Origin of the sequence: Pseudomonas sp. NPDC088368, from assembly GCF_044753445.1 — a bacterium.
GTDB classification, from domain to species: Bacteria; Pseudomonadota; Gammaproteobacteria; order Pseudomonadales; family Pseudomonadaceae; genus Aquipseudomonas; species Aquipseudomonas bambusae.
Genome location: NZ_JBIVNG010000006.1, coordinates 336,606 through 436,912 on the forward strand (window position 1 = coordinate 336,606; position 100,307 = coordinate 436,912).

Annotated in this window: 82 protein-coding genes and 3 pseudogenes (1 of these 85 only partly in view); 49 read left to right on the forward strand and 36 right to left on the reverse strand. The window is 60.1% G+C overall.

Annotated features, from left to right (window positions below; translation table 11 throughout):
• Positions 1 to 1,523, reverse strand: partial view of a GMC family oxidoreductase gene (locus ACIQAL_RS15605; RefSeq protein ID WP_166597761.1) — the 5' portion only. The gene continues 241 nt to the left of window position 1, outside the view; only the first 1,523 of its 1,764 coding nucleotides appear in the window; it begins with the start codon at positions 1,521 to 1,523; the stop codon falls past the left edge of the window.
• A gap of 6 nt (positions 1,524 to 1,529) precedes the next feature.
• A complete protein-coding gene (locus ACIQAL_RS15610; protein WP_401146873.1) occupies positions 1,530 to 2,276 on the reverse strand; it encodes a gluconate 2-dehydrogenase subunit 3 family protein in 747 nt (248 codons plus the stop codon).
• Positions 2,277 to 2,968: 692 nt separating this feature from the next.
• On the opposite strand from ACIQAL_RS15610, the gene mrdA reads away from it, so the two are divergent.
• Entirely contained in the window at positions 2,969 to 4,903 is a 1,935-nt protein-coding gene (gene mrdA / locus ACIQAL_RS15615) for a penicillin-binding protein 2 (protein ID WP_166597763.1), read from the forward strand.
• Positions 4,904 to 5,431: 528 nt separating this feature from the next.
• Positions 5,432 to 7,153 carry a ubiquinone-dependent pyruvate dehydrogenase gene (gene poxB / locus ACIQAL_RS15620; RefSeq protein ID WP_401146876.1) on the forward strand — a complete coding sequence of 574 codons (1,722 nt, stop codon included), beginning with the start codon at positions 5,432 to 5,434 and terminating at the stop codon, positions 7,151 to 7,153.
• Positions 7,154 to 7,203: 50 nt separating this feature from the next.
• On the opposite strand, the gene ACIQAL_RS15625 is transcribed toward poxB, so the two are convergent.
• Positions 7,204 to 8,064, reverse strand: coding sequence for a LysR family transcriptional regulator (locus ACIQAL_RS15625; protein ID WP_401146879.1), 861 nt, complete (start codon positions 8,062 to 8,064; stop codon positions 7,204 to 7,206).
• A 107-nt stretch (positions 8,065 to 8,171) separates the two neighbouring features.
• Between ACIQAL_RS15625 and ACIQAL_RS15630 the strand changes: the two genes are divergently transcribed.
• The 3 genes and pseudogenes from ACIQAL_RS15630 (at position 8,172) to ACIQAL_RS15640 (ending at position 10,834) form a co-directional block, all read left to right on the forward strand.
• On the forward strand, positions 8,172 to 8,612 hold the full coding sequence (locus ACIQAL_RS15630) for a VOC family protein (RefSeq protein ID WP_401146880.1): 441 nt from the start codon (positions 8,172 to 8,174) through the stop codon (positions 8,610 to 8,612).
• A 329-nt stretch (positions 8,613 to 8,941) separates the two neighbouring features.
• Positions 8,942 to 9,976, forward strand: a pseudogene (locus ACIQAL_RS15635) (cache domain-containing protein); the annotation flags it as partial.
• Positions 9,977 to 10,069: 93 nt separating this feature from the next.
• Positions 10,070 to 10,834: a methyl-accepting chemotaxis protein gene (locus ACIQAL_RS15640; RefSeq protein WP_401147148.1), complete on the forward strand. Its 765-nt coding sequence runs from the start codon at positions 10,070 to 10,072 to the stop codon at positions 10,832 to 10,834.
• A 529-nt stretch (positions 10,835 to 11,363) separates the two neighbouring features.
• Here the strand turns inward: ACIQAL_RS15640 and ACIQAL_RS15645 are convergent.
• The gene (locus tag ACIQAL_RS15645) at positions 11,364 to 12,236 is read right to left on the reverse strand and encodes an alpha/beta hydrolase (protein WP_401146881.1); all 873 of its coding nucleotides are present in this window, start codon (positions 12,234 to 12,236) and stop codon (positions 11,364 to 11,366) included.
• A 289-nt stretch (positions 12,237 to 12,525) separates the two neighbouring features.
• On the opposite strand from ACIQAL_RS15645, the gene phnC reads away from it, so the two are divergent.
• From phnC to ACIQAL_RS15715, 14 genes are all read left to right on the forward strand, one after another.
• A complete protein-coding gene (gene phnC / locus ACIQAL_RS15650) occupies positions 12,526 to 13,359 on the forward strand; it encodes a phosphonate ABC transporter ATP-binding protein (protein WP_401146883.1) in 834 nt (277 codons plus the stop codon).
• Between the two features lie 60 nt (positions 13,360 to 13,419).
• Positions 13,420 to 14,424, forward strand: a complete 1,005-nt coding sequence (gene phnD / locus ACIQAL_RS15655) for a phosphonate ABC transporter substrate-binding protein (protein ID WP_401146885.1) — start codon at positions 13,420 to 13,422, stop codon at positions 14,422 to 14,424.
• 74 nt (positions 14,425 to 14,498) lie between these two features.
• The gene (gene phnE, locus ACIQAL_RS15660; protein ID WP_341964380.1) at positions 14,499 to 15,287 is read left to right on the forward strand and encodes a phosphonate ABC transporter, permease protein PhnE; all 789 of its coding nucleotides are present in this window, start codon (positions 14,499 to 14,501) and stop codon (positions 15,285 to 15,287) included.
• Positions 15,288 to 15,326: 39 nt separating this feature from the next.
• Positions 15,327 to 16,031 carry a phosphonate metabolism transcriptional regulator PhnF gene (gene phnF / locus ACIQAL_RS15665; RefSeq protein WP_401146887.1) on the forward strand — a complete coding sequence of 235 codons (705 nt, stop codon included), beginning with the start codon at positions 15,327 to 15,329 and terminating at the stop codon, positions 16,029 to 16,031.
• A 14-nt stretch (positions 16,032 to 16,045) separates the two neighbouring features.
• Entirely contained in the window at positions 16,046 to 16,513 is a 468-nt protein-coding gene (gene phnG / locus ACIQAL_RS15670; RefSeq protein ID WP_401146890.1) for a phosphonate C-P lyase system protein PhnG, read from the forward strand.
• Positions 16,513 to 17,130, forward strand: coding sequence for a phosphonate C-P lyase system protein PhnH (gene phnH, locus ACIQAL_RS15675; RefSeq protein ID WP_166597774.1), 618 nt, complete (start codon positions 16,513 to 16,515; stop codon positions 17,128 to 17,130). Before phnG ends, phnH begins: the two co-directional genes overlap by 1 nt.
• Positions 17,130 to 18,203, forward strand: coding sequence for a carbon-phosphorus lyase complex subunit PhnI (locus ACIQAL_RS15680; protein WP_401146893.1), 1,074 nt, complete (start codon positions 17,130 to 17,132; stop codon positions 18,201 to 18,203). Before phnH ends, ACIQAL_RS15680 begins: the two co-directional genes overlap by 1 nt.
• Positions 18,200 to 19,087, forward strand: coding sequence for an alpha-D-ribose 1-methylphosphonate 5-phosphate C-P-lyase PhnJ (locus tag ACIQAL_RS15685; RefSeq protein ID WP_401146895.1), 888 nt, complete (start codon positions 18,200 to 18,202; stop codon positions 19,085 to 19,087). The genes ACIQAL_RS15680 and ACIQAL_RS15685 overlap by 4 nt, the downstream gene beginning before the upstream one ends.
• A complete protein-coding gene (gene phnK, locus ACIQAL_RS15690) occupies positions 19,084 to 19,899 on the forward strand; it encodes a phosphonate C-P lyase system protein PhnK (protein WP_401146897.1) in 816 nt (271 codons plus the stop codon). Before ACIQAL_RS15685 ends, phnK begins: the two co-directional genes overlap by 4 nt.
• A 34-nt stretch (positions 19,900 to 19,933) precedes the next feature.
• Positions 19,934 to 20,665: a phosphonate C-P lyase system protein PhnL gene (gene phnL / locus ACIQAL_RS15695; RefSeq protein WP_401146900.1), complete on the forward strand. Its 732-nt coding sequence runs from the start codon at positions 19,934 to 19,936 to the stop codon at positions 20,663 to 20,665.
• On the forward strand, positions 20,659 to 21,822 hold the full coding sequence (locus tag ACIQAL_RS15700; protein WP_401146901.1) for an alpha-D-ribose 1-methylphosphonate 5-triphosphate diphosphatase: 1,164 nt from the start codon (positions 20,659 to 20,661) through the stop codon (positions 21,820 to 21,822). The genes phnL and ACIQAL_RS15700 overlap by 7 nt, the downstream gene beginning before the upstream one ends.
• A complete protein-coding gene (gene phnN, locus ACIQAL_RS15705) occupies positions 21,822 to 22,403 on the forward strand; it encodes a phosphonate metabolism protein/1,5-bisphosphokinase (PRPP-forming) PhnN (RefSeq protein WP_401146903.1) in 582 nt (193 codons plus the stop codon). The genes ACIQAL_RS15700 and phnN overlap by 1 nt, the downstream gene beginning before the upstream one ends.
• On the forward strand, positions 22,394 to 23,143 hold the full coding sequence (gene phnP / locus ACIQAL_RS15710) for a phosphonate metabolism protein PhnP (protein WP_401146906.1): 750 nt from the start codon (positions 22,394 to 22,396) through the stop codon (positions 23,141 to 23,143). Before phnN ends, phnP begins: the two co-directional genes overlap by 10 nt.
• 147 nt (positions 23,144 to 23,290) lie before the next feature.
• Entirely contained in the window at positions 23,291 to 24,112 is an 822-nt protein-coding gene (locus ACIQAL_RS15715; protein ID WP_401146909.1) for an alpha/beta fold hydrolase, read from the forward strand.
• Between the two features lie 129 nt (positions 24,113 to 24,241).
• Here the strand turns inward: ACIQAL_RS15715 and ACIQAL_RS15720 are convergent, their stop codons facing one another.
• From ACIQAL_RS15720 to ACIQAL_RS15735, 4 genes are read right to left on the reverse strand one after another with little or no spacing between them, the layout of a single operon-like run.
• Positions 24,242 to 25,771, reverse strand: a complete 1,530-nt coding sequence (locus tag ACIQAL_RS15720; protein WP_401146912.1) for an efflux transporter outer membrane subunit — start codon at positions 25,769 to 25,771, stop codon at positions 24,242 to 24,244.
• Between the two features lie 7 nt (positions 25,772 to 25,778).
• Entirely contained in the window at positions 25,779 to 27,392 is a 1,614-nt protein-coding gene (locus ACIQAL_RS15725; protein WP_401146914.1) for a DHA2 family efflux MFS transporter permease subunit, read from the reverse strand.
• Positions 27,389 to 28,537: an HlyD family secretion protein gene (locus ACIQAL_RS15730; RefSeq protein WP_401146917.1), complete on the reverse strand. Its 1,149-nt coding sequence runs from the start codon at positions 28,535 to 28,537 to the stop codon at positions 27,389 to 27,391. Before ACIQAL_RS15730 ends, ACIQAL_RS15725 begins: the two co-directional genes overlap by 4 nt.
• A 6-nt stretch (positions 28,538 to 28,543) precedes the next feature.
• Positions 28,544 to 29,092, reverse strand: coding sequence for a helix-turn-helix domain-containing protein (locus tag ACIQAL_RS15735; RefSeq protein WP_166597785.1), 549 nt, complete (start codon positions 29,090 to 29,092; stop codon positions 28,544 to 28,546).
• Positions 29,093 to 29,263: 171 nt separating this feature from the next.
• Between ACIQAL_RS15735 and ACIQAL_RS15740 the strand changes: the two genes are divergently transcribed.
• Positions 29,264 to 29,593 carry a thioredoxin family protein gene (locus tag ACIQAL_RS15740; protein WP_401146920.1) on the forward strand — a complete coding sequence of 110 codons (330 nt, stop codon included), beginning with the start codon at positions 29,264 to 29,266 and terminating at the stop codon, positions 29,591 to 29,593.
• Between the two features lie 338 nt (positions 29,594 to 29,931).
• On the opposite strand, the gene ACIQAL_RS15745 is transcribed toward ACIQAL_RS15740, so the two are convergent.
• Positions 29,932 to 30,597, reverse strand: coding sequence for a response regulator (locus ACIQAL_RS15745; protein WP_401146923.1), 666 nt, complete (start codon positions 30,595 to 30,597; stop codon positions 29,932 to 29,934).
• A gap of 304 nt (positions 30,598 to 30,901) precedes the next feature.
• Here ACIQAL_RS15745 and ercA point away from each other — a divergent pair, with 304 nt between their 5' ends.
• On the forward strand, positions 30,902 to 32,065 hold the full coding sequence (gene ercA / locus ACIQAL_RS15750) for an alcohol dehydrogenase-like regulatory protein ErcA (protein ID WP_401146926.1): 1,164 nt from the start codon (positions 30,902 to 30,904) through the stop codon (positions 32,063 to 32,065).
• The gene (locus tag ACIQAL_RS15755) at positions 32,049 to 33,716 is read left to right on the forward strand and encodes a NahK/ErcS family hybrid sensor histidine kinase/response regulator (protein WP_401146929.1); all 1,668 of its coding nucleotides are present in this window, start codon (positions 32,049 to 32,051) and stop codon (positions 33,714 to 33,716) included. The genes ercA and ACIQAL_RS15755 overlap by 17 nt, the downstream gene beginning before the upstream one ends.
• A 410-nt stretch (positions 33,717 to 34,126) precedes the next feature.
• On the opposite strand, the gene ACIQAL_RS15760 is transcribed toward ACIQAL_RS15755, so the two are convergent.
• Genes ACIQAL_RS15760 through mexE form a run of 3 tightly spaced genes read right to left on the reverse strand, consistent with a single transcriptional unit; the run spans position 34,127 to position 39,969 of the window.
• A complete protein-coding gene (locus ACIQAL_RS15760; RefSeq protein ID WP_401146932.1) occupies positions 34,127 to 35,524 on the reverse strand; it encodes an efflux transporter outer membrane subunit in 1,398 nt (465 codons plus the stop codon).
• Positions 35,524 to 38,715 (reverse strand): efflux RND transporter permease subunit, encoded by a 3,192-nt coding sequence (locus ACIQAL_RS15765; protein ID WP_401146935.1) that lies wholly within the window; start codon positions 38,713 to 38,715, stop codon positions 35,524 to 35,526. The genes ACIQAL_RS15760 and ACIQAL_RS15765 overlap by 1 nt, the downstream gene beginning before the upstream one ends.
• A 12-nt stretch (positions 38,716 to 38,727) precedes the next feature.
• Positions 38,728 to 39,969: a multidrug efflux RND transporter periplasmic adaptor subunit MexE gene (gene mexE / locus ACIQAL_RS15770; RefSeq protein WP_401146938.1), complete on the reverse strand. Its 1,242-nt coding sequence runs from the start codon at positions 39,967 to 39,969 to the stop codon at positions 38,728 to 38,730.
• A gap of 329 nt (positions 39,970 to 40,298) precedes the next feature.
• On the opposite strand from mexE, the gene ACIQAL_RS15775 reads away from it, so the two are divergent.
• From ACIQAL_RS15775 to ACIQAL_RS15785, 3 genes and pseudogenes are all read left to right on the forward strand, one after another.
• Positions 40,299 to 40,616, forward strand: coding sequence for a helix-turn-helix transcriptional regulator (locus ACIQAL_RS15775; protein WP_401146941.1), 318 nt, complete (start codon positions 40,299 to 40,301; stop codon positions 40,614 to 40,616).
• Entirely contained in the window at positions 40,609 to 41,868 is a 1,260-nt protein-coding gene (locus tag ACIQAL_RS15780; RefSeq protein ID WP_401146944.1) for a type II toxin-antitoxin system HipA family toxin, read from the forward strand. The genes ACIQAL_RS15775 and ACIQAL_RS15780 overlap by 8 nt, the downstream gene beginning before the upstream one ends.
• Positions 41,869 to 42,422: 554 nt before the next feature.
• A pseudogene (locus tag ACIQAL_RS15785) lies at positions 42,423 to 42,575 on the forward strand (IS5/IS1182 family transposase); the annotation flags it as partial.
• 118 nt (positions 42,576 to 42,693) lie between these two features.
• Here ACIQAL_RS15785 and ACIQAL_RS15790 read toward each other — a convergent pair.
• Both ACIQAL_RS15790 and ACIQAL_RS15795 read right to left on the reverse strand, forming a co-directional pair.
• Positions 42,694 to 43,770 (reverse strand): endonuclease, encoded by a 1,077-nt coding sequence (locus ACIQAL_RS15790; RefSeq protein ID WP_401146947.1) that lies wholly within the window; start codon positions 43,768 to 43,770, stop codon positions 42,694 to 42,696.
• Positions 43,771 to 43,797: 27 nt separating this feature from the next.
• Positions 43,798 to 46,146 carry an AAA family ATPase gene (locus ACIQAL_RS15795; protein ID WP_401146950.1) on the reverse strand — a complete coding sequence of 783 codons (2,349 nt, stop codon included), beginning with the start codon at positions 46,144 to 46,146 and terminating at the stop codon, positions 43,798 to 43,800.
• Between the two features lie 399 nt (positions 46,147 to 46,545).
• Between ACIQAL_RS15795 and ACIQAL_RS15800 the strand changes: the two genes are divergently transcribed.
• Complete coding sequence (locus tag ACIQAL_RS15800) at positions 46,546 to 47,547, forward strand: DUF4917 family protein (protein ID WP_401146953.1); 1,002 nt, start codon at positions 46,546 to 46,548, stop codon at positions 47,545 to 47,547.
• A gap of 998 nt (positions 47,548 to 48,545) precedes the next feature.
• Positions 48,546 to 49,046: a hypothetical protein gene (locus tag ACIQAL_RS15805; RefSeq protein WP_401146956.1), complete on the forward strand. Its 501-nt coding sequence runs from the start codon at positions 48,546 to 48,548 to the stop codon at positions 49,044 to 49,046.
• A gap of 86 nt (positions 49,047 to 49,132) precedes the next feature.
• Here the strand turns inward: ACIQAL_RS15805 and ACIQAL_RS15810 are convergent, their stop codons facing one another.
• Positions 49,133 to 49,327, reverse strand: coding sequence for a hypothetical protein (locus ACIQAL_RS15810; protein ID WP_401146959.1), 195 nt, complete (start codon positions 49,325 to 49,327; stop codon positions 49,133 to 49,135).
• Between the two features lie 164 nt (positions 49,328 to 49,491).
• On the opposite strand from ACIQAL_RS15810, the gene ACIQAL_RS15815 reads away from it, so the two are divergent.
• Complete coding sequence (locus tag ACIQAL_RS15815) at positions 49,492 to 50,493, forward strand: DUF2971 domain-containing protein (RefSeq protein ID WP_401146960.1); 1,002 nt, start codon at positions 49,492 to 49,494, stop codon at positions 50,491 to 50,493.
• Positions 50,494 to 51,092: 599 nt separating this feature from the next.
• On the opposite strand, the gene ACIQAL_RS15820 is transcribed toward ACIQAL_RS15815, so the two are convergent.
• Positions 51,093 to 53,756, reverse strand: coding sequence for an ATP-binding domain-containing protein (locus tag ACIQAL_RS15820; protein ID WP_401146962.1), 2,664 nt, complete (start codon positions 53,754 to 53,756; stop codon positions 51,093 to 51,095).
• A 298-nt stretch (positions 53,757 to 54,054) separates the two neighbouring features.
• Here ACIQAL_RS15820 and ACIQAL_RS15825 point away from each other — a divergent pair, with 298 nt between their 5' ends.
• The 4 genes from ACIQAL_RS15825 (at position 54,055) to ACIQAL_RS15840 (ending at position 57,409) form a co-directional block, all read left to right on the forward strand.
• Entirely contained in the window at positions 54,055 to 54,450 is a 396-nt protein-coding gene (locus tag ACIQAL_RS15825; RefSeq protein ID WP_401146965.1) for a hypothetical protein, read from the forward strand.
• A 14-nt stretch (positions 54,451 to 54,464) separates the two neighbouring features.
• Entirely contained in the window at positions 54,465 to 55,424 is a 960-nt protein-coding gene (locus tag ACIQAL_RS15830) for a hypothetical protein (RefSeq protein ID WP_401146967.1), read from the forward strand.
• The gene (locus tag ACIQAL_RS15835) at positions 55,411 to 56,091 is read left to right on the forward strand and encodes a hypothetical protein (protein WP_305375649.1); all 681 of its coding nucleotides are present in this window, start codon (positions 55,411 to 55,413) and stop codon (positions 56,089 to 56,091) included. The genes ACIQAL_RS15830 and ACIQAL_RS15835 overlap by 14 nt, the downstream gene beginning before the upstream one ends.
• 103 nt (positions 56,092 to 56,194) lie before the next feature.
• On the forward strand, positions 56,195 to 57,409 hold the full coding sequence (locus ACIQAL_RS15840; RefSeq protein ID WP_401146969.1) for a HEPN-associated N-terminal domain-containing protein: 1,215 nt from the start codon (positions 56,195 to 56,197) through the stop codon (positions 57,407 to 57,409).
• 50 nt (positions 57,410 to 57,459) lie between these two features.
• Here the strand turns inward: ACIQAL_RS15840 and ACIQAL_RS15845 are convergent, their stop codons facing one another.
• Positions 57,460 to 58,578, reverse strand: a complete 1,119-nt coding sequence (locus tag ACIQAL_RS15845; RefSeq protein ID WP_401146972.1) for an XRE family transcriptional regulator — start codon at positions 58,576 to 58,578, stop codon at positions 57,460 to 57,462.
• Complete coding sequence (locus tag ACIQAL_RS15850; protein ID WP_401146974.1) at positions 58,571 to 59,191, reverse strand: hypothetical protein; 621 nt, start codon at positions 59,189 to 59,191, stop codon at positions 58,571 to 58,573. The genes ACIQAL_RS15845 and ACIQAL_RS15850 overlap by 8 nt, the downstream gene beginning before the upstream one ends.
• Positions 59,192 to 59,318: 127 nt before the next feature.
• On the opposite strand from ACIQAL_RS15850, the gene ACIQAL_RS15855 reads away from it, so the two are divergent.
• Complete coding sequence (locus ACIQAL_RS15855) at positions 59,319 to 60,419, forward strand: DUF4062 domain-containing protein (protein ID WP_401146975.1); 1,101 nt, start codon at positions 59,319 to 59,321, stop codon at positions 60,417 to 60,419.
• A 46-nt stretch (positions 60,420 to 60,465) separates the two neighbouring features.
• Here ACIQAL_RS15855 and ACIQAL_RS15860 read toward each other — a convergent pair whose 3' ends face one another.
• Together ACIQAL_RS15860 and ACIQAL_RS15865 are read right to left on the reverse strand one after the other, a co-directional pair.
• The gene (locus tag ACIQAL_RS15860; protein ID WP_401146977.1) at positions 60,466 to 60,846 is read right to left on the reverse strand and encodes a hypothetical protein; all 381 of its coding nucleotides are present in this window, start codon (positions 60,844 to 60,846) and stop codon (positions 60,466 to 60,468) included.
• A gap of 588 nt (positions 60,847 to 61,434) precedes the next feature.
• Positions 61,435 to 62,349 carry a LysR family transcriptional regulator gene (locus tag ACIQAL_RS15865; RefSeq protein ID WP_401146979.1) on the reverse strand — a complete coding sequence of 305 codons (915 nt, stop codon included), beginning with the start codon at positions 62,347 to 62,349 and terminating at the stop codon, positions 61,435 to 61,437.
• A gap of 466 nt (positions 62,350 to 62,815) precedes the next feature.
• Here ACIQAL_RS15865 and ACIQAL_RS15870 point away from each other — a divergent pair, with 466 nt between their 5' ends.
• The 5 genes from ACIQAL_RS15870 to pgm all read left to right on the forward strand — a co-directional run bounded on the left by ACIQAL_RS15870 (position 62,816) and on the right by pgm (position 71,725).
• The gene (locus ACIQAL_RS15870) at positions 62,816 to 63,838 is read left to right on the forward strand and encodes a zinc-dependent alcohol dehydrogenase family protein (protein ID WP_401146982.1); all 1,023 of its coding nucleotides are present in this window, start codon (positions 62,816 to 62,818) and stop codon (positions 63,836 to 63,838) included.
• A 615-nt stretch (positions 63,839 to 64,453) separates the two neighbouring features.
• A complete protein-coding gene (locus tag ACIQAL_RS15875) occupies positions 64,454 to 65,959 on the forward strand; it encodes a hypothetical protein (protein ID WP_401146985.1) in 1,506 nt (501 codons plus the stop codon).
• A gap of 89 nt (positions 65,960 to 66,048) precedes the next feature.
• Positions 66,049 to 67,446 (forward strand): PLP-dependent aminotransferase family protein, encoded by a 1,398-nt coding sequence (locus tag ACIQAL_RS15880; protein WP_401146986.1) that lies wholly within the window; start codon positions 66,049 to 66,051, stop codon positions 67,444 to 67,446.
• Positions 67,447 to 67,651: 205 nt separating this feature from the next.
• The gene (locus tag ACIQAL_RS15885; protein ID WP_401147150.1) at positions 67,652 to 69,928 is read left to right on the forward strand and encodes an ATP-dependent DNA helicase; all 2,277 of its coding nucleotides are present in this window, start codon (positions 67,652 to 67,654) and stop codon (positions 69,926 to 69,928) included.
• Between the two features lie 150 nt (positions 69,929 to 70,078).
• Positions 70,079 to 71,725 carry a phosphoglucomutase (alpha-D-glucose-1,6-bisphosphate-dependent) gene (gene pgm, locus ACIQAL_RS15890; RefSeq protein WP_401146988.1) on the forward strand — a complete coding sequence of 549 codons (1,647 nt, stop codon included), beginning with the start codon at positions 70,079 to 70,081 and terminating at the stop codon, positions 71,723 to 71,725.
• Positions 71,726 to 71,918: 193 nt separating this feature from the next.
• On the opposite strand, the gene ACIQAL_RS15895 is transcribed toward pgm, so the two are convergent.
• On the reverse strand, positions 71,919 to 72,614 hold the full coding sequence (locus ACIQAL_RS15895; protein WP_401146990.1) for a pirin family protein: 696 nt from the start codon (positions 72,612 to 72,614) through the stop codon (positions 71,919 to 71,921).
• Positions 72,615 to 72,883: 269 nt separating this feature from the next.
• On the opposite strand from ACIQAL_RS15895, the gene ACIQAL_RS15900 reads away from it, so the two are divergent.
• Positions 72,884 to 75,406: a UvrD-helicase domain-containing protein gene (locus ACIQAL_RS15900; protein ID WP_401146992.1), complete on the forward strand. Its 2,523-nt coding sequence runs from the start codon at positions 72,884 to 72,886 to the stop codon at positions 75,404 to 75,406.
• Between the two features lie 117 nt (positions 75,407 to 75,523).
• On the opposite strand, the gene ACIQAL_RS15905 is transcribed toward ACIQAL_RS15900, so the two are convergent.
• Positions 75,524 to 75,805 (reverse strand): DUF1652 domain-containing protein, encoded by a 282-nt coding sequence (locus ACIQAL_RS15905; protein ID WP_401147152.1) that lies wholly within the window; start codon positions 75,803 to 75,805, stop codon positions 75,524 to 75,526.
• A gap of 644 nt (positions 75,806 to 76,449) precedes the next feature.
• Here ACIQAL_RS15905 and ACIQAL_RS15910 point away from each other — a divergent pair.
• Together ACIQAL_RS15910 and ACIQAL_RS15915 are read left to right on the forward strand one after the other, a co-directional pair.
• Positions 76,450 to 77,202 (forward strand): annotated as a pseudogene (locus ACIQAL_RS15910) (MCP four helix bundle domain-containing protein); the annotation flags it as partial.
• Positions 77,197 to 78,060 (forward strand): methyl-accepting chemotaxis protein, encoded by an 864-nt coding sequence (locus ACIQAL_RS15915; RefSeq protein ID WP_371928613.1) that lies wholly within the window; start codon positions 77,197 to 77,199, stop codon positions 78,058 to 78,060. The pseudogene ACIQAL_RS15910 and the gene ACIQAL_RS15915, both read left to right, overlap by 6 nt.
• Before the next feature lie 59 nt (positions 78,061 to 78,119).
• On the opposite strand, the gene ACIQAL_RS15920 is transcribed toward ACIQAL_RS15915, so the two are convergent.
• The 6 genes from ACIQAL_RS15920 to ACIQAL_RS15945 all read right to left on the reverse strand — a co-directional run bounded on the left by ACIQAL_RS15920 (position 78,120) and on the right by ACIQAL_RS15945 (position 84,554).
• On the reverse strand, positions 78,120 to 79,436 hold the full coding sequence (locus tag ACIQAL_RS15920; RefSeq protein WP_401146995.1) for an MFS transporter: 1,317 nt from the start codon (positions 79,434 to 79,436) through the stop codon (positions 78,120 to 78,122).
• Positions 79,437 to 79,507: 71 nt separating this feature from the next.
• Entirely contained in the window at positions 79,508 to 80,485 is a 978-nt protein-coding gene (locus ACIQAL_RS15925; RefSeq protein WP_401146997.1) for a sugar kinase, read from the reverse strand.
• A complete protein-coding gene (locus tag ACIQAL_RS15930; protein WP_401147000.1) occupies positions 80,478 to 81,278 on the reverse strand; it encodes a sugar phosphate isomerase/epimerase family protein in 801 nt (266 codons plus the stop codon). Before ACIQAL_RS15930 ends, ACIQAL_RS15925 begins: the two co-directional genes overlap by 8 nt.
• 104 nt (positions 81,279 to 81,382) lie before the next feature.
• Positions 81,383 to 82,366 carry a LacI family DNA-binding transcriptional regulator gene (locus ACIQAL_RS15935; RefSeq protein ID WP_401147156.1) on the reverse strand — a complete coding sequence of 328 codons (984 nt, stop codon included), beginning with the start codon at positions 82,364 to 82,366 and terminating at the stop codon, positions 81,383 to 81,385.
• 368 nt (positions 82,367 to 82,734) lie between these two features.
• Positions 82,735 to 83,571, reverse strand: a complete 837-nt coding sequence (locus ACIQAL_RS15940; RefSeq protein ID WP_401147002.1) for an ABC transporter permease — start codon at positions 83,569 to 83,571, stop codon at positions 82,735 to 82,737.
• A complete protein-coding gene (locus ACIQAL_RS15945) occupies positions 83,568 to 84,554 on the reverse strand; it encodes an aliphatic sulfonate ABC transporter substrate-binding protein (RefSeq protein ID WP_341964417.1) in 987 nt (328 codons plus the stop codon). Before ACIQAL_RS15945 ends, ACIQAL_RS15940 begins: the two co-directional genes overlap by 4 nt.
• 298 nt (positions 84,555 to 84,852) lie before the next feature.
• Here ACIQAL_RS15945 and ACIQAL_RS15950 point away from each other — a divergent pair, with 298 nt between their 5' ends.
• The 8 genes from ACIQAL_RS15950 (at position 84,853) to ACIQAL_RS15985 (ending at position 94,255) form a co-directional block, all read left to right on the forward strand.
• A complete protein-coding gene (locus ACIQAL_RS15950) occupies positions 84,853 to 85,989 on the forward strand; it encodes an MFS transporter (protein ID WP_401147005.1) in 1,137 nt (378 codons plus the stop codon).
• 213 nt (positions 85,990 to 86,202) lie between these two features.
• A complete protein-coding gene (locus tag ACIQAL_RS15955; protein ID WP_401147007.1) occupies positions 86,203 to 86,883 on the forward strand; it encodes a hypothetical protein in 681 nt (226 codons plus the stop codon).
• 92 nt (positions 86,884 to 86,975) lie between these two features.
• Positions 86,976 to 87,515 (forward strand): methylated-DNA--[protein]-cysteine S-methyltransferase, encoded by a 540-nt coding sequence (locus tag ACIQAL_RS15960; protein ID WP_401147009.1) that lies wholly within the window; start codon positions 86,976 to 86,978, stop codon positions 87,513 to 87,515.
• A 53-nt stretch (positions 87,516 to 87,568) separates the two neighbouring features.
• Positions 87,569 to 88,369, forward strand: a complete 801-nt coding sequence (locus ACIQAL_RS15965) for an isocitrate lyase/phosphoenolpyruvate mutase family protein (RefSeq protein ID WP_401147011.1) — start codon at positions 87,569 to 87,571, stop codon at positions 88,367 to 88,369.
• 109 nt (positions 88,370 to 88,478) lie between these two features.
• Entirely contained in the window at positions 88,479 to 89,096 is a 618-nt protein-coding gene (gene lexA, locus ACIQAL_RS15970) for a transcriptional repressor LexA (protein ID WP_401147012.1), read from the forward strand.
• Positions 89,096 to 89,713 (forward strand): translesion DNA synthesis-associated protein ImuA, encoded by a 618-nt coding sequence (gene imuA / locus ACIQAL_RS15975; protein WP_401147158.1) that lies wholly within the window; start codon positions 89,096 to 89,098, stop codon positions 89,711 to 89,713. Before lexA ends, imuA begins: the two co-directional genes overlap by 1 nt.
• Before the next feature lie 7 nt (positions 89,714 to 89,720).
• Entirely contained in the window at positions 89,721 to 91,151 is a 1,431-nt protein-coding gene (locus tag ACIQAL_RS15980) for a Y-family DNA polymerase (RefSeq protein WP_401147014.1), read from the forward strand.
• Positions 91,127 to 94,255: an error-prone DNA polymerase gene (locus tag ACIQAL_RS15985; RefSeq protein WP_401147016.1), complete on the forward strand. Its 3,129-nt coding sequence runs from the start codon at positions 91,127 to 91,129 to the stop codon at positions 94,253 to 94,255. The genes ACIQAL_RS15980 and ACIQAL_RS15985 overlap by 25 nt, the downstream gene beginning before the upstream one ends.
• 7 nt (positions 94,256 to 94,262) lie before the next feature.
• Here ACIQAL_RS15985 and ACIQAL_RS15990 read toward each other — a convergent pair whose 3' ends face one another.
• The 8 genes from ACIQAL_RS15990 to ACIQAL_RS16025 form a co-directional block, all read right to left on the reverse strand.
• Positions 94,263 to 95,243, reverse strand: a complete 981-nt coding sequence (locus ACIQAL_RS15990; protein WP_341964426.1) for a GlxA family transcriptional regulator — start codon at positions 95,241 to 95,243, stop codon at positions 94,263 to 94,265.
• 187 nt (positions 95,244 to 95,430) lie between these two features.
• On the reverse strand, positions 95,431 to 96,174 hold the full coding sequence (locus ACIQAL_RS15995) for a CbtA family protein (protein ID WP_401147019.1): 744 nt from the start codon (positions 96,172 to 96,174) through the stop codon (positions 95,431 to 95,433).
• Between the two features lie 21 nt (positions 96,175 to 96,195).
• Positions 96,196 to 96,390 carry a CbtB domain-containing protein gene (locus ACIQAL_RS16000; RefSeq protein ID WP_401147022.1) on the reverse strand — a complete coding sequence of 65 codons (195 nt, stop codon included), beginning with the start codon at positions 96,388 to 96,390 and terminating at the stop codon, positions 96,196 to 96,198.
• Complete coding sequence (locus ACIQAL_RS16005; protein ID WP_401147024.1) at positions 96,387 to 96,749, reverse strand: nitrile hydratase accessory protein; 363 nt, start codon at positions 96,747 to 96,749, stop codon at positions 96,387 to 96,389. Before ACIQAL_RS16005 ends, ACIQAL_RS16000 begins: the two co-directional genes overlap by 4 nt.
• Before the next feature lie 10 nt (positions 96,750 to 96,759).
• A complete protein-coding gene (gene nthA / locus ACIQAL_RS16010) occupies positions 96,760 to 97,383 on the reverse strand; it encodes a nitrile hydratase subunit alpha (protein WP_166597819.1) in 624 nt (207 codons plus the stop codon).
• A gap of 38 nt (positions 97,384 to 97,421) precedes the next feature.
• Complete coding sequence (nthB, locus tag ACIQAL_RS16015; protein ID WP_401147027.1) at positions 97,422 to 98,165, reverse strand: nitrile hydratase subunit beta; 744 nt, start codon at positions 98,163 to 98,165, stop codon at positions 97,422 to 97,424.
• A 34-nt stretch (positions 98,166 to 98,199) separates the two neighbouring features.
• Positions 98,200 to 98,703 (reverse strand): DUF1097 domain-containing protein, encoded by a 504-nt coding sequence (locus ACIQAL_RS16020; RefSeq protein ID WP_166597821.1) that lies wholly within the window; start codon positions 98,701 to 98,703, stop codon positions 98,200 to 98,202.
• Positions 98,704 to 98,777: 74 nt separating this feature from the next.
• On the reverse strand, positions 98,778 to 99,752 hold the full coding sequence (locus ACIQAL_RS16025) for a CobW family GTP-binding protein (protein WP_401147030.1): 975 nt from the start codon (positions 99,750 to 99,752) through the stop codon (positions 98,778 to 98,780).
• Positions 99,753 to 100,307 lie beyond the last annotated feature (555 nt).

Sequence of the window (100,307 nt, forward strand, 5' to 3'; positions counted from 1 at the left end):
GAGCTGTTCCAGTGGCCGGTCTGTGCGCTGGGCACCATTTGACGCGGGTTCATGCTCTTGGCGATTTCCCCGACCTTGCCTGTGACGTAGGCCGCCATCTTGCGGTCGTTCTCCGGGAAGTCGAAGGTGATGCGCAGCAGCGGGCGGCCCAGAGGGTCTTTGTACGTCGGATCGAGGGACAGGTAGTTGGTGCGGGTCGCGTAACTGCTCGCTTCACAGCCGATGGACATGTTGGCGGCGTAGTTCTTGACCGTGGCTTTCTTCCATTCCGAACCCCAGGCCGGGGTGCCTGGCGGGAGAGGGCGCGAGTCGATGGGCGCTGCGCCAATCGGGGTGACCCGGGTGCTGCCGCCGCCGACGAACCCCAGACCCGAATGGTCGAAGTTGTCGTTGTTGAACTCGTCGATGCCCATGCCGATGGCGCCACCGCCGATGAACGGGTTGAAGTTCTTGTCATCGAAGAACATCCGCACGCTGTTGGCAGTCTGGTAGGCGTAATTGCGGCCCGTGGTGCCGGTGTTGGTGACCGGGTCGTACGGTTGACCGACGCCGGACAGCAGCATCAGGCGCACGTTTTCGAAGATGAACGCGCTGATCACCACCAGTTCGGCGGGCTGTTCCCACTCGTCACCGTTGGCGTCCATGTAGACGATGCCGGTGGCGCGTTTGCCGCTGCTGTCCATGGTCACACGCAGGACTTCGCAGTTGGTCATCGCGGTGAAGTTTGGCTTGCGGATCAGCACCGGTAATACGGTGGTAATGGCGCTGGCCTTGGAATAGTTGGCGCAGCCGTAGTTGGTGCAGAACCCGCAATAGGTGCACGGGCCCATCGCCACGCCAAGGGAGTTGACGTAAGGCTTGGACACCAGCGCCGAAGGCACCGGGAAGGGTTTGTAGCCCAGGTTTTTTGCGGCTTCGGCGAACAGGGTCGGCGCGTAGGTCTGCTCGGTCGGCGGGTTCGGGTATTCCTCGGAACGCGCGCCTTCGAAGGTGTTGCCGCCTTCCTGGATCACGCCCTTGATGTTGCCGGCCTTGCCCGATACGCCCGCCAGGCGATCGAACTTGGTGTAGAACGGCTCCATTTCGTCCCAGTCGGTGCCCCAGTCTTGCAGGGTCAATTCGGGCGACAGCTCTTTGCCGTAACGCTCGGTCAGGTAGCTGTGCAGACGGAATTCATGGGGCTGGAAGCGGAAGGTGATGCCCGCCCAGTGGTTGCCTGCGCCGCCCGTGCCATTGCCGGGGTGGAACGATCCCCAGCTGCGCATCGGCAGCGCGGTTTCAGTGACGTTGTTGCGAATCGTCGTGGTGTTCTGGCGCGTGCGCAGCATCAGGTCCTGACGACGGTTGTAGCGCAATTCGTCAGCGGCGGACGCGATGTTGAAGTCGGCGGCGGTGTCGCGCCACGGGCCACGTTCGAAACCGATGATGTTCAGCCCTTCATCCGCCAGTTCGTTGGCGATGATGGACCCGGCCCAGCCGAGCCCGACAACCACGACGTCCGTGGAAGGTAGTTTTTTGGCCATGTCGAATTAACCCTTCTTGGTCCAGGCGGTGCTACCGGAAATGGAAAGCGGCACCAGGTTCAGCTTCTGATTGTGCTGAGCGATGTAGGGGCGGTAGTCGTACCGGGCACCCGGAAAACCGATCATTTTCCAGGAGACCATGTCGCGGTTGCCGCCGTAGACCGGGTCGGCGAAGAAGCCTTCCATGGTGTTGCCCAGCACTTGCTGGAAGAACAGCCTGGCGTCGATGCCGTCGAGGACGACCTCACCCTTTTCCAAGCCCGTCAGCACTGTGTCCTGCACCTCGGGGGCGAGGGCGGCGAAGCTTTTCTGGAACTGTTTCTGGCAATAACCTTCAAGGCCGGCCAGGCCCAGACGGTAGCGGTCGCGGGGCACGAGTTCGGACTGGTCACCCTGCATCGGGGTGCCTTTCTCGAACGGGCCTTGCATGTACAGACGGCTGAAGGTGCCGTATTCACCGGCGAGCTGGCGGTCGATGAACACCGCGCAACCGGCGTCCTTGCCACTCACGCTCAACTCGTCCGCCGGGATCAGGCGCGCCACGATGGCTTCCACCGCGCAGGCTTCGGCGGCGGTGAAGAACTGCCAGCCAGGGGTGTCGTAATGCATCGGACCGTTGTGGTCGAAGGGGACCCACTCCGGCACACCGACAACGGTGGCCGCCTTGGCCGTGGCAGCAGCGCCCACGGCCAGCGTCGTTGCCGAGGACTTCAGCAACTGGCGGCGGGTGAGGCCCTTGGGTTTTTCTGTCATGCAAGGCTCCTGAGAACGCACCTTCGCGGGCCATCGCGAGGAGGGTCCGGTCGGGAGGGCGTCGTACGTATTCACGGTTGGGTTCGGCGAGTTGTTTTAGTGCCGAGGATCAATGCTTCGGTGGGTGTGACATTGGGTCTCTGGCAGCCCGGCGGGCGAAAGGCGCACGCTGAGCGGGGGATCGCCATGACCGCCGGTCATCTTTTCCACGCGAAGCGCAATCATAGATGTGTTACCGGCTGTTGCATCCTGTGAATTCTGCAAATGACTGTTGCTAATATTGCAACAGTAGGTTTTTTGTCTTGGTGTGCGGCGTTTCCCTGCAAACCACCGCACGAATGTTCAAGAACGCTGTAACCGTTGTGCTATGAGGGTTTCGGCTCACCACCCTCGACTCGCAAAAAAAGCCGCAAATTCTGATCCGTTTTTTATCGGAATGGCTGATCCGGGAGTGGGTCGAGCATTGATGAGCGTTGTGCAACAAAGTTGTTCTTTTTTAACACCTCGGCATGCGAAAACGGCCTGACGCATCACCGGTGCTCCTCGGCGCTTTCTGCGAAGATGACAGGATTTTCATGAAGAACGGTCCATGACGCCGGGCGCTTCTTGGTATCGTGCACGCCATTTGCGTCCAGCGAACCGCCAATGGACGCCGTGTGCACCGTTCACCTTTTCACCGAGTAGCTGTAGAAATGCCCGATCCAATCCCCTTGAAGGACCATGAGAAGGAGACCCGGCTGGTCAACAAGCGGTTGATCGCCTGTGCGCTTTTCGTTGTCATCCTCAGCGTTGCCCTGGTCTGCCGGATGTACTTCCTGCAAGTCACCCAATTTGCCTATCACTCGACGATTTCCGAAAACAACCGCGTTCACGTGTTGCCGATCCCGCCGGAACGCGGGCTGATTTACGACCGAAATGGGGTGATCCTCGCCGACAACCGTCCCAGCTTTAACCTGACCATGACCCGCGAGCGGGCAGGGGATTGGCATGCGGTTATCGACGAGTTGATGCAGATCCTCAACCTGCCCGATGAAGACCGGATCATTTTCGACAAGGCGATGAAGAACTCGCCCCATCGCTTCGTGCCGGTCACCCTTCTCTATGAGCTGACCGAAGAGCAGATCGCCCTGCTGGCGGTGAACCAGTTCCGTCTGCCGGGGCTGGATGTCGAGGCGCAGTTCGTTCGTCATTACCCGTTGGCTGAACATTTCGCCCATTCCATCGGCTATGTCGGTCGAATAAACGAAAAAGAAGCGACCCAGCTGGATCAGGTCGAGTACCGGGGCACCCAGTCCATTGGCAAGACCGGCGTCGAGCGCTTCTATGAAAACGAGCTGCACGGTCACGTCGGCTACGAAGAGGTGGAGACCAACGCTCAGGGCCGCGTGTTGCGGGTGCTCAACCACCACGACCCGGTCGCGGGGAAAAGCATCACCCTGAGCCTGGACATCAAGTTGCAAGAAGCCGCCGAAGAAGCGCTGGGGGATCGTCGCGGTTCCGTCGTGGCCATCGACCCGGCGACTGGCGAGGTGCTGGCGATGGTCAGCAAGCCGAGTTTCGACCCGAACCTGTTCGTCACCGGCATCAGCTTCAAGGAATATTCGGCGCTGCGTGATTCGGTGGACCGGCCGCTGTTCAACCGCGTGCTGCGCGGCCTGTACGCACCGGGCTCGACCATCAAGCCTGAAGTCGCGATTGCCGGGCTCGACAGCGGCATCATCACGCCGTCCACCCGCGTGTTCGATCCGGGCTATTTCCAGCTGCCGGACTTCGACCACAAATACCGCAACTGGAACCACAGCGGCGACGGCTGGGTGGATTTGTACGCGGCGATCATGCGTTCCAACGACACCTATTTCTATGACCTGGCCCACAAGCTGGGGATCGACCGAATGCACGATTATCTGACGATGTTTGGCATCGGTCAGAAGGTCTCGCTGGACATGTTCGAAGAGTCGGCGGGCCTGATGCCGTCCAAGGAGTGGAAGCGCATCACCCGTCGTCAGGCGTGGTTCCCGGGCGAGACCGTGATCCTCGGCATCGGCCAGGGCTACATGCAGGTCACGCCGCTGCAACTGGCTCAGGCCACGACGCTGATCGCCAACAAAGGCGTGTGGAACCGGCCCCACCTGGCGAAGGAAATCGGCGGCGTGCCACCGGTGGACGAGCACCCGATGCCGAACATTGTGTTGCGCGATGCCCGCGAGTGGGATCAGGTCAACAACGGCATGCAGGCGGTGATGCACGACCCCAGGGGTATCGCTCGTGCGGCGGCCCAGGGCGCGCAATACCGGATTGCCGGGAAAAGCGGTACGGCCCAGGTGGTGGCGATCAAACAGGGCGAGCGCTACAACCGCGACAAAACGCTGGAGCGCCATCGCGACAACGCCTTGTTCGTTGGCTTCGCGCCCGCCGCCAACCCGAAAATCGCGGTGGCGGTGATGATCGAAAACGGCGAAGCGGGTGGACGTGTGGCAGGCCCGGTGGTACGGCAGATTCTTGATGCGTGGCTGCTGGATTCGGACGGTCATCTCAAACAGCAATACGCCACGCCCGCGACCCCGCCGGTCAACCCGAAACAGCAGATCGCCGCGCCGAGCAAGGCGGTGGTGCAGCCGCCGGTGTGAAGGGTTGCTCCGTCGACTTTTGATTCTGGCCGTAGGCCGTAGGAGTTGGCTTGCCTACGATCCATTGCGCAGCAATGGCAAAACCGGACACCTCGGTGTGTCAGGCATATCCCATGCACAGGATTCGCTGTCGCTTCGCAACAGATCGCAGGCAAGCCAGCTCCCACGCCTTTGGCAGAAGCACGCGGGCGGCGCGGATCAAGCCTTTGATTCTGGCCGAAGGCCGTGGGAGTGCCGGGGTGGCGCTCCACCTTGCCTACGAAGCATTGCGCAGTAATGGCAAAACCGGACACCTCGGTGTGTCAGGTATATCCCATGCACAGGATTCGTTGTCGCTTCGCAACAGATCGCAGCCAAGCCAATTCCCACGCCTTCGGCAGAGGCGGGACTGTGTCATATCAAATGCATCGCGGCAGGGCCACCCCATTCACACTGAACTGTGACCCACCCTGCGGGTCGATTTGAAACGATGCGCGACGCAGCCTTTTGCGTCGCGCCGACTTTTCGACTCGACAAGGAACCCGCCCCATGTCCAGCAAAACCGTCGCCGATTACCTCGCCCAGACCCTCGCCGCTGCAGGCGTTTCCAAGATATGGGGGGTGAGCGGCGACAGCCTGAACGGGCTGACCGACAGCCTCGAACGGCTGGGCAAGATCAAGTGGATGCACACTCGCCACGAGGAGGTCGCCGCGTTTGCTGCCGGGGCTGAGGCCGCGTCCACCGGTAAGCTGGCGGTCTGCGCAGGCAGTTGCGGTCCGGGCAATCTGCACTTGATCAACGGCCTGTATGACTGCCACCGTAGTCGCGTGCCGGTGCTGGCGATTGCCGCGCAGATCCCGTCCTCGGAAATCGGCCTCAACTATTTTCAGGAAACCCACCCCACCGAACTGTTCAAGGAGTGCAGTCACTTCGTTGAAGCGGTGAGCAGTGCCGAGCAGTTTCCTCGCGTGCTGGAACGGGCCATGCGTGCGGCCATCAGTGAGCGGGGCGTCGCGGTGATTGTGATTCCGGGCGACGTTGCGCTATTGCCTGCGCCTGAAGCCAAACCGGCGTGGGTCGACGTCAGCTCTGCGCGGGTGATCCCCGCCGAAAAGGATTTGCAGCAACTGGTGACGCTGCTCGACAAGTCGAAAAGCGTGACGATTCTGGCCGGTGCGGGCTGTGCCGAAGCTCACGATCAAGTCGTCGCGCTGGCCGAAAAGCTGTCAGCCCCGGTGGTCCACGCGCTGCGCGGCAAGCAGTACATCGAATACGCCAACCCCTTCGACGTGGGCATGACCGGCCTGATCGGCTTCAGCTCGGGCTACCACGCGATGATGTCCTGCGACACGTTGTTGATCCTGGGCAGCAGTTTTCCGTACCGCAATTTCTACCCGGAAAAAGCCAACATCATTCAGATCGATATCGATGCGGCGGCCCTCGGTCGTCGTGTACCTCTGACCCTGGGGCTGGAAGGCGGTATTGCCGAAACCATCATTGCGCTGCTGCCGAGAATCAAGCCGCACACCGACCGGAAGTTTCTCGACAAGGCACTGGATCACTACGCCAAGGCCCGCGAAGAACTGGACGAACTGGCCACGCCGTCGCCCCACGGCGAGCCGATTCACCCGCAGTACCTGACGCGCATGGTCGATGCCTACGCCGACCCGGACACGATCTTCACCGTCGATGTCGGCACCCCGACGTTGTGGGCGGCGCGCTACCTGACCATGAACGGCCAGCGTTCACTGCTGGGTTCGTTCAATCACGGCTCCATGGCTAATGCCATGCCTCAGGCGTTGGGGGCGAAAGCCGCGTTTCCACAACGCCAGGTGGTGGCGCTGTGTGGCGATGGCGGGCTGTCGATGCTGCTGGGCGACTTGCTGAGCATTCGCCAGCTCAACCTGCCGATCAAAATCGTGGTGTTCAACAACAGCTCGTTGGGCTTTGTCGCGATGGAGATGCAGGCCAGCGGGTACGTGCCTCACGATACCGATTTCAATGCCACCAATTTCGCCAACATCGCCATCGGCGCGGGCATTCTCGGGATTCGCGTGGAAGATTCGGCCGACCTGCCCAACGCCCTGAAAAAGGCCTTCGAGCATCCGGGGCCGGTGGTGGTGGACGTGGTCACCGCAAAACAGGAACTGGGCCTGCCGCCGAAAATCAAACTGGCCCAGGCTAAGGGTTTCAGCCTGTTCATGCTCAAGGCGGTGATGAGCGGCAAGGCCGATCAGGTGCTGGAATTGGCGAAAACCAACTTCCGCTAGAGCAATGGGCTATCTGTAGCCGCCCGCCAAGCCGGACGGCTACAGGTGTCTTACACCACGTTCAAGCACTTACGAAACAATCGCTGCAACGGCAACTGCCGATTGGCATGGCGCATCACCACAGCCAGTTCGCGGTAGAAGGTCAGGGCGCCGAGGTCGATGACCCTGATCTGCGTTGCACGCTCCAGCCAAAGCCCGGCCCTTGGCACCAGCGACACGCCCAATCCTGCCTCGACCATCCGCACAATCGCGTCCACTTCATCCAGTTCCAGGCCCGGCTGCGTGTCGATTTTCTGTTCACGCAGGAATCGGGTCACCTGCCGTCCGCCAAACGAATGCCGGTCATAGCGCACGAAACGCTGTTCGCGTAGCAGCTCAAGCGGATCGTCTCCTTTTACAGAGGCCGGGGCGATGAGCACGAACGGCTCGCGCTCGATGACCTCAAGGTGCAATTCCTTTGGCAGCGAGAAGGGCGGACGGATCAGGATCGCCAGATCGATTTCCCCTGCGTCGACGCGGTTCAGCAGCGTCTGCGACACGCCGGGCACCACCTTGGCTTCGACGGTCGGCGCCAGCGTGTTGAGCTGCACCAGCGCAGCGGGCAGCAGCCCGGTCTGCACGGTGGCGATGGCGCCGATCACCAGTTCGCCGTAATACCCACTGTCAGCCGTCGGCGCCGCCATGCGTTCGAATCGCTCGACAATGTCCTGCGCCATCGGCAACGCCCGCTGCCCGGCAGCGTTGAGCGTGGCGCTGCGACCACTGCGGTCGAACAGCGTCGTGCCCAAGGCTTTTTCCAGGGTTCGGATTTGCGCACTGACCGCCGATTGGGTCAGGCCAATCTGATTGCCCGCCGCAACGAACGTACCCAGTCGCTGGACCGTGAGAAAGGTTTTCAGCTCGCGAATCATGGCAACTCACTGATCGAAATTATTGTGGCTCGACGCGAAAATTATGATCTTTCAATCAAGGAATCAATGGGTAAAGATGGCCGCATCCCGAAAAGAGGAACATTGCCGTGACCGCTACCACCCGAACGATCTCGCCGTTTCACCTCGCCATCCCCGTGTACGACCTCGCGGCTGCGCGGCATTTCTACGCCAACGTGTTCAACCTGCCGGAAGGCCGCTCAAGCGATCACTGGGTGGACTTCGATTTCTTCGGTCACCAACTGGTGATCCACGAACACCCTAAAACCGATTCCCAGGCCCACGCCGGCAGCAACGCGGTGGACGGCCATGACGTGCCGGTGCCGCATTTTGGCGTGGTGCTGGGCTGGGAAGAATGGGAAGCGCTGGCGGACCGTTTGAAAGGGCAGGGCGCGAAGTTCGTGATCGAACCTTACGTGCGCTTCAAGGGCCAAGTGGGCGAGCAGGCGACCATGTTCCTGTTCGACCCCTGCGGCAATGCGCTGGAATTCAAGGCGTTTAAAGACATCGGGCAGTTGTTTGCGAAATGAATCTTTGAAACTGGGTCTTGAGACCCCTACGACCTGTGGGAGCGAATTCGCTCCCACAGTGAACTCTACGAGACCTCAAGATTTACGATAATTGGATCCCGCTTAAACATCGTTAGATGAATGTCTCAGCGTTTTTAGATGTTCTTTCTACGTCTATAAAGTGACCGATAAGTTTCATCGACGACCGGTCTCAACTCCTTTGATTATCGGCCGAAGTATATTTCAGGCCGCGTCTTCCCTTTCTCCGCTTAAACCCGTAAAAAGCCCGGCGCGCGCCTGACCGGCCACGCATTCCCGTCGCTGTCATTCTTGGTTATGGACACAATCGTATGATCAAAAGTCTGGGTTTCAGCAGAAAGATCCTGCTGGCCGCTGCACTGATAGTTGTTGTTGCTTTTAGCTGTTTCATCCTGGTCAACGATTACCGCCAGCGTGAAACTCTCAAGAACAGCGTTGACGCCGAATTACAACAACTGGGAAGTCTGACCACGCAAAACATCCAGACGTGGCTGGACAGTCGGACCCAACTCCTCAACTCCATGGCCCAGCAAGTGGCGGCCGACGGTCCATCCGCGAGCAGCCTGCAGCGCATCGTTGGCCTGCCGGTGTACGGCGACAATTTCCAGCTGAGCTATTTTGGCGGCAAGGACGGCGTGATGTTCTCGGTGCCTGCGGGCAACCGTGCGGCCGATTACGACCCTCGCGCCCGTGGTTGGTATAAAGCAGCGGATGCGGCGCAAGGCATTATCGTGACCGAGCCTTACATTGCCGCGTCGTCTGGCAAGCTGGTGGTGACCCTGGCCACGCCGGTGCGTCAGCAGGGTCAGATGATCGGTGTCGCAGGGGCAGACATTGCTTTGGACGCCATCAGTAAGACCATCAACTCCCTGAACTTCGGCGGGCACGGCTATGCGTACATCGTCAGCGCCGACGGCAAAATCCTGATTCACCCGGACAGCAAACTGCTGCTCAAGAACGTCAGCGAGGCCTATCCGAACGGCGCACCGAAAATCGTGCCCGGCGTGTACCAGATCGAGTCCGGTGGCAAGGCGCAGTTCATCTCGTTCACCAAGGTCGAAGGCCTGTCCTCGGCGAACTGGTACGTGGCGTTGGTGCTCGACCAGGACACCGCCTATTCGATGCTCAGTGAGTTCCGTTCCTCGGCCATCACCGCGATGGTCATCGCCGTGGCGATCATCATGGTGCTGCTGGGCTTGTTGATTCGCGTCCTGATGCAGCCGCTGCACCAGATGGGTCGCGCCATGCAGGACATCGCCGACGGCGAGGGCGACCTGACCAAACGCCTGTCGATCGTGTCGCAAGACGAATTCGGCGCGCTGGCACAGTCGTTCAACCGCTTCGTCGAGCGTATCCACGGCTCGATCCGCGAAGTGGCGTCCACGGCAGGGCAGTTGGGTGAGGTCGCGGCCCGTGTGGTCGGCGCGTCCAACTCGTCCATGGGCAACTCCGACCAGCAGGCCAGCCGCACCAGCAGCGTGGCCGCCGCGATCAATCAACTGGGTGCCGCTGCCCAGGAAATTGCACAGAACGCCGCGCTCGCGTCGCAGCATTCCAGCGAAGCCACGCAACTCGCCAGCGAAGGGCAAGGCGTCGTGACCCAGACCATCAAGGCGATGAATCAGCTGTCGGACAAGATCAGCGAATCGTGCGTGAACATCGAAACGCTGAACGCCAAGACCGCCAACATCGGCCAGATTCTGGAAGTGATCACCGGCATCTCTCAACAGACCAACCTGCTGGCGCTGAACGCGGCCATCGAAGCGGCGCGTGCGGGTGAAGCGGGTCGTGGTTTTGCGGTGGTGGCCGATGAAGTGCGGAATCTGGCGCACCGCACCCAAGATTCGGCGCAGCAAGTGCAGGGCATGATCGAAGAGCTGCAAGTCGGCGCCCGCGACGCGGTGGTCAATATGACCGAAAGTCAGCGTCAGAGCGAAAGCAGCGTGACCATCGCCAACCAGGCCGGCGAACGCCTCAACAGCGTGACCCGCCGCATCGGCGAAATCGACGGCATGAACCAGTCGGTAGCGACGGCGACGGAGGAGCAGACAGCGGTGGTCGAGTCGATCAACGTCGACATCACCGAAATCAACACGCTGAACCAGGAAGGGGTCGATAACCTCAAGTCGACGCTGGACGCCTGCACCCACCTGGAACATCAGGCCGCGCGGTTGCAGCATCTGGTGGGGACGTTCCGGATTTAAAACGGCCGGCTGGCGGTATTTGGCGGGTGTACGCGTAATCACTGTGGGAGCGAATTCATTCGCGAAGCGGGTCTTTAAGCGATGGAGATGTGTCGCCTGTACCGCCTTCGCGAATGAATTCGCTCCCACAGGTGGTGTTGCCAGCGTGAGTTCTGCGGTGCTTGATCGTTCAGCATCTAAAGAGCTGTGGCTCGCCGTATTTGGCGGGTGTACGCGTAATAACTGTGGGAGCGAATTCATTCGCGAAGCGGGTGTTTAAGCGATGGATATGTGTCGCCTGTACCGCCTTCGCGAATGAATTCGCTCCCACAGGTCGTGTTGCCAGCGTGAGTTCTGCGGTGTTGGAAAGATCCGTATCTTAGGATGCGGGGCTTATCGTATTGGGCAGATGTAAGCGCAATAACTGTGGGAGCGAATTCATTCGCGAAGCGGGTCTTCAGGCGATGGAGATGTGTCGCCTGTACCGCCTTCGCGAATGAATTCGCTCCTACAGGTCGTGTTGCCAACTGGGTTGCAGGGGTGCTCTCACTCAAGGCTGTTCAGGCAATCCGGCAGCCCTGCGCAACCCCAGATGCAACGCTGTGCCGAACATTTGCCCGTGGTTCCGGCCATTGAATTGTTGGTAACTGGCTTCACTCCCCGGCAGTTTTGCCAAGTGCTCGGCCAACAGTCGATTGGCATCTTTGGGCACCGCTGACATGGCTCTTCTTCTTTCCTCGGAACCCCCGTCGAATTGCGCGATGGGCGGTTTGCCTTCCCGTTCCCCTTTAACCAGCCGCACCGTGCGCGTTGTGCCAGCAGGAAACGCCGTCAGCGCCATACCGTTGTCGTACGTAATCGGCTGATACCAGAGCGAGGCGCTGGCGGCGATCCATGTCTGGAATGCCTCGGGTCGCTGCAGCAAAGCATAGAGCGTGAACAGTCCGCCAAACGAATGCCCCCACAAGCTCTGCCGTTTCAGGTCGACGCAGTACCGCGCCTGCACCTGAGGTTTGATCGTCGCCAGGATCAATTCCAGAAACGCTTTCGACGTCTCCCCGGTGTAATCCCGTGTGCGCTGTTCGCCGTCGTAGGTCCCGTCGATGTCGTAGCCGATCATCACCAGCAGCGGCGGGGCGCCTGCGCTCAATTCGCCCAGCCAGTCGTCCTGCACCTCGGCCATGACGTTGTTGCCGTCCAGCAAATACATGACCGGGTAGCCCGACGCAGGCGGTGCACTGCGCGGGATGCCGATGTCCAGCCGGTAATGCCGTTGATGATCGGGGGAGTCGATGTTCAGACGTTCGAAGCGGTAGTGGGCAGAGCCGATTTCAGCCAAGGGGTGAGTCTCCTGATGGTCGGCGATTGCCAGCAAAGGCAGCGCGCCGAGCACGATAACGGTCAGCGATTTCATCCAGTTCATCGGAGCGTGCCGGAAAGTGAGGGTTCACCAGCGTGCCCCGGCGCGTGCCGGTTGTCTATTCCGCGTGCGCCCTAAACCGGCACTTTGCGCGAACATGTCGACAAAATCCGCGAAAAATCTCGCATCAAATGGTCAACGAACTGTTATCCGAGGTTCATCCACGGGTCATGGAAATGCCACATGGTCTCTCTAATGTCGGTCGCACCGAGCACGCTCCAGGACGGACCGGGCGGCTGACATTCACCCCTGGCAGGACGCCGGAACCGAAACACATGACAAGAGAAGCCCCATGAACGCAGCTATCCATGTCGACCGTTTGAACAAGACATTTGCCCGCAAAACCGCTCTGGTTGACCTCGCATTGTCTATACAACCCGGAGAAATGGTGGCGCTGATCGGCGCTTCCGGCTCGGGCAAATCCACCCTGTTGCGACATCTGGCCGGACTCGCCTGCTGCGATCGCAACAACGGCGGCAGCGTCCGCGTGCTGGGCCGTGAGGTTCAGGCGGCGGGTCGCCTCAATGGCCAGGTCCGCCGTCTGCGCGCCGACATCGGCTACATCTTTCAGCAATTCAATCTGGTCAATCGCCTGAGCGTATTGGACAACGTTCTGCTCGGCTGCCTGGGCCGCATGCCGCGCTGGCGTGGCAGCCTCGGGATGTTCAACGCCGAGGAAAAGGCCCGCGCCATGGCCAATCTGGACCGCGTCGGGCTGGCGGATCTCGCTCAGCAGCGCGCGTCGACCTTGTCCGGCGGCCAGCAACAACGGGTCGCCATCGCACGCGCATTGACCCAGCAGGCCGAAGTCATCCTGGCCGACGAGCCCATCGCGTCACTGGACCCCGAGTCCGCCCGCAAGGTCATGGAAATCCTCGCCGACATCAATCGCCAGGACGGCAAGACCGTGGTCGTTACCCTGCACCAAGTGGACTACGCCGTGCGCTATTGCCCACGGGCCGTGGCGCTCAAAGGGGGACGCATTCATTTCGATGGCAATGGCGCCGACCTCAACGGCCAGTTCCTCAACGACCTCTACGGCGCCGACGCCGACGCCAGCCTGATGTTCGCCGATCAGGGCCGCAATCCCAGTCAGCCCCCGCAGTTGGCGCTGGCCCGGGCCTGATTGTTCATCACAGAACAGCACCCCACAACAACACCTCAACCCATGTTCCAGGAGCTCTCCATGTTGAACCGTATCGGTCGCGTGTTCGCGTCTGCCGCTCTCGTTGCCGGCTGCCTGACGGGCACCGCGCACGCAGACGAAAGCACGCTTAACTTCGGCATCATGTCCACCGAGTCGTCGCAGAACCTGAAAAGCGTCTGGCAACCGTTCCTCGACGACATGTCGAAAAAGACCGGCCTGAAAGTCAACGCCACCTTCGCTTCCGACTACGCGGGTCTGATTCAGGGCATGCGTTTCAACAAGGTCGACGTGGCCTGGCTGGGCAACAAGGCGGCGATGGAAGCCGTGGACCGTTCCGGTGGCGAGATCTTCGCCCAGACCGCTGCCGCCAACGGCGCGCCGGGCTACTGGAGCGTAATCATTGCGCGCAAGGACAGCCCGATCAATTCCATCGACGACATGTTCAAGCACGCCAAGGAACTGACCTTCGGCAACGGTGACCCGAACTCCACCTCCGGCTACCTGGTGCCGGGCTATTACGTGTTCGCCAAGAACCACGTCGATGCCGCCACTGCCTTCAAGCGCACCCTGAACTCCAGCCATGAAGTGAACGCCCTGAGCGTCGCCAAGGGCCAACTGGACGTCGCGACCTTCAACACCGAGAGCTGGGACCGTCTGGAAGTCACCCAGCCGGAAAGCGCCGCCAAGCTCAAGGTGATCTGGAAGTCGCCGATCATCCCGGCCGACCCGATGGTCTGGCGCAAGGGCATGTCCGATGAAACCAAAAACAAGGTTCGCGATTTCTTCGCCAATTACGGCGACACCGACGAGGAAAAGGCCGTGCTGAAGAACATGCAGATGGGCAAGTTCCTCAAGTCTTCGGATGACCAGTTGCTGACCATCCGCCAGCTGGAGCTGTTCAAGCAGAAGACCGAAACCACCGCCAGCACCAGCCTGAGCGCCGATGAAAAGACCGCGAAGCTGAAAGAAATCGACGCGGGCCTGACCAAGCTGCAAGACCGCATCACCGAGCTGGAAAAACAGAACACCGCCAAGGCGGGTTGACCGGCTGAACGGCACGGCGCGGTGGCCTGACCGCTGCGCCTGCCTCAACCCCCATTTCACACCGGGACACTGTCATGAGCACTCACGCTGTATACGCTGACCCCGTCGGCAAGCGCACCTGGCCGCAATACCTGGGCTGGGGCATCTTCTTCGCGATGATGGCCTGGGCCTGGCACGGCGCCGAGATGAACCCGCTGGCGCTGGTCCGCGACTCCGGCAACATGGCGACCTTCGCCGCCGACTTCTTCCCGCCTGATTTCCACGAATGGCGCTCGTACCTCCAAGAAATGATCGTCACGGTGCACATCGCCTTGTGGGGCACGCTGCTGGCGATCGTCTGCTCGGTGCCACTGGGCGTGCTGTGCGCTGACAACATCACCCCGTGGTGGATTCATCAACCGCTGCGCCGGGTCATGGATGCCTTCCGCTCCATCAATGAAATGGTCTTCGCGATGCTGTTCGTGGTCGCGGTCGGTCTTGGCCCGTTCGCCGGGGTTCTGGCCTTGTGGATCAGCACCACGGGCGTGCTGGCCAAGCTGTTCGCCGAGGCCGTCGAAGCCATCGATCCCGGTCCGGTGGAAGGGGTGCGCGCCACGGGTGCCAGCGCCTTGCAGGAAGTGATTTTCGGGGTCATTCCGCAAGTCATGCCGCTGTGGATTTCCTACGCCTTGTACCGCTTCGAATCCAACGTGCGCTCGGCGACGGTGGTGGGGATGGTCGGCGCAGGCGGCATCGGCGTGATCCTCTGGGAAAACATCCGCGCGTTTCAGTTCACCCAGACCTGTTCGGTGCTGCTGGTAATCATCGTGGTGGTCAGCGTCATCGACATCTTCTCCCAGCGCCTGCGCAAGCAGTTCATCTAACGATCACGACAGGAGAGGGTGCGAACCCTTTTTTTAGCCATGCACTTGTCTAGACAATCCGAACCCGTCTATAGGGAACTCGCAGACACCCTGCGCAACGAGCTGAACCACTACATCGCCGGCGAATTCCTGCCCGCTGAGACCCAGCTGGCCGCGCGCTTCGACGTCAACCGCCACACCGTGCGCCGGGCCATCGACGAACTGGTGCGCGAAGGCAGCCTGTTGCGCCGCCAGGGCAAAGGCACGCAGGTGCTGGGCCGTCCGCTGGTGTACCCGGTGGCCGCCGAGAGCGCCTACAGCCAGTCGTTGTCGGCCTTGGGGCATGGCGTCGAGGCGGTGCTGTTGCAGCGTCGCCACTGCGTCGCCACCCGCGAAGAGGCCGAGCATCTGGGCCTCGAAGAACACGCGCCGCTGATCGAACTGCAAACCCTGCGCCGCCTCGATGGCCAGCCGGTGAGTCTGATCCGCCACCGCTATTGCGCCAGCCGTGCCGCGCTGGTGGCCGATTACAAAAGCGGCTCGGTGCGCCAGTACCTCGCGTCCCGCGACCTGCCGTTGACCCGCACCTTCAGCCTGATCGGCGCTCGTCTGCCCAGTCGCGAAGAGGCCGGCGTGTTGCTGATGCCGCGCCACTTGCCTGCGCTGACGGTGCTCACCCTTTCCCGCGATGCCGACGGACACCCGGTGGAGATTGCCCATTCCACCAGCCGCTCCGACCGCTTCCAGTATCAGATTGTCACCTGATGGAGATGCCCTCGATGACTGCTTCATCCGCTTTCACCACACCCCCCGAACACGCGGCACGCCAGCACTGGATCGGCGTGTTGTCCCGCACCCAACGCAAGGATTTGCAGCCTCACGAAGACGCCCTGCGCGACGTCGAGTATCAGCTGATCCGCGCCCCAGAAATTGGCATGACCCTGGTCCGTGGTCGCATGGGTGGCAGCGGGGCAGCGTTCAACCTCGGCGAGATGACCGTGACCCGCTGCGTGGTGCGCCTCGGCGACGGGCGCACCGGTTACAGCTACCTGGCTGGGCGCGACAAGGCCCACGCCGTACTGGCCGCCCTGGCCGACGCTCACCTGCAAGGCGCGCAACAGGCCCACTGGCTGCGTGAACTGATCGAACCCCTGGCTAAGGCCCACGCCGAACGCCGGTCCCAACAACACGCCGAAACCGCCGCGACCAAGGTGGACTTCTTCACGCTGGTTCGAGGAGAAAACTGATGAACACGACGCTCGCCACCGCTTCGCTTTTACAGCCTGCCTTCGCTGACCCGGTGCTGGACGCCCAGCGCAGTTTCCGCGCCGCCCTCAAGGCCCTCGCCGGACCGGGGGTGGCCCAGAGCCTGTCCTCGGCGCAAATCCCGCCGCACCTCGAAGGCCTCGCTTCGGCCAGTCACGCCCTGTGCCTCGCCTTGCTGGACGTCGACACGCCGCTGTGGCTGGCGCCGACGTTCGACACCCAGGCGATTCGCGCCAACCTGACGTTTCACTGCGGTTGCCCCATCGTCAGCGACCGGCAGAACGCTCGCTTCGCCTTGCTCGATGACAGCCAGCTCCATGACCTGAGCGGCTTCGACCTGGGCAACGACCGCTACCCAGATCAGTCCTGCACGCTGCTGGTCCAGTTGCCGAGCCTGCAAGGCGGTCGCCAGTTGGCCTGGCAAGGGCCGGGCATCGAGAGCAAAAACCACGTCAGCCTGCCGTTGCAGGACGCCTTCTGGGCCGAGCGCAGTGCACGCAATGACTTCCCCCGTGGCATCGACGTGTTCTTCGTCGCGGGCAGCGAACTGATGGGACTGCCGCGCAGCACCCGCGTCCTGTCGAATGGAGGTGTCTGATGTACGTTGCCGTGAAAGGTGGCGAACAGGCCATCGACAATGCTCACGCGCTGCTGGCGAAAAAACGCCGGGGTGACACGTCCGTCCCAGAGCTGGGCGTCGAGCAGATTCGTCAGCAATTGCCCCTGGCCGTCGCCCGGGTCATGACCGAAGGCTCGTTGTACGACACTGAACTCGCCGCGCTGGCGATCAAGCAGGCAGCGGGCGATCTGGTGGAAGCGATCTTCCTGCTGCGCGCCTACCGCACCACGCTGCCGCGCTTCGCCGCCAGCCTGCCTATTGACACCTCGGCGATGCAGATCAGCCGTCGACTGTCGGCAACCTTCAAGGATGTGCCCGGCGGTCAACTGCTCGGCCCGACCTTCGACTACACCCACCGCCTGCTGGATTTCACCCTGCTGGCGGAAGGCGAGTTCCCCGGTCCGCAAACCCGCCCTGACGCCACCGTCGAGGCCTGTCCTCGGGTCTCGGGTCTGTTGGCAAAAGAAGGCTTGATCAAGGACGAACCGGACACGGGCGCGCCGGTCGCGGACATCACCCGCGAGCCGCTGGAATACCCGGCCAGCCGCGCGGAACGCCTGCAAGCGCTGGCCCGTGGCGACGAAGGTTTCCTGTTGGCACTGGGCTATTCGACCCAGCGCGGCTATGGCCGCAACCACCCGTTCGCCGGGGAAATTCGCGTCGGTGAGGTCGAGGTCTGGATCGAGCCGGAAGAGTTGGGCTTTCCGATTGCCATCGGCGCCATCGAGGTCACCGAGTGCGAGATGGTCAACCAGTTCGTCGGCTCCGCAACCGAGCTGCCGCAGTTCACCCGAGGCTACGGCCTGACCTTCGGTCACGCCGAGCGCAAGGCCATGGGCATGGCGCTGGTGGACCGTTCGCTGCGCGCCGGGGAGTACGCCGAAGAAGTCGTCTCGCCCGCGCAACAGGAAGAATTCGTCCTCGCTCACTGCGACAACGTCGATGCCTCGGGCTTCGTGTCGCACCTGAAACTGCCGCACTACGTGGACTTCCAGGCCGAACTGGAACTGATCCGCAAGCTGCGCGCGCCTGCAAAGGAGTCGGCCCAATGAACGCCGCCACTGACCCTCGACAACAACCTCGCCCGCAGCGCGACGAGGCGTACAACTTCGCCTACCTGGACGAACAGACCAAACGCATGATCCGTCGTGGCCTGCTCAAGGCCGTGGCGATTCCCGGTTATCAGGTGCCGTTCGGCGGCCGTGAAATGCCGCTGCCCTATGGCTGGGGCACCGGCGGCATGCAGCTGACCGCCGCAATCCTCGGCGCCGAAGACGTGCTCAAGGTCATCGACCAGGGCGCCGACGACACCACCAACGCGGTGTCGATCCGCCGCTTCTTTGCCCGCACCGCTGGCGTTGAAACCACCGAACGCACCCCGGACGCGACGATCATCCAGACCCGCCACCGCATGCCGGAAACGCCGCTGCACGCCGACCAGATCATGGTCTTTCAGGTGCCGATTCCCGAGCCACTGCGCTTCATCGAGCCCTCGGAAACCGAAACCCGCACCATGCACGCGCTCAATGATTACGGGGTGATGCACGTCAAGCTGTACGAAGACATCGCCACCTTCGGCCACATCGCCACGGCCTACGCCTACCCGGTCATGGTGGACGAGCGCTACGTGACGGACCCGTCGCCGATCCCGAAATTCGACAACCCGAAACTCGACATGAACCCGGCCCTGATGCTGTTCGGCGCCGGTCGCGAGAAGCGCCTGTACGCCATTCCGCCCTACACCCGCGTCACTAGTCTGGACTTCGAGGATCACCCCTTCGAAGTGCAGAAATGGACACACAACTGCGCCATCTGCGGCAGCCATGACTCGTTCCTCGACGAGCTGATCCTCGACGATCAAGGCACCCAGAGCTTCGTCTGTTCCGACACCGACTACTGCGCGCAACGGGTCAACGAGGGGAGGGCGAAGCCATGATCGCTGCCAGAAAGCTGCCACCGGAGGCGATCACCGATCGCAGCCAGCCGCTGCTCAAGGTCAAGGGCCTGGGCAAATTGTACGGCCCGGAAAAGGGCTGCCAGGACGTCAGTTTCGACCTCTACCCCGGTGAAGTGCTGGGCATCGTCGGCGAGTCGGGCTCGGGCAAATCGACCTTGCTCTCGCTGCTCAGTGGCCGTTGCCCGCCAGACAGCGGCGTCATCGATTACCGCGACACGCATGGCAACTGGCTGGACCTCTACAGCGCCAGCGAAGCCCAGCGCCGCACCTTGCTGCGCACCGAGTGGGGCTTCGTCGAGCAAAATCCTCGCGACGGTCTGCGCATGGCCGTTTCGGCAGGCGCCAACATCGGCGAACGCTTGATGGCTCAGGGCGTGCGCAACTACCAGCAACTACGCGCAGCGGGGCTGGACTGGCTGAATCAGGTGGAGATCGACCCGGCGCGCATCGACGACCTGCCGCGGACCTTTTCCGGCGGCATGCAACAGCGTTTGCAGATTGCCCGCAACCTCGTGTCCGGCCCGCGTCTGGTGTTCATGGACGAGCCCACCGGCGGCCTCGATGTGTCGGTGCAGGCGCGCTTGCTCGACCTGATGCGCGGCCTGGTGCGTGAGCTTGACCTGGCGGTGGTCATCGTCACACACGACTTGGCCGTGGCCCGTCTGCTGGCGGACCGGCTGATGGTGATGCGCCGTTCCCACGTCGTCGAAACCGGCTTGACCGATCAGATCCTCGACGACCCGCAACACCCGTATTCGCAGTTGCTGGTCTCTTCCGTGCTGCAACCTTGAATGCAGCCCTGACCCGACTTTTGGAGTGGCTTTGATGAACACGCTGATCGAGGTCCAGGACCTCTCGAAAACCTTCACCCTGCATCAGCAGAACGGGGTGGTGCTCAACGTGCTGCGCGGCCTGAATTTCTCGGTGCGCGGCGGCGAATGCCTGGTGCTGCACGGGCATTCCGGCGCGGGCAAAAGCACCTTGCTGCGCACGCTGTACGGCAACTACCTGCCTGCGGGCGGCAGCATTCGGGTGATGCATCAGAACCAATGGCTGGAACTGGTCGGTGCCGAGCCTCGGCAAGTGCTTGACGTGCGTCGGCAGACGCTGGGCTACGTCAGCCAGTTTCTGCGGGTGATCCCCCGTGTCGCCACCCTGGACGTGGTAATGGAACCGGCCCTGGCCCGTGGCTGGAGCCGCGAGGACGCCAAGGCCCGCGCCGAGCTGTTGCTGGCCCGCCTGAACATTCCACAACGCCTGTGGCAATTGGCGCCGGGAACGTTTTCCGGCGGCGAACAACAGCGGGTCAACATCGCCCGGGGTTTCATGGTGCCGTGGCCGGTGATGCTGCTCGACGAACCCACCGCGTCGCTGGACGACAGCAACCGCACAGTGGTGCTGGAGCTGATCAACGAAGCCAAGCACGCCGGTGCCGCTCTGATCGGTATCTTCCACGACCGGCTGGCCCGCGAAGCGGTGTCCGACCGCGTGCTCGACATGACCCCTCAACAACTGCCCGACAAGCACCTGACCGCCAAGGAGCTGCTGCAATGCTGAACGAACAGATCCTGACCAATGCCCGCATCGTCACTGCCGATCAGGTGTTCACCGGCACCGTCGTCCTGCGGGACGGGATGATCAGCGACGTGCAGACCGGCGTGAGTTATCTGCCTAAGTCTCAGAACCTCGATGGTGATTACCTGCTGCCGGGGCTGGTTGAGCTGCACACCGACAACCTGGAAAAACACCTCAGCCCGCGCCCCGGCGTGGACTGGCCGTCGGCCTCGGCGGTGATCAGCCACGACGCGCAGATCATCGCGGCCGGCATCACCACGGTGTTTGACGCGCTGTCCATCGGCGACGTCAACCCCAAGGGCAAGCGCATGCAGCAACTGCCGGGGATGGTCGAAGCCATCGCCCGTGCCAACGCCACCGACACCACCCGCGCGGAACATCGCCTGCACCTGCGTTGCGAAGTCTGCCACCCGGACACCCTGAGCGTGTTCCGCGACCTGGTGGAGCAGCCGCTGGTGCAACTGGTGTCGACCATGGACCATTCGCCGGGTCAGCGTCAGTTCGCCCTTGAATCCAAGTACCGTGAGTATTACATGGGCAAATACCACCTGAGCACAGAGCAGATGGACGCGTTCATCGTCGAGCAGGTCGCCAACTCGAAGATTTACAGTGACCGCTACCGCAAGGCCATCGTCGACATCTGCCTGGCGCGTGGGCTGTCGGTGGCCAGCCACGATGACGCGACGGTCGAGCACGTCGAGGAGTCCGCAGGTTACGGCATGACCATCGCCGAATTTCCGACCACGCTGGAAGCGGCGCAGGCCTGCCGTCGTCTGGACATGAGCGTGCTGATGGGCGCGCCAAACATCGTCCGTGGCGGCTCGCACTCCGGCAACATCGCGGCGGCGACCCTTGCTAAAGAAGGGCTACTGGATATTCTCTCCAGCGATTACTATCCGGCGAGTCTGTTGCAGGCCGCGTTCACCCTCGGTGCGCAACTGGACGAAGATCAGCCGCAGACGGGCGCAAGGCTGGCAAAAGCCGTCACCACGGTGAGCCTGGCGCCCGCGCGTTCGGCGGGGTTGCAGGACCGTGGCGAGATCCGCGTCGGCCTGCGCGCCGATCTGATTCATGCCCGTGCCGTGGGCAACCTGCCGGTGATTCAGCAGGTCTGGCGACAAGCGAAGAGGGTTTTCTGATGGCAGGCAGGTTGATCTATCTCATCGGACCGTCCGGTTCGGGCAAGGACAGCCTGCTGGATGCCGCGAGCGAACCTCTGGCCGCTCGGGGCTGCCGGATCGTGCGCCGGGTCATCACCCGTTCGGCGGAAGCCAAGGGCGAGGCGGCGCAGGCGGTTAGCGTCGAGCAATTCGCCGAGATGCAGGCTCAGGGCGCGTTTGCCCTGAGTTGGTCCGCAAACGGCCTGTATTACGGGATTCCGAACGAGATCGATCAATGGCTCGCTGACGGCCACGACGTCTTGATCAATGGCTCGCGAGGGCATCTGCCACAGGCGCAGGCGCGGTATCCCGATTTGCTGGTGGTGTTGCTGAGTGTCGATCAGGTGGTGTTGCGTCAGCGGTTGCTGGCGCGGGGCCGGGAATCGGCGCAGGAGGTCGAGGCACGGCTGTCGCGCAATGCGCAGTTTGCCGATGACCTGCTGGCCGCCGCGGGGCCTGCGAGCGGTGCATCGATTCTCTTGCTGGACAACTCCGGCGCGCTGGAACAGACCGTCGACCGTTTATTGCAACGCCTCGACCGGGAACACGCATGCGCCTGACGTTGCTGGGCACCGGCGATGCGCGACAGGTGCCGGTCTACGGCTGTCAGTGCTCGGCGTGCGAGGCCGCCCATGCCGATCCGCGCCTGCGCCGACGCCCGTGCTCGGCGCTGGTCGAACTGGGTGATCAACGCTGGTTGATCGACAGCGGCTTGCCCGACCTCACTGAACGTTTCCCGCCGCGCAGCTTCAGCGGCATCCTCCAGACTCACTACCACGCCGACCACGCCCAGGGATTACTGCACCTGCGCTGGGGGCAGGGGCTGGTGATCCCGGTGCACGGCCCGGCGGACCCGGAAGGGCTGTCGGACTTGTACAAGCACCCGGGAATTCTCGATTTTAGCCAGCCGTTCGCCGCGTTCGAAACCCGCGCCTTTGGCGAGCTGTCCGTCACCGCGCTGCCGTTATTGCATTCCAAACCGACGCTGGGTTATCTGCTCGAAGGCGGCGGACGCCGGATCGCGTACCTCACCGACACCGTGGGGTTGCCCAATGACACCGCCGCGTATCTGCGGGAGCGGGCAGTGGACGTGCTGATCCTCGACTGCTCCATGCCGCCTCAGCCGCAGACGCCGCGCAATCACAACGACCTGAACCTGGCGTTGCAGATCATCGAGGATTTACAGCCGGGGCAGGGGGTGTTGACCCATGTGGGACATGCGCTGGATGCGTGGTTGATGGCGCATGAAAGAGAATTGCCGGGGCATGTGAACGTGGCAAGGGACGGGATGGCGCTGTAACGTCTTTTCGCTCCCACAAAGGCCCCGCCCAGAAGGGGAGCAATCTTCCATCCGCAGGGGCCTCAAACCAGCACATATCTACAAGGCACATCCTCCAACCCGGTCTACGCTCAATCTTCCCTGCACCTTTCCCGGAGATTGCGCCCCATGTCTATCCTGACCCTCAAAGACGGCACCGAGTTTTTCTACAAGGATTGGGGCAGCGGTCAGCCCATCGTGTTTTCCCACGGCTGGCCGCTGGATGGCGATGCATGGGATGCGCAGATGCTGTTCCTCGGCCAGAAAGGCTACCGCGTGATCGCCCACGACCGTCGCGGTCACGGGCGCTCCGGCCAGACCTGGGAAGGCAACGACATGGACACCTACGCCGATGACCTGGCGCAGCTGTTCGAAGCGCTGGACCTGAAAGACGTGATCATGATCGGCCACTCCACCGGCGGTGGCGAGGTGGCCCGTTACATCGGGCGTCATGGTTCGTCTCGCGTGGCCAAGGCCGTGCTGATCGGCGCGGTGCCGCCGCTGATGCTGAAAACGGCGGCCAACCCGGAAGGCCTGCCTATCGACGTCTTCGATGGCATTCGTGCCGGTTTCACGGCTGACCGCTCGCAATTCTTCAAAGACCTCGCGGTGCCATTCTTCGGCTTCAATCGCGATGGCGCGAAGACCTCTCAGGGCGCTATCGATTCGTTCTGGTCCATCGGTATGCTCGGCAGCGTCAAGGGCGAATACGACTGCATCAAGGCGTTCTCGGAAACCGACTTCACCGAAGACCTGAAAAAGATCGACGTGCCGACCCTGATCCTCCACGGCGACGACGACCAGATCGTGCCGCTGGTGGCCTCGGGCGAGAAGAGCCACACACTGGTGAAAGGCTCGACGCTGCATTTGGTGAAGGGTGGGTCGCACGGGATGTGTACCGTGCAGGCCGATGAGATCAATGAGATTCTGCTGGGGTTCATCAAGGGCTGATTTCCCCTTGGCGGGCCCCTGTGGGAGTGAATTCATTCGCGAAAGGCCAGTACAGCCGACAGAGATCTGTTGCCTGGAATGCCTTCTCGCGAATGAATTCGCTCCCACAGGTATCGGGTCATTCTCCCATCAGCGTTTCGCCAGATCAGGTTTCGCCGCTTGCGGCCAACCACCCCCTAACGCCCGGAAGGTCGACACCGCTGCCCTCGCATCATTGGCATGCAACTGCGCCAATTGATCCCGCGACACCAGCAACTGCCGATCCTCATCCAGCACTTCCACCAGACTGATCGCGCCGCCTGTGTACGCATCCTGCGCGGCGTCCCGTGCGGTCTGGTGCGCGGCGACTTCCTCATTCACTTCCGTGCGCTGTTGTTCCAGTTCCACCAGCGTAACGATGGCGTTCTCGACGTCCTCGGTGGCCTTCAACATCACTTGCCGGTACTCGGCCAGCGCCTCGGCATTGGCGCCTTTGGCTTGGGCGACTTCGGCGTCCACGCGACCGAAATCGAACAGCCGCCAATGCAGGCCCACAATCGCCTGGGGCTGGAACGCCGACGAGGTGAACAGTTGACCGCTATGGGCTGTGTCGAACCCCAACAAGCCGGACAGCGAGACCTTCGGGTAATACTCAGAGAGTGCCGAGCCGATCCGGGCATTGGACGCCGCCAGTTTGCGCTCGGCGGTAATCACGTCCGGGCGACGACGCAGCAGCTCGGCGGGCCCTTCGGAATCGCTGATGGTCGGCACGCTGTAGGTCTGCGCGCTGTTTTTCATTTCCAGCGCGTAGGTGCCGGGCTGTGCGCCCATCAGCACGTCCAGCCGGTTGAGTTGGGTCGCCAGTTCGGTGCGCAACGGCGGAATTGTCGCCCGTGCCTGCAACACCAGCGCCTTGGCCTGGGCCTGTTCGCGGTTGGTCGCCAGGCCGCTGCCCATGCGGTCGTTGATCAGGTCCAGCAAACCGTTCTGAGTCTTGACCTGATCTTCGGCGACCGCCAGCCGTTGCTGTGCGCCGCGAATTCGGAAATAGGCATCGGCGGCTTCGGCAGCGACAGAGATTCGCACGCCCACATGGTTGGCTTCAGCAGCCTGCGCTTCATCCACTGCCGCCTCTTCGCCGCGCTTCAGACCACCCGCCAAGTCGGCTTCCCAACTGGCACCGACGCCGAGGGTCTCCAGCGTCTGGTTGCGGTCATAGCCGGGAAACGCGCTGCCCAACTGGCCTTGGGCGCTTTCGGTGGACTGGCGTTGACGAATCGCTTTGGCGTCCAGCGCGCCTTGAGGCAAGCGTATCGCACCGGCCTGTTGCGCCACGGCGCGGGCCTGTTCGACACGGGCGAAGGACTTCGCCAGGTCAAGGTTCTGATCCAGCACACGTTGAATGATGCGGGTCAGCTCCGGGTCGTTGAAGCCGGTCCACCACGTGTCCAGCGCCGGTGCCGGGGTGTCGCCGACCCGTTGTTGCAACAGGGTCTGGTTCTGGTAGGACGCGGTCAGCGTATTTTTCGGTGGCTGATAATCAGGCCCGACGGTACAGCCGGCGAGGGCGACGAATAGGGCGCTCAGGGCAAAGACGCCCGTGCGTTTGAAACGAGACGCCAGAGTGATCATGGGGCTGTCCTCGAAACGTGAAACGGAAAGGGGGCGTTGAGTGTTCATGGCGTTCTCAATGGGCATCGGCGGACGGTGCGGCCGGAGGCGCGACCTTGCGCATCAACGGCACCATCGCCACGGCGACGATGAAGCAGACCATGATCGACAGGAACGCGTCGGCGTAGGTCTGGGTCTGTGCTTCGCGGTAGGTCAGCAGCCACAGTTGGTGCAGCGCGGAATTGCTGGCGTCGGCGGCGTTCTGGCCCAGCGCGGCGAAGTTGCCGGTCACGGTCGCGAGCCAGGTGTTCATGGCTTCGTTGCTGTAGTTGAGGTGTTCGGCCAGGTGCGTGAAATGCAGATTGGTGCGGTCGTTGAGGATCGTGGCACAGGCCGCGATGCCGATGGCGCCGCCCAGGTTGCGCATCAGATTGAACAGGCCGGACGCCTGTTTCAGCCGCGACGGGTGCAGGCCGCCGAGGGTCAGGGTCACGGCCGGTGGCACCGCCATCTGCTGCGCGAAACCGCGAATGGCTTGCGGCAGCAAGAGTTCATGGCTGCCCCAGTCGTGGGTGATCGGCGAGAAATCCCACATCGACAGGCCGAACAGCGCGAGGCCGAACATCATGATCCAGCGCAGGTCGACGCGATTGGCCAGAAAGCCGTACACCGGGATGGCCATCAATTGAAATACGCCCGTCGAGAACACTGCTTCCCCAATTTCGAGCGCGCTGTAACCCCGCACGCGGCCGAGGAACAGCGGCGTGAGGTAAATGGTGGCGAACAGACCGATGCCGGTGACGAAGGAGAAGAAGCAGCCGAGCGCAAAGTTGCGGTCCTTGAGGGCGCGCAAATCCACCACCGGGTTGTGCACCATCAGGGTACGGCTGATGAAGGCGATGGCCGACAGGCCCGACACCCAAGCGGTGGTGAGGATGGTCTGGTCGCTGAACCAGTTCCAGCGCGGGCCTTCTTCAAGGGTGTATTCCAGGCAGCCGAGGAACAACGCCAGAAACACCATGCTGATGTAGTCGGCGCCCTTGAGCAGCTTGAGGTCCATCGAGTCGATGTTGACCAGCATCGGCACCGCGACGGCGACAAAAATGCCCGGCACCAGGTTGATGTAGAACAGCCAGTGCCACGACGACACGTCGGTGATCCAGCCGCCGATCACTGGTCCCAGCGTCGGTGCCAGAGACGCGATCGCGCCGATGGTGGACGCCGCGATCACCCGCTGCTTGCCGGTGAAAAACATGAACGCCGAGGTGAACACCATCGGAATCATGGAACCGCCCAGGAACCCTTGCAGCGCCCGGAAGGCGATCATGCTCTGGATGTTCCAGGCCAGTCCGCAGAGCAGGCTGGTGAGGGTGAAGCCCACCGCTGAGGCGCAAAACAGCCAGCGCGTGGAGAACACTCGGGCGAGCCAGCCGGACAGCGGAATGACCACGATTTCGGCGATCAGGTAGCTGGTCTGGACCCACGCCGTTTCATCTGAACCGGCTGACAAGCCACCGCCGATGTCACGCAGCGAGGCCGACACGATCTGGATGTCCAGCAAGGCAATAAACATCCCCACACACATGCTGGCAAACGCGAGGATCTTGGCCCCGGTGGCCATCGATGCGGCGTCTATCGGACCTTTGGGTTTTGCGGCGGGTGCGCTGGCGGTGGCGGTGGCGGTGCTCATGGGGCTTTTTTCCCGTCAGCGACGCTGGCGACGTTGGGTTGCGGGGCGTCTTTTTGTCCGTTGACGTTCGTGTCGACTTCCGCGACCACCGACAGACCCGGCCGCAGCTTGCCGAGGTGGCCGTCTTCGCCGTCGAGGTAAACCCGCACCGGCACCCGCTGCACGATTTTGGTGAAGTTGCCGGTGGCGTTCTCCGGCGGCAGCACGCTGAATTGCGAACCGGTCGCCGGGGCGAGGCTGTCGAGGTGGCCGTGGAACACCTGGCCCGGCAGCACGTCGGCTTCGATGGTGACGGCCTGACCGGGGTGCATGTGGGCCAGTTGGTCTTCCTTGAAGTTGGCATCGACCCACAGCCCGGTGGCGGGCACCACGGAGAGCAATTGCGTACCCGCTGCCGCATAAGCACCGACTCGCGCGCGGCGGTTGCCGATCACGCCGTCCACCGGGGCGCGCAGTTCGGTGTAGCCGACGTTGAGGCGCGCCATGTCGCGTTCAGCCTTGGTCTGTTCGAGGGCGGCGCGGGCCTGTTGTTTCTGGGTGGCGATGACGTCCAGCTGTCGTTGCGAGGCCAGCATCGACGCCTGGGCTTTCGCGCCGTTGGCCTGGGCGGTCTTGTAAGTGGCGTCGGCGCGCTGGAAGCTTTCAATGGACACTGCCGAGCGTCCGGACAGCACCTTGTAGCGTGCCTGATCGTCTTTGGAACGCACGGTTTCGGCATTGGCGGCATCGATCCCGGCCTTCGCCTGGCTGACCACCGCGTGTTGCAGCTGTTCGGTGGCGTCGAGGTTGGCGAGCAGCGCCTCTTCAGCCGCCACGGCGCCCTCGGCTTTGTTCAACGCGGCGACGTAATCGCGGTCGTCGATCTTCACCAGCAGGTCACCTGCGTGGACGATCTGGTTATCGGTCACTTTCAGCTCGGTGATGTAGCCCGGCACTTTCGGTCCGATCACCGTGACATCGCCGCCGACGTAGGCATCGTCAGTGGACTCCAGAAAACGGCCGACGGTCCACCAATGCAGGCCATAGAAAACGGCGCCCACCACGACGGCCACCGCGAGCAGCAACAGAATCAGACGTTTGCCCCGAGCGGGCTTTGGCGGTGCAGCCGCAACGGCAGGCTCGGTAACGGTTTGAGGGTTGTTCATCGCGGTTTACCTGTGATTCTGCTGAGGTTGGGAAGAGGGTTTGGGAAGCGTCTTGCGGTAGGCGTCGCGGCGCGGGCGGCCGGTTTCAAGGCGCCACGCAGACAGGCTGTCCGGCGCGCCTTTGTAGCGAAGGCTGTGGTCGTGCATGTTGATGCGCTTGCCGGTGTTGCCGTCGGTCAGCACCAAATCGACGGGCACGCCCGTGTTCTCGTCGAACAACTCAATGTTCGAGCGCTCGCCGGAGAAGTGTTTGTGTCCCCATTTCATCAAGCTCAGCACCACGGTGCGGAAGTCGCGGCCGCTTTCGGTGAGCACGTAGTCATAACGCAGCGGTTTGTCGGTGTAGGCGTGACGCTCGACCAGCCCGGACTCGATCAGGCCGTTGAGGCGTCGTGTCAGGGTGCTGGGCGCAATACCGAGGCTTTTTTCAAATTCGTCGAAGCGGCACAAACCGTAGGACAGGTCGCGCAGGATCAAGATGTTCCACCAGTCCCCCACGTGTTCGAGGCTGAGGGCAATCGGGCAGGGCATGTTCGCAAAGCTTTTCTTCTTCATGGCCATAGCCTCCGGGGCTATCAAGGGCAGCGCGGGAGAAAAATTATGGGTGTAATCTAACTAAGTGACTTTCATCATGCAAGTCACTATGTCTATGGAAGTGACAAGCGGCTGGGTGTGGCAGCGTGGAGGAGGGCGTTACACTGCCCGGACCCTAAGAGGAGGCTGGTGATGACTGATGCGCTTTATCTGCCCGAAACCCTGACCCGTGCTGAAGTGGATGCGCTGGCGGGCGTGTCCGTAATCGATTTCGGCACCAATTGGTGCGGGCACTGCAAGGCAGCCCAGCCGTTGATCGGCGAGGTGTTTGCCGAGTATCCGCAGGTACGCCACGTCAAAGTCGAAGATGGCAGCGGCCGCAGGTTGGGGCGCTCGTTCAAGGTGAAGCTGTGGCCTACACTGGTGTTCATGCGCGACGGGCAGGAAGTCGGGCGACTGGTGAGGCCGACTCGCGTGAGTGACATTGAAGAGGCGTTCGAAGGGGCGGTTCGGGAGGGGTGACAGGAAGATAGAGGCCCCGTGAAATCCAGGCGGACACTTGACCTGTGGGAGCGAATTCATTCGCGAATGGGTGCGTCAGGCGACAAATGTGTTTGGGATGTGACGACGCCTTCGCGAATGAATTCGCTCCCACAGGAGGATCGGGTTCAGCCCGATTTGGTTGGGGCGCCTGATCGGATTCCCAGTGTTGCCCAGATATGTCTGAACTCCCGAGTCCAAAACTGTAGGAGCGAATTCATTCGCAAGACGGTGGCGCAGCCAGCAGAGATTTGTCGGATGTACTGGCCCCTTCGCGAATGAATTCGCTCCTACAGAGATGCTCCCTGGCGCGGGCTTTGCTAACGCCGCAAGTACGCCGCGAAGTCTATATCCCCGGCGCTCAGAATCGCTTGTACCCGGTTGTGCACGTTGAGCTTGCGCAGGATCGCGGAGACGTGGGCTTTGACCGTGGTTTCGGCGATGGTGAGGGTGAAGGCGATTTGTTTGTTGGAATCGCCTTTGGTCATGCGCTCCAGCACCTGCAACTGTTTGCGTGTCAGCGCTTCGAGCATTTCAGGCTGTAGCTGCGGAGCGTCGCGAGGGGTGCTGCGGTGGCCGGGTTTCTGGCTGCGGATGATGTCCGGCGGCAGGTAGACATTGCCGTTGAGGATCTGCTCGATGGCGTCGGTCATCTGCTTGCGTGGCGATGATTTGGTAATGAACCCCACGGCGCCATACGTAATGGCTTGCAGCACCACGTGCTTGTCCTGTTCGGCTGAGACGATGACCACCGGGATGGTCGGCGCCTCGTTGCGCAGGTTGATCAGGCCGTTCAGCCCGTGCATCCCCGGCATGTTCAGGTCCAGCAGAATCAGGTCGAGGTCTTCATGACCCTGAGTCATCGCCAGTGCGCTGTCCAGGTCTTCGGTTTCCATGACTTCACTGCCCGGAAACCCGTCGCTGATCACGTTGTGAATCGCCTCGCGAAACAGCGGATGGTCGTCGGCAATCAGGATCTTGTACATGGCGTCTTTCCTTTCTTATTGTCTAGCCTGTCGTTGGCCCTGAGCGGCATTACACGTCAGTAGCGCTGCTTTGTGAATGCGACCATCGAGAGCGAAAGCAGTACCAAAGTCGTAGACGGTCTGAACGATTTCGATCCACCCACGTGTCGCCGACACGGCTGAACGCCCCGAGACACGCGGGTTTCAAGTCGGTATCGCCGACAGTGGCTGCCAACCCACACCGTCAGCCCTTGGTCTTATTGCAAACCCCTGCGGATGCTCTAGGCTGGCCCTCATTCCCGACAAGAACAAGAAACCGCCTGATATGAGCCAGAGCCTCAACATGCTGCGCAAGTTCGTGGCCCCGGAAATCATCTTCGGCGCTGGCAGCCGTCACAGCGTCGGCAATTACGCCAAGACCTTCGGCGCGCGCAAGGTCATGGTGGTCAGTGACCCTGGCGTGATCGCCGCCGGTTGGGTCGCGGACGTCGAAGCCAGCCTGCACGCGCAAGACCTCGACTATTTCATTTACAGCGCTGTGTCGCCCAACCCTCGCGTCGAGGAGGTGATGCTCGGCGCCGACCTCTATCGTGAACACCATTGCGACGTGATCGTGGCGGTGGGCGGCGGCAGCCCGATGGATTGCGGCAAGGCCATCGGCATCGCGGTGGCCCACGGTCGCAACATTCTTGAATTCGAAGGCGTGGACACCATCCGCGTGCCCAGCCCGCCGTTGATCCTGATCCCGACCACCGCAGGCACTTCGGCGGACGTCTCGCAATTCGTGATTATTTCCGACCGCCAGGAACGCATGAAGATCTCCATCGTCAGCAAGGCGGTGGTGCCCGACGTGTCGCTCATCGATCCAGAAACCACGCTGAGCATGGACCCGTTTCTGTCGGCCTGCACGGGTATCGACGCGCTGGTGCATGCCATCGAAGCGTTCGTTTCCACCGGCCATGGCCCGCTCACCGACCCCCACGCACTGGAAGCCATGCGGCTGATCAACGGCCATTTGGTGCAGATGATCGCCAACCCCACCGACATTGCCCTCCGCGAGAAGGTCATGCTCGGCAGCATGCAGGCGGGACTGGCGTTTTCCAACGCGATTCTCGGCGCGGTGCACGCCATGTCCCATAGCCTGGGCGGCCTCCTTGATCTGCCCCATGGCCTGTGCAACGCCGTGTTGATCGAACACGTTGTGGCATTCAATTACAGCTCGGCCCCGGACCGTTTCAAAGTGATCGCCGAAACCTTGGGCATCGATTGCCGAGGCCTGAATCACGCGGCGATCAGCAAGCGATTGGTGGACCACCTAATCTCGCTCAAACACCAGATGGGCTTTCACGAAACCCTCGGATTGCACGGTGTCAGCACGGCGGATATCCCGTTCCTTTCTCGGCACGCCATGGGCGATCCGTGCATCCTCACCAACCCCCGCACGTCCAGCCAGCGCGACGTCGAAGTGGTCTATGGCGAAGCCCTCTGACACCCAACAGTCCGCGCTGACAGCGCTGCTCGGGCTGGGCAATCATTCGACGCGCAAGAGCCATTATCCGGAGCTGACCCTGCGTCTCGCCGAGCTGGAAAACGAGCGCAACCGTTATAAATGGCTGTTCGAACACGCGGTCCACGGCATCTTTCAGGCGCGGTTACATGAGGGGCTGCGAGCGGCGAATCCGGCACTGGCGCGCATGCTCGGCTACCGCGATCCCGACGAAGTGCTGCGGGTGCTCGACGATCTGGGGAGCACGCTGTTCGTCGGCGGGCAGGCGGAAATGCAGAGCATCGCGCAGGTGCTGCAACGGGACCAGAGCCTGCAAGGTTATGAAACCCGGTTGCGGCGCAAGGACGGCAGCTACGTCGACGTGCTCATGAACCTGCTGCTCAAGCCCGACGAAGACGGCGTGTTCGAGGGTTTTGTGGCCGACATCACCGAGCGCAAGCTGGCGCAACAGCGTTTGCAGGAACTCAATGACCAGCTTGAATTGCGCGTCACGGCGCGCACCGACGAGCTGCGTGAGGCCCGCGACGCCGCCGAGTCCGCCAATCGCAGTAAGGACAAATACCTCGCAGCGGCCAGCCACGACTTGCTGCAACCGTTGAACGCCGCGAGGCTGCTGATTTCGACCCTGCGCGAGCGTCACTTGCCCGATGCCGAACAGACATTGGTGGAGCGCACCCATCAGGCGCTGGAAGGGGCAGAGGACCTGCTCACCGATTTGCTCGACATTGCGAAGCTCGACCGGGCGTCGATCCAGCCCGACATCGAGCTGTATCGCCTTGAGGAAGTGTTGGCGCCGTTGGTGTCGGAATTTGAGCCCGTGGCGGAGGCGGCGGGTTTGGCCCTGCGTGCCCGTATCGGCCCGTTTGCGGTGCGTACCGACCTGCGGCTGATCACGCGGATTCTGCGCAATTTTCTCAGCAACGCTTGTCGCTACACCGATCGCGGCAGCATTTTGCTCGGTGCGCGCAGGCGAGGGGATGCGCTGCGCATCGAGGTGTGGGACACGGGCCGGGGAATCGCCGACGACCGGCTGGCGTCGATCTTTCTGGAGTTCAACCAGCTGGATGTCGGCCGCGCGGCAGATCGTAAAGGGGTCGGGTTGGGACTGGCCATCGTCGAGCGCATTGGCCGCATTCTGGGCTGTCGGATTCAGGTCCGTTCACGGCCGGGGAAAGGGTCGGTGTTTTCCATCGACGTGCCGCTCTCAGCGGAAATGCCGGTGCCGATCAGCGTCGCTGCCCACCAAGCGCCAGGCACGGGCAACCCGCTGCCGGGACGTCGCCTGCTGGTGCTGGACAACGAGACCAGCATTCTCGACAGCATGGCCGCGTTGTTGGGACAGTGGGGTTGCGAGGTGTTGACAGCGACCGATCAGGCCGCCTGTTACCGGGTGCTCCAGGGGCGGGCGCCGGAGATGATCCTGTTCGATTTTCATCTCGACCACGGGGTATTAGGCTGCGATGTGGTCGCGGACCTGCGGGCGCATTTCGGCTGGGAAATCCCGTGCGTGATGATCACGGCGGACCGCACCGATGCGTGTCGACGGTCATTGCAGCGGCTGAACGCGCCGCTGCTGAACAAGCCGGTCAAGCCGGGGAAATTGCGGGCTGTGGTGAGTCAGTTGTTGGGGTAGGTATTGACGGAGACATTCAACCATCAGGCCTCGCCACCGTCCGGTTTCTGGCCGAAGGCCGTGGGAGTTGGCTTGCCTACGATCTGCTGCGAAGCGGCAGCAAAACCTGACACCTCGGTTGTGTCAGGCACACCGCATCCAACGGGTTTACTACTGCTGCGCAGCAGATCGTAGGCAAGCCAACTCCCACGGCCTGCGGCCAGAATCAAAAGCGGAATGCGCACATCCCCCATCGCGCCACTTGAAAGCACCGGCCTGCGGCCAAAATCGACAGCAAACCTGCATACACCGCAGCTAGCACCGTCAGGCAAGGCATCCGTCCCTCAGCGGTTCATAACAAAAAAGCCCCGAACCTTGTGAGTGCGGGGCTTCGAAAAGACGGCGGGGTACGCCGTCCCTTGTTTCGGTCATCAGGCGTTAGGCTGCCATCCGCCGCCCAGCGCCTTGTAGATGGCGACGATCCCGCGATACAGGTCGATCTCGGCCAGGGCCTGAGAGTCTTCAGCCGCCAGACGCTCGCGCTCCGCATCCAGCAAGACCAGGAAGTCAGCGGTGCCTTCCTTGTACTGAATGCTCGCCAGGTTGGCCGCGGAACGGCTCGCCTCGCTCTGACGCACCAGCGACACCAGCCGCTGCTGACGCTTGTCGTAGTCGCTGAACGCGTTCTCGGTTTCTTCCAGCGCCAGCAGCACTTGCTGCTCGTAGTTGGCCAGTGCGCCTTCGGCATCGGCGTTGGCGCCACGAATACGCGCCTTCACACTGCCCAGGTCAAACGCGGCCCAGGTGATGCTCGGGCCAAGGCCCCAGGCTTGGGCCGCGCCCGAACCGATCTGCGATCCCCGGCTGGCGGTGAAACCCAGGAAGCCGCTGAGGCTGACCCGTGGGAACAGGTCGGCGGTCTGCACGCCAATCCGCGCGGTCTGCGCCGCCAGTTGCCGTTCGGCGCTGCGCACGTCAGGACGGTTTTCCAGGAGCTTGGTCGGGTCACCAATCGGCAGCGCCTTGGAAATCGCTGGAAGCTTGGCCGGGGCCAGGCTCACGGTCATGGCGTCCGGGCGTTCGCCCAGCAACGTGGCGATGCGGTTGCGTTCACGAACCTGCTCGGCTTGCAGCTGCGGAATGGTCGCTTCCACTGCGGCATAGCGCGCATCGGCTCGCACGACGTCGATTTCATTGCCGACGCCTTCATCGCGCAGTTGTCGCGTCACGTCGCGGGAGTCCTGCTGGTTTTTCAGGTTGTCCCGGGCAATGTGTTCGCGCAGTTGTGCGCCACGTAGTTGACCGTACGCGTCCACCAGTTCGGCGATCATGGTCACTTGCAGCTGATACAGATTGGCCTCGGCCACCTGTTGATCAGCATCGCTGGCTTCCAGTTCGCGCTGGATGCGGCCGAACAGGTCGATCTCCCAAGCCATGTCCAGGCCCAGGTCGTAGCGTTCCTGATTGACCCGGTGCTCGGTTTCACCCGGCACCTGAGCGCGGCCGACCTGACTGCTGGCGCGGCTGGTCACGACCGGCATCGCGTCGTTGCTGATGTCGTCACGAATTGCACGGGCCGCTTTCAGTCGGGCGAAGGCGACGCGCAGTTCACGGTTGCCTTGCAGCGACTGAGCCACCAGCTGGTTCAGGGTCGGGTCTTCGAACTGCTGCCACCAGATGGTCTCGGTGCGGTTGCGGTCGTAGGTGCCCTGTGCAGCGGCCTGAATATTGGCCGCCGCAGTGTCCGGCTTCTTGTAGTCAGGGCCGACGGCACAGGCCGCCAGCGCAAGGACCAACAGGCTCGGCAGGAAGAGTTTTACAGCCTTCATCAATGAGCCTCCGGAGCGATGGTCTGGACGCGTTGGGCCTTGGCGGCCTTGCGCGCCTCTTTGCGTCCCACGTAATTACGAATCAGCACATAGAACACAGGGGTCAGCAGCAGACCGAAGAAGGTCACGCCGAGCATCCCGGAGAACACGGCCACACCCATGGCATGACGCATCTCGGCACCGGCACCGCTCGACAGCACCAATGGCACGACACCCATGATGAACGCGAAGGAGGTCATCAGGATCGGACGCAGACGCAGGCGGCAGGCTTCCAGTACGGCCTCCAGCGGGGTCTTGCCTTTTTCCTGTTCATCCTTGGCGAATTCGACGATGAGGATCGCGTTCTTACAGGCCAGGCCCACCAGTACGATCAGGCCGATCTGGGTGAAGATGTTGTTGTCGCTACCAGCAATGATCACACCGGCGATGGCCGACAGCAGGGTCATCGGTACGATCAGGATGACCGCCAGCGGCAAGCTCCAGCTTTCATACAACGCAGCCAATACCAAGAAGGCCAGCAGTACGCAGAGCGGGAAGACCAGCAGCGCGGTGTTACCCGACAGGATCTGTTGGTAGGTCAGGTCGGTCCACTCGTAGGTCATGCCGTTCGGCAGTTCCTGCTTGAGCAGTTTTTCCATCGCGGCCTGTGCCTGACCCGAGCTGAAGCCTGGGCCGGCGGCACCGTTGATCTCGGCGGTGATAAAGCCGTTGTAGTGCATCACGCGGTCCGGGCCGGAGGTGTTGGTGACGTGCAGCAGGGTCGCCAGCGGGATCATCTCGCCCAGATTGTTGCGCACTTTCAGCTGACCGATCTGCTCGGCGTCCTGACGGAATTTCTGTTCAGCCTGAACGTTGACCTGATAGGTACGACCGAAACGGTTGAAGTCGTTGGCATACAGCGAGCCCAGGTACACCTGCAGGGTGTCGAAGATGTCGCTGATGGCCACGCCGTGGGTCTTGGCTTTTTCGCGGTCGATGGCGGCATCGACCTGTGGCACGTTCACGGTGTAGCTGGTGAACAGTGCGGCCAGTTCCGGCACGCTGCGGCTCTTGCCGATGATGTTCATCGTTTCTTTGTAAAGCTCGTCGTAACCGAGGTTGCCACGGTCTTCAATCTGCAGACGGAAACCGCCAATCGTGCCCAGGCCCTGTACCGGCGGCGGAGGGAAGATGGCCATGTAGGCTTCCTGGATCGACGCGTACTTGCCGTTCAATGCCCCGGCGATTGCACCGGCGGATTCACTGGCCAGCGTGCGCTCATCGAACGGCTTGAGCGTCACGAACACGATGCCGGAGTTAGGGCTGTTGGTGAAGCCGTTGATCGACAGACCCGGGAACGCTACGGCACTCTCGACGCCAGGCTGTTTCAGCGCGATGTCGGACATGCGTTTGATTACATCTTCGGTGCGGTCCAGGCTCGCGGCGTCCGGCAGTTGGGCGAAGGCCACCAGGTATTGCTTGTCCTGTTGCGGCACGAAACCGGTTGGTGTGGTCGAGAAGCCCAGCCACGTCATGACGATCAGACCGGCATACACCAACAGTGCCACGCCGCTAACGCGGATCACGCGACCGACGGCGCCGACGTAGCCGTTACTGGCCTTGACGAAAACGCGGTTGAACGGACGGAACAGCCAGCCACCCAAGAGCTTGTCGAGGAAGCGCGAGAACCCGTCTTTCGGCTCGTCGTGGCCCTTGAGCAATACCGCAGCCAGTGCAGGCGACAGGGTCAGGGAGTTGAAGGCCGAGATCACCGTCGAGATGGCGATGGTCAACGCGAACTGTTTATAGAACTGTCCCGTCAGGCCGGAGATGAAGGCCGCCGGTACGAACACCGCACACAGCACCAGCGCGGTCGCGATGATCGGGCCGGTCACTTCGCGCATGGCGATTTGCGTGGCTTCCATCGGTTTATGGCCGAGCTCGATGTTTCGCTCGACGTTTTCCACCACCACGATGGCGTCGTCCACCACGATACCGATCGCGAGTACGAGGCCGAACAGCGACAGCGCATTGAGGGAGAAGCCGAACAGGTGCATGACCGCGAACGTACCGATCAGCGACACCGGCACAGCGGCCAGCGGAATGATCGAGGCGCGCCAGGTCTGCAGGAACAGGATCACCACCAGGACCACGAGGATCAGCGCTTCGAAGAGGGTGTGAACCACTGCTTCGATAGAGCCGCGCACGAAGATCGTCGGGTCGTAGACGATGCTGTAGTCCATGCCCTCCGGGAAGCTCTTCTTCAGCAGTTCCATTTCGCCGCGCACTTCGTTGGAAATGTCGATGGCGTTGGAGCCTGGGCGCTGGAAGATCGGGATCGCCACGGCCGGCTGGTTGTTCAGCAGCGAACGCAGGGCGTACTGGCTGGAGCCGAGTTCCACACGGGCGATGTCGCGAACACGGGTGATTTCACCGTTTTCGCCCGCACGCACGATGATGTTTTCGAACTCTTCCTCGGTCACCAGACGACCTTGAGTGTTGATCGACATCTGGAAGCTGGTCGCGCTCGGGGAGGGCGGTGCACCCAGTTGACCGGCGGCCACCTGGCGGTTCTGCTCGCGAATGGCGTTAACGACATCGGTTGCGGTGATGTTGCGCGAAGCGGTCTTGTTCGGGTCGAGCCAGACACGCAGGGAGTAGTCACCCATACCGAACAGCTGCACGTCACCGACACCGTTCAGACGCGCCAGCTCATCTTTAATGTTTAGCACGGCATAGTTCGACAGGTACAGCATGTCGTAACGCTGATCGGGGGAGGTCAAGTGAACCACCATGGTCAGGTCCGGGGAGGCCTTGTCCACGGTGATACCGATGCGGGTCACTTCTTCCGGCAGTTTCGGCTCGGTCCGCGTCACGCGGTTCTGCACCTGCACCTGCGCGGTGTCGAGGTTAGTCCCCAGCGCGAAAGTGATGGTCAGGGTGAGTTTGCCGTCGGCGGTGGCCTGAGAGGACATGTACAGCATGTTCTCGACACCGGTAATGGCTTGCTCCAGAGGCGCCGCCACGGTTTCGCCGATCACTTTCGGGTTGGCGCCGGGGAAGTTGGCACGCACGACGACGGTCGGTGGCACGACTTCCGGGTATTCACTGATCGGTAGCTGGAACAGCGAGATGGCGCCCGCGATCAGGATCAACAGCGAAAGCACCGCTGCGAAGATCGGTCGCGTGATAAAGAATTTTGAAAAATTCATCGAGTGTGTCCCTTAACCGCGTGGCGTAGCAGCGGCAACTTTGGCATCCAGTTTGGACTGGGCCTTCGGTTGGTTGCTGGCTTCAAGTGCCTGGCGCTGTTGTTGCAGAGCAGCGAGCGTGTCGGCGCTGGCCATCGGGGTGTCTTGCGGGTCGATCGGTGAGCCCGGGCGCACGCGTTGCAGACCGCTGACCACGATGCGGTCGTCTTTCTGCAAGCCGCTGCGCACGATCCGCAGGCCTTCGAGTTTCGGACCCAGGTCGACGTTGCGGTAGGTGGCCTTGTTGTCCTTGTCGACAACGAGCACGAACTTCTTGCCAAGGTCAGTACCGACGGCTTCGTCCTTGATCAGCATGGCGGTGTAGGTGCCGCTGCCGACCAGCTTCAGACGGGCATACAGGCCAGGGGTGTATTCGCCCTTGCTGTTGTCGAACACGGCGCGGCCACGGATGGTGCCGGTGCGTGGGTTGACCTGGTTGTCGACGAAGTTCATCTGGCCCTGATGCGGGTTTTCAGCTTCATTGGACAGGCCCATGTACACCGGGCTGGTCGCGCCGCGTTTGCCGTCGCGCGCCAATTGGTTGTACTTCAGGAACACACGCTCGTCGGCGTCGAAGTAGGCGTACACCTTATCGGTGGAGACTACGCTGGTGAGGATGCTCTGATCGGCGGTGACGATGTTGCCCGAGGTGATTTCTGCGCGGCTGACACGGCCAGTGATCGGCGCGGTCACGCGAGTAAAGCTCAGGTTCAGCTTCGCCAGATCGAGCTGGGCCTGAATGGCGGCCACGGCGGCCTTGGATTCCTGCGCGGTGGTGGTCCGCGAGTCGGCCAGTTCCGCCGAGATCGCGTTGTTGGTGCGCAGACGCTCGCCACGCTGGGCTTCGTTGTTGCTGCGAACCGATGCGGCCTTGGCCTGTTGCAGTTGAGCGTCGAGGCGATGCACTTCAGCTTCGAACGGACGCGGGTCGATCTGGAACAACAGGTCGCCTTTCTTCACCAGCTCGCCGTCGGTGAACGCGACGGAATCGATCTGACCCGAAACGCGAGGGCGAACCTGCACGGTTTCCGGGGCTTCCAGACGCGCGGTGACTTCATCCCATTCGTTGACGGGCTGCTCAAGCACCTTGGCCACGTTGACTTTGGCTGCCGCCGGAGCCTGAGCTGCCGTCTCAGGGCCTTTACCACACGCGCTGAGCACCACCAGTGCCAGCGCGGCAAGGGGATAGCGCAAGGGAGTAAGTGACTGAACCATGGGAAAATCCGCCGATGTTATTGAGATGGGCGGATTCTGTTCTCGGGGGTTCTATTGCACGAATCGAATACGGCGAAGGTAAATATCAGTGGGAATGATATTTCCGGCTACAAAGGCTCTGGGACGGGGCTTGGGACGATAACGGGCGTCGTTCTATGGCAACGTCCATCGCTGTCGAATCAAAGTTTGTCTGATAACTCCATTATAATGTCGCTTATGTCGTAATCTTCGAGATAAGACACAATATTATGGATTTAAAGGCATTGATATGTCGCGCACACCCTCCTATTCTCCCTGCCTGAAGCATTTATTACTGCGGAGCCATGATCGTGTTGGATTTCAACTTCAGCAAGCCGGACGAGATCGTGAAACGGCTGTGTGAGCGTTTACGCACCGAACGTCTGGCCCAGCAGATGACACAGAGCGATCTGGCCGGCCGCGCAGGCGTAGGGGTCACCACTGTGTCGAACCTTGAAGCCGGACGCAACGTTGGCATGGAGACCGTTGTCCGGGTCGCTGTGGTGCTGGGTCGAAGCAAGGAACTCGAAGCGCTGTTCCTGCCGCGCCTGGAAAGTGTTGATGACATTCGCCGTTATGAACGCAGCACGCGGCGTCAACGAGTGAAGCGGGCACCTACTGATGCTTGAGCAAGTGCACGTTTTCTATGAAGGTTGGGGCGAGCGTTGGCTGTGGGGCACGCTGGTCTCCACGGCGGCGATCAACGGGCGTCCGCAGATCGTTTTCGAATACAGCGCGGAGGCGAAGAAGCGGGGGCTGGAGCTGTCTTCATTCACCCTCCCGCTTAAAGGCGAGACCTTGCGCAGAGGGTTTGCGCCTCATCAGCTAGGCCTGCCGGGCCCGGTCTATGATGCCTTGCCCGATGGCTGGGGCATGCTGCTGATGGATCGGCTGTTCAGGCGCCGCCATCTCAACACCGCCCGGATCGGGCCTCTGGAGCGACTTGCGTACGTAGGGGACAACGCGATGGGCGCGATGACGTTCGAGCCTGTGGCACCCGAAGGGGAGGAGGCCCGGCAACACGTCTCGCTTGACGCGCTGGCGGCTGAAGTCCGGCACGTACTCAATGGCGACGGTGGCGAGTTTCTGGCGCAATTGATGCTCGTGGGTGGCTCTCCGCAGGGGGCCAGGCCCAAGGCCCTCGTGTACCGCGACCCGCAGACCGGCCACTTCACAACGGCGGTCAATCCGGCCTTCGAGGCCTGGCTGGTCAAGTTTCCTGCACGGGGCGAGCATCCCGAAGTGTGCGCGATTGAGACGCTGTATGCCGAGTGCCTGCGGATGTGTGGCATCTCGACGCCCGATACCCTGTATTTCGAACTGCCCAACGGGCTCGCGGCTTTCTCCAGTCGGCGCTTTGATCGAAAAAACGGCCTGCGCGTGCCGATGCAGAGCCTTGCGGCATTCACGGGAGCGGATTTCACATCGCCAGGCTCATTGGACTACGTCAACTTCTTTCGGGCGACGCAACTGTGCACCAACGACATGCGCGAGAAAGCGCTCGCATTCGAACGTGCCGTCTTCAATGTGGTGTTCAACAACCGGGACGATCACCCGAAGAATTTCGCGTACGTGATGTCATCAACCGGCGCCTGGACCCTGGCGCCCGCTTACGACGTGACGTTTTGCGAAGGGCCCGGGGGGTATCACCAGATGGACGTCATGGGAGAGGCATTGGCGATCGACCGTGCGGCCATGCTCGGTCTTGCCAGAGAAGCCGAGCTTGCGGCGGACGTCGCTGCTGCCCTGATCGATCGCGTGTGCGAGGTCGGAGCGGGGTTCGAAGCCTTGGCACAGAAGCAATACCCGAACGCCATCACCTTGGCCACCCGGCAGATGATTCAGCAACGTATCAACGAGAATATCCGGCTGCTTCGGTAAGCGGACAGGCCAGCAAACAGCGTTAAAGACTGTCCGGATCGCCGAAAAACATTTCGTCTGGGCTCTAGGACGGTAGTTTCAGGTCATAAAAAACTAATGATGCCCCCAGTTTTGCCCCCAATTACACAGGGTGCGAGAGCGCTCGCGAGCGGCGATTTCTCACGGACTCCAGTATGGCAATGACTGGCTTTCGGTGTAACTCCTCATTGGATCTGGAGGTACGTTGAAGGGCTCATCAAGGACACGCTAATCCGCCCTCGCTCGAGAGCAGCAACTCCGATCTGCTGTGTTCTACTCAATATTTGCATCCGCGTAATTGGTTTGCTGGTCTTGGAGGTTTCTACGAAACCAAGGACGATTCAGTTCAGTTCAGCTCTGCCAGCTTCAACGATCCTTTCGATTGCACGATTAACTTAACCCCAAGAGGCTGCACGAGTCTGTCGCACATGCCCTCGAGATCATTATGAAAAATGCCGTGGTGGGCGATGCCCTGAAAGTACCGAGTCACTGCGCTGAGTACCACAAGGGCTTCAGCGTGCCGTCACCCATTGGGTCAATTCGACATCATCGAGCGAATGTTTGGCTGGCTGAAAGAGAACCGCAGGATCGTGACACGCTTCGACAAGCTCGCGAAAAGCTATCCGGCCATGGTCTCACTGGCTTGTTCCATGCGGTGTATGCGACATCTCTTTTCGTGCAGAGCCTAGCATGCACCTTTCGTTAGGGTGCTATCAATTGGCTTGATGACAAAACTGTGTTGGGTTGCCATCTAGGATCGAACACCTGCGTTGAAAGCGAATGGACGGCCTGCCGGGTAAGCTTTGATCAGACGAGGCGCTTCTCGAAACCAGACAGATATTCGCGAACCATCGTCGAGTAGGGTGCTTGAGGCTTGGCCATCTCTTTCATATGTCGCACCGTACGGTCTATCAATGCCTCCATTCGTTTTATGATGCGCTTGTTTTCATCCGCGCACGGAGCATTCCTGCACATTTCGAGTTTCAGAATCATCGCGCAAAGATCCTTTACTGACTCCTCCATAAAGGCGAGTTGGCGCAGTACTCGCGTGCGATCCTGGACCAACCCCAAACGGTTCAGCCCGTAGGTATGGATCGATACCGCGCCACGAAGACTGAGCTTGTCTTCAAGCGCCTTATCAATTTCACCTTTGAATTCCGGGAGTAGATCTTGGGTTGGAATGACTTCAGGTAGCCCCGCGCCATCGTGTGGTTTTGGTAACACCAACCCAATGAGCTTTTCGCAGTCGACATGGAAGGCTAAATGCTCTTGTGGATCATCCAGGCAGGGATTGAGTAACAACGCGTATTCCGTTGAACAGTCCCTCGAGTCCTTTGTCGCGCGCGCCCCCAGGATTGGAAAATGGTTGCCTTTGCCTGTAGTGACCCTGCGTTGCTTGCTGAAGCCTAAGTGGTCACTGCGCAGTTCAACCAATTGGGTCGAGAGCACCGGTGTGATGTGTTCGTTCAGTCGGTTGCAATGGATACAGCTGGGAAGCAGGTTTTCCCAATCCATCGCCAGCCACCAATACCCCGTATGGTCAGTATTATCTACGCCCCCCTTCGGCCTGTAATGCTCTACGTCAACCGGGGCCACGGCAGGGTAGAACGTTTCGCAATACGCGCACTTGCCATGAAACAGCGCTAACAACTGGGTTTTGACCGAATTTTTGCGATAGGTCTTGAAAAGGGGTTTTTTCAAGTAGTCCACTGCCTTTGCGGCTTCAATCACAACCGGATCATCGGCCGCCATCGTGGCTCTGGCGCGCGCCAAGGTCTCAAGTGCAGCCGTTTTTTCTTTGAAATAGGCTGTTAAATCAGTGAGTTCCTGATCGGCGGCACTGACTGTGGTCTTTCTCGGCAACATCGCCAGGGGCTTTTTCACGAGGGATCGGTCAACGAAGCGCACGGTTCAAAAGTCCTTGAGGATATTCAGTATTTTGGTCTTTGTTTCCACACGTATCGTTTCCCACTCACTGGAAGGTTCTTTCTTTCGCCGCTGAAGAAATTCGGCGACAGCCTCCTGAACGACACGCTGGGCCTCACTGGTGCCAACGGGAAGCGCGTCGTTGACCTCATCTTCGAAATAGGCCATGACCCGCTGTTCTTGGGCGGTCAACACCTCTCTGTTTTTGCGCTTGCTCAATAGATCGGCCACGCTGGCCAGTTGTTTGTCCATTTCCGGCTGATCAGTTGACATCAAATTGAAAAAATCGGACGTCAGCAATTGCTCGATCGTCAACCGGGAGGAGTCCGGTAGATCACTCAATTGCTCAATGCACGTGGCGTACTTAGTCTTTGCCCCGCCAGCCTTGGACCGACGTTGAACGACCACGACTTCTCCTTTCTGCATGCCGCGCAGACACAGGGGGTCATGGCTGGTGGCGATGAACGTGACCTTGGGCAAGGCCTTGCGCAACACATGCATGATCTGAATTTTCCAGCGCGGGTGCAGGTGCGCTTCGACTTCGTCGATTAACACCACAGCCTGGGCATGCTCAAGTCCTTGAAAACGGGGATGGACGCGACGGTCCATGAGCCGTTGCATGATGTCGCACACCATTGCCAGGATGGTTCTGTAGCCTGAGGACACATCATTGAGCGGTGTCCTGGTTACTACACCCGCGGGGACCGTCACGATCAGGCAGGATTTACCGTCGGGCGCTTTTTCGATGACTTTTATGTCGCCGTCCACAGACATGATGATTTTCAATGCACGGGCTACGTCATTGAAGTCTTCGCCCTCCAGCCCGAGTAGCCATTGCTCCGGATTAGCCAGCAGGCGATCCGTTTCGAACAGGTTGATGATCGCGTGATTGGCTTCATGAGCCTGAGAAGATCTTTTCTGGTATTGGCGAAAGGCGCCGTAAGCGAACACCGGCGGTACATCACCCAGTCCATCCGGTCGAAAGACGTTGTCATCAATCCTCAAGACTTTGGCTTGCCCCTCGTCGAAACTCAAACGTACCTGTGCCAGGGTTTTAGAGGCCACGTCATCCGAGCCCAGTTGGGCTGGAGAAAGCACGAAGGAGGCAGGTGTCAGGTTCAAGGTGGCAGGTGTATGTGGATGGCTCAGCGCTAGCGCAATCGCTTCGAGAATCGAGCTTTTTCCGGTGGCGTTTTCACCCAGTATCAGCAGTGCTGGCTGTAGAGTTTCATTGCTCAACTGCGATTCGGCGCTGAGTGTGCCGAGATTCAATTCGAGGTGCTCGATCGCCTTGAAATGCTGAAGTTCGATGGAATGCAAGGACGGGTAAACCAGCGGCACGGGGGGCTTCTGCTGGTCTGGCTCAGTGTCCAGAACGCCATAGTCCGTTGGCGGTATGTTCAAGGTTTTACGGCCGAAGTCAGTTTCTTCAATCCACCCCTGCAATTGTTCACGCGTCTGCTGATAGTCCCCGACTGAAAGCAGTGTTTTCAGTGTCTTTGCCACCCCGGAGCGGCCCGTAGGCATTGTCAGGCCAGCTCTTTGTGACAAGTACAGCGCAATTCGCCGGCATTGCAGGTACCACAGGCCACCGAACTCAAGTTCGGCGAAGTCAAAATAGGTCTGAAAGGTAGTCTGGCGTAATCGCGGCAGGTGTTCACCAGGCGCCAATAGTTCTTCACGGTACTGCCGAAGTCTGGCTTCCCGCAGTTCATTCAATTCTGGACGGTCCAGGCGAAAATTGGCGATTGTGATATCGCCCTCTTCAGACAGTGGCAGCAGCTCGCCATTAACGGAGGGGAAAAAGTGCTTTTCAAAACGCTGATCAACGCACGGATCAAGCAAAACGGCTGTCTCGCGGTATGTGGAGAAGCGCCATGAACCAAGATTGTCATCGGCATACTGGCGTAATTGGTCAAGGTTCGGAATCGGAGCACGTTTGCCCTTGATCGGAAAGAACGAAGGCTGACGCGGAATACACCTCAGACAGATGGGATAGATATTTTCCCAGGCATTGGCGAGCCAGACATAGTAGAGATGCGAGTCAATCCCTCCTATCGTAGAGGTTGCAGACGACGTTGGTCGGAATCGGTAGGGAAGTGGATGATCCTTGCTTTCGCAAAATGCGCATTTCCATCGAAACATTTGTCCCAGCGCATCATAAACAGGGCTGACCTGGTTCAGATTCAGTTCCAGGTCTTCCATGGGCACACGGGTTTGAGAGCGCTCCTGAGTGTCCAGACTGAAGAACTCCAGCAGTTGCTCTCTGGACTTCCTGAATTGCTTTTCGCGGAAAATGGAGGGAGGTACTTTGTTGCGTAAAAATCGTTGCATTGCTCATCTTCCCTGACACGGCGAAACAAACCGCCACAGATCATCGCCAAACACAGGGTGCACGATATAGCATGGGGCCACTATCGAAAAGTCTGTGATGTTCCGCGAAGGCTGTCACGAGTCATTGGGGCATACCTAGTGTCCACGGCTACAGGAATGGCTTGTTTCAAGCAATAGCCGTTACTCCCAGCCGGCCGCCTTCGACCTACAACATGCGGTGGCGGAAAGCAGCATCCGGCAATCAGGTCGACAGCTACTCCCCACTCATACAGTTTCCTTCCGTGCACTCATTCAATTCTTGCCGCGGTTCGGTGATCACGTTTTTTATTGACGCGGTCACTGATAAACGTTCACCGGGTACGGCTATCATCGCGCGACAACATCCAGAGCGGAGCCGGTATGCCATTCCCCATCCTGCCGTGGGCAGAAATTTCTAACAACTATCGTCGCGGCACTATCTTGCTCGGCAACGGTGCGAGCATCGCGATTGCGCCGACCTTCGCGTATGGCTCTCTGCTGACGCATGCTCGCGAGAATGAGTTGCTCGACGGCGATGTGCAGCGCCTGTTCGACTTCTTCGAAACCAGCGATTTTGAGCTTGTCCTGCGGCTGGTCTGGCAGGCCAGCAACGTGAACCGGTCACTTGAAATTCCTGACGAGCGAACGCACCAGGCGTATGTGCGAGTTCGAGACTCCTTAATACAGGCGGTCCGCAGCGTACACCCCGAGTACGAGCAGGTCACACAACATCTGCCCAACATGTACCAGTACCTTAAAGGGTTCGACACGGTGCTCTCGCTGAACTACGACTTGCTGGTCTACTGGACCATGGCGCACGGCTTTAACGTCGACGATGGTCACAAGTTCAAGGACTGCTTCCGCGACGGCAGTTTTGACGACGATTGGCGGCGATTCCGTTCGCTTTACGGCGAGCGCGAAAATACCTTGGTCTTCTACCCCCACGGTAGCTTGGCTCTGAGCCGTAATAACGTGGAGGAAGAGTTCAAAATCCATGCTGCAGGCCATGGGCTGCTGGAAGCGATCCTGCGGCAGTGGCGTAGCGAACGAGTTGTGCCGCTGTTCGTCAGTGAGGGCACCGCCGGGCAAAAATTCAACTCAATCCGTAGCAGCTATTACCTGTCCACGGTCTATCGGGAGGTCCTCACATCGCCACGCAGATCGCTGACCCTGTTCGGCTGGGGACTGGGGGAGCATGACAGGCACCTGCTCAAGCGAATGCGAGGCAGTGGCATCCAGCGTGTGGCCGTTTCAGTATTTCGGGGCAGCCAAGCTTACTGCAATACGGCCCATCAGATCATCCAGGATGACCTCGGCGAGGTAGAAGTAGATTTCTTCGATAGTGAGAGTCCCGGCTGCTGGATTCACCCGGCAGACGAATAGACTGGAACTTCTGGGAGCTAGAAAGGCCATGCAAACAGCGTCGCTGCCGGCATGGCTCTACCGGACAGGATTGGCTGCTGCAGAAGACTGCTTTGTCACCCGGCGTGGTAATTGCCGACGACGATGGTCTGAGGTATGAACTTCTGCATCACGACCTTGATAGGGATATTGCCGCAGCCTGGACATTCGACAGGCCAGCGCCAATTGGCTAGGTAAGCATTCAGGTCTTGGCATTTACTACGCTGCGGTCTCCTTCAAAAGCGACGCCAGTGTGGTCGCATGGCAACATAGCTTGCCGGTGAAGGCTTTTCTGCGGGTTCCCGGGCTAAGCACCTAGCTCTTCTTTAATGCCTACATCTAGTCGAGCGGTAGGGATGATGCTTGCGCCTGCGACTGCTGTGGTTCCATTAGGGCGTTGAGTCAGCGGCGGACGACATATTTGCGGAACTGTCGGCGCAAATTGCATAGGAGGCGGCGTGACTGTTATCGCCAGCACAGTATTGACCCTGTTGCTGAAACCTTACTGATCCAAACTTCTACCTTATGAACCGTTACCAGTGCTGGTTTTTTGCGGATTGCTGTTGGAACATCATGGCATCGGCCAATGGGTCAATTCGACGCCAGCGCCAACAGCAAGACCTTCGCAAGCGTGTTCGTGCACGGCCTGCGGAGAGGGTGGGCGACCACGTCTTTGGACTTGCGCTTGCTTGAGCGGATCCTACGTGGGGCCTAACCGCGGATGACCCACCGCTCTGCGAATCTAAAAACCATGTCGTTCGTCTGCTTGGCAAGAGCTATGTCCTGACGGGAGGGGGGCTTTTGAGAAGGGGAGCGATCGATAGATCAGTTACTTACGGCTGCTGGCTTGGCTATTTCGGCAGGACATATCAGTTATGAACCCGGTAAGTTCCGTTGCCTGCTTTCGTTGTCTTCATTAATCGTTGCTGCTCCGAGCAAAGCCAGCGTAGATCCAACGAGTACTCACCATGAGGATTGATATGTTCAAGGTTAAAAAAACACGTCCAAAATTGCACGTTGTTGCGAGGGCATCCCGGGAGCTGGCACTCGCTTTCGCATTGGGAGGAGTGCCAGTTCTGTTAAATTCAGAGTCGTCAGCACAGTTCAAGGCAATGCTGGACCTTTTACTCGCCGCACCTTTTTTGATGGGCTACTACGCGTGGCTGTGTTTAGCATTCGCGGTAGCTGCAATTGTTAAATACAAGTGGAGGTTCATGTCCGCTCGGTATCAGCGTTGGCTCGACGGTGTGCATCTTTTTTTAGGTGACATTGGTGGAAGTTTTTTGACCGCAGGCAGAACGGGCCTAGGAGCGATACTGGGATTTTTAACGGTTTGGCACTGGGTCGAACCGGACTCATTGAGCGCTGAGAATGTAATTCGTACGCTTGTCATGGTTTTCAGTCTCACTTTCCTTAGCGTGATGCTGGCGTTGGGCGAAGAGACTTTGAAAGATCCAAAGCAAGCAGCAGCCAGTAAATAGCTCAGGAAAGTGGGAGCACTCTGCCGAGGGCAAACATCTAAGGGGGCTAGTACAGCCACTGAGCGGCATTCAGCGTTCGCTGCACATTAAGGCCAAACTGAATTTGCTCGCAGGCTGCTCTGGGTTGCATCGCAAGGGGCATCCGTTGCTGAAATCAGCACCGCACAAGTAGCGGTTTCCACGTTCTCAAAAACGTAGCCAGCCATCTCACCTTTGATTATTTCATCACTCATGCTCGAACCACCTATGGCTTGTCCAAACGCCATTAGCTTTCCGGTCACATCCTTGAGGTTCGAATACCTGCCACCAAGGCGGGAAAGACATTCATCATTCAGCTTTGATGATTGTGAAAAGCTGCTAAGTATCCTGGCAGCGTAGGTAAACTGGGTCTCTAGGTGTGGTAATTCCTACGACATCAGCACAGCACATAGCCAAAGGAATTCGAGTGGATAGGGAATGGGTAAGAGATTTCATTGAGAACATTTCGTCGGCCACTATCGGTGATATGGACATCCCGAAGCTAGTCAACGGGAAAATCCTGCACACGCCCAATCGGCTTTTCAAAATCAGAAAATGCGGCGAGTACGCATTCAAAAATTTGGCTGAGAAAACCCTCTATCTGGGCGTCGCCAATGAGTTCAACGACCCATACGATACGGCGTTCTGGATTGATTACCGGAAGCTCGCTGCTTGGAAAAAACTCGATGAACTGGGCTTCAGCGATGATCAGGTCGTCACTGCTCTGGCCTCCGATGACCCCATTGCAGCGGTAGTAGCACTGGCATCGGCTCAGGAGCCACCCCGCCTGAACGTGGATCAATGGCTCCATGAAGTAGAGGTTTTGGCGCCGAATCACCAGGCCGGGCAGCTCCCGACCCTCATTGATCAGCTCAAAAGCAGCTACAAAATCTGCAGCCTAAGTGCGCGTGTGGATTCGGTGCTGATGTGGAGTCACTATGGCCACGACCACACCGGCTTTGCCATGGAGTACGACTTCACAAGGCTCCATCGGAATGAGCTTCCCACCCTCACGCTATGGCCGGTTGCCTATACAGACAAGCTGTTCGACGTCACCCCGATCCTCAGAGCCCACAACTTGGGCAAAGACTACAACGCTCTTTTTGGCATTGCTGCATCGTTGTGCAAGGCTGTCGACTGGCAGTACGAGCGTGAGTGGCGCTGGGTAGTTCCAGATGGCGATAGAGGGGTGAAAGGCTCCAACTTTCCCGCGCCCCTCAAGGCCGTTCATCTAGGGGCCAAAATCTCAGATGCTGATGCGCTCGAGATCTTGAAGATCTGCAGAGACATCGATATACCAGTCTACAAGGTCACGCTTGCGCCAAACGAGTACCGGATGGTCTCGTTGCCTACCAGCTTGAACGATTGGTGTTCTATGGGTGGACGGCAGCAGGGCAACATGCCTCGGTGGGAATTAACCCATGAGTAACCAGAAACTTCGCTTGGACGAGAAGTGGGAGCCACTGGTGGTACGAAACACCGGACTTGGCATTCTTTGGTGCTACCTGACGGAAGAAGGGATGCTACACGCCGAACGCTAATCTTGTAGACGTTGTTCCGGATGGAGTGTTTTTCGTGGTAGAAGCTGTGAAACTCTGTGAGTGCCCTTATCGTCGACATGCCTCATCCGGTTGTTGGGAAATGGCTCAATGTGAATGCAGGTGCAAACGCGTATCCGCTATTCATTGCCTGAAAATGACGATGGCGGGCTAAGATCTAGCCTCCGATCTGATGACTGAGAACGCTCAGTCGATCATCAACCGAGGTAGCTGTATAGCGCTCTACGGCGGCTGGGAACAGCCGCGAGTGATATTTCGCGAAGGGGAGTGTTGGACCTTGAACTGGGGGCATCTGTTTCAACGTCCCCAAAGCATGCCCTCAGATATGCCCCCAGGTATCTCATCCTCTGGAAGTGTGTAGATCTCCATGGCCTATGAAAAGCCAGAAATGATCAGATGAACACCCTGCCCGACGACGCCTAAAGACTCTCAGGGTCGCCTTTGAACCGGCGAAAGCAGTTGTCAGGCGCTACCAGCGCTGGGCGAGGGCAGGGCGAAGGTTCGATAAGGCAGGTGGCAGCTCTTGATGACAGACCATGCCGAGGTATGTCGCTGCCCGGGTGGCACCTACATACAGGAATCGCTCGAACAGAGTGGGTTTCGCTTCGACGAGCTCATCCAGCCCTATGAAGAACACGGCTTCGAATTCGAGCCCCTTGATGTGCTGGACATCAAACACCCGGATATCGGACTGGTTACCCAAAGACTGGCCATCGACACAAGGAACCGCGAGCAGACTCCTGCTCTCTAGTTTTTTGGTGAGCGCTTCGGCAACGGGTTTCACGTGCGCCTCGGATGCGACCAGGATGGCAATCGTAGGCACCGGCTCATTTTTGGAGCGGATCTGATCTTCGATCTCGAAGATCCTCTCGGCGACCCAGGTGACTACGTCTTCACCCCGGAGGTTTTCCCCTAGCACCGGCGGTACACCTTCGTGAGAGGAATGCTCCGGCAGGCTGCCTACTGCTTCAGTGTCTCCATCCATGTGCTCGAGCAGTTTGATGGCAAAGCTGTTCAATAGGCGACTCTGCCGATACACCGTGTTGATTCGCTGAGGCTTGAGGCGAGGAGAAATCCACTCAAGCTGATCGAGGTGTTTGAGGCCAACCCCTGTGATCCGTTGGTTGAAATCTCCGCAGGCGAAGAACGATTCAATAGCAGGATCAGTCAGGCTCTCCATGCAAGCAAGCTGGAGGAGCGAGAAGTCCGTGGCTTCGTCTACTAGGACTTGCTGCAGGAATTGGCTCGAGATCCTGGCAAGCTCGGTGAAGCGAGGTTCGTCTATATGCCGCTTCACAAAATCCTGGCGGATGAGTTCGCGAGCGGATCGAAGCATGAGGAGAAGAATGGCGTCGAGCTCTGTCTCATCAATGTGGGAAGCGTGCTCTGGCCGCTCATAGCGGTACCGATCAAGCGTTACACTGTCGCGACGGAACGCTCTGTAGCTTGCCGGGACATCAAGTATGTACCGTTTCCAGGCGTCCCTGAAGCGCCGCAGCGCGTTCTGGAAGCACATCTCTCGCCCAAGCGTTTCAAGCCATTCATCTGAGGGGACTCGATCTCCAAGCCAGTCTCGTAATTGAGCTGCACGGCTTGTCTTACCTAGATTGCTGTTACGATAGCGAGTGCGCGCATAGGCCTGAAGGAACTTTCGGTAAGCCGCGAATGCTTTGAGCTCTGCGCTGTTCGACGGCGTAGCAGTCCCATCGTCAGCAGTATCGTCATCAAATTCGGCACCTTCCTCGTCCTCATCATCATTTTGGCCAAGGCTATCAAGGAAGGTGGCCATTTCTGCGAAGACGGCTTTGTTCCGGTTGTGAAGGAGGTTGCCTTGCTTCTTGATCAGATCGTCTGTGGTTGAGCGACTGGCTTTGAGCATAGGATCAATCCGCGTCTCGAGATTGTTCCACTCGGCATACGCGCTCAGCAATCCTTCTGGTCGAAGCGCATCTGACATTGCAAAAAGCTTGTGCACCACTGCGTCTACTAGGTTCGGGGCAGAATCCCGCAGCAAAATTGCTCCTTCCTTCAGAGAGGAGAGGAGGCGGCTTTGGTGTAGAGCTTTAAAATCGGCAAACCACTGGCGCGGATCATCGTTGATGTCCACCGGGGCGAATTGATGATCTTCCTTGAGAATGCATGTGCCACTGTTGCCCGTCTTGAGGATGCCAAATGTAGACCTTGCCAGTTCATGTCGGCGCTTGCTCCAGGCCTTGATATGCTCATCCGAAGCCGGCACGTTCTCACGGTTGAAGGCCTCTTTGACGTAATGCTTTAAGAGGTCAGACGGCGTGAACATCATCCAGCGTGAGCGCTTAGACTGGGGGCCCAGCAAGAGGCGCTCGTCCTGGCTAAGCGCCTCCCAGTCGAGCTTCTGACCGAGACGTTTAATCAGGGTGGTTGTTTTGCCTGTCCCTGGTGGGCCAAGGATGATTAGCTGGTGGTCTACTGAAAGGCGGAAAATTCCGTCCTGAAATTTGTCAAGAATCGCTTGGTCTCGAAGAGCCATAGCGTTTCGGATCTCGTGACGCACACCTTCGCGGATCTTCTCAGTTTCGGACGTGCCGGCGAGCATGGCGAAAAACGAATTGCTGTCGTCGGGCTGTATAACCTTGCGAAGAGACGGGATCGTCTGAGGTGCTGAGCTTTCTTGGCGCCAAATGCTGTCGATTGAGTCCCAGAGCTCAGCGCTTTTCTGAGGTTTTAACTCGAGTTTGTCCAAGACTCGGTAGCTGACTTTTTTACCCGCGATCTCTACATCAACGTCCTCACCGGCGCCGTGGGCAGCCAAGCGACCGAACGGAGAGCGGTAACCAGCTAGCTTGCCGTTATTGAGGACGAATCCTCCTGTGGTGCGGCAGATGTAGTAGGTCTCAACCTGGCCTTTCTCGTTTTCCACCACGATCCGCGAGACAGCTGGCTCTCGGATGAGGCTAACCAGTGATTTGGTCACATCGTCAGAGATGGATGCGATCTGCTCAACGGCAGCGGCACCGGTGAAGGTATTCACAAATGCTAAGGCATCAGAGGCTTCGCGACTCCCCGATGTGAGCTGTTTGGAAGCAATTTGTTCGATCTGGTGAAACGAGTCTAAGGCGTCGTTGGCAAGATCCAACGCATCATTGGCACTCATTGAAGCACTCCCTGTTTCAAATGTTCATGACTTCGTCTGCCAGACATGCATGTGCGCAGATTCATGTACTCATGGCGATGTTCATCGGCTGCCCCAGATCCTAAATCCTGATGGCTTTTGTTGCTAGCAGATTGCTATGAATCTGGTATTGTCCGGCCATTGTCGCCTTTCGCGACTCGCCGGCACAGGAGACGCCAGCTTGGGAGCTCTGCAGAAATCGTCGCCCTTTCTATCTAGATTTGCGACGCCTAGAACAGGAGAGGACAGTATCCCGGGCTTCTATTCCTCGGAGCTCCAGATGTGGGCCGTTGAGGCTCCTGATGGAGTAGTTCCAATCATCGCTGACGGGGCGCTGAATGAGCTGATGACCAAGACCAAGGTCAACGCTGAGCAGGATGACGAGGCGTGCTGGCAGGTTGAGCTGTTGACCAAAACCTACCAGAGAGTCGAAAGCGATGACGACGATCCCAGTCCTTACCGAGGCCAATCGGCTGATTCAGGCTCCCCGCGTCGATTCGACTCGAGCAATCACCTGCTGCAGCTGGTTACCAAAACCGATGAGACGACTGAGCGCGATGATCAATGCAGTGCCAATCACATCCTGGAGCTGATCACCAAGACTAATGTCGAGCTGGAGCGGGACGACAATGGTGATCCAACCTTTGGGCTAGATGCTCGTTACTACTCGGACTGAACTGGAAGCGCTTCATGTTGCTGTTGGTTACAAATTGTCGTGACATCACGATGGACTACGTGGTTGCTGAGCTCCGTCGACGTGGCCAGCCTTTTTTCCGGCTGAATACCGAACAGTTGCCCCAAACGTTGTGCTCGATGGCAGGGTTTCCCCGGGACGCGTGGTCTATTTCGCTAGACGGGGTACTAGTCCGCGGTGCCGCGATAACAGGAGCTTATTTCCGTAGGCCGGGAGCTCCAGTTGTGCCGGACACGGCAACGGATCCTGGAGAGCGGGCCTACATCGAAGCGGAGTGGAGTAGCTTCCTCAAAAGCCTTTATTCCCGTTTAGAAGGCCGGTGGCTGAACTCTCCCACCAAGATCTTCATGGCTGAGGACAAGCCGATGCAGCTCCTTCTCGCGCAGGAGATCGGCTTCCATGTACCACAGGCATTTGTGACGAACGACATCTTATGCGCTAGGGCTATCTCTGCTCTTGGCCAGGCCATTGGCAAGCCTCTTCGACAAGCGGTATTAGCAGGCGAAACGGAGCGAGTCATCTTCACCTCTCGACTCGCTGAGATTGAGGATGAACAGGCGGAGGCCATCAGGCTGAGTCCCTTCATTGTGCAATCAGAGATCTTGAAGCAATACGATGTTCGAGTGACCGTCGTGGGCGGGCGGGTTTTTGCGACCGCGATCTGGTCACAAGATAACGAGGAAACGATAACTGACTGGCGCAAGGGTAGTCGTCCTGATCTTCGCCACGAAAAGATTGTTCTTGATCGACGCGTTGAACGTCAGTGCGTTAAGCTCGTCCAGCGCCTAGGCCTTCGTTACGGGGCGATCGATTTGGTTTGCGATCAATCGGGCAAATTGTGGTTCTTGGAGATAAACCCGAATGGGCAGTGGGCCTGGATCGAGAATCTCACGGGTTACCCAATCGCTGCTGCAATCGTAGACGAGCTGACGGTGAACGCCATTGCTCAAACTTAAAGACTGGCTTCATTGGGTATGGCCGACCCTCATCCCGTTGTCGCCTGGTCAGCAGGCTGAAGATGTGGAATGGAAGCAGGGTATTGCTGCGTCTGTTCAGGCGGGGGATTGGTCGACAGACAGCGACGTGGTGCTGGACGAGTCACGCCGTCTTTTCGATGCAGAGGTTGACCGCCGGAAGGGAGCTGACGCGAAAGCCGGTATCTACCTAGCCGCCATTACGGCGCTGATACCCGTCCTAGTCTCACTGCTGCCCACTCTGTGGAGCGACAAGTCGAGCAAATGGCTAGGCTGCATTGGTCTCGTCCTGTTCGGATTGGCAGTGGCCTTTCTGCTACGCGCAGGGGCGTGGGCATTCAGAACGTTGAAAGTCGCAGGGTTCGCTCAGCTGGGCCCAGGAGAGCTAGCCAATACCTGGAAAGAAAGCTCGCCTAAAGCGGGCTTAGCCAAACAGCTCGCCCGCGCTGTTCTGCATAACTACTCGCTGGTCAACGAAAAAGTGACCGGCATCAAAATGACCCATGAGTATCTGCTTCGGGCCTTTTTGACCTTCACTATTCTCCTTGTGCTTCAGGTGATGTGGCCGTTTGGCGCGTGGGTAGTCGAGAAGAGCGCCAGGTTGATCGAGGCTCCCGTCCCAGCTCCATTGATCATGTGCTACTCATGACGGTACGAATCCGAACGATCTATCCCTGAATATGCTACGTATCCAGTACTTTTGAGATGTTTGAGCATGCATTTGAGGCGGTGCTATGGGCGGAGTCAAGAGAATGATGGAAGAGGACATGGAGCGAGGTTTCTCGCGAGTCGAGGACACGTTCGTGTGCTTACACTGCGTCGAAGATGACGGCCTCAAAGCTTTCATCAAGGATAATTCGGTGAGAGGAACCTGCAGCTATTGCGATGGAAGCCGACGCGTCGCTGACATGAATGACGTGATTGAGCACGTTTTCAATAGCCTCTCAATAGAGTGGGGCGAAGCTACGAATGAGGGGCTCGCTTACGAAACCCGTGAAGGAGGCTGGCAGGGCCGCGTATGCGGCACTTGGGAGCTTCTCTACTACCACGGCCCCGAGTGTTCGGAAGAAGTGTTCGACACTATTGCCGGATCCATACACGACGTGGCGTGGTGCGAGAGAGATCCGTATTCGTTACCCATAGATCGAACGCTGGTCTACGGATGGCAGAGCTTCAGTCATTTCATCATTCACACAGCACGATTCGTGTTTTACAAAGCTGTGAACACCTCATATGCGGCTGATCAGCACGATGAGATGAACCCGGTCGACATTCTTGAAACGCTGGGGAGCGTGGCGAAAAAGCTCGACCTAATTGATACAGTGCCTACAGGGCAGTCGATCTTCCGCGTTCGCATCGTCGATCCTGAGGTTCACCTCAGCCGAGCTAGTGAGCTTGGGCCGCCACCAGCCGCGCATGCGAACATGCCGAACCGGATGAGCCCCGTGGGAATCCCTATGTTCTACGGGGCGTTCGATCAAGACACCGCCATTCGTGAAACCTACGATCCTGCTGAGGGAGCCCTTAAGAAGGCAGCCACCGGCGAGTTTTCGCCTATCAGGGATCTGCGGGTGGTTGATCTGTCCCGCTCGTTTTATGTGCCGAGCCTTTTCGATCCTGAACTGCAAACGCTAAGGCCATGCTTCAGCTTCATGTGTAAATTCGTCGAGGATTTCACCAAACCGATCGAGCGAAGCGATCGAGCTCACGCGGACTATGTTCCGACCCAGGTGGTGACTGAGTATTTCAGGCACGTCTACCGTACCGATGACGATCATCAAATTGATGGGATCATCTACCCGAGCTCGAAGACTGGGAACAAGGCGATCGTTATTTTTGCTGATGCTTCAGGCTGTATCGACGCTGGCGATACGTCTAGTGATCGAACGCTGTTGCGGCTCGACAGAGCATTCGACGTTGACCTGGCCGACTTCGCGGCAGGCGAAGATGACGATGAGATCTTCTGACTATCTGCGGATGCCCTGGGGAAGCAGGGCATCTGTTGAGTGGCTTGGGATTACCCCTGGGAATCGCCAGTCTTTATAAGCCTCAACGGAGAAGCAGGCACCTTGAGCATGAACTGGTTCTCGACCATCTGACTGGTCAGTCCAGCCCCTGCGAGAACCCGGCTCCAAGTCGAAAAATCCAGGAGATCGATTGCTCGTTGCACAAGCAGGGGAGACTCCATTGGGATGAACTCGTCGAACTCCTCGTGCTTAGTAAACCCTTTCCGAGCGAGATAAGTGAAGCCGCTCTTGGCTTGGTCAGCGGTGAGAAGATCCAAAGCCCGTGCACGATAAATCAGCGCCTTGAAACTCACCTTCCAGCGAAGCTTCAAGTCTTTCAGCGCTGGCCAGTTGAGATACTTACCTCGCATTGCTGGGAACTCAGCGGCGAAGCTAGCCCTTGGCATGAGTAAAGCGCTGGCGAACTGATTAGCTTGCTCTTCCGTTTCCCGGCAGCCGGTTTCCACCCCTTGATGCATCACAAGATGACCGAGCTCGTGGGCCAGATCGAAGCGCTGCCGTCCAGGATTCACCTTTGAGGTATTCCGGACGATCAATGGACGTTTGTTGAACAGTGAAAAGGCGTCAACGCGATCGTCCGCGTCCGCCAGGTTGACGACGAGCACCCCAATCTTTTCCGCAAGCTTGGTAACGCTCGAAAGTGGGCCCAAACCTATTCCTTGCTCTCTCCTAAAACGCTCGGCCACCTGTTCAATTTTTCCGGCACCGGTGACTGGCTCCTCGATGGCATGGAAATCGACGGAGGGAAAAGCTACCTCCTTGTCCAGCTCATCAACGAGAAGCTCGAAGATCTCCACTTGGGCTGCGATTGTTTTCTTGAGCGTTTGGGTCGAGGCTCGCACGCTACGAAAGTGGCATTGTTCAAGCTCAACACCACTTTTGCGCGGAACGAAGAAGAAGCTCTCTTTGACGTTCAGGATTTCGCATAGCTGCTTCAACTGTCCAGGATTGGGAATTGAGTTGATCTCAAGCTTGTGTGCGTATTGTCTGGTCACGCCAAGGAGCTCGCCGATTTCAGCAAGGGATCGCCCCGAGGCGCACCTTGCAAGGCGGAGCTTGTCGGGTGAGAACTCATCACCCAGAGGCAGAAGGCCTGTTGTGTCATTCATCTTTCAAGTCAGCGTCTTTCGTTTCTTTCTGCGCAGCGTCCTTATCGCGACGAACTGGCAGAGAATCATCAATTTCAACAATAGGGGAAAGCTCGGTGACGCGGACAGAAACCAGAGGTTCGTAGTTATGTGTCCACTTGCTAACGACATTTCGGTTGGTGTCGAAGCCCAGGACAGACACGGTGAGAGTCGGGCCATCTGGATTTCGATCGCTGTCTACGTACAGCCGCCACGTTACGTTCCCGTCAGTAGCCGGCCCTAGAAGGCTGTCGTGGTAAAGCTCAACGACGTTCTTCTCCACTCGATAGCCTTTTTTGCGAGTGTCGGGATCATCCGTGACCACCTGCATCAAAACCCCATCAATGCTGACCGTGAAATCCAGCGTGTTGTTGACGAGCTTGAACCAAGGGAGGTCACCCTGGAGATGTAAACGCTTGAAGCGGCCATGAATGCGACCGTAAGGGAAGATCCCTCGAGTCCAGTTAGTGTCATCGTCAGTGGAAGTAGCCTCGAGCGCCTTGTAAGCAGCATCCAAGAGGTTGTTGCAGACGACATCAAGATGAGCGCGGCTGAGCTTCGGCTCAAGCTCGCTTGGATGCTTGTAATCAGGCATGCATTTCTCCGAAAAGCGTGCAAATAATCTGTAGTGTCAACCGGAATTTTTGTGCATAATTCTGAGAATGTCAACCTCTGGCATAGTGGTAAGAGTGATCAGTAGCCATGCTAACAAGGCGTGCGCTTTGGCTGCTCAAACTCATGCGAGCCTGGCGAATCTTGGGGTGATTGGGGGTTTTATGAACGTTTTCATCAGCTCTGTCGTTCGAAACTTTGAGAGCTATCGGGCGGCAGCCAAGAAAGCTGTCACGCTGCTGGGGCATCTGCCAGTGATGTGCGAGGATTTTGGGGCGCGGCCTTATTCCTCTCAAGAAGCTTGCATGACTGAGGTCGAGCAGGCAGATGTGGTGGTGCTGGTGCTAGGTGCAGATTTCGGATTCAGAACTGCATCTGGGGAGTCAGTGACACAGCAAGAGTTCGGGCGCGCTCGTGCTGCAGACAAGCCCATCCTCGCGTTCCTGCACGATGTGGACGTGGAGGGGCCCCAGCAGGAGTTTCGCTGGGAAGTATCGGATTATGTCGATGGCCTTTTCCGCGCGACATTCGCCAATGAGCAGGAGCTTTCGGATGGTATCGTCCGGGCATTAAACCAGCTGAATACGAACCGAAGTGCAGTTAGTGAGGAGGAATTTGAGAAACAACTTCAGATTCGGAACGCCAACGGTCGGTGGGGTGGCAGAGACCACGAAACACGGATCGAGCTGGCCTTCCTCCCTCAGCCTGCTAGCCCTGGCAGTCTGCGTGCCATCCACGCGGAGCATGAATCGTATTTCTTGAAGTTTTGCCAAGCTGGACTCAGCACGGTCAAAGCCGGCTATGTGGACTTCGACAGGGATGAGCTTACTGGAATTGATGCTCCGGGCTTGATCTGGCGGCATCACGATCGTGGACTGTCCTGGTTGTCGATGACCTTGGCAAACCCAGTCCGCACGTCTAACCACTTTGACGGGTACTACATATCGCCAACACAAGTGAGACGCTTGGCAGAGGCTGCGCATGAGACTCTTTGCCAGGGCCGAGGAGGGTGGTTTCAACTGTCTCTCTATGGCGTTTCATACAAGGTATTTGCTGAGCCGCCTGCGGTTGCCACCACCAGTTTCACTATGTCGCACCGGTCGGAGCAAGAGGTCGAGGAACGCCGGCTGCTCGTCCCAGCTACCCCTGCGGCTTATGGGCGATGGCTTGATGACGTGATGTTCAAGTTCAAGCGTAAACTGTCGTCATAGCCTCTATTTGCGCCTGGCATAGGGCTGCCAAGCGCGCCTCGCGTACTTAGCTGGAAGAAATATGAAGGATCATTCCGTTCTCAGCCACCTCTTCAAGTTTGAAGAAACGACCAGCCACCTTGAGGGCGGGGAAAACAACACAAACGGCGTAGGGGTCACTGTATTGAGTGGATATTCTTTGGACGTCGAACACTATCTGGCCGGGTGGAAAGCCTAGGTTTTGGGCACGCATCAGGTTGTGAAGTGCTCCCCCCCTCTTTCCATTTGCCTCTGCAACCTCAATCACTTTCTGGCGGAGAGAGTCCACGTCGTCGTCAATCACTTCGGTGAAAAACTGCTGCCTGCGATGCCTTCCGAAGCCGAATCCTGCTGAGTTGGCAGAGCCAATACGATTGAGCGCGATGCATGCAACGGTAACCAGTTCCATACCACTTCCTTGGTTTGCCTACGGTACTCATTTCATAGATGAAAGATGGTTGGAACGCCAGGAAGCTCAAGAGGTTAAGCGGAACCTTCCAATTTCTTGGCTAGCCCGCCGAACTGCTGTGCGGGCTCCACGTACCTCAACGCCGATTTCAGATCGCTCCAACGTATGAATGATTGCTATTCAGTTAGTACTTGTTGGTCGTTTGGATTTTCAATCTTCGGGGGTAGAAGGGCCCTTACGGGCTTTTGAAAACCGGCGTGATCATGGGGCGACGGTTGTCCTGCAAGTGATGCCTGTGTCAGCCACTGCGACATCAACCCAGCAAGCGCTCAGACTGCTCCAACGGCAATGAGCGCTGTGCGTATTTGAGCTGAGGTGATCCGATAGCATTCAACCGCGATAGGGAACTGTCGCAGGTGATTTTTCGAGAAGAAGATTGTTAAGCCTTAGGCTGGGGGCATCCTTTTCAAACCATCCAAAGCATGCCCTCAGATATGCCCCCAATGTAGCAATTCTCTGGAAGTGGATGGATCTCCATGGTCTATGAAAAGGCAGAAATGATCAGATGAACAGCCTGACAGAAGACGCCTAGAGACTCTCAGGATCGCCAAAAAACATCTGAATCCGCGACCTCAGCCAGCGCTCGCCGGGGTCGTTGTCCTGAGAACCGCGCCAAGCCATATGCAGCTCGAAGGTGCGGGCTTCCACGGGCAATTCTTCAGCCCGCACACCGCCCGCTGCGGTCAGCACGGCGGCCGTGTAGTCGGGCACGGTGGCGACGATGTCGGTGCCGGCGATCAGCGTCGCCAGGCCGTTGAATTGCGGGACGGCCAGCACCACGTGGCGTTTGCGTCCGATCTTTTCCAGGTACTCATCGATGAAGCCGCCCAGGTCGCCCGCGAACGAGACCAGAGCGTGGGGCCGTGCGCAGAAATCATCAAGGGTGATGGGGCCGGGCATCGAGTCGGCGCGCAGCAGTTTGGGTTTGCTGCGGCGCAGGACCTTGCGCTTGGCGTTCGCCGGGAGATCATCGGTGTAGCTCACACCGATGGAAATCTCGCCGGATGACAGCAGCGCAGGCATCAGGATGTAGTTGGTGCGGCGCACCACCAGCACGATGCCGGGGGCTTCGGAGCGCAGGCGCTTGAGCAGCGAAGGCAGCAGGGCGAATTCGGCATCATCGGACAGGCCGATGCGGAACACGGCAGTACTGGTGGCCGGATCGAAATCGGCGGCGCGGCTCACGGCGGTGGAAATGGAGTCCAGCGCAGGGGACAGCAGGCCGAAGATTTCCACGGCGCGTGCCGTGGGTTCCATGCTGCGGCCGGTACGGACGAACAACGGATCGTCGAACAGCCCGCGCAGACGCGAGAGCGCCGCACTGATCGCCGGCTGGCCCAGAAACAGCTTTTCCGCTGCACGGGTCACGCTGCGTTCATGCATGAGGGTTTCGAACACGATGAGCAGATTGAGGTCGACGCGACGCAGGTCGTTGCGATTCATGACGGGGGTCTCAGGGACATGGTCAATTATGAGCGGCCAGAGAGGCCTTGCCAGTGTTCAGCTCGGGAACGAATGTTACGGAATGATGCCGATTCTGATCAGGCTTGAATGCATGCGCAAGCATACAAACGTGTTACCCATCACGACCATCGATAATTTGCCTTGAACTTGGGCAATTTCAAGACACCCAACTGAAGAGGCGTGAGGGATCGAGCCACCCGACGCGGGGGGATTTCGTGCCAGTCATGCTTACGTTCATCCGGAATGTGCCCATCGGGTTGCAAAGTCCGGGTGAGAAAAGAACAATGTCCGCCTTGAATACGTGAGCATTCGATGGTTATCTAATGGCCGCCTTTCAACAACAGAATCGATGACAGGCATGTCGACTATTAATAGCCACTGATAGTGTTACCGGCAGAGCCCGGATAGAGTTCATGGCATCAAGGTTCATAAGGCGAGGTTCGAAATGTCCCGCACGATCCGTTTTCATCAGTTCGGCCCGGCCGAGGTACTCAAGGTAGAAGAGGTGCCCGTCGCGTTGCCTGCCCCCGGCGAGGTGCAAGTGCGCGTACAGGCGATCGGCGTTACCTGGTACGACGTGCTGTGGCGCCAGAATCTGGCTTCTTCTCAGGCGCGGCTGCCGGCCGGTCTGGGCTCTGAAATGGCAGGCGTGATCACCGCTGTCGGCGATGGCGTGGCTGATCTGAACGTCGGCGACAGGGTGGCCAGCTTTCCTTCTGCAGACCCTAACGTGCACCCGGTTTATGGCGAGCTGATTACACTGCCCGCCACTTCCGTAACCCGTTATCCGGAAATTCTCACCCCTAATGAGGCAGCCGTGCATTACACGCCGCTGCTGATGGCGTACTTTGCCTTTGTCGACCTGGCTCGCGCCAAACCGGGGCAGACCGCTCTGGTGACCGATGCCAGCCATTGCGCGGGCCCTGCGTTCCTGCAACTGGGCAATGCACTGGGTATCAAGGTCATCGCCGCGACCAAGACCGAATCGTGCCGTGAGTACCTGTTGAAGCTGGGTGCCGACAAGGTCGTGAACACCGAAGAGCAGGATCTGCTCATGGCGATCAACAAGTACACCGACAATCGGGGTGTCGACATCGTCCTGGACGGTTTGGGCGGCCCGCAGATGTCCATGTTGGGCGACGTGCTCGCACCCCGTGGGAGCCTGATTCTTTACGGCTTGCAGGGCGGCAATCAGACGCCGTTCCCGGCGTGTGCAGCGTTCCAGAAAAATATTCAGTTCTTCGTTCATTGTGTGGGCAATTTCACCGGCAAGCCTGAACTGGGTATCGCTCAAGACGAAGAAGCCGTAAAACGTGCCTTGCGTGACATTACCCAATTGACTGCTGACCGCGTGTTGGTCCCGCAGATCACCAAGGTCTTTCCGTTCGATCAACTGGTCGAAGCGCACCGCTTGATGGACGGCTGCCCTGTAGGCGGTCGCATAGTGGTGGAAGTCGAGTCTGCCTGAGCGCAATTCATCGCGCTGGCTGAATGATCGACGCTGTGGCCAAGCGTCGTACGAGTGGATCTGGTCGCCGGTTCAAGGTGCCCGTCCCGTTTTTTACCGGCCATGTTTCACCCGACAAAGCCTTCCTGACGTGATCTGGAAGGCTTTTTTGTTTATGGGTGACGCGTAATTAAACAGCCTGTTTCATTCGTCAGTGCCGCGTGCCTGACACCCTTGCCATGAATGAATACTGTTTTGGTTAAACAGCCTTGTTTAAAAGAGCGCGGGTGAAGTTTAAATCTGGCGGTATTCGGGTCGGTATCTGTACCTTGTAAATATTATCGAGACACCGATAATAGTTGAGTCAATACAACTCAAGGAATGAGTCATGTCACACTTTCCGCTGCGCCTTTTCGATACCTTGTGCAGGGCGCCCGTGTTCGAAATCCTTCCCTGTCTTCTGCCCGTCCCCCGGCTCCCCGGCGGCTGTGGGGCAGGGCTCGGAACCCTTGATCGTTGACCTGAGCCGGGATCGAGCTGTTCCCGTGGCACAGGGTATTGGCTTTTCATCGACGGCGGAACGTCGTGGAAAGTTCGGATGTTATGGCTGGACTGAGTATTTCAGGTGTCGACGTTATGAGTTCCATTCACGAACAAGCGATGAACTATGTTTATCAACAAGTGCTGCAGCGGTTGTTGAGTTATTTCAATCGGGCCGAGAGAACGGCACTGCAATTATTGATTCAACGCCTGATCGTTGCCGCCGGTGGTATCGAGCAGATTGGCAACTATCGCGTTTTGGTGGCGTTCGGGGGTGGTAAGGACAGTGCCTATACCGTGGCGTTGCTCCGGGCCGCGCAATTGAGTATCGCGGGGCGCTCGCCCGCCACGTTCAAGTTGCGGGTCGTCAATATGCGCCACGCGGGCATGACGTCCGCGGTCATGGCCAACATTCACCGCTGTTATTCGGCGTTGTTTCTTCACGACGACCCCCGCGTGGAGTTGCTGGTCGTCGATCATCGGTACGTCCAGGCATTCGAGCCCGATTTGCCCTTTTCGGCGGCCGGACGTGAGCAGAACCGATCCGACATGCTGCTCGGTGGGCACCTGACGGCGGGCGATGCCCGGACCACCTTTTGCAACGCGTGTTACCTGAGCATGGCCGAGTGCCTGGGGCGGGCGGCGAATTGGGGAGACGGCGTCAGCGCCGTCGTCAATGGCGAGACCCTCAAAGAACAAAAGCAATACGCCACATGGATCGCGCGCTTGAGCGGGCGCAGCAGCCAAAACGTGGAGCGCTGGAACCCTCTCGGTTTCAGCCAGGCCATCAGCGCCATCGACCGTATCGGCCGCGTGTATTACCGCGAGCTGTATGGCGAGGAGTCGATGCCCATGGATTTCATGCTGAAGGCGCCAGAATTTGCGCACGTGAACAGGGGACCTGCATTTTTGCCCGTCGCGGATCTGATCGGTTTCAAGACGGAAGAGCATTGGGCGTTGCTCACGGATTTCCTGGGGTTCCGTTTCGACGATCTGGCGTTCAGTTTCAGCGAATCCGATTGCGCGAACCCTTTGCTCATGGCCCATATGCGCGGGCTCATGGCGCAATTCGTTCAAGGCCGGGAGTACGCCGAGGGCATTGCCGAATACCTAGTGCTCGGCGCCGAAATGATGCGCCGCAAACGCATGCCCAAGCGCCTCATTCAGCAAGCGCTGGCGGCCTACGACGAACCGGAAAAAGTCGACCTGCGACGCAACCTGGCGGACGGTTACGCGCAAGAAGCGTTCGGCCTTAATGAGGCTCAACTGGTGTGCTTGTTGTTCGCACCCTTTGTCGACGAGGGTGCGCAGCTGGAAGTGTTTTTGCGGGCTTGTCATCCCGGCATGCTGGTGGCGCAGGCCGATCTGCACCGGGCGTTGTCGGGTCAGCCGGCGCCCGATCAAGTGGTGCAGTGGCTGGTGGACGTCAGCGGCTTGAGCCTGCAAGGCCTGCAAAACCTCTATGCGCGGTCACGCGTGGACTTTGGCGACAAACACTCAATCATCGCCCGCGTACGCGCGAGCGACCCTGACAAGGCTTGGGTGACGACCGTCGACCCTGGCACGGGCGAACCGGCAGTGGAACGGGTTTCCGGCCGCTGACAGGGGCGTCGCAGGGCGTGAGCGACCTGCTGCGCGGCTGCATTTTTTATCATTGACCCTGCGTTTTACGCATGGATGGGGTGTGTCCGATGAATAACGACAAGACCGATTTTGCTTACCAGATGGTGTACCGCTACCTGTCGCGGCTGACCCACGAATTGCCTGAAGGCCCCGCTGTCAAATTGCCGTCCCTGCGACTGCTGGCCCGACGGCTGCGGGTGTCGATTTCAACCGTTCAAAACGCGTATTCGCTGTTGGAGAAGGAAGGGCGGATCTGTTCGGTGCCCAAGTCCGGTTATTACGCGTTGCCTCAGCCCTGCAACGACGTTCACTGCGAGGGAGAAGATTTGCTGGCGCGGTTTCAGGCCGGGACGCGGCGCCCTGACATGTTCGTTTTCGGTGCCGATGAGCCCACGCTGTTGCAGTCGCTGGACGGCCCGTTGCTGAGCGTGGAGCGCGACCTGATGCGGCATTATCCCTGCCAGTCCGACCCACGCTATCAGCCGTTTGGCGACATCGAATTACGCACGGCGCTGGCCGCGTATTACACGTCGTCCACCGAGCACTGCTGGCACCCGGACAACGTTTTTATCGGTCCGGACAAGACCGGCGTGCTCAAGACGGTGCTCAAGGCGCTGCAATTGCGGGATTGCGCGGTATTGGTCGAGTCGCCGTGTGGCTGGAATATCCTGCGCACGCTGCAGTCGTTTGGCGTTCGAGTGATCGAGCTGTGTACGGATGCTGACGGTGTCATTGATCCCGATGAGCTGGAAGGCTTATTGCGCCACAGCGAGGTAAAAATGGCGGTGTTGTCGTCGCGAATGGACACCGTGCGCGGTCGGATCATGGCGCTGGAACAGCGGCAACGGTTGGCCGAGGTGCTGAATCGGCACGGCGTCTGGGTGCTGGAAAACGACAGCCAGGGCGGGCTGTGCTTCGACGAGCAATTCACGCCGTTGCGGGATTTGATCGATCCGGAAAAGCTGTTGATCGTCGGGGCCTTCGACAAGACCATTGGCCTGGAGGCGCCGTTCGGCTACCTGCTGACCCGCCATTCCCGCGCCTTGTGGCACCGCCAGCTGTTGCTGCGCTCGTTTCGCCTGCCACCGATTCGACAGAAAGCCATCGCCCGCCTGTACAACTCGGGCCAACTGGACAAACACCTGCACGCCTTACGCCTGTGTTTGCAGCAGCGGGTGGAGCATTTGGGGCTGATGATCGATGACTTCCTGGGAGACGACGTCACCTTCGAACGGCCTCAGGGCGGCGCGACGATTTGGCTGGAAAGCAAGCATCGCGTGGACATGGGGCGGGTGTTCGAGCGGCTGTTGGAACAACGCATCGTCATCGCCCCCGGCGAGCTGTTCAGCGTGCGCGGGTTGCATCAACAAAGCCTGTGCCTGAGCGGCGCGGCGGACTGGACCCAGAACATCGAATCGATGCTCGTGCATGTCAGGAATGCGCTGATGCAGGAACGGTTGGGGTAGGGCATTCGTAGCGTACGTTCAGGATCGCGGCGGTGCTCTGGTCAAGGACGCCGCCGATCCATTTCCGTTTGCCAGACCCACCGCGCACCTGCTATCTGTATGCCCGTCCAGTATTCAGACTGCCTGTTGCCATCCTCCTGTGACCGCCATCCTCTCCCTCGAACCCGCTGTTGATGCCGCCCCGGATGCATCGCCGTCCGCGCCTGTGCAGCCAGCGGTCGATCCGCAGCACGGCTATGCCATCGCGGTGCGGGCCTTGTGCGAGTTCACGGCCAAGGTCGGGGACCTCGATCTGCGTTTCACGCCGTCGCCCACGGCCCAAGAGGGGATCGCCGGACATCGCACGGTGGCGTCCCGTCGCGGGGTTGATTATCAAGCCGAAGTCTCCCTGTCCGGCGCCTACCAGGAATTGAACGTCCGGGGCCGGGCCGACGGCTATGACGCGGCGCTCAATCAGCTGGAAGAGGTGAAGACCTACCGCGGCGACCTCGACAAGATGCCCGCCAATCACCGGCAGCTGCACTGGGCCCAGGCCAAAGTCTACGGCTGGTTGATTTGCCAGCAGTTGAAGCTGGCCGAAGTGAACGTCACGCTGGTGTATTTCAACATCATCAACGAGCAGGAAACCCTGATTCGCGAACGGCACAGCGCTGATGAACTCAAGGCCTTCTTCGAGGCGCAGTGTCAGATTTTTCTGCACTGGGCACGTCAGGAAATGGCCCATGTTCAAACGCGAAACGACGTGCTGACCGATCTGAAATTTCCTCACGGTGCGTTCCGAGCGGGCCAGCGGGTGTTGGCGGAGTCGGTGTACAAGGCCGTCAGCACCGGGCGTTGCCTGATGGCGCAGGCGCCGACCGGCATTGGCAAGACGATCGGCACGGTGTTCCCGATGCTCAAGGCGACGCCGACCCAAAAGCTCGACAAGGTGTTCTTTCTTACCGCCAAGACCCCGGGCCGCAAATTGGCGCTGGATGCCTTGAGTGTGATCGGCCGCAGCGCCCCCGAGCTGGATTTGCGTGTGCTGGAAATGGTCGCGCGGGACAAGGCCTGCGAATTCCCCGCCAACGCCTGCAACGGGGATTCCTGCCCATTGGCCAGAGGGTTTTACGACCGCTTGCCCGCCGCACGCAGCGAGGCTGTGGCCCACCGCTGGCTGGATCAGGCCGGGTTGCGTGAAGTGGCCTTGCGGCACGACGTCTGTCCTTATTATCTGAGCCAGGAAATGGCGCGCTGGTCGGACGTGGTGATCGCCGACTACAACTATTACTTCGACCTCAGCGCCTTGCTGTTCGGGTTGTGCCAGTTCAATCAGTGGCGCGTCGCGGTGCTGGTGGACGAGGCGCACAACATGGTCGAGCGTGCACGGCAGATGTACAGCGCGAGCCTCGACCAATTCGTTTTGAATCAAGTCCGGCAGCGCGCGCCGGAGGCCCTGAAAAAATCCCTGCAACGGCTAAACCGCGAGTGGAACGCGCTGCACAAGGACCAGGTCGCGCCGTACCAAGCCTATTCCGCGACCCCTGGCAAATTCCTCGCGGCGCTCAATCTGTGTGTCGCCGCGTTCGGTGATTATTTCAACGATCATCCCCACGCGGCCAACGGCGAACTGCAAAGCTTCTATTTCGAGGCGATCCAGTTCGGACGGATTGCCGAACTGTTCGGTGAGCATTACCTGTTCGACATCAGCAAGCGCGAGGCGAGGGGCAACAAGGCGCTGTCGAAACTGACCCTGCGCAACGTCGTGCCTGCCGAATTCATTCGCCCGCGCCTCACCGCCGCCCGCAGCACGGTGCTGTTCTCGGCCACGCTCAACCCCCGGCATTTTTACCGCGACCTGCTGGGTCTGCCGGAGAACACGGCGTGGATCGATGTCGAGTCGCCGTTTCAAAAGGCGCAACTGGACGTGCACATCGTCAGCCGCATTTCGACCCGCTACACCCATCGACAGGCGTCGCTGGCGCCCATCGTGGCGCTGATGGCCGAGCAATTCCAGGCGCGCCCCGGCAACTACCTCGCATTCTTCAGCAGCTTCGACTACCTGCAACAGGTGGCGGAATTGATGCGCGCCAGCCACCCCGACGTGCCCCTGTGGCAGCAGTCGCGGGGCATGGTCGAAACTGATCGGCAGGCATTCCTCGATCGTTTCACCCCTGAGAGCCAGGGCATTGGCTTCGCGGTGCTGGGCGGCGCGTTTGGTGAAGGGATCGATTTGCCGGGGGCGCGGCTGATTGGCGCGTTCATCGCGACGCTGGGGCTGGCGCAGATCAACCCGGTCAACGAACAGCTCAAGCAGCGGATGAGCCTGTTGTTCGGTGCCGGTTACGACTACACCTATCTCTACCCCGGCCTGCAGAAAGTGGTGCAGGCGGCAGGGCGGGTGATTCGCGGTCAGGATGATCGTGGGGTAGTGATGCTGATCGACGACCGTTTTGCCGAGCGCAAGATTCAGCAGTTGTTGCCTGCCTGGTGGCAGCTGTAGGTCGGCCCGTGCAATTGTCTCAAGCGGTTACGGATCGATAGCCGAGCAAGGCGGTCCAACTGCCAGTAAACTGCCGCGTTACCGGCATTTTTATCTGTTGCGCCGCCTCTTTTTTCTTCTTCTCACGTTTTCCATCCACGGAGGTTTCCCATGAGCATCAGTCCATTCGCAGGCAAACAGGCGCCTGCGGAATTGCTGGTCGATCTTCCTCGTCTGGTGACGGCCTATTACACCGGCCAGCCGGACGCCTCGGTTCCTACCCAACGGGTTTCCTTCGGCACGTCCGGTCACCGTGGCAGCTCGTTCGACCTGAGCTTCAACGAGTGGCACGTGTTGGCAATCAGTCAGGCCATCTGCCTGTATCGCCAGGCCAACGGCATCGATGGCCCGCTGTTTCTCGGCGCCGACACCCATGCGCTGTCCACCCCGGCAGCCGCCTCGGCGCTGGAAGTGCTGGCCGCCAACGGCGTCAACGTGATGATTTCCGAAGGCGACGAATACACGCCCACTCCGGCGGTGTCCCACGCGATCATCTGTTACAACAAGGGCCGCACGTCGGGCCTTGCTGACGGCATCGTCATCACGCCGTCGCACAACCCGCCGGAAAGCGGCGGCTTTAAATACAACCCTACCAATGGCGGCCCGGCCGATTCGCACATCACCAAGTGGATCGAAACCAAGGCCAACGAGCTGCTCGCCGAGAAGATCATCGGCGTCACCCGCATCACGCTGGAAAAGGCCTTGCGTGCGGACACCACCCACCGTCACGACTACGTGAACACTTACGTCGCCGACCTGAAGAACGTCATCGACATGGACGCCATCCGTGGCGCGAATCTGCATCTGGGCGTTGACCCGCTGGGTGGCGCGGGCGTGCGTTACTGGTCGGCCATTGGTGAGCATTACGGCCTGAATCTGGAGGTGGTGAACAAATTCGTCGACCCGACCTTCCGCTTCATGAGCGTCGACTGGGACGGCAAGATCCGCATGGACCCGTCGTCCAATTTCGCGATGCAGAGCCTGATCGGTCTGAAAGATCGCTTCCAGGTAGCGTTCGCCTGCGACCCGGACCACGACCGTCACGGCATCGTCACCCCGACCGGTGGTCTGTTGGCGCCGAACAATTACCTGGCGGTGTCCATCGATTACCTGTTCCAGAACCGTCCTGAGTGGCGCGCTGACGCGGCGGTCGGCAAGACTGTGGTCAGCAGCGGCATGATCGACCGCGTGACCCAGCGTCTGGGCCGTCGTTTGTACGAAGTGCCGGTGGGCTTCAAGTTTTTCGCCGAGGGGCTGTATGAAGGCTCGCTGGGTTTCGGCGGCGAAGAAAGCGCGGGGGCGTCTTTCCTCCGTCGTGACGGCAGCGTCTGGACCACCGACAAGGACGGCCTGATCCCGGCGCTGTTGGCGGCGGAAATCCGTGCCCGCAAAGGCCGCGACCCGAGCGAGATGTACAAAGCGCTGACCGATGAATTGGGCGAGCCTGTTTCCACCCGCGTCGAGGCCAAGGCGAACTTCGAGCAGAAGGCGCTGTTGAGCAAGCTGTCGCCGGAGCAGGTGACGTCGACCGAGCTGGCAGGGGAGAAGATCGAGCAGATTCTCAGCAAGGCACCGGGCAATGACCAGGCAATCGGCGGCTTGAAAGTGATGACCGAAAACGGCTGGTTCGCCGCGCGGCCTTCCGGGACCGAGGACATCTACAAGATCTACGCCGAAAGCTTCAAGGGTGAGGACCACCTGAAACGCCTGGTGGCCGAAGCGCAGGTGCTGGTGGATTCGGCGATTGCGCCGAAGTAGCTCCGGATCGTAATACAACCGCTTTGGCAGGAGCTTGTGGCGCGATCCGCGCTTTTGATTCTGCCCTCCGGGCAGAAACAGAATGTGCAGACCTAAGGGTTGCGGGCAAATCCAGTGATGAATTACCCGTAAGCCCTCAGGCATGAAAACGCCCCGGTTCCTCACGAAACCGGGGCGTTTGCATTTCAGGGCTTTACGCCACATCCACCAGCACAATCTCGCTGTCTTCAATGGCCGTCACACGCAGCACGCGTTCTTGCTCGACGGCCACGCCATCCCGGGCTTGAGCACGCAGGCCGTTGACTTCGATGCTGCCGGTCGCAGGGACCAGGTACGCACGGCGGCCTTCATCCAGCGCATATTCCGCGGTTTCACCCGCTTTCAGGTTCGCCGCCACCAACCGCGCATTCGCCCGAATCCGCAGCTCGATGTCATCGTCCGCCTTGCCGCTGGCCAACGTCACGAAGCCCTCGCGGTTGCCTTTCGGGAACGGTTTGGCGCCCCAGGACGGCGGAGCCCCGACTTCATCCGGCATGATCCAGATCTGGAAAATCCGCGTCTCTTTCGACTCCAGGTTGTATTCGCTGTGGGCCACGCCGGTCCCGGCGCTCATCACCTGCACGTCACCGGCTTCGGTACGTCCACGGTTGCCCAGGCTGTCTTCGTGGGTGATCGCGCCTTCACGGACGTAGGTGATGATTTCCATGTCGCGGTGTGGGTGGCGTGGGAAGCCAGTGCCGGCTTCGATCACGTCATCGTTCCAGACCCGCAGTTGCCCCCAGCTCATGCGGGCTGGGTCATAGTAGTTGGCGAACGAGAAGTGGTGATGCGCGTTCAGCCAGCCGTGGTCGGCGCCGCCGAGGGATGTGAAAGGTCTCAGTTGCAGCATGATCAGTTCCTCCGTTAGCAGGGCCGGGCCGTTCAAAGGGGGCACCGCTGTTAGTCGATGGAGCAATGATCCGTCAAAGTCATATCGATAAAAAGCGTAAGTTTTGCGTAATAACGATCAGATAATTCGATATTAAACGAAAGCCAAATGTTGCCTTTTACCTGCACTTGATCGGCTAACCTCATGACCGCAAAGCATTTCGCTGGAGCTTCATGACGAATGGGGCGACCATAGGCGCCTATTCGCCAACGTAAATAGCTGGAGCCCGCGTGTCGCACGATTTCCCCGACGAGCCACCCCACGAACTGCCTCCCGACCTGACCATTCCCGACCGCCTGCCGTTCTTCAAACGCCTGCTGGCCCGCCTGATCGGTGGCAGCCTGTCACGTCTTGAAGCGCAGCACGTGCCCTCCTGGAAACAGGGGCACGCCGACGGCTTTCTCAATGGCCACGCCGAGGGCATGAACGAGGGTTACGCGGAAGGGCATCTGGACGGCATCGAGGAAGGGCGACGCGTCTTGGTGATTCGCGACACGCGGCCGTTGGAACATCGCGGGCCAAGGGTGGACGATCACCTGTTCGATGACTGGCGCCTGCCACTGACCAACGAGCTGAAAAAGCGCATCAAGGCCGATGTCGCCGAAAAGCTGCCCCCTCACGCCCAGCCCACCGCCGCGCAATGGAAGATGATCTTCAGCGACACGCCGTCCACCTACGTCATCGCGGGCGCCGGGGCCGGCAAGTCGACCTCGCTGGTGCTGCGGGTGCTGTTGCTGCATTACTACCTGGGCTTCGAACTGGACGCCATGACCGTGGTGACCTTCACCCGCGAGTCGCGGAAAGATTTCATCAACAAACTGATCGAAGTCATGGGCCTGTGGGGTCACGACCTGTCTCTACGCCAGGCTCGCGACGTCGTTCGCACCTTCCACTCGCGCATCCTGCCGCTGGTGCGCAGCCTGCCAGGGTTCGAACAGGTGCAGGCGTTCGAGAACCTCAGCAGCCAGAGCGCGGACCTGTTCGGCAAACGGCTGGACGACGGCGAGGACAGCAACCCGTTTGACCTGCGTATCAATGACGCGCAACGGCAGCAGATGAACCTGTGCTACCGCGACCTGTACGCTGCGAATCCGCGTTTTCGTGAGGTTATGGCGCCGCTGTACCGGCATTCGTTGCAGCTCAAAGAGATGGACCGGGACCACCCCGATGTGCAGAAACGCATCACGGTCATGGGGCTTTCGTCAAAGCGCGACGAAGAATTGTGCGACATCATCGAGGACCTGTGGATTCGCAAGGGCGCATGGCCGATTCAGGGCGTCGAGCCGATGCGTCAGACCGTGGAAGTCAGCGGTCTGACCTTTCATGTGCATGGCTACGCGGCCGAGCTGGACGCGTGGATCGTGCTGGGCTTCGACCCGAGCGAGGACCAGCACTTGCGGCGGCCCGACGCCAAGCTGCCCGTGTGGGCGGAGTGGGTGATCAAGCGCACGCTGTTCCAGGCGTTTTGCCGCAAACCCGTCATCTGGCTGGAGAACTATGACGCGTCGCGGGGCATGATGCAGTCGCTGTCTGGCGCAGCGGTGGCGGGTCCGGGTTTCGAGTACAAGGTCAAAGGGGAACTGAGCGCGGCGCCGTTGCTGGACTGTTTCGTTGCGGCGGCGGGCTTTATCGAGAACCTGGGGTTGGACGTGCCGGACGCCGTGTCGCAGATGAGCTTTTCCAGTGAAGACCCGGACCGGTTCTTTTTCGAGGCCTTGAGCCTGTTCTGGAAAGCCTTCGAAGACCACCTGCTGGAACAGACCCCGCCGGTGATGACCTACAACCGCATGTTCTCGCTGTTCGGCGAGAAAACGCCCGAGAACCTGAAGCTGGTGAGCGATGACGGGTTACGTCCGCTGTCGCACCTGATGATCGACGAATTCCAGGACGTGTCACCGCAGATTGTGTCGTGGATTCGCGCCTGCCTGCGGGAAGTCCGCAGTCGAGGCGTCACGCTGCACGGCGGCCGGGGTGCGCAGCGCTCGTCGCTGTTGTGCGTGGGCGACGACTGGCAGTCGATTTACGGCTGGCGTGGCAGCTCGCCGAAGTTCTTCATGGAATTTCCCAAGGAGTTTTCCTCGCCGTCGACCACCAAGGTCATGCTCAGCGACAACTTCCGCAGCCACCAGCACATCATTGATGCGGCTGAGCACATCGTCCGCGCCGCGCCCGCCATCAGTGGCAAGAAGGCCAGGGCGAGTGGGGCAGAGCAGACGCTGATGCCGGTCACCGTACTGGACCGCGACGACGACCAACTGGTCGCCAGCCTGATCGAACACTACAACGCCGGTGATTCCGTCCTGCTGCTGTACCGCAAGGGCAGCGAGCGGGCGAAGTTGCCGGAGGCGTTGCAAGCGGTGGTTAACGCCGATTACGCGTTGCCGCCTCAAGAGCGCCGTCTCAAGCAACTGACCTATCACAGCTCCAAGGGCTTGCAGGCCGACGCGGTGTTCCTGCTCGGGGATTGCCAGCACCTGACCCAGTCGCCTTACAAGAATCAGGTGTATCAGTTGGCGGGGCTGGGCCGGGAAGGGGATCTGGAGGCGTTCGACAACGCGCAAAAAGACGAGGTCCTGCGCCTGGCCTATGTGGCGATCACCCGGGCGGTCCGGCATTGCTATTGGTTTATCGACGCGGCGGGCAACGACGAGACGGCCACGTCCAGGGCGTCGACGCGGATTGCCGGGGATAAGACGTTTTTTGAAGATCGACGGGGAAGTGTTGCGACGGACGCGTCACGCGAATCCCTCTAACGGATTCCAGCTTCGCCACGACGTTTGAGGCCGAACGCTGATTCAACTGTGGGAGCGAATCGATTCGCGAATGAATTCGCGCCCACAGATGTAATCCCGAGATGTTCGGGAATGTGTTCAAGCCTGATGCAGATAAAGCGTCTGCTGCGGCACGAAGGTTTCGAGCTCAAGCTCGATGGCTTCGATGATGCGTTCCACGTCCATCGCGTTCATCACCGTTGCGCAGGGTATCCCGGCAATGGCGATCACCGTTTCACCGCTGGCTCGGTCGAAGAGGCGCGCGACCATGCTGCTGGGTGCATCCATGTTGGCTTCGAAGCCGACCGGATGAAAATGCCAGCGCATCAGCTGGCAGGCGTTGGGGAACGTGACTTTATTCATGGGACCCACCTCGTTCAATCGAGCAATGCCAAAGCTCCGCAGGGCAGGAAAAACAGGGTCTGGCGTCCGGCTTCGAAGAACGTCGCAGCTCGTGTGCCGGAGCACCTCGCTGCTTTGTCGTGTTCCGCGTTGATCGAGGGCAGGATTCACAGATCAGAAGTCAGGTAAAGGTAGCACCGACTTCTTACAGTGATGAGAAAAAAATCCTACATCGTTTGAATCTTTACGCTTCTTTGATTCAGCTCATGTTTCGTTATAGCTTTTTGGAATTTTCGCCAAGTCTAAATAAATATTCAGATATAAGGCTTATGGACACCATCTTTTTGAGCTGTTCGGACGTGATGTTCTCAATAAGAGCAACTTAATTGGCGTCAATAAAACTTTAAACACTGCCTAAGCAGCGTCTGTGTAAAGTTTATTTAACATATGATGGCCATCCTTTTTAGTTTTGGATCCTGCTTCAGACTCGGTGTAAAAATATTTTAAAGATGACTGAATAAATGTTGGCCCGGTGCCGATAGAAGATTAGGGGCACTGAAAACACCACGAAGCATTTCGTCCGTCACCGTTTGAGTCAAGACTGTGAAGTTCCGAATGCCGGATCGTCGCATGGATGCACTTCGCCGCACTTTAAAGAGAGACATCCCATGTCGATAAGAAACATGAACATCGCGCCACGCGCATTCCTGGGGTTCGCATTCATTGCGGTTCTGGTGGTCGGACTGGGCTTTTTTTCCCTTAATCGCATGGCCGTGATCCGGCAGGCGACGACTGACATGGAATCCAACCAACTGCCGAGCGTGGGCTATCTGGGCAACATGCTGGAAAACACCCTGCGCCTGCGCATCACCTCGTTCCGCACGCTGGTCAACCGTGAACCCGCAGCGCTTCGCGAAACCGATGGCCGTATTGCTGAACTTATCGGCAAGTTGCAAGAGGCGAAAAAGAACTACGCAGCGTTGCCCGCCGAAGGTGAGGAGTTGTCGGTATACCGGCAGTTCGACGCCACGCTGACCACTTTTCTTGACGTGCAGAACCAGGTGTTAGAGCTGTCGCGTCAGGACAAGATGGAAGACATGCGCAACTTGATCAACACGCGCATGAAAGACGCTACGGATTTGATGGGGGTGCAGATCAACCAACTTATCGCCATCAATAAAGCAGGGGCTGCTGCAGCCGCAGTGGTGTCAAAAGAACAGTATGAAGGTGCCAATGTCGGGATTATTTCCGTGTCTGTGGCAGCGGTGTTATTGACTGTCCTGCTCGCCTGGCTGCTGACCAAAAGTATCGTCAACCCGCTGTCCAGAGCGGTTCGAGTGGCTGAAGAGATTGCCGGTGGCGACTTGACCCGTCCGATCGAGATTGACGGCAAGGACGAACCGGCGCAGCTGTTGAAAGCCTTGGGCACCATGCAGCAGAACCTGCGCAAAACCATTGAATTGATCTCAGGCTCGGCCACCCAGCTGGCGTCGGCGGCGGAAGAGCTGAGTGCGGTCACCGAGGAGTCTTCGCGCGGCCTGCAACAGCAGAACAACGAGATCGAGCAAGCCGCCACGGCGGTGAACGAAATGACGGCGGCGGTAGAGGAAGTGGCGCGCAATGCAGTGTCCACGTCCGAAGCGTCCCAGCAGTCGAACCAGACGGCGCGTCAGGGCCGTGATCGCGTGGTTGAGACCGTCAAGTCGATTCAGGACATGACCCAGCAGATTCAGGCAACCACGGGTCTCGTCGAAGGCTTGGCAGAGCAGGGCCGTGACATCGGCAAAGTGCTTGACGTGATCCGTTCAATCGCCGAGCAGACCAACTTGCTGGCACTCAACGCCGCCATCGAAGCGGCGCGGGCCGGGGAGGCGGGACGCGGGTTTGCGGTGGTGGCGGACGAAGTGCGGGCGTTGGCCCATCGCACGGCGCAATCGACCACGGAAATCGAACAGATGGTGGCCGGGATTCAGTCCAGGACCGGCGACGCAGTGCAGTCGATGTCCCGCAACACCGACAGCACCCGCAGCACCTTGAGCCTGGCGAGTTCGGCGGGGGATGCGTTGGAACTCATTACCGAAGCCATCAGCCAGATCAACGAACGCAATCTGGTCATCGCCAGTGCCTCGGAAGAACAGGCGCAAGTGTCGCGGGAAGTGGACCGCAACCTGGTGAACATCCGCGATCTGGCGGCACAGACAGCGGCGGGTGCCAACCAGACCAGCGCGGCCAGCCACGAGCTGTCGCGTCTGGCGGTAGATCTGAAAGCGATGGTGACCCGGTTTGTGATCTGAAGCAGCATTCTGTGGGAATCGGCCCGTATCAAGCCGGCTCCCACAAGGTTGCGTTTGGTTTATGGATGCGCCGCTGCAGGACGAACGGGTGGCTCACTGCGCACCGGCTTGACGCTGTTATCGGGTTTCAGCAGCAACGTCAGCACCACCGACACCAGCAACGCGCCGCTCATGAACAGGTAGGACGCGCTCAACGTGCCGGTCGCGCCGTTCAAATACCCCACCAGATACGAACCGGCGAACGATCCGAGGGCTCCGAGGCTGTTGATCAGGGCCATGGCGCCGCCTGCGACGTTGGCCGGGAGGATTTCCGGAACAATGGCGAAGAACGGGCCATACGGCGCGTACATGCAAGCCCCGGCAATCACCAGCAGCGAATACGACCACCAGAAATGCTCGGTGCCCAGCGCGTAGGAGCCGTAGAACGCGATGGCAGCCAGTAGCAGGGGCGGCCAAACGAACAGTTTGCGTTTCTGGGTCTTGTCCGACGCCCACGAGACCACGACCATGCCGATCACCGCCGCCAGATAAGGCAGGGCCGACAGCCAGCCGGCCTCGACCATGTCCATCTGCATGCCTTTCTTGATGATCGTCGGCAGCCACAGCACGAAGCCGTACACGCCGATGCTCCAGCAGAAATACTGCGCCGCCAGCAACAGGACTTTCGGCGAGCGGAAGGCCTCGGCGTAGTTCTTCACCGGCTTGATGCCCACCTGCTCGGCGTCCAGACGCGCTTGCAGTTCGTTCTTTTCCTCAGCGGTCAGCCACTTGGCCTGGGTCGGACGTTCGTCCACCAGACGCCACCAGATGAACGCCCAGATCACCGCAGGCAAGCCCTCGACGATAAACATCCAGCGCCAGCTGAAATGTGCCACCAGATAACCCGACACCACCGACATCCACAGCATGGTCACCGGGTTGCCAAGGATCAGCACGGTGTTGGCCCGCGAGCGCTCGGCCTTGGTGAACCAGTAACAGAGGTACACCAGCATGGCGGGCATGACCGCCGCTTCTACCACGCCGAGCATGAAGCGGATGCCGATCAGCATGTAGGCGTTGGAGACGATGCCGGTCAGGGTTGCCAGGCCACCCCAGAGAATCAGGCTGACGAAGATGAGCTTCTTCACGCTCTTCTTTTGCGCGTAGATCGCCCCCGGCACTTGAAAGAAGAAGTAACCGAGGAAGAACAGCGCCCCCAGCAACGACGACATGCCGGGGGTGATGTGCAGGTCTTCGGCCATGCCCGAGGCGGCGGCGAAACCATAGTTGGCGCGGTCCAGATAGGCGAGGCTGTAGGTGATGAACACGATCGGCATGATCAGCAGCCAGCGGCGTTTGAGGCCTGCGTGTTTCACGGTGTCGAGTAGCTTTTCCATGTCAAGCTCCCTGAGGGTGTTGTTCTTGTCGCAGCAGGTGATGGGAATGGCGGTTCGGGTAAAAACGGGTGTCACGCGGTCTGTCGTCGTGGTGCGTTTGTTGATTCGGCTGTTGATTCGGCGGCTTGCAGGGCGGCGCGAGTCGGCAGGCCCTCCATGTCGCCTCGGCTCTGCACGGCCTGGGCGCCGATCCAGTTGCCCCGCGCGGTGGCCTGAGCGAAGTCGAGGTTTTCCAGCAACGCGCTGATCACCCCGACCGCGAAGCCATCGCCAGCGCCCACGGTGTCGATCACTTGAGGCACCGGCACGCCGGGCACGAAGGCCTGACCCAGTTGGGTCCGGTAGTAAGCGCCTTTCGCGCCCAGTTTGATCACCACCGCTTCCACACCCTTGTCGAGATAGAACTGCGCGATGTCCGCCGGGGTGTCGCGACCGGTCAGCAACTCGCCTTCGGCCAGTCCGGGCATGACCCAGTCGGCAAGGCTGGCAAGGTGATTGACCTCACGGATCATCTCGGCCTGACTCGACCACAGCGACGGCCGCAGGTTGGGGTCGAACGACACGCTGCGACCCGACTCACGCATCTGGATCATCAGCGTCTGCGAGAGTTCGCGGCAGGTGGCCGACAACGCCGCCGGGATGCCCGTGGCGTGCAGGTGCCGCGCCTTCAACAGTGTCGGAACGATGTCGTTGACGGACAGGTGACTGGCCGCCGAGCCCCGACGGAAATACTCGACCACCGGGTCGGCGCCTTCCTGCTCCAGCGACTTGAACTGAAAGCCCGTGGGGTGGGCCGGATCGACGGTGACGTGGCGGCAATCGACGCCTTCCTGTCGCAGGCTCTCGATGACGAACCGGCCCATCGAATCATTGCCCACCCGGCTCAGCCACGCGACATTAAAGCCCAGACGCGACAGGCCGATGGCGACGTTGCTGTCGGCGCCCGCGATGCGTTTTTCGAAGTGGCGGACAGCGGCCAGATCGCCGGTCTGTTCGGCCACGAGCATGGTCATGGTTTCGCCGAAGGAAAGGATATCGATCTCAGACATGGCTCATGGCCTCCGACGACGTGTGCGTGTGGCGCTGGCCCAATTGGGCAAGGGCATCGACTTGGGTGCGGGTGACGTCCAGCAGATCGTTGCCTTGCAGCGGGTATTCGACCGCACGGGGCAGGCCGAGGGGCATGTGCTTGAGCAATTGCTCCCAGAGGTGCAAGTCAGTCTGGCGCGGCGGCACGGCGATCAGCTTGCCGGCTGTGTTGCGGGACACCGCCTTGCAATGCACGTATTCGACGTAACGGCCCAATTGTTGCGCTGCGGCGCTGGCCGATTGCGCCTGCCACAGCCAGTTGCCGATGTCGAAAGTCATGCCAATGGGCATTTGCAGGGCGTCGATCCGGGCGAAGAACTGGACGAGGGGGTCCAGGCGGCCGCCTTGCGGGGTCTGGTCGTTTTCCACCAGCAGGTGCACGTCGTAACGGGCGAGGCGATCGGCCAGGGCAGCGATGTCGCTGTCTTCGGTCAGGTGGCCCAACGAGACTTTCAGCCACGGCGCGCCACAGGCCGTCGCCCGTTGCAGGGTTGGTTCCAGCTCGGGATTGGGCGCGTTTTGGCCATCGAGCCACAGCTCCAGCGGCGCCGAATACAGACACTCCAGCCCTTGCGAGCGAATGGCTTCGCCCAACGCGACGAGGTCTTCGCGGCCTGTGAACAGCTCTTCGCGAAGCTCCATGCGGGTCACGCCAGCCTCGACCAGCAGTGGGATAAAACTGGCCTGACCGCGTTCACGAACGACATCGGCACCGAAGGCGCCCAGGCTGATGGCAACGGGGAATCGGTTCATTATTGTTATCCTCTGAAACCGGTTTCATTTTTGTTCGAGCGAAGGCGCCCGAAGAAAGTTCTTCAAACGGACAGGCGGGTGGCCTGCCTTATAAAGGAAGAGGGTCAGGATCGCTGTCGGGTCGAACCGCGCACGATCAGTTGCGCCGGAAAGTCGTACAGCCGCACTGGCTCCTGGTCCCCCCGCAGACGATTGAGCAGGCACTCGAACGCCGTCACGCCGATGTCGTGGGTCGGTTGGGCGAGGGAGGTGATGCCGCTGCCGACGAGGGGGTACCAGTCCAGCTCGTCGAGAGCGATCAGGCCGATGTCGTCGAACAGGTGGCAGCCCAATGCGTGCAACTGACGGGTCGTGCTCAGGGTTGCGACGCCGTTGCCGGTGAACAAGGCTTTGGGGCCGTGCCCCTGATCATCGAGAAAGGCGCGCAGGTGATCGCGCAGGGCAGGGCCAGTTTCACAGACCTGGCCACGCAAGCCGCTGCGTTGGGCAAGGCCCGTCTTGAACGCGTCGACCCGTTCGACACGCGAACTGGTGCCGTCCTGAGGTTCGGTAATCATCAGGATGTCGCGATAGCCGGTGTGGTGCAGGTGATCCAGCGCCTGCGTGACGGCATCGACGTTGTTGAGCCCGACCAGATCGCTTTCCAGTTGGTCGACCTTGCGGTCCACCAGCACCATCGGCAATTCACTGTGCAACTCGCGCAATTCGTCCAGATGATGGCCGAGGGTGTTCACGATCAGCCCTTCGATGTTGTACGAGCGCAGGGCAGCAAGGTGCAGGCGCTCCTGTTCATCGTCGCGGTCGGTGTTGCACACCACCAGGCTGTAACCGTGCTTGCGGCAGGCCGTTTCGACACCGTGCATGACGGCAATGGAATAGGGGTTGCGGATGTCGGCCACCAGCATGCCGATCAGGCGAGTGCGCCCGCGTTTCAAACCGCGGGCCATCTGGTTGGGGCGATAACCGAGGGTGTCGATGGCGTGTTGAATGCGCCGGGCAATGGCCTCGGACAGCAATTGCCGGTCATCGCCAATGAAGCGCGAGACGCTGGCCTTGGAAACGCCCGCCATGTCGGCGACGTCATTCATGGTGACGCGGGCACGCGTCGGTGTCGGAATACTGTTCACGGCCTGACCCTTATTAGATTTATCAGCAGGCTTTTATTGTCGAGCGTGTGAGGCTCTGAAACCGGTTTCAGGAAACACCAAAGCGAGGGGTGTCGTCAACTCGGGATCGGATGAAAGGTGGGCTTCGACGTCGTGATCACGCCGATATCTGCTTTTGATTCTGGCCGAAGGCCGTAGGAGCTGGCTTGCCTGCGATCTGTTGCGAAGCGACAGCGAGGCCGGTGGACGCGGTGTATCAGACATTACGCGTTGCCGGGTTTTACGACAGCTGCGCAGCCGTTCGTAGGCAAGCCAACTCCTACGCCCTTCGGGCAGAAGCGATACCGCGTTCAGCCATTCCCCTTGAACGTATCCCGCCACGCCAGAAACCGCTTCTCCAGCATCGCCAACACGCCATCGCTGATCTTGCCCAGCAGCGCCAGCACGATAATTGCCGCCAGCACGATGTCAGGCCGTGACGTCTCGCGCCCATCGCTGAGCAGATAGCCCAAGCCCTTGGTTGCCGCGATCAGTTCGGCGGCCACCAGAAACATCCACGCCAGGCTCAACCCCGAGCGCAGCCCGGTGAACAGGCCGGGCAGGGCAGCGGGGAGAAACAGGTGAAGAATCATCTGCCACTGGCTGAAACGATACATCTTGCCGACTTCCACCAGTTTGCGATCGATCCCGCGAATCGCCGCGACGCCGTTGAGGTACACCGGAAAAAACGCGCCGATGGCGATCAGCACGATTTTCGAGGTCTCGCCGATGCCCAGCCACAGCAGCAATAGCGGCACCCACGCCAGGCTCGGGATCGAGCGCAAACCCGCGAACGTGGGTTCCAGATAGGCTTCGGCCTCCCGACTCAACCCGACCCACGCGGCAAACAGCAGGGCCAGGCCCGCGCCGATGCCGAACCCGCTCAATACCCGCAGAAGGCTGGCGCTGATGTGTTTCCACAAGGCGCCGTTGGCGAGGTCGGTCAGCGTGGTGAAAATCTCGCTGGGCGCGGGCATCTGGTACGAGTGAACCCAGCCGATGCGAACGACGATTTCCAGCAGCACCAGAATCGCCACCGGCACCACCAGCCCTTTGAGACGCCCGCGCCAGCGGCTGGGCGTGGGCGCGGCGGCGTCAACCGGAGTGTCGGCTTCGGCGTTCAGCGATTCGACGCGGGAGCTGCTCATGGCTTGGCGACGACGGCTTTGCCGAAGGTCGGGTCAATCAACTGATCGATGACCTGATCGACATTCGTGCCTTTGCGCACCAGTTCTTCCGACACCAGAATCGGCGCGGCGGCTTTGGAGGCGGTCACGTCTTTATCGGTCAATTGCGGGCTGCTGATGTCGGTACGGGTCAGTTGCAGCTTGGCGACGTCCAGTGGCAGGCCGGATTCGGTGGCCAGCAATTTCGCCAGCTCTTCCGGATTTTTCAGCGACCATTCTCGGGCCTGCTCGTAGGCGCTCAACACGGTCTTGATCGCCTCCGGATGCTCTTTGGCGTACGTCTCGGTCACGCTGACCACGCCGTAGCTGTTGAAGTCCTTGTTGCGATACAGCAGGCGCGAACCCGCCTGAATTTCGCTGGCGGCCATGTGCGGATCGAGACCCGCCCACGCGTCGACGTCGCCTTTTTCCAGCGCAATGCGGCCGTCCGGGTGTTGCAGGTGCAGCAGCTCCACGTCGTCTTTGGTCAGCTTCGCCTGTTGCAGCGCGCGCAAGGTGAATAGGTACGGGTCGGTGCCTTTGGTGGCGGCGATTTTCTTGCCTTTGAGGTCGGCGACGGTTTTAAGCGTCGAATCCTTGCGCACCACCAGCGCGGTCCACTCGGCGCGGCTGTAGACGTAGACCGATTTGATCGGGCTGCCGTTGGCACGGGCCAACACAGCGGACAGGCTGGCCGACGAGGCGAAATCAACGCCACCGCTGTTCAAATATTCCAGCGAGCGGTTGCTGCCCTGGCTGAACACCCAACTGACCTTGGTGTTCGGCAGGGCTTTCTCCAGCCAGCCGAAATGTTTGAGCACCAGGCTTACCGGCGAGTAGTAGGCGTAATCCAGATGCACCTCGGCCGGCGGCGCTTCGGCGGCTTGGGCGAAGGGTTGCAGGGTCAGTGCCAAGGCACCGGCCAGGAGTTTCAGGGAAGTGGGCAGGCGAGGGAACGCGGTCATGATCAAGTCCAGTCGAAGGGTTTGAAGCTGCACGGGGCTGCTTATGTCGAAAACGGCAGTCAGCGCGAGTCAGCCTGCGTAAATGGAATAATGCAGGCTCTGTGCCATGAATTCATGTGCGGGCCAGCGCGGGGCGACGGGGAGCAAGAGGGCGTAGATGCAGTTGCTCCATCAACAGTCTGCTGAAGCGGTGTTGCCCAAGAAACACTGCGTGAAATATCTGCATTAAACAGTTGTCAGTCTTCGGCGTGATCTGCATGCTGGCTTTTTTCAATTGTGTTACAGGACTTTTCTGCGCATGTCTGTCCCTGCCCGAGATGCCGATGCTGCGTCACGCCGTTCGGCGACCGTTCTCAGCCTGTGCCTGCCCAGCGATGTCCTGTTGTACCTGCTGATGCCCATGAACGCCGACGCCTTTGGCATCAGCCTCGCCGAAGCGGGGGTGCTGCTGGCGGCCAACAGGCTGGTGCGGATCTTCGGCTATGGCTACGTCGTGCGCTTCTACGCACAGCGCGGCGACCGGGCGGCGCTGACCTTGGCCTCACTGGTGTCGATGGTCTGCGCCGTCGGCAACTCGGTCATCACCGGTTTCTGGTGGCTGCTGATTCTGCGGCTGGGCTGGGGATTGGCGTACGCAGCGTTGAACCTGTCCACCCAAGCCCTCGCGACCTCCGAACCCGCCGGCGCGGCCCGCCGGTCGGGCACTTCACGCGCGATCATTGCCATCGGCCCGATGCTGGCGCTGCCCCTCGGTGCATTGGTGAGCATGTATTTCGGTCCCCGCGTGATCTTCCTGATACTCGCCTTCTTCTCCCTCATCGGTCTCTTCATCGCCCGAGGGCTGCCAAGCGTCCCTCACGCAATGCCGACGGCGGGCGGGCGTCGCTTCAAGGCGCCGGACAGCGTGGCCATGTGGTCCTTCATCGAAGGCGTCGCGCTGGACGGGCTGTTCATCTTCGGCCTGTCGTTGCAGGCGCAATCGGTGCTGGGCGGCAACGCGGTGTTCATCGCCGGGGTGCTGCTGGCGTTGCGTTACGTCTCGGAAATGCTCCTGAGTCCTTTGGGTGGTCGCGCCGCCGCGAGTTACGGGGCTGTGCGCATGCTCGTGGTGTTCTCGGCGCTAACGACCCTGGCGTTGACGGCCTTCGGCTTTCACTGGCTCATCATCGGTGCGGGCGGTGTGCTGATCTTGCGTGCGCTGCAATTGCCGCTGGTCACCACGTTGGTGGCTGAACGCAATCCGGGGGTAGGGCGCGTGCAGGCGCTGGCCGGAAATGCGGTCTGGCGTGACGTCGGTGCGGGCGTCGGGCCTTTGCTGGCCGGGGTGTTGCTGCCCATCGCCTCGCCGTCTTGGGTCTACAGCCTGGCGGGGTTGGCGGTGGTGGTCAGCGCCGTGGTGTGCAGCCGATATCGGGTTCGCGAAGTACCCGCATGAAGGGATTTCGAAACATCCTATTACATACCGTTCAGCGATTGGTCCGGTAAATCAGAGGCTTGCATGCAACCTCTGAGGTCATTTCCTATCAGATGGTCATTCTTCATACGGACATAAAGCTTCGTTAGCCTGCATTCGCTAGCGAAATGCCAGTTCACAGGGACGTTGCTCAGGGCGCTCAGCCCTTCACGCATCACAAGAATCCAGGCCATCATGACCTTTTTCAAAACCCCGGTTACCTCGTCAGCCCTGCAACGCATCGCCTATTTCTTGCTGCCGATCCTGCTGATCTGCTCGGCGGTGTTCTGGTTTACCGTCGGCAGGGGCGTCCACGCAGAATCGAAGAACGGCACCCAGACGCTGGTGTTCCTGCGCCACGCGGAAAAGCCTGACATGGGCCTTGGCCAATTGAACTGCCAGGGGCTGAATCGTGCCATCGACCTCTCTACTGTATTGCCAGATACCTTCGGCAAAGCGGACTTCATCTTCGCCGCCAACCCCAGCCGTCACGTCGAAGAAGGCGAGGGTGATCATTCCTACAGCTACTTGCGCCCTTTGATGACGGTCGGTCCGAGCGCGATCAAACTCGGGCTGCCCATCAACATCGACTTCGCCGCCAACGACACCAGCGACCTCGCCGATGAGCTGATGCGCGATAAATACCACGACGCCACCATCTACACCGCCTGGTCCCACGGCTACCTGCCCGAACTGATCAACAAAGTCGCCGAAGAGGCCTCCGGCCAGGACCTCAAACTCGTCAAGGACTGGATGGGCGACGACTTTGACTCCGTCCTGGTGCTGACCCTGAAGTGGAACAACGGCAAGGCGACGTTGCAGTATGAGAACTACAAGCAGAACCTGAATGACGGCGCGGTGGGGTGCCCGACGTGAAGTTCCTGTCGCGAATCTGACCGCAAGATCTGGATGGTCCTCATCGCACACCCGGTTACTATGGGCGCAGTGCGAAAGACGAGGAGCCTTCCATGAACTTCACTTATCGCTTCATCGATTCCCCCGTCGGCCAGTTGAAACTGGTGGCCAAGGGTGCGGCGTTGGCCGCGATTCTTTGGGAAAACGACCGCCCTAATCGCGTCCTGCTGGGGCCCATGACCGAAGCCCCCCACAGCGAAATCCTTGATCAGGCCGAACAGCAACTGGCGGAATATTTCGCGGGAACGCGTAACCGTTTCGACCTGCCGCTGGATCTTCACGGCACTGATTTCCAGAAAAAAGTCTGGCACGCCTTGCTGGCGATTCCGTTCGGCGAGACCCGCAGCTACCTGCAAATCGCCATCGAAATCGGCAACCCCGCTGCCGTGCGTGCGGTCGGGGCGGCCAATGGCAAGAACCCGATTTCTATCGTTGCGCCGTGCCATCGGGTGATCGGCAGTTCTGGCGCGCTCACCGGATTTGCCGGTGGCCTGGCGGCCAAAGAGCTGTTGCTGACCCTTGAAGGCGGGATGCCGAAATCCTCGAAAAAGAACCGCGACGAGATGGCCTCCGCCCAAGCATCGCTGTTCTAGACTCAAGCGCCCTTCAACAGTGTTTTACCCGTCACCTTCACATGGAGTTGAACATGCCTGCCTCTGCCAAGACGTTCCGTGACCTGCACCACCAATCCACCGTGCTGCGCCTGCCCAATGCCTGGGACGCCGTGAGTGCGCTGCTGTTTGAAAGCCTCGGTGCCAAAGCCATCGCCACCACCAGCGCGGGCGTGGCCTGGGCACAGGGGTATGCCGATGGGCGTGTGTTTCCGCTGGAGGCAGCCATCCAGGCCGCCGCCAACATCGCGCGGGTGGTCAAGGTGCCGCTGTCGGTGGATTTCGAGCACGGCTATTCGGACGATCCAAAGACGGTCGCCGAAAACGTCAAGCGCGTGCTGGAAGTCGGCGCCGTAGGCATCAACATTGAAGACGGTCCGGACGTACCTGAATTGCTGGCGCGCAAGATCGAAGCGATCAAACGCATGGCCTCCAATAATGGGCTGGACGTGTTCATCAACGCCCGTACCGATGTGTACCTGGCGAATCTGGTGCCCGATGATCAGAAGATCGAGGAAACCCTTAAACGCGGCCAGCTGTATGAAAAAGCCGGCGCCGACGGCCTGTTCGCTGCGGCGGTGGTCGATGTCGATGCGATCAAGCGCATCGTTCAGGGCGTCAACCTGCCGGTCAACGTGCTGGCCCGGCCGGGTCTGCCGGATGCGGAAGGCTTGGCGAAACTGGGCGTGCATCGCTTGAGCGCCGGTTCCAGTGTGGCGATCACCGTGTTGAGTCTGGCCGAGCAATTGGGGCGTGATTTCCTCGGGAAGGGGCGTTCGGAACCGGTGACCCATAGCACACTCAGTTACCCGCAGATTCAGGGGTGGTTTGAGTAATGTTTTCCCTCAGAAGCGCCATTCCCTGGCGCTTCGACTCCTCATCGGTTGATCGACCTTTCATCCACCGATAAACGGCGCTGGCATATGTTTCTCTTGTGGAGTACAAATGTACTCCATGACGAACTTATCTCCCCGACGCGCTGCCATCCTGACGTTTATCCGTGATCGCATCGCCGACAATGGCCAACCGCCGAGCCTGGCAGAAATCTCCGAAGCGTTTGGATTCGCGTCTCGCAGCGTCGCGCGCAAACATATCGTGGCGTTGACCGAAGCTGGCTTTATCGAAGTCACCGCCAATCAGGCCCGTGGTATTCGCCTGATCGACGCGACACCCCGCGTTCAAATGCTGCAAATACCGGTATTGGGTCGGGTGGCCGCAGGTGCGCCCATCGGCCCCGACCTCGATAACCCCGACACCTTTGCCCTCGACAGCCGCACCTTTCTGCGTGTGCCGGATTACCTGTTGCGGGTGACAGGCGATTCGATGATCGAAGACGGCATTTTCGACGGCGATCTGGTGGGCATTCTGCAAAGCGCCGACGCACGGGACGGACAGATCGTCGTGGCCCGACTCGATGGCGAAGTGACAATCAAACGGCTAGAGCGGGGCGATGACACGCTCCGCCTGTTGCCCCGCAACCCGGCCTATGCGCCGATTGTTGTGCGTCCCGATCAGGACTTCGCCATCGAAGGTGTGTTCTGCGGCCTGGTGCGCCGGGAATGATGGGCGCGGTGGTCAGCCTTGACGCGCTGCTGGACGAGCGTCGGGTCTGGAAAGGGCGGGCGCAGGTCCAGCCAGTCGCGGCGCAACCCACAGGCCACCCGTTGCTCGACGCTGCGTTGCCCATTGGCGGCTGGCCCCCGGCGGCACTCACGGAAATCCTGATCCCTGCCAATGGCAGCGGTGAGTTGCGCCTGCTATGGCCGACCCTGGCGCGCCTGGCCAACGCGGGCGAACGCATCGTGCTGGTGGCGCCGCCTTTCGTGCCGTATCCCCAGGCCTGGCAATCGGCGGGGGTCGATCTGCGTCAGCTGTCGATCATTCAAGCCAGCGACACCGATGCCTTATGGGCGGTGGAGCAATGCCTGCGCTCCGGCAGTTGCGGGGCAGTGCTGGCGTGGCCGGGCAAGGTCGATGACCGCGCCTTGCGTCGTTTGCAAGTGGCAGCGGAGACGGGTGAAACCCTCGCGTTCGCCTGCCGTGGTCAGCAAGCCGCCGCCAACCCTTCGCCTGCGGCCCTGCGCATCGCCATCGATGTGCGCCCCCGGCAGCTGCGGGTGTTGAAGTGCCGAGGCGGCCTGGCCCCGTCATCGCCCATCCCGTTCACCACTGACGCTTGAGGTTTCCATGCTCTGGGCCTGTGTCCTGCTGCCGCAACTGGCACTGGACGGCGTCATGCGTCGTCGCGCCGAACCTGAGAAGCCGCTGGCCCTGATCAGCGGTCCCGCTCAACGCCGTGTGTTGCAAACGGTGAACGCCGCCGCCCGTGATCTGGGGTTGCGTCCCGGACAGACGTTGACCGCCGCCCACGCCATGAGCCGTGGCTTCGACACGGTGGAGTACGACCCGAAGCAGACCGAACACTGGCACCGTCTGCTTGCGGCCTGGGCCTACCGCTTCAGTTCCCAGGTCAGCCTGAAATACCCCCGCGTGTTGCTGATGGAAGTCGAGTCGAGCTTTGGACTGTTCGGCCCATGGCCGGTGTTCGAGGCGCGATTGCGCCAGGATCTGACCGCCATGGGGTTCAGTCATCGCATCGTTGTTGCACCGAACCCTTTGGCGGCGAGGATGTTGGCCAATGCCCACGACGGTCTGGCCGTCACCGACAATGAGACGCTGCAAGACGTGCTGCAACGGATGCCGGTCAATCGCCTCGGGCTGTCCCAAGACGTGGCCAACGCGTTAGGGCGCATGGGACTGCACCACTTGCGACAGGTGCTGGCCTTGCCTCGCGACACCCTGGCGCGGCGTTTTCCCGCAACGGTATTGCAACACCTGGACACCCTGACCGGGCGTCGCCCGATGGCGTTGGAATGTTATGTGCCACCTGACCATTTCGAGACCCGCATCGAGCTGAACTTCGACGTCGAATCCCATCAGGCGCTGTTGTTTCCCCTCAAGCGGATGATTGCCGATCTGGCGCTGTTTCTCGGCGGTCGGGACAGCGGCGTGCAACGCTTCGTCATTCATCTGGAACATGTGCCGAGCGTCGGCAGCACCGTCCCGGACACGTTGATACCAGTGGGCCTGCTCAGTGCCGAGCGCGAGGCGAACATGCTGTTCGAGCTGGCCCGGGGGCGATTGGAGCAAATCGTCGTGCCGTCCCCGGTTCGGGCACTCAAGCTTTCGGCCAAAGACTTACCGGCCTTCGTGCCGTCCCATCGCGAACTGTTCGATGATCGCCCTCAGCAAAGCATGCCGTGGGAGCAGTTGCGGGAGCGGCTGCGGGCGCGATTGGGCGATGACGCGGTCTGCGGCTTGAGCTTTCACGCCGACCATCGCCCCGAATGCGCATGGCAACCCGCGTCGCACACAAAGCCTGCGGTGGGCTTCAACCCGGTGCCTCGCCCCGGTTGGCTGTTGCGTGAGCCCGAAGCCCTGACAGACAGCGGCTCGCGGGTGTTGGCAGGGCCTGAACGGATCGAGTCGGGTTGGTGGGACGGTGGGGATGTCCGCCGTGATTATTACCTGATCGAAACCCGCACCGGCCTGCGCGGCTGGGCCTATCGCAGCGTGGGCGATGACGGCGGCCTGTGGCTGCACGGGTGGTTCGCATGAGCTGCGGGTACGCCGAGCTGCATTGTCTGTCCAACTTCAGTTTTCAGCGCGGCGCGTCCAGCGCTCAAGAGCTGTTCGAGCGGGCGAAGTTGCATGGCTACGAGGCCTTGGCCATCACCGACGAATGCACGCTGGCGGGAGCGGTGCGTGCGTGGCAGGCGGCAAAGGAATGCGGCCTGCCATTGATCGTCGGCAGTGAGATGACCCTCGAAGATGGGCCGAAAATCGTGCTGCTGGCCGAGAATCTCGCGGGGTATCAGGCGCTGTGCAGGCTGATCACCCAAGGACGCAGGCGCAGCAAAAAGGGGGAGTATCGCCTGCTGCGGGAGGACTTTCAGTCGCCGCTCAACGGGTTGCTCGCCCTTTGGGTGCCGGACCTTGAGCAAAAAAACGCGAATTTACGTGAGCAAGGTCACTGGCTGCGCGATCTGTTCACCGACAACCTCTGGCTGAGTGTGCAGTTGCATTGCGGGCCGGACGATCATCAGCGGCTGACGGCTCTGTTGTCGTTGGCAAAACAGTGCGGTCTGCCTGCCGTCGCCAGCGGCGATGTGCACATGCACGCCCGAGGCCGTCGGGCGTTGCAGGACACCATGACTGCCATCCGGCATCACACGACCGTGGCCGAGGCGGGGCACAGGCTGTTTCCCAATGGGGAGCGACATTTACGGCCACGGGCGATGTTGGCGGATGTCTTTCCTGCGGAGTTACTGGCCGAAACGCTGGTCATCGCGCGGCGTTGTACCTTCGATTTTGATGACCTGAAGTATGAATACCCCCGCGAGTTGGTGCCCAAAGGGCATACGCCGACGACGTGGTTACGTCACTTGACCGAAGAGGGCGCGCGTCAGCGTTGGCCTGAAGGCACCCCTACGGTCGCCCGGACAAACATCGAACATGAACTGGGGATCATCGCCAAGAAGCAGTACGAGAGCTATTTCCTCACCGTGCACGACATCGTCAGGTTCGCTCGACAGCAAGCCATTCTGTGTCAGGGCAGGGGGTCTGCCGCCAACTCGACCGTGTGTTTCGCCTTGGGTATCACCGAGCTGGACCCGTCCAAAGGCAAGGGCCAGTTGTTGTTCGCCCGGTTCATTTCGGAAGAGCGCAACGAACCTCCTGACATCGACGTGGACTTCGAACACGAACGCCGCGAGGAAGTCCTGCAATACGTCTTCCGTCGTTATGGCCGGGGCCGGGCGGCGTTGACCGCCGTCGCCAGCACCTACCACGGCGCCGGCGCCATTCGTGACGTGGCGCGCGTGCTGGGTCTGCCGCCCGATCAGATCAATGCCCTTGCGGATTGCTGCGGACGCTGGACCGACAACCTGCCGCCCGCCGATCGGCTGAAAGAATCAGGCTTCGAACCCGACAGCCCAGTCCTGCGCCGGGTGCTGACGCTGGCGGGCGAGCTGATCGGCTTTCCCCGGCACCTGTCTCAGCACCCCGGCGGTTTCGTCATTTCCGAACAGCCGCTGGAAACCCTGGTGCCCGTCGAAAACGCGGCTATGGCGGATCGCACGATCATTCAATGGGACAAGGATGATCTGGACTTGGTGGGACTGCTCAAGGTCGACATTCTGGCGTTGGGCATGCTCAGCGCGTTGCGCCGCACGTTCGACCTGGTCACCCGTTATCGCGGCTACGACCTGACCATCGCGAGCATTCCCGCCGAGGATAAACCGACCTACGACATGATCAGTCGCGCCGACACCATTGGCGTGTTTCAGATCGAGTCCAGGGCGCAGATGTCGATGCTGCCGAGGCTCAGGCCGGAGACGTTTTACGACCTGGTGATCGAGGTTGCGATTGTCCGGCCGGGACCGATTCAGGGCGACATGGTGCACCCGTACTTGCGTCGGAGAAACAAAGAAGAGCCGGTGACCTATCCTTCGGAGGAACTGAAAGCCGTGTTCCAGCGCACCCTCGGCGTGCCGCTGTTTCAGGAGCAGGTCATGCAACTGGCCATTGTCGCGGCGGATTACACGGCGGGTGAAGCCGATCAGTTGCGCCGCTCAATGGCCGCCTGGAAACGCCACGGCGGACTCGAGCCTCACTATGCCCGTCTCAGTCAGCGGATGACCGAGAAGGGGTACACGAAGGACTTCATCGATCGCATCTTCGAACAAATCAAAGGCTTCGGCAGCTACGGCTTTCCCGAGTCCCACGCCGCCAGTTTCGCCTTGTTGACTTACGCCAGTTGCTGGCTCAAATGCCACGAGCCCGCTGCTTTCACTTGTGCGCTGATCAACAGCTGGCCGATGGGTTTTTACAGCCCCGATCAACTGCTACAGGACGCCCGTCGCCATCACATCGACGTGCACCCGGTGGACATTCGCTACAGCGACTGGGATTGCTCGCTGGAATCGGTGGAAGGCCGAGACTACTCCCAAGACCTGGCGATCCGCATGGGCCTGAGGATGATTCGCGGTTTCCGCGAGGAAGACGCCCGGCGCATCGAGCAGGCGCGCGCCATGCGTGAGTTCAAGGACGTCACTGACCTCTGCGTGCGTGCCGATCTGGACAATCGCGCGCGGGCGGCGCTGGCGGATTCCGGGGCCTTGCGCGGTCTGGTGGGGCATCGTCATCGCGCGCGTTGGGAGATGGCGGGGGTTGAGGTGCAGCGTCCGTTGTTTGGCGATGACTGTTTTGGCGAAGAGGCTCAAGTCGCACTGCCTTTGCCGAGCGTGGCCCAGGACCTCATGGCCGATTACGACACCCTCGGCACGACGCTGGGGCCGCACCCGCTGTCGCTGCTGCGCAACAAACTGGCCGCCAAACGGTTTCGCAGCTCGAAGGACTTGCTCGATGAAGAGCACGGACGGCAATTCAGTGTCGCCGGATTAGTGGTCGGTCGACAGCGACCGGGCACGGCCAGCGGCGTGACCTTTGTCACGCTGGAAGACGAACACGGCATGATCAATGTGGTGGTCTGGCGCGACTTGGCCGAACGTCAGCGCAAGGTGTTGGTGGGTTCGCAATTGATGCAGGTGTTCGGCAAGTTCGAGTATCAGAAGGGCGTCCGTCACGTCATTGCCCAACGGCTCTTCGACCTGACCCCGCTGCTGACCGGGCTGGACGTGCGCAGTCGCGATTTCAAGTGATTGACCGTTACGAGGCGTTCATGGCTTCGGAGTGAAACCGCTGGCGATACTCCACCGGGCTGATGGCCAGCCGCTTGACGAACACCCGACGCAGGCTGTCGGCGTTGTCGAAGCCACAGCGACGGGCGATTTCCTTCATGGATTGTTCGGTGGTTTCGAGATAGCGGCGCACGGCGTCGATCCGTGCATCGGCAAGAAAGGCCATGGGCGGGGTGCCGGTTTCCTTGGTGAACAGTCGCGACAGATTGCGCGGGCTCATGTGCACCCGTTCGGCCAGGGAGGCCAGGCTGTGATCGATGTGCAAGTGCGCGAGCATATAATCCTGAATCGCCTCGACCTGGGAGTCGACGCCTCCCTGAATGTCGAGCAACGGGCTGAATTGCGATTGCCCACCGGCGCGACGCAAATACACCACCAGGTATTTGGCGACGTCGATGGCCATGCGTTTGCCGAAGTCTTCCTCGATCATCAATAGCGACAGGTCGATCCCCGCCGTGACACCCGCGGTGGTGTAGATCGTGCCGTCCTTGACGTGAATGTGGTCAGGGTCGACGTGGGCCGAGGGAAATAGCTCACTGAGGTGCGCCGCGTCCATCCAGTGGGTGGTGACCGACTTGCGGTCGATCAGGCCCGCCGCACCGAAAGCGAACACGCCGTTGCAGATCGCGGCCAGACGGCGGCAGCGTTTTTCCTGGACCTTGAGCCAGTCTCCGAGGGTCGAGTCTGCGTAGACATCGAAAATCCCCAGTCCGCCCGGAACGATGACCGTGTCGAAGTGCGGGCAGGGGTCGAAAATCGTTCGGTCCGGGATCACCGTCAGCCCGCTGGACGACAGCAACGGGCTGCGAGTGGTGCCGACGGTCAGCATTTCGTATTCACAAGCCCCTTCGCTCAAGACCTTGACCTGAGCGAAGGCGTCTTTGGGACCGGCGATGTCCAGCAGTTGAAAGCCGGGGAACAGCACCATGCCCACGCTGATTTTGCGCATAGGGTTTCCTTTGAAGATTGAGATCGCCTGTCGCGGCCCAGAGGGTCGGCATGTTCACAGTCGCCTGCAGCAACCCGGCTTGCCGGCGGTGGCGTTCTGAAGGTCGCTACCGCTGGCAAGCCGGACTGCTAAAGGACGGGGATCGCCCACACCGTCGAGGCTTTACATGATGCATGCAATTCCCGGGCTACCTCACGGCCGCTACGGCACTCATGTCTTCCGCGCCCGGCACTTGCCGCTGGAACCACCACCCGCTGAGCCCGCCCAGCGCCATCCAGAACACACCGTTGACCAGCAAGGACGTCATTCGGAACTGCGCCTGCAGGTCATCCGGTGCCAGTGCATGGTGCTCGGCGGGTTGCGGTGCGCCGTAAAGATGCGGCGCGGCCATCAGCAACACCGCCACGAGTCGCCATGCCCAGTGTTTGCCAAAGACGATCAACGCCAGCCCGACGGCTGTGGCCAGCGCCGTCGCGCCCCACCAGTCCTGGCGTGAGGTCAGCTCGGCGGCCACGGTGCCCGGCAATTCCGGTGGCAATCCTGCCGCGGGAGCCAGACAGAACGTCGCATACCCCGCCAACCCCCAGAGCACGCCGTGCCAGGCCTTGGCCGGTTCACGCAGGTTGTACAGCGCGCTGAGCAGCAGGGCGAAGCCAATCGCGACCACCAGATCACCCCCGAACGTGGACAGCGTGCGCTGCCAGCCGTCCTCTGGTGTCCAGGCCTCGGCATCGTGCTCGTGCGCATGGGCAGCGGCGCCGTGGTCGTGAGCGGCCAACTGTTCATGGGCTTGCTCATGAACCGATTCGGCGTTTTCGTAGACTTCGGCCTGCAAAATCAAGGGCGTGATCCACAGGCTTTGCAGCAGGGTCAGCAACAGCGCGGCGAGGGCACCGGTGTAACAGGCCGTGGTGAGGATGCGTTTGAACATGCGCGTGTGCTCCGCAATGGATCAGTGGCAGGGGAAACCCGAACTGTGGCGGGTGTCGTGGGCGGCGTTGTGGACCAGGTCCAGGTGCGAAAACCCGGCGAAGTACACCAGCGACAGGCCCATCAGGATCGAACCGAAGGTGACCAGCAGGCGATGGCTGCGAGTGGCGGACGGGGCATGCGTCAGGGCGGTGCTGCTCGATGGGGAGCTGCTCATGGGGCGGTCCTCGTTTCTGTGTTGTCGGTTTTGAGTGTGTTCAAACGGCTGTACAGCTCATCGGTGTCCAGCAGCGAATGCGCTTGCAACACCTTGATCAGGGCTTCCAGATAGCGCTCGTAGTAATCCCACGGGGGCTGGTTGTCACAGGGCAATTGCTCCCACGTCGAGATTGAGCCAATCAGGTGCTGGCGGAAGGCTTCCCATTCGAAATGACCGGCCTTGGACAATGCCAGCGCCAGTCCGTACAGGCTGCGCTGCCATTCCTGTGTGAACTGCAAACGGCCTTGTGCTCGGGGTGGCGAGTCCTTGTGGCCGAGCATGCTGTTGGCGGCGAACTCTTCGAAACGCGTAAACATGGCGGCCTCCTCAGGCGGCGGGCAATTCCACCAGGGCCACGCCCATCATGGCTTCCGGTGTCACCAGTGCGGCCAGTTGTGCTTCGCTCAGGTGATCGGAGTTCGCCGGGCGCTCGGGCACCACGAACCAGCGGATCTGCGCGCTGCTGTCCCAGACTTCGACGTGGGTGTCTGCGCTCACCGGCACGCCGAATTCGCGCAGCACGGCGCGGGGTTCGCGCACGCCTCGGGCCCGAAACACAGGGTCTTTGTACCAGTAGGGCGGCAGGCCGAGGATAGGCCACGGGTAGCAGGAACACAGGGTGCAGATGATCAGGTTGTGCACGCCGGGGCCGTTGGCGACGGCCAGCATGTGCTCGCCCTCGGCGCCGTCCATGCCTTGGGCGAGGTTCAGCTCGGCGATGGCGGCGGGCGTGTCGGCCAGCAGGCGTGCCTTGTACTCAGGGTCAACCCAGGCGCGGGCAACGATTTTCGCGCCGTTGAAGGGGCCTGCGACGGTTTCGAAGTGGGCCAGCACGGCGTCGACCGAGTCGCTGCCGATCACGCCTTTTTCAATCAGCAAGGCTTCGAGTGCCCGGACCTTGGCCGCGCTTTCGGCTTCCCGTTGTTGTTCATAGTCGAAGAGTTGGCTCATGGAAATGCTCCGCAATGGGTTCGTCAAACGTGTGAGGGTCAGCGCGTGGGCTGCAAATAGGCTTCGAACAGGTCCGCATAAATCGTCGTGTTGGGCTCGCTTTTATCGACGCCCCACAGGTCAGCTGCGTCGAACGCCACCCGGTACACCGGCATCGGCTCGCCAATCCCGTCCGGCCCGGTGTTGACGAAATAGGCGAACGCCCCCGCATACACCTCAACGATTTTTCCCGGTTTGTTGCGCAGGTAGCCGGGCAGGCGGGTGTGGTCCACGGCCACCGGGTCAGCGATGATCACGACATCGCCCTCGCCGAACAGCGGTGCGGCGTCGTAGGGCCGGAGCCCCGAGTCCCCTTGCTCCAGGTAGCGCACGATCTGCTCGCGGATCGCGGCATTGGGCTTGTCCGGCAGCGGTGCGTCGGGCTGCTTGCGGTAGTGATTGGCGCGGTCCTTGAGCTCGTCACTCTGGATGTAGCCCGCATTGACGAAAAAGCCGGAGATCCCGCCCAGCCATTTCTCGTAGTAGCGAAACTTGAAGTATTCGAAGGGTTGCATGCCTTCGGCGCCGGTGCGCAACGAGGCCCAGGTCCAGTCGCTCTTGAAGGCCGTGGGCAGGGTGTCCATCGGGTAGCTCGGCAGGGCATCTTTCAGGTGGGCGCTTTCGGCCATCATCGCGGTGTGGATGCCGAAGATGCGCTTCTCCCATTCCTGCACGAACACCTGTTTTTCGAAGTCCACCGGGCCAAGGTTTTCGAGGCCGCCGAGGTAGTGTTGTAGTTTCATCGAACGCTCCAGTGTGAAGTTCAGGGGGTGGCAATCAAGCCAGTTGCGGGCTGGGTTTGCTCGTCAACGCATCGCCGAGGCGTTCGGAGACGTAGCCAAAGACCGCACCGGTGACCAGCGCGACGGCGGCGATCAGGGCCGGGTTTTCCAGACCGGGCGTCGTCATCGGTTTGCCGCCGACCGCCGTGGTGCCCACTGTCGAGGCGAAGCCCCAGACGATGGCGGGCAGAATGCTCAGCAACGGCACCTTGGAGGCCTGAACCATCAGGGCACTGCCAGCCCCCACCAGCACGGCGATGATGATGGGCGCTTCACTGACGGTGGCGATCCCCAGCAACACCAGGGAACTGATCACCAGCCCTGTCAGGTTCGACGCGACACTGCGTACGAATCCGGCACTGCCACCGCCGACCACGAAAAACGAGGCCCAGGCGATGAAGGTCACCCAGACCGGCACCGGCAGGACGGTGGCCGTGACGTAGGTGTCCAGTACGGCGAGCAGGCCGATGCTGACGGTGTAGGCTTCTTTCTGTTTCATGAGGTCATTTCCTGTCGTGGGTTGGGTGGGGTGTTGGGCAGGGTGAAGCTCAAGGTTGAAAGTCCGCGTCGTGCTCAGGCCGCTTGCAGGCAGTCGAGAAAGCCCTGACGCAGCTGTTCGCTGTCCAGATCGCGGCCAATGAACACGAAACGGTTGTCGCGGGATTCGTCGTCGGCCCAGCGGCGGCCGGGCATGGCCTCCAGCAGCATGTGCACGCTGTGGAAATGAAAGCGCCGGGCTTCGCTGGTGAAATTCAACAGGCCTTTCATGCGCATCAGCCGTTGGCCCTGATCGTTGACCAACTGGTTGATCCAGCGGTTGAACCGGTCCGGGTCCAGTGCCCCGGGTGTGACCACCGAGCAGGACGAGATCGACGCGTCGTGGTCATGGTCATGGCCTTCTTCTTCAAGAATGTCCGGCTCGATCATCAGCAGGTTCGGCAGCGAGAACCGTTTTGTGCCGAGCAACGTTTCCACTGCGACCCGGGAATGGTTGGTCGGCAGCAGGTTGGCGGTCTGGTTGAGCTGGCGCACCTGACGGGCGATGTCGGCCAGTGCGGAGTGGCTGACCAGCGCGGTCTTGTTGAGGATCAGCGTGTCGGCGAACGCAATCTGTTCCCGCACGATTTCGTCGTTCAGTTGATCCTGGAGATGCACCGCGTCGACCACGGTGATCACTGATTCAAGCTCGACCTGAGTGCGCAGGTCGGGGTCGGCGAGAAAGGTTTGCAGCACCGGGGCAGGGTCGGCCAGGCCTGAGGTTTCGACGATCAGCCGGTCGAGACGGTGGCCGGCCAGGTTGAGCATTTCCTTGATGCTGGCCACCAGGTCCGCTCGCACGGTGCAGCACACGCAGCCGTTGTTGATCTCGATCAGCGCTTCCTGTTCGGCGACGATCAACTGGCCGTCGATGCCGACTTCGCCGAACTCATTGACCACGACGCCGATGCGCTCATGCCGGTTCTCACTCAACAGGTGATTGACCAGCGTGGTCTTGCCCGCACCGAGAAAACCGGAAATGACCGTGACGGGGATTTTGCCGTTTGCCATGAGTACGCACCCTTGTCGCTGTGATGGGGCGCTGCCGAAGTGGGCAGCTTTCCTCAGGACAGGTGCGATTTTCAGTCCGCTTTGCGTCGGCTGTCCGGCGTGGACAGGCTGTTGTCACGTTTGGTCAGGTTCCGTGGCGTTATCGGTATGCAAGGTCAAAAAAGGACAGGTACGGGGTGGAGTGGCAGGTTTTCCAAGCGGGATTTGAATAGAGAGGATGCACTGTCGTGGAGCGTGGTGCACAGGTTCTGGACTGTAGGCGCGAATGAATTCGCTCCTACAGGTGATTCCGTGTCTGGCGCTCTTTTCGTGACGCCGATGAACCCTCTGTGGGAGCGAATTTATTCGCGAAGGGGGTTCAGGCGATGAAGATGTGCCGTCCGCACCGGCCTCTCGCGAATGAATTCGCTCCTACAGGTGATTCCGTGTCTGGCGCTCTTTTCGTGACGCCGATGAACCTTCTGTGGGAGCGAATTTATTCGCGAAGGGGGTTCAGGCGATGAAGATGTGCCGTCCGCACCGGCCTCTCGCGAATGAATTCGCTCCTACAGGTGA

What these genes read in the sequence shown, in the direction of transcription:
- ACIQAL_RS15610 (WP_401146873.1), bottom strand. Translation starts at nt 2,276, where the DNA reads ATGACAGAAAAACCCAAGGGCCTCACCCGCCGCCAGTTGCTGAAGTCC.
- mrdA (WP_166597763.1), top strand. Translation starts at nt 2,969, where the DNA reads ATGCCCGATCCAATCCCCTTGAAGGACCATGAGAAGGAGACCCGGCTG.
- poxB (WP_401146876.1), top strand. Translation starts at nt 5,432, where the DNA reads ATGTCCAGCAAAACCGTCGCCGATTACCTCGCCCAGACCCTCGCCGCT.
- ACIQAL_RS15625 (WP_401146879.1), bottom strand. Translation starts at nt 8,064, where the DNA reads ATGATTCGCGAGCTGAAAACCTTTCTCACGGTCCAGCGACTGGGTACG.
- ACIQAL_RS15640 (WP_401147148.1), top strand. Translation starts at nt 10,070, where the DNA reads ATGGGCAACTCCGACCAGCAGGCCAGCCGCACCAGCAGCGTGGCCGCC.
- ACIQAL_RS15645 (WP_401146881.1), bottom strand. Translation starts at nt 12,236, where the DNA reads ATGAACTGGATGAAATCGCTGACCGTTATCGTGCTCGGCGCGCTGCCT.
- phnC (WP_401146883.1), top strand. Translation starts at nt 12,526, where the DNA reads ATGAACGCAGCTATCCATGTCGACCGTTTGAACAAGACATTTGCCCGC.
- phnD (WP_401146885.1), top strand. Translation starts at nt 13,420, where the DNA reads ATGTTGAACCGTATCGGTCGCGTGTTCGCGTCTGCCGCTCTCGTTGCC.
- phnE (WP_341964380.1), top strand. Translation starts at nt 14,499, where the DNA reads ATGAGCACTCACGCTGTATACGCTGACCCCGTCGGCAAGCGCACCTGG.
- phnF (WP_401146887.1), top strand. Translation starts at nt 15,327, where the DNA reads ATGCACTTGTCTAGACAATCCGAACCCGTCTATAGGGAACTCGCAGAC.
- phnG (WP_401146890.1), top strand. Translation starts at nt 16,046, where the DNA reads ATGACTGCTTCATCCGCTTTCACCACACCCCCCGAACACGCGGCACGC.
- phnH (WP_166597774.1), top strand. Translation starts at nt 16,513, where the DNA reads ATGAACACGACGCTCGCCACCGCTTCGCTTTTACAGCCTGCCTTCGCT.
- ACIQAL_RS15680 (WP_401146893.1), top strand. Translation starts at nt 17,130, where the DNA reads ATGTACGTTGCCGTGAAAGGTGGCGAACAGGCCATCGACAATGCTCAC.
- ACIQAL_RS15685 (WP_401146895.1), top strand. Translation starts at nt 18,200, where the DNA reads ATGAACGCCGCCACTGACCCTCGACAACAACCTCGCCCGCAGCGCGAC.
- phnK (WP_401146897.1), top strand. Translation starts at nt 19,084, where the DNA reads ATGATCGCTGCCAGAAAGCTGCCACCGGAGGCGATCACCGATCGCAGC.
- phnL (WP_401146900.1), top strand. Translation starts at nt 19,934, where the DNA reads ATGAACACGCTGATCGAGGTCCAGGACCTCTCGAAAACCTTCACCCTG.
- ACIQAL_RS15700 (WP_401146901.1), top strand. Translation starts at nt 20,659, where the DNA reads ATGCTGAACGAACAGATCCTGACCAATGCCCGCATCGTCACTGCCGAT.
- phnN (WP_401146903.1), top strand. Translation starts at nt 21,822, where the DNA reads ATGGCAGGCAGGTTGATCTATCTCATCGGACCGTCCGGTTCGGGCAAG.
- phnP (WP_401146906.1), top strand. Translation starts at nt 22,394, where the DNA reads ATGCGCCTGACGTTGCTGGGCACCGGCGATGCGCGACAGGTGCCGGTC.
- ACIQAL_RS15715 (WP_401146909.1), top strand. Translation starts at nt 23,291, where the DNA reads ATGTCTATCCTGACCCTCAAAGACGGCACCGAGTTTTTCTACAAGGAT.
- ACIQAL_RS15720 (WP_401146912.1), bottom strand. Translation starts at nt 25,771, where the DNA reads ATGAACACTCAACGCCCCCTTTCCGTTTCACGTTTCGAGGACAGCCCC.
- ACIQAL_RS15725 (WP_401146914.1), bottom strand. Translation starts at nt 27,392, where the DNA reads ATGAGCACCGCCACCGCCACCGCCAGCGCACCCGCCGCAAAACCCAAA.
- ACIQAL_RS15730 (WP_401146917.1), bottom strand. Translation starts at nt 28,537, where the DNA reads ATGAACAACCCTCAAACCGTTACCGAGCCTGCCGTTGCGGCTGCACCG.
- ACIQAL_RS15735 (WP_166597785.1), bottom strand. Translation starts at nt 29,092, where the DNA reads ATGAAGAAGAAAAGCTTTGCGAACATGCCCTGCCCGATTGCCCTCAGC.
- ACIQAL_RS15740 (WP_401146920.1), top strand. Translation starts at nt 29,264, where the DNA reads ATGACTGATGCGCTTTATCTGCCCGAAACCCTGACCCGTGCTGAAGTG.
- ACIQAL_RS15745 (WP_401146923.1), bottom strand. Translation starts at nt 30,597, where the DNA reads ATGTACAAGATCCTGATTGCCGACGACCATCCGCTGTTTCGCGAGGCG.
- ercA (WP_401146926.1), top strand. Translation starts at nt 30,902, where the DNA reads ATGAGCCAGAGCCTCAACATGCTGCGCAAGTTCGTGGCCCCGGAAATC.
- ACIQAL_RS15755 (WP_401146929.1), top strand. Translation starts at nt 32,049, where the DNA reads ATGGCGAAGCCCTCTGACACCCAACAGTCCGCGCTGACAGCGCTGCTC.
- ACIQAL_RS15760 (WP_401146932.1), bottom strand. Translation starts at nt 35,524, where the DNA reads ATGAAGGCTGTAAAACTCTTCCTGCCGAGCCTGTTGGTCCTTGCGCTG.
- ACIQAL_RS15765 (WP_401146935.1), bottom strand. Translation starts at nt 38,715, where the DNA reads ATGAATTTTTCAAAATTCTTTATCACGCGACCGATCTTCGCAGCGGTG.
- mexE (WP_401146938.1), bottom strand. Translation starts at nt 39,969, where the DNA reads ATGGTTCAGTCACTTACTCCCTTGCGCTATCCCCTTGCCGCGCTGGCA.
- ACIQAL_RS15780 (WP_401146944.1), top strand. Translation starts at nt 40,609, where the DNA reads ATGCTTGAGCAAGTGCACGTTTTCTATGAAGGTTGGGGCGAGCGTTGG.
- ACIQAL_RS15795 (WP_401146950.1), bottom strand. Translation starts at nt 46,146, where the DNA reads ATGCAACGATTTTTACGCAACAAAGTACCTCCCTCCATTTTCCGCGAA.
- ACIQAL_RS15800 (WP_401146953.1), top strand. Translation starts at nt 46,546, where the DNA reads ATGCCATTCCCCATCCTGCCGTGGGCAGAAATTTCTAACAACTATCGT.
- ACIQAL_RS15805 (WP_401146956.1), top strand. Translation starts at nt 48,546, where the DNA reads ATGTTCAAGGTTAAAAAAACACGTCCAAAATTGCACGTTGTTGCGAGG.
- ACIQAL_RS15820 (WP_401146962.1), bottom strand. Translation starts at nt 53,756, where the DNA reads ATGAGTGCCAATGATGCGTTGGATCTTGCCAACGACGCCTTAGACTCG.
- ACIQAL_RS15825 (WP_401146965.1), top strand. Translation starts at nt 54,055, where the DNA reads ATGTGGGCCGTTGAGGCTCCTGATGGAGTAGTTCCAATCATCGCTGAC.
- ACIQAL_RS15830 (WP_401146967.1), top strand. Translation starts at nt 54,465, where the DNA reads ATGTTGCTGTTGGTTACAAATTGTCGTGACATCACGATGGACTACGTG.
- ACIQAL_RS15840 (WP_401146969.1), top strand. Translation starts at nt 56,195, where the DNA reads ATGATGGAAGAGGACATGGAGCGAGGTTTCTCGCGAGTCGAGGACACG.
- ACIQAL_RS15845 (WP_401146972.1), bottom strand. Translation starts at nt 58,578, where the DNA reads ATGAATGACACAACAGGCCTTCTGCCTCTGGGTGATGAGTTCTCACCC.
- ACIQAL_RS15850 (WP_401146974.1), bottom strand. Translation starts at nt 59,191, where the DNA reads ATGCCTGATTACAAGCATCCAAGCGAGCTTGAGCCGAAGCTCAGCCGC.
- ACIQAL_RS15860 (WP_401146977.1), bottom strand. Translation starts at nt 60,846, where the DNA reads ATGGAACTGGTTACCGTTGCATGCATCGCGCTCAATCGTATTGGCTCT.
- ACIQAL_RS15865 (WP_401146979.1), bottom strand. Translation starts at nt 62,349, where the DNA reads ATGAATCGCAACGACCTGCGTCGCGTCGACCTCAATCTGCTCATCGTG.
- ACIQAL_RS15870 (WP_401146982.1), top strand. Translation starts at nt 62,816, where the DNA reads ATGTCCCGCACGATCCGTTTTCATCAGTTCGGCCCGGCCGAGGTACTC.
- ACIQAL_RS15875 (WP_401146985.1), top strand. Translation starts at nt 64,454, where the DNA reads ATGAGTTCCATTCACGAACAAGCGATGAACTATGTTTATCAACAAGTG.
- ACIQAL_RS15880 (WP_401146986.1), top strand. Translation starts at nt 66,049, where the DNA reads ATGAATAACGACAAGACCGATTTTGCTTACCAGATGGTGTACCGCTAC.
- pgm (WP_401146988.1), top strand. Translation starts at nt 70,079, where the DNA reads ATGAGCATCAGTCCATTCGCAGGCAAACAGGCGCCTGCGGAATTGCTG.
- ACIQAL_RS15895 (WP_401146990.1), bottom strand. Translation starts at nt 72,614, where the DNA reads ATGCTGCAACTGAGACCTTTCACATCCCTCGGCGGCGCCGACCACGGC.
- ACIQAL_RS15915 (WP_371928613.1), top strand. Translation starts at nt 77,197, where the DNA reads ATGCAGCAGAACCTGCGCAAAACCATTGAATTGATCTCAGGCTCGGCC.
- ACIQAL_RS15920 (WP_401146995.1), bottom strand. Translation starts at nt 79,436, where the DNA reads ATGGAAAAGCTACTCGACACCGTGAAACACGCAGGCCTCAAACGCCGC.
- ACIQAL_RS15925 (WP_401146997.1), bottom strand. Translation starts at nt 80,485, where the DNA reads ATGTCTGAGATCGATATCCTTTCCTTCGGCGAAACCATGACCATGCTC.
- ACIQAL_RS15930 (WP_401147000.1), bottom strand. Translation starts at nt 81,278, where the DNA reads ATGAACCGATTCCCCGTTGCCATCAGCCTGGGCGCCTTCGGTGCCGAT.
- ACIQAL_RS15935 (WP_401147156.1), bottom strand. Translation starts at nt 82,366, where the DNA reads ATGAATGACGTCGCCGACATGGCGGGCGTTTCCAAGGCCAGCGTCTCG.
- ACIQAL_RS15940 (WP_401147002.1), bottom strand. Translation starts at nt 83,571, where the DNA reads ATGAGCAGCTCCCGCGTCGAATCGCTGAACGCCGAAGCCGACACTCCG.
- ACIQAL_RS15945 (WP_341964417.1), bottom strand. Translation starts at nt 84,554, where the DNA reads ATGACCGCGTTCCCTCGCCTGCCCACTTCCCTGAAACTCCTGGCCGGT.
- ACIQAL_RS15950 (WP_401147005.1), top strand. Translation starts at nt 84,853, where the DNA reads ATGTCTGTCCCTGCCCGAGATGCCGATGCTGCGTCACGCCGTTCGGCG.
- ACIQAL_RS15955 (WP_401147007.1), top strand. Translation starts at nt 86,203, where the DNA reads ATGACCTTTTTCAAAACCCCGGTTACCTCGTCAGCCCTGCAACGCATC.
- ACIQAL_RS15960 (WP_401147009.1), top strand. Translation starts at nt 86,976, where the DNA reads ATGAACTTCACTTATCGCTTCATCGATTCCCCCGTCGGCCAGTTGAAA.
- ACIQAL_RS15965 (WP_401147011.1), top strand. Translation starts at nt 87,569, where the DNA reads ATGCCTGCCTCTGCCAAGACGTTCCGTGACCTGCACCACCAATCCACC.
- lexA (WP_401147012.1), top strand. Translation starts at nt 88,479, where the DNA reads ATGTACTCCATGACGAACTTATCTCCCCGACGCGCTGCCATCCTGACG.
- imuA (WP_401147158.1), top strand. Translation starts at nt 89,096, where the DNA reads ATGGGCGCGGTGGTCAGCCTTGACGCGCTGCTGGACGAGCGTCGGGTC.
- ACIQAL_RS15980 (WP_401147014.1), top strand. Translation starts at nt 89,721, where the DNA reads ATGCTCTGGGCCTGTGTCCTGCTGCCGCAACTGGCACTGGACGGCGTC.
- ACIQAL_RS15990 (WP_341964426.1), bottom strand. Translation starts at nt 95,243, where the DNA reads ATGCGCAAAATCAGCGTGGGCATGGTGCTGTTCCCCGGCTTTCAACTG.
- ACIQAL_RS15995 (WP_401147019.1), bottom strand. Translation starts at nt 96,174, where the DNA reads ATGTTCAAACGCATCCTCACCACGGCCTGTTACACCGGTGCCCTCGCC.
- ACIQAL_RS16000 (WP_401147022.1), bottom strand. Translation starts at nt 96,390, where the DNA reads ATGAGCAGCTCCCCATCGAGCAGCACCGCCCTGACGCATGCCCCGTCC.
- ACIQAL_RS16005 (WP_401147024.1), bottom strand. Translation starts at nt 96,749, where the DNA reads ATGTTTACGCGTTTCGAAGAGTTCGCCGCCAACAGCATGCTCGGCCAC.
- nthA (WP_166597819.1), bottom strand. Translation starts at nt 97,383, where the DNA reads ATGAGCCAACTCTTCGACTATGAACAACAACGGGAAGCCGAAAGCGCG.
- nthB (WP_401147027.1), bottom strand. Translation starts at nt 98,165, where the DNA reads ATGAAACTACAACACTACCTCGGCGGCCTCGAAAACCTTGGCCCGGTG.
- ACIQAL_RS16020 (WP_166597821.1), bottom strand. Translation starts at nt 98,703, where the DNA reads ATGAAACAGAAAGAAGCCTACACCGTCAGCATCGGCCTGCTCGCCGTA.
- ACIQAL_RS16025 (WP_401147030.1), bottom strand. Translation starts at nt 99,752, where the DNA reads ATGGCAAACGGCAAAATCCCCGTCACGGTCATTTCCGGTTTTCTCGGT.